Source organism: Saccharothrix australiensis (genome assembly GCF_003634935.1).
GTDB classification, from domain to species: Bacteria; Actinomycetota; Actinomycetes; order Mycobacteriales; family Pseudonocardiaceae; genus Actinosynnema; species Actinosynnema australiense.
The window spans coordinates 7,019,019-7,134,361 of record NZ_RBXO01000001.1; the positions used below are offsets into that span (position 1 = coordinate 7,019,019).

103 protein-coding genes and 1 tRNA gene (2 of these 104 cut by a window edge) are annotated in these 115,343 nt (G+C 72.9%); 48 read left to right on the plus strand and 56 right to left on the minus strand.

The genetic code is table 11. From position 1 onward, the window contains the following. Positions 1–275 carry the beginning of a methylmalonyl-CoA mutase family protein gene (locus C8E97_RS29820; RefSeq protein WP_121008847.1) on the minus strand. It extends 1,717 nt beyond the left edge of the window, so 275 of the gene's 1,992 nt are visible here — the first part of the coding sequence; it begins with the start codon at positions 273–275; the stop codon falls past the left edge of the window. A gap of 101 nt (positions 276–376) precedes the next feature. Between C8E97_RS29820 and C8E97_RS29825 the strand changes: the two genes are divergently transcribed. Beyond that, positions 377–664: a hypothetical protein gene (locus C8E97_RS29825; RefSeq protein ID WP_121008849.1), complete on the plus strand. Its 288-nt coding sequence runs from the start codon at positions 377–379 to the stop codon at positions 662–664. 29 nt (positions 665–693) lie between these two features. Further along, entirely contained in the window at positions 694–1,281 is a 588-nt protein-coding gene (locus tag C8E97_RS29830) for a DinB family protein (RefSeq protein WP_121008851.1), read from the plus strand. A gap of 202 nt (positions 1,282–1,483) precedes the next feature. Here C8E97_RS29830 and murA read toward each other — a convergent pair whose 3' ends face one another. Continuing rightward, positions 1,484–2,743: a UDP-N-acetylglucosamine 1-carboxyvinyltransferase gene (gene murA / locus C8E97_RS29835; protein WP_121008853.1), complete on the minus strand. Its 1,260-nt coding sequence runs from the start codon at positions 2,741–2,743 to the stop codon at positions 1,484–1,486. Positions 2,744–2,831: 88 nt separating this feature from the next. Here murA and C8E97_RS29840 point away from each other — a divergent pair, with 88 nt between their 5' ends. Then, positions 2,832–3,404 (plus strand): cob(I)yrinic acid a,c-diamide adenosyltransferase, encoded by a 573-nt coding sequence (locus C8E97_RS29840; RefSeq protein ID WP_121012715.1) that lies wholly within the window; start codon positions 2,832–2,834, stop codon positions 3,402–3,404. A 152-nt stretch (positions 3,405–3,556) separates the two neighbouring features. On the opposite strand, the gene C8E97_RS29845 is transcribed toward C8E97_RS29840, so the two are convergent. After that, on the minus strand, positions 3,557–3,991 hold the full coding sequence (locus tag C8E97_RS29845; protein ID WP_121008855.1) for a DUF2550 domain-containing protein: 435 nt from the start codon (positions 3,989–3,991) through the stop codon (positions 3,557–3,559). A gap of 22 nt (positions 3,992–4,013) precedes the next feature. Next, positions 4,014–4,379: a F0F1 ATP synthase subunit epsilon gene (locus C8E97_RS29850; RefSeq protein WP_121012718.1), complete on the minus strand. Its 366-nt coding sequence runs from the start codon at positions 4,377–4,379 to the stop codon at positions 4,014–4,016. A 363-nt stretch (positions 4,380–4,742) separates the two neighbouring features. Here C8E97_RS29850 and C8E97_RS29855 point away from each other — a divergent pair, with 363 nt between their 5' ends. Next, positions 4,743–5,489, plus strand: a complete 747-nt coding sequence (locus C8E97_RS29855; RefSeq protein ID WP_121008857.1) for an IclR family transcriptional regulator — start codon at positions 4,743–4,745, stop codon at positions 5,487–5,489. 100 nt (positions 5,490–5,589) lie between these two features. On the opposite strand, the gene atpD is transcribed toward C8E97_RS29855, so the two are convergent. From atpD to rpmE, 15 genes are all read right to left on the minus strand, one after another. After that, positions 5,590–7,026, minus strand: coding sequence for a F0F1 ATP synthase subunit beta (atpD, locus tag C8E97_RS29860; protein ID WP_211347155.1), 1,437 nt, complete (start codon positions 7,024–7,026; stop codon positions 5,590–5,592). Continuing rightward, entirely contained in the window at positions 7,019–7,933 is a 915-nt protein-coding gene (locus C8E97_RS29865) for a F0F1 ATP synthase subunit gamma (RefSeq protein WP_121008861.1), read from the minus strand. Before C8E97_RS29865 ends, atpD begins: the two co-directional genes overlap by 8 nt. A gap of 7 nt (positions 7,934–7,940) precedes the next feature. Then, positions 7,941–9,587 carry a F0F1 ATP synthase subunit alpha gene (gene atpA / locus C8E97_RS29870; protein ID WP_121008862.1) on the minus strand — a complete coding sequence of 549 codons (1,647 nt, stop codon included), beginning with the start codon at positions 9,585–9,587 and terminating at the stop codon, positions 7,941–7,943. Between the two features lie 60 nt (positions 9,588–9,647). Beyond that, complete coding sequence (locus C8E97_RS29875) at positions 9,648–10,481, minus strand: F0F1 ATP synthase subunit delta (protein ID WP_121008865.1); 834 nt, start codon at positions 10,479–10,481, stop codon at positions 9,648–9,650. A 10-nt stretch (positions 10,482–10,491) separates the two neighbouring features. Further along, positions 10,492–11,040, minus strand: a complete 549-nt coding sequence (locus C8E97_RS29880) for a F0F1 ATP synthase subunit B (protein ID WP_121008867.1) — start codon at positions 11,038–11,040, stop codon at positions 10,492–10,494. Positions 11,041–11,068: 28 nt separating this feature from the next. After that, positions 11,069–11,323: an ATP synthase subunit c family protein gene (locus tag C8E97_RS29885; protein WP_015104697.1), complete on the minus strand. Its 255-nt coding sequence runs from the start codon at positions 11,321–11,323 to the stop codon at positions 11,069–11,071. A gap of 61 nt (positions 11,324–11,384) precedes the next feature. Beyond that, positions 11,385–12,164 carry a F0F1 ATP synthase subunit A gene (atpB, locus tag C8E97_RS29890; RefSeq protein WP_121008869.1) on the minus strand — a complete coding sequence of 260 codons (780 nt, stop codon included), beginning with the start codon at positions 12,162–12,164 and terminating at the stop codon, positions 11,385–11,387. A gap of 152 nt (positions 12,165–12,316) precedes the next feature. After that, positions 12,317–12,754: a Cg1360 family ATP-synthase-associated protein gene (locus tag C8E97_RS29895; protein WP_121008871.1), complete on the minus strand. Its 438-nt coding sequence runs from the start codon at positions 12,752–12,754 to the stop codon at positions 12,317–12,319. Positions 12,755–12,819: 65 nt separating this feature from the next. After that, the gene (locus C8E97_RS29900) at positions 12,820–13,998 is read right to left on the minus strand and encodes a glycosyltransferase family 4 protein (protein WP_121008873.1); all 1,179 of its coding nucleotides are present in this window, start codon (positions 13,996–13,998) and stop codon (positions 12,820–12,822) included. Positions 13,999–14,062: 64 nt separating this feature from the next. Next, positions 14,063–14,713 carry an L-threonylcarbamoyladenylate synthase gene (locus C8E97_RS29905; RefSeq protein ID WP_121008875.1) on the minus strand — a complete coding sequence of 217 codons (651 nt, stop codon included), beginning with the start codon at positions 14,711–14,713 and terminating at the stop codon, positions 14,063–14,065. 512 nt (positions 14,714–15,225) lie between these two features. Then, positions 15,226–16,083, minus strand: coding sequence for a peptide chain release factor N(5)-glutamine methyltransferase (gene prmC / locus C8E97_RS29910; RefSeq protein WP_121008877.1), 858 nt, complete (start codon positions 16,081–16,083; stop codon positions 15,226–15,228). A 15-nt stretch (positions 16,084–16,098) separates the two neighbouring features. Beyond that, entirely contained in the window at positions 16,099–17,484 is a 1,386-nt protein-coding gene (gene lpdA / locus C8E97_RS29915; protein WP_121012720.1) for a dihydrolipoyl dehydrogenase, read from the minus strand. A gap of 10 nt (positions 17,485–17,494) precedes the next feature. Beyond that, positions 17,495–18,691, minus strand: coding sequence for an acyl-CoA thioesterase/bile acid-CoA:amino acid N-acyltransferase family protein (locus tag C8E97_RS29920; protein WP_121008878.1), 1,197 nt, complete (start codon positions 18,689–18,691; stop codon positions 17,495–17,497). A gap of 19 nt (positions 18,692–18,710) precedes the next feature. Then, positions 18,711–19,766: a peptide chain release factor 1 gene (prfA, locus tag C8E97_RS29925; protein WP_170212030.1), complete on the minus strand. Its 1,056-nt coding sequence runs from the start codon at positions 19,764–19,766 to the stop codon at positions 18,711–18,713. Between the two features lie 84 nt (positions 19,767–19,850). After that, entirely contained in the window at positions 19,851–20,066 is a 216-nt protein-coding gene (gene rpmE / locus C8E97_RS29930) for a 50S ribosomal protein L31 (RefSeq protein ID WP_121008882.1), read from the minus strand. 291 nt (positions 20,067–20,357) lie between these two features. On the opposite strand from rpmE, the gene C8E97_RS29935 reads away from it, so the two are divergent. Beyond that, on the plus strand, positions 20,358–20,723 hold the full coding sequence (locus C8E97_RS29935; protein WP_246019265.1) for a hypothetical protein: 366 nt from the start codon (positions 20,358–20,360) through the stop codon (positions 20,721–20,723). Positions 20,724–21,365: 642 nt separating this feature from the next. Here the strand turns inward: C8E97_RS29935 and rho are convergent. From rho to argS, 6 genes are all read right to left on the minus strand, one after another. Beyond that, positions 21,366–23,399, minus strand: a complete 2,034-nt coding sequence (gene rho / locus C8E97_RS29940; protein WP_121008886.1) for a transcription termination factor Rho — start codon at positions 23,397–23,399, stop codon at positions 21,366–21,368. A 345-nt stretch (positions 23,400–23,744) separates the two neighbouring features. Continuing rightward, positions 23,745–24,620 (minus strand): homoserine kinase, encoded by an 876-nt coding sequence (gene thrB / locus C8E97_RS29945; protein ID WP_170212031.1) that lies wholly within the window; start codon positions 24,618–24,620, stop codon positions 23,745–23,747. Further along, a complete protein-coding gene (gene thrC / locus C8E97_RS29950; RefSeq protein WP_121008888.1) occupies positions 24,617–25,720 on the minus strand; it encodes a threonine synthase in 1,104 nt (367 codons plus the stop codon). Before thrC ends, thrB begins: the two co-directional genes overlap by 4 nt. Then, a complete protein-coding gene (locus C8E97_RS29955; protein ID WP_121008890.1) occupies positions 25,720–27,045 on the minus strand; it encodes a homoserine dehydrogenase in 1,326 nt (441 codons plus the stop codon). The genes thrC and C8E97_RS29955 overlap by 1 nt, the downstream gene beginning before the upstream one ends. A 1-nt stretch (position 27,046) precedes the next feature. Next, positions 27,047–28,471 (minus strand): diaminopimelate decarboxylase, encoded by a 1,425-nt coding sequence (gene lysA / locus C8E97_RS29960; protein WP_121008892.1) that lies wholly within the window; start codon positions 28,469–28,471, stop codon positions 27,047–27,049. Further along, positions 28,471–30,114 (minus strand): arginine--tRNA ligase, encoded by a 1,644-nt coding sequence (argS, locus tag C8E97_RS29965; protein ID WP_121008894.1) that lies wholly within the window; start codon positions 30,112–30,114, stop codon positions 28,471–28,473. The genes lysA and argS overlap by 1 nt, the downstream gene beginning before the upstream one ends. Before the next feature lie 184 nt (positions 30,115–30,298). On the opposite strand from argS, the gene C8E97_RS29970 reads away from it, so the two are divergent. Both C8E97_RS29970 and C8E97_RS29975 read left to right on the plus strand, forming a co-directional pair. Further along, complete coding sequence (locus tag C8E97_RS29970; RefSeq protein ID WP_121008896.1) at positions 30,299–31,114, plus strand: thioredoxin-like domain-containing protein; 816 nt, start codon at positions 30,299–30,301, stop codon at positions 31,112–31,114. A gap of 2 nt (positions 31,115–31,116) precedes the next feature. Then, the gene (locus C8E97_RS29975) at positions 31,117–31,794 is read left to right on the plus strand and encodes a DUF305 domain-containing protein (protein ID WP_211347156.1); all 678 of its coding nucleotides are present in this window, start codon (positions 31,117–31,119) and stop codon (positions 31,792–31,794) included. A gap of 66 nt (positions 31,795–31,860) precedes the next feature. On the opposite strand, the gene C8E97_RS29980 is transcribed toward C8E97_RS29975, so the two are convergent. Continuing rightward, the gene (locus tag C8E97_RS29980) at positions 31,861–33,180 is read right to left on the minus strand and encodes a cytochrome P450 (RefSeq protein ID WP_121008898.1); all 1,320 of its coding nucleotides are present in this window, start codon (positions 33,178–33,180) and stop codon (positions 31,861–31,863) included. Positions 33,181–33,327: 147 nt separating this feature from the next. Here C8E97_RS29980 and C8E97_RS29985 point away from each other — a divergent pair, with 147 nt between their 5' ends. The 4 genes from C8E97_RS29985 to C8E97_RS30000 all read left to right on the plus strand — a co-directional run bounded on the left by C8E97_RS29985 (position 33,328) and on the right by C8E97_RS30000 (position 38,688). Next, complete coding sequence (locus C8E97_RS29985; RefSeq protein WP_121008900.1) at positions 33,328–34,152, plus strand: SAM-dependent methyltransferase; 825 nt, start codon at positions 33,328–33,330, stop codon at positions 34,150–34,152. Positions 34,153–34,282: 130 nt separating this feature from the next. Beyond that, positions 34,283–36,382 (plus strand): putative bifunctional diguanylate cyclase/phosphodiesterase, encoded by a 2,100-nt coding sequence (locus tag C8E97_RS29990; RefSeq protein ID WP_121008901.1) that lies wholly within the window; start codon positions 34,283–34,285, stop codon positions 36,380–36,382. Between the two features lie 287 nt (positions 36,383–36,669). Then, on the plus strand, positions 36,670–37,431 hold the full coding sequence (locus tag C8E97_RS29995) for an MHYT domain-containing protein (RefSeq protein WP_121012726.1): 762 nt from the start codon (positions 36,670–36,672) through the stop codon (positions 37,429–37,431). Between the two features lie 213 nt (positions 37,432–37,644). Next, the gene (locus C8E97_RS30000) at positions 37,645–38,688 is read left to right on the plus strand and encodes a TRM11 family SAM-dependent methyltransferase (RefSeq protein WP_121008903.1); all 1,044 of its coding nucleotides are present in this window, start codon (positions 37,645–37,647) and stop codon (positions 38,686–38,688) included. Here the strand turns inward: C8E97_RS30000 and C8E97_RS30005 are convergent. Next, entirely contained in the window at positions 38,663–38,890 is a 228-nt protein-coding gene (locus tag C8E97_RS30005) for a hypothetical protein (RefSeq protein WP_147455272.1), read from the minus strand. The genes C8E97_RS30000 and C8E97_RS30005 overlap by 26 nt on opposite strands. A 1,395-nt stretch (positions 38,891–40,285) precedes the next feature. On the opposite strand from C8E97_RS30005, the gene C8E97_RS30010 reads away from it, so the two are divergent. From C8E97_RS30010 to C8E97_RS30020, 3 genes are read left to right on the plus strand one after another with little or no spacing between them, the layout of a single operon-like run. Then, positions 40,286–41,566, plus strand: coding sequence for an aspartate kinase (locus C8E97_RS30010; RefSeq protein ID WP_121008907.1), 1,281 nt, complete (start codon positions 40,286–40,288; stop codon positions 41,564–41,566). Continuing rightward, the gene (locus C8E97_RS30015; protein WP_211347157.1) at positions 41,563–45,588 is read left to right on the plus strand and encodes a Pls/PosA family non-ribosomal peptide synthetase; all 4,026 of its coding nucleotides are present in this window, start codon (positions 41,563–41,565) and stop codon (positions 45,586–45,588) included. Before C8E97_RS30010 ends, C8E97_RS30015 begins: the two co-directional genes overlap by 4 nt. After that, positions 45,585–46,946, plus strand: a complete 1,362-nt coding sequence (locus tag C8E97_RS30020) for a diaminobutyrate--2-oxoglutarate transaminase family protein (protein ID WP_121008909.1) — start codon at positions 45,585–45,587, stop codon at positions 46,944–46,946. The genes C8E97_RS30015 and C8E97_RS30020 overlap by 4 nt, the downstream gene beginning before the upstream one ends. 156 nt (positions 46,947–47,102) lie before the next feature. On the opposite strand, the gene C8E97_RS30025 is transcribed toward C8E97_RS30020, so the two are convergent. Both C8E97_RS30025 and C8E97_RS30030 read right to left on the minus strand, forming a co-directional pair. Further along, the gene (locus C8E97_RS30025; RefSeq protein WP_121008911.1) at positions 47,103–48,764 is read right to left on the minus strand and encodes an FAD-binding dehydrogenase; all 1,662 of its coding nucleotides are present in this window, start codon (positions 48,762–48,764) and stop codon (positions 47,103–47,105) included. Then, the gene (locus C8E97_RS30030) at positions 48,761–49,669 is read right to left on the minus strand and encodes an alpha/beta fold hydrolase (protein ID WP_121008913.1); all 909 of its coding nucleotides are present in this window, start codon (positions 49,667–49,669) and stop codon (positions 48,761–48,763) included. Before C8E97_RS30030 ends, C8E97_RS30025 begins: the two co-directional genes overlap by 4 nt. Before the next feature lie 1,641 nt (positions 49,670–51,310). On the opposite strand from C8E97_RS30030, the gene C8E97_RS30035 reads away from it, so the two are divergent. After that, entirely contained in the window at positions 51,311–52,681 is a 1,371-nt protein-coding gene (locus C8E97_RS30035; RefSeq protein ID WP_121008915.1) for an NsdA family TPR-like regulatory protein, read from the plus strand. 64 nt (positions 52,682–52,745) lie between these two features. On the opposite strand, the gene C8E97_RS30040 is transcribed toward C8E97_RS30035, so the two are convergent. Continuing rightward, complete coding sequence (locus tag C8E97_RS30040) at positions 52,746–54,497, minus strand: alpha-keto acid decarboxylase family protein (RefSeq protein ID WP_121008917.1); 1,752 nt, start codon at positions 54,495–54,497, stop codon at positions 52,746–52,748. A 437-nt stretch (positions 54,498–54,934) separates the two neighbouring features. Between C8E97_RS30040 and C8E97_RS35005 the strand changes: the two genes are divergently transcribed. Next, positions 54,935–55,315: a transposase gene (locus C8E97_RS35005; RefSeq protein ID WP_170212032.1), complete on the plus strand. Its 381-nt coding sequence runs from the start codon at positions 54,935–54,937 to the stop codon at positions 55,313–55,315. A gap of 32 nt (positions 55,316–55,347) precedes the next feature. Here C8E97_RS35005 and C8E97_RS30050 read toward each other — a convergent pair whose 3' ends face one another. Further along, on the minus strand, positions 55,348–57,069 hold the full coding sequence (locus C8E97_RS30050) for a long-chain-fatty-acid--CoA ligase (RefSeq protein ID WP_121008921.1): 1,722 nt from the start codon (positions 57,067–57,069) through the stop codon (positions 55,348–55,350). Positions 57,070–57,641: 572 nt separating this feature from the next. Here C8E97_RS30050 and C8E97_RS30055 point away from each other — a divergent pair. From C8E97_RS30055 to C8E97_RS36885, 4 genes are all read left to right on the plus strand, one after another. After that, positions 57,642–59,234 (plus strand): PHA/PHB synthase family protein, encoded by a 1,593-nt coding sequence (locus C8E97_RS30055; protein ID WP_170212033.1) that lies wholly within the window; start codon positions 57,642–57,644, stop codon positions 59,232–59,234. Between the two features lie 81 nt (positions 59,235–59,315). Next, positions 59,316–60,479, plus strand: coding sequence for a Leu/Phe/Val dehydrogenase (locus C8E97_RS30060; protein ID WP_121008925.1), 1,164 nt, complete (start codon positions 59,316–59,318; stop codon positions 60,477–60,479). Next, entirely contained in the window at positions 60,476–61,264 is a 789-nt protein-coding gene (locus C8E97_RS30065; protein ID WP_121008927.1) for an SDR family oxidoreductase, read from the plus strand. The genes C8E97_RS30060 and C8E97_RS30065 overlap by 4 nt, the downstream gene beginning before the upstream one ends. 96 nt (positions 61,265–61,360) lie before the next feature. Beyond that, positions 61,361–62,119 (plus strand): phospholipase D-like domain-containing protein, encoded by a 759-nt coding sequence (locus C8E97_RS36885; RefSeq protein WP_121008929.1) that lies wholly within the window; start codon positions 61,361–61,363, stop codon positions 62,117–62,119. On the opposite strand, the gene C8E97_RS30075 is transcribed toward C8E97_RS36885, so the two are convergent. The 6 genes from C8E97_RS30075 to C8E97_RS30100 form a co-directional block, all read right to left on the minus strand. Beyond that, positions 62,019–62,612, minus strand: coding sequence for a hypothetical protein (locus C8E97_RS30075; protein ID WP_121008931.1), 594 nt, complete (start codon positions 62,610–62,612; stop codon positions 62,019–62,021). The two genes, C8E97_RS36885 and C8E97_RS30075, sit on opposite strands and share 101 nt — an antisense overlap. A 5-nt stretch (positions 62,613–62,617) precedes the next feature. Continuing rightward, positions 62,618–63,364, minus strand: coding sequence for an EndoU domain-containing protein (locus tag C8E97_RS30080; RefSeq protein ID WP_121008933.1), 747 nt, complete (start codon positions 63,362–63,364; stop codon positions 62,618–62,620). Between the two features lie 7 nt (positions 63,365–63,371). Further along, positions 63,372–64,073 carry a WXG100 family type VII secretion target gene (locus tag C8E97_RS30085; RefSeq protein ID WP_121008935.1) on the minus strand — a complete coding sequence of 234 codons (702 nt, stop codon included), beginning with the start codon at positions 64,071–64,073 and terminating at the stop codon, positions 63,372–63,374. Continuing rightward, positions 64,070–64,390 carry a type VII secretion target gene (locus C8E97_RS30090; protein ID WP_121008937.1) on the minus strand — a complete coding sequence of 107 codons (321 nt, stop codon included), beginning with the start codon at positions 64,388–64,390 and terminating at the stop codon, positions 64,070–64,072. Before C8E97_RS30090 ends, C8E97_RS30085 begins: the two co-directional genes overlap by 4 nt. 3 nt (positions 64,391–64,393) lie before the next feature. Beyond that, the gene (locus tag C8E97_RS30095) at positions 64,394–64,846 is read right to left on the minus strand and encodes a YbaB/EbfC family nucleoid-associated protein (protein ID WP_121008939.1); all 453 of its coding nucleotides are present in this window, start codon (positions 64,844–64,846) and stop codon (positions 64,394–64,396) included. A gap of 485 nt (positions 64,847–65,331) precedes the next feature. Then, positions 65,332–65,403 (minus strand) — tRNA-Arg (locus tag C8E97_RS30100). 297 nt (positions 65,404–65,700) lie between these two features. Here C8E97_RS30100 and C8E97_RS30105 point away from each other — a divergent pair. After that, positions 65,701–66,609, plus strand: coding sequence for a cation diffusion facilitator family transporter (locus C8E97_RS30105; protein WP_121008941.1), 909 nt, complete (start codon positions 65,701–65,703; stop codon positions 66,607–66,609). Here the strand turns inward: C8E97_RS30105 and C8E97_RS30110 are convergent. Further along, complete coding sequence (locus C8E97_RS30110) at positions 66,558–67,331, minus strand: DUF6597 domain-containing transcriptional factor (RefSeq protein WP_121008943.1); 774 nt, start codon at positions 67,329–67,331, stop codon at positions 66,558–66,560. The two genes, C8E97_RS30105 and C8E97_RS30110, sit on opposite strands and share 52 nt — an antisense overlap. A 63-nt stretch (positions 67,332–67,394) precedes the next feature. On the opposite strand from C8E97_RS30110, the gene C8E97_RS30115 reads away from it, so the two are divergent. After that, on the plus strand, positions 67,395–67,955 hold the full coding sequence (locus C8E97_RS30115; RefSeq protein ID WP_121008945.1) for a TIGR03086 family metal-binding protein: 561 nt from the start codon (positions 67,395–67,397) through the stop codon (positions 67,953–67,955). 43 nt (positions 67,956–67,998) lie between these two features. Here the strand turns inward: C8E97_RS30115 and C8E97_RS30120 are convergent, their stop codons facing one another. Further along, positions 67,999–72,258 (minus strand): GH92 family glycosyl hydrolase, encoded by a 4,260-nt coding sequence (locus C8E97_RS30120; RefSeq protein ID WP_121008947.1) that lies wholly within the window; start codon positions 72,256–72,258, stop codon positions 67,999–68,001. Positions 72,259–72,436: 178 nt separating this feature from the next. Here C8E97_RS30120 and C8E97_RS30125 point away from each other — a divergent pair, with 178 nt between their 5' ends. The 3 genes from C8E97_RS30125 (at position 72,437) to C8E97_RS30135 (ending at position 74,700) form a co-directional block, all read left to right on the plus strand. Further along, complete coding sequence (locus tag C8E97_RS30125) at positions 72,437–73,582, plus strand: ROK family protein (protein WP_121008949.1); 1,146 nt, start codon at positions 72,437–72,439, stop codon at positions 73,580–73,582. A 319-nt stretch (positions 73,583–73,901) separates the two neighbouring features. Continuing rightward, complete coding sequence (locus tag C8E97_RS30130; protein WP_121008951.1) at positions 73,902–74,282, plus strand: hypothetical protein; 381 nt, start codon at positions 73,902–73,904, stop codon at positions 74,280–74,282. After that, positions 74,275–74,700 (plus strand): hypothetical protein, encoded by a 426-nt coding sequence (locus C8E97_RS30135; protein WP_121008953.1) that lies wholly within the window; start codon positions 74,275–74,277, stop codon positions 74,698–74,700. The genes C8E97_RS30130 and C8E97_RS30135 overlap by 8 nt, the downstream gene beginning before the upstream one ends. Here C8E97_RS30135 and C8E97_RS30140 read toward each other — a convergent pair. Together C8E97_RS30140 and C8E97_RS30145 are read right to left on the minus strand one after the other, a co-directional pair. Further along, the gene (locus tag C8E97_RS30140) at positions 74,673–75,017 is read right to left on the minus strand and encodes a hypothetical protein (RefSeq protein ID WP_121008955.1); all 345 of its coding nucleotides are present in this window, start codon (positions 75,015–75,017) and stop codon (positions 74,673–74,675) included. The genes C8E97_RS30135 and C8E97_RS30140 overlap by 28 nt on opposite strands. Then, positions 75,014–75,562 carry a MarR family winged helix-turn-helix transcriptional regulator gene (locus tag C8E97_RS30145; protein WP_121008957.1) on the minus strand — a complete coding sequence of 183 codons (549 nt, stop codon included), beginning with the start codon at positions 75,560–75,562 and terminating at the stop codon, positions 75,014–75,016. The genes C8E97_RS30140 and C8E97_RS30145 overlap by 4 nt, the downstream gene beginning before the upstream one ends. Positions 75,563–75,629: 67 nt before the next feature. Between C8E97_RS30145 and C8E97_RS30150 the strand changes: the two genes are divergently transcribed. Continuing rightward, positions 75,630–76,541: an EamA family transporter gene (locus tag C8E97_RS30150; RefSeq protein WP_121008959.1), complete on the plus strand. Its 912-nt coding sequence runs from the start codon at positions 75,630–75,632 to the stop codon at positions 76,539–76,541. Positions 76,542–76,637: 96 nt separating this feature from the next. On the opposite strand, the gene C8E97_RS35010 is transcribed toward C8E97_RS30150, so the two are convergent. After that, positions 76,638–76,796, minus strand: a complete 159-nt coding sequence (locus C8E97_RS35010) for a hypothetical protein (RefSeq protein WP_170212035.1) — start codon at positions 76,794–76,796, stop codon at positions 76,638–76,640. Positions 76,797–76,889: 93 nt separating this feature from the next. Here C8E97_RS35010 and C8E97_RS30155 point away from each other — a divergent pair, with 93 nt between their 5' ends. The 6 genes from C8E97_RS30155 to C8E97_RS35015 all read left to right on the plus strand — a co-directional run bounded on the left by C8E97_RS30155 (position 76,890) and on the right by C8E97_RS35015 (position 81,637). Further along, on the plus strand, positions 76,890–77,720 hold the full coding sequence (locus tag C8E97_RS30155) for an LLM class flavin-dependent oxidoreductase (protein WP_121008961.1): 831 nt from the start codon (positions 76,890–76,892) through the stop codon (positions 77,718–77,720). Beyond that, positions 77,717–78,133 (plus strand): nucleoside deaminase, encoded by a 417-nt coding sequence (locus C8E97_RS30160; protein WP_121008963.1) that lies wholly within the window; start codon positions 77,717–77,719, stop codon positions 78,131–78,133. The genes C8E97_RS30155 and C8E97_RS30160 overlap by 4 nt, the downstream gene beginning before the upstream one ends. A 200-nt stretch (positions 78,134–78,333) precedes the next feature. After that, positions 78,334–79,083 (plus strand): ESX secretion-associated protein EspG, encoded by a 750-nt coding sequence (locus tag C8E97_RS30165; protein WP_121008965.1) that lies wholly within the window; start codon positions 78,334–78,336, stop codon positions 79,081–79,083. Between the two features lie 64 nt (positions 79,084–79,147). Beyond that, positions 79,148–79,555 carry a hypothetical protein gene (locus C8E97_RS30170; RefSeq protein ID WP_147455273.1) on the plus strand — a complete coding sequence of 136 codons (408 nt, stop codon included), beginning with the start codon at positions 79,148–79,150 and terminating at the stop codon, positions 79,553–79,555. Between the two features lie 16 nt (positions 79,556–79,571). Then, positions 79,572–80,141: a DUF3558 domain-containing protein gene (locus C8E97_RS30175; RefSeq protein ID WP_121008969.1), complete on the plus strand. Its 570-nt coding sequence runs from the start codon at positions 79,572–79,574 to the stop codon at positions 80,139–80,141. After that, positions 80,138–81,637 carry a hypothetical protein gene (locus C8E97_RS35015; protein ID WP_170212036.1) on the plus strand — a complete coding sequence of 500 codons (1,500 nt, stop codon included), beginning with the start codon at positions 80,138–80,140 and terminating at the stop codon, positions 81,635–81,637. Before C8E97_RS30175 ends, C8E97_RS35015 begins: the two co-directional genes overlap by 4 nt. Positions 81,638–81,670: 33 nt before the next feature. On the opposite strand, the gene C8E97_RS30185 is transcribed toward C8E97_RS35015, so the two are convergent. Further along, the gene (locus tag C8E97_RS30185; protein WP_121008971.1) at positions 81,671–82,945 is read right to left on the minus strand and encodes an NtaA/DmoA family FMN-dependent monooxygenase; all 1,275 of its coding nucleotides are present in this window, start codon (positions 82,943–82,945) and stop codon (positions 81,671–81,673) included. Further along, positions 82,945–84,006: an LLM class flavin-dependent oxidoreductase gene (locus tag C8E97_RS30190; RefSeq protein WP_121008973.1), complete on the minus strand. Its 1,062-nt coding sequence runs from the start codon at positions 84,004–84,006 to the stop codon at positions 82,945–82,947. The genes C8E97_RS30185 and C8E97_RS30190 overlap by 1 nt, the downstream gene beginning before the upstream one ends. A gap of 960 nt (positions 84,007–84,966) precedes the next feature. Here C8E97_RS30190 and C8E97_RS30195 point away from each other — a divergent pair. The 5 genes from C8E97_RS30195 to C8E97_RS30215 all read left to right on the plus strand — a co-directional run bounded on the left by C8E97_RS30195 (position 84,967) and on the right by C8E97_RS30215 (position 88,470). Continuing rightward, entirely contained in the window at positions 84,967–85,401 is a 435-nt protein-coding gene (locus C8E97_RS30195) for a DoxX family protein (protein WP_121008975.1), read from the plus strand. 94 nt (positions 85,402–85,495) lie between these two features. Then, on the plus strand, positions 85,496–85,924 hold the full coding sequence (locus C8E97_RS30200; RefSeq protein ID WP_121008977.1) for a YciI family protein: 429 nt from the start codon (positions 85,496–85,498) through the stop codon (positions 85,922–85,924). 65 nt (positions 85,925–85,989) lie between these two features. Next, complete coding sequence (locus C8E97_RS30205) at positions 85,990–87,222, plus strand: RNA polymerase sigma factor (RefSeq protein ID WP_121008979.1); 1,233 nt, start codon at positions 85,990–85,992, stop codon at positions 87,220–87,222. A 26-nt stretch (positions 87,223–87,248) separates the two neighbouring features. Then, positions 87,249–87,755, plus strand: coding sequence for a GNAT family N-acetyltransferase (locus C8E97_RS30210; RefSeq protein WP_211347159.1), 507 nt, complete (start codon positions 87,249–87,251; stop codon positions 87,753–87,755). A gap of 163 nt (positions 87,756–87,918) precedes the next feature. Continuing rightward, positions 87,919–88,470 carry a DUF6328 family protein gene (locus C8E97_RS30215; RefSeq protein ID WP_246019266.1) on the plus strand — a complete coding sequence of 184 codons (552 nt, stop codon included), beginning with the start codon at positions 87,919–87,921 and terminating at the stop codon, positions 88,468–88,470. Here the strand turns inward: C8E97_RS30215 and C8E97_RS30220 are convergent. Both C8E97_RS30220 and C8E97_RS36715 read right to left on the minus strand, forming a co-directional pair. Continuing rightward, the gene (locus C8E97_RS30220) at positions 88,393–91,074 is read right to left on the minus strand and encodes an ATP-binding protein (RefSeq protein WP_246019267.1); all 2,682 of its coding nucleotides are present in this window, start codon (positions 91,072–91,074) and stop codon (positions 88,393–88,395) included. The genes C8E97_RS30215 and C8E97_RS30220 overlap by 78 nt on opposite strands. A gap of 399 nt (positions 91,075–91,473) precedes the next feature. Beyond that, positions 91,474–92,760, minus strand: a complete 1,287-nt coding sequence (locus tag C8E97_RS36715) for an isocitrate lyase/PEP mutase family protein (RefSeq protein ID WP_211347160.1) — start codon at positions 92,758–92,760, stop codon at positions 91,474–91,476. A 65-nt stretch (positions 92,761–92,825) separates the two neighbouring features. Here C8E97_RS36715 and C8E97_RS30230 point away from each other — a divergent pair, with 65 nt between their 5' ends. Then, positions 92,826–93,503 carry an ArsR/SmtB family transcription factor gene (locus C8E97_RS30230; protein WP_121008986.1) on the plus strand — a complete coding sequence of 226 codons (678 nt, stop codon included), beginning with the start codon at positions 92,826–92,828 and terminating at the stop codon, positions 93,501–93,503. Between the two features lie 172 nt (positions 93,504–93,675). On the opposite strand, the gene C8E97_RS30235 is transcribed toward C8E97_RS30230, so the two are convergent. Both C8E97_RS30235 and C8E97_RS30240 read right to left on the minus strand, forming a co-directional pair. After that, a complete protein-coding gene (locus C8E97_RS30235; protein WP_121008988.1) occupies positions 93,676–94,425 on the minus strand; it encodes a PP2C family protein-serine/threonine phosphatase in 750 nt (249 codons plus the stop codon). Between the two features lie 77 nt (positions 94,426–94,502). Next, positions 94,503–95,543 carry an ROK family transcriptional regulator gene (locus C8E97_RS30240; protein ID WP_170212037.1) on the minus strand — a complete coding sequence of 347 codons (1,041 nt, stop codon included), beginning with the start codon at positions 95,541–95,543 and terminating at the stop codon, positions 94,503–94,505. Positions 95,544–95,597: 54 nt separating this feature from the next. Between C8E97_RS30240 and C8E97_RS30245 the strand changes: the two genes are divergently transcribed. Both C8E97_RS30245 and C8E97_RS30250 read left to right on the plus strand, forming a co-directional pair. Further along, entirely contained in the window at positions 95,598–96,626 is a 1,029-nt protein-coding gene (locus C8E97_RS30245; protein WP_121012734.1) for a Gfo/Idh/MocA family protein, read from the plus strand. After that, positions 96,623–97,081: a heme-degrading domain-containing protein gene (locus C8E97_RS30250; protein ID WP_121008990.1), complete on the plus strand. Its 459-nt coding sequence runs from the start codon at positions 96,623–96,625 to the stop codon at positions 97,079–97,081. The genes C8E97_RS30245 and C8E97_RS30250 overlap by 4 nt, the downstream gene beginning before the upstream one ends. A gap of 100 nt (positions 97,082–97,181) precedes the next feature. Here C8E97_RS30250 and C8E97_RS30255 read toward each other — a convergent pair whose 3' ends face one another. Continuing rightward, positions 97,182–98,291, minus strand: coding sequence for a serine hydrolase domain-containing protein (locus C8E97_RS30255; RefSeq protein ID WP_121008992.1), 1,110 nt, complete (start codon positions 98,289–98,291; stop codon positions 97,182–97,184). 268 nt (positions 98,292–98,559) lie between these two features. On the opposite strand from C8E97_RS30255, the gene C8E97_RS30260 reads away from it, so the two are divergent. Further along, on the plus strand, positions 98,560–100,194 hold the full coding sequence (locus C8E97_RS30260) for a glycosyl hydrolase family 18 protein (protein WP_121008994.1): 1,635 nt from the start codon (positions 98,560–98,562) through the stop codon (positions 100,192–100,194). Between the two features lie 254 nt (positions 100,195–100,448). Here C8E97_RS30260 and C8E97_RS30265 read toward each other — a convergent pair whose 3' ends face one another. Further along, positions 100,449–102,209, minus strand: coding sequence for a M14 family zinc carboxypeptidase (locus tag C8E97_RS30265; protein WP_246019268.1), 1,761 nt, complete (start codon positions 102,207–102,209; stop codon positions 100,449–100,451). A gap of 196 nt (positions 102,210–102,405) precedes the next feature. Here C8E97_RS30265 and C8E97_RS30270 point away from each other — a divergent pair, with 196 nt between their 5' ends. After that, a complete protein-coding gene (locus C8E97_RS30270) occupies positions 102,406–103,221 on the plus strand; it encodes a MerR family transcriptional regulator (RefSeq protein WP_121008996.1) in 816 nt (271 codons plus the stop codon). A gap of 39 nt (positions 103,222–103,260) precedes the next feature. Here C8E97_RS30270 and C8E97_RS30275 read toward each other — a convergent pair whose 3' ends face one another. Genes C8E97_RS30275 through C8E97_RS30285 form a run of 3 tightly spaced genes read right to left on the minus strand, consistent with a single transcriptional unit; the run spans position 103,261 to position 103,880 of the window. Further along, positions 103,261–103,446 carry a DUF397 domain-containing protein gene (locus C8E97_RS30275; protein ID WP_121008998.1) on the minus strand — a complete coding sequence of 62 codons (186 nt, stop codon included), beginning with the start codon at positions 103,444–103,446 and terminating at the stop codon, positions 103,261–103,263. A 29-nt stretch (positions 103,447–103,475) separates the two neighbouring features. Continuing rightward, positions 103,476–103,661: a DUF397 domain-containing protein gene (locus tag C8E97_RS30280; RefSeq protein WP_246019269.1), complete on the minus strand. Its 186-nt coding sequence runs from the start codon at positions 103,659–103,661 to the stop codon at positions 103,476–103,478. A 21-nt stretch (positions 103,662–103,682) separates the two neighbouring features. Further along, entirely contained in the window at positions 103,683–103,880 is a 198-nt protein-coding gene (locus C8E97_RS30285; protein WP_211347161.1) for a Scr1 family TA system antitoxin-like transcriptional regulator, read from the minus strand. 75 nt (positions 103,881–103,955) lie between these two features. Here C8E97_RS30285 and C8E97_RS30290 point away from each other — a divergent pair, with 75 nt between their 5' ends. Beyond that, positions 103,956–104,207, plus strand: coding sequence for a hypothetical protein (locus tag C8E97_RS30290; RefSeq protein WP_121009002.1), 252 nt, complete (start codon positions 103,956–103,958; stop codon positions 104,205–104,207). Here C8E97_RS30290 and recD2 read toward each other — a convergent pair. Then, entirely contained in the window at positions 104,198–106,369 is a 2,172-nt protein-coding gene (gene recD2 / locus C8E97_RS30295; RefSeq protein WP_121009004.1) for an SF1B family DNA helicase RecD2, read from the minus strand. The two genes, C8E97_RS30290 and recD2, sit on opposite strands and share 10 nt — an antisense overlap. Before the next feature lie 76 nt (positions 106,370–106,445). Here recD2 and C8E97_RS30300 point away from each other — a divergent pair, with 76 nt between their 5' ends. The 3 genes from C8E97_RS30300 to C8E97_RS30310 all read left to right on the plus strand — a co-directional run bounded on the left by C8E97_RS30300 (position 106,446) and on the right by C8E97_RS30310 (position 110,007). Next, the gene (locus C8E97_RS30300; RefSeq protein ID WP_121009006.1) at positions 106,446–107,111 is read left to right on the plus strand and encodes a response regulator transcription factor; all 666 of its coding nucleotides are present in this window, start codon (positions 106,446–106,448) and stop codon (positions 107,109–107,111) included. Continuing rightward, on the plus strand, positions 107,108–108,235 hold the full coding sequence (locus tag C8E97_RS30305; RefSeq protein WP_246019270.1) for a HAMP domain-containing sensor histidine kinase: 1,128 nt from the start codon (positions 107,108–107,110) through the stop codon (positions 108,233–108,235). The genes C8E97_RS30300 and C8E97_RS30305 overlap by 4 nt, the downstream gene beginning before the upstream one ends. 440 nt (positions 108,236–108,675) lie before the next feature. Then, on the plus strand, positions 108,676–110,007 hold the full coding sequence (locus C8E97_RS30310; protein WP_121009008.1) for a DUF4153 domain-containing protein: 1,332 nt from the start codon (positions 108,676–108,678) through the stop codon (positions 110,005–110,007). Here C8E97_RS30310 and C8E97_RS30315 read toward each other — a convergent pair. Beyond that, positions 109,916–110,818: an alpha/beta fold hydrolase gene (locus tag C8E97_RS30315; RefSeq protein WP_170212038.1), complete on the minus strand. Its 903-nt coding sequence runs from the start codon at positions 110,816–110,818 to the stop codon at positions 109,916–109,918. The genes C8E97_RS30310 and C8E97_RS30315 overlap by 92 nt on opposite strands. 256 nt (positions 110,819–111,074) lie before the next feature. Between C8E97_RS30315 and C8E97_RS30320 the strand changes: the two genes are divergently transcribed. Continuing rightward, positions 111,075–112,265: a mechanosensitive ion channel family protein gene (locus C8E97_RS30320; protein WP_246019271.1), complete on the plus strand. Its 1,191-nt coding sequence runs from the start codon at positions 111,075–111,077 to the stop codon at positions 112,263–112,265. A gap of 60 nt (positions 112,266–112,325) precedes the next feature. Beyond that, positions 112,326–112,769: a hypothetical protein gene (locus tag C8E97_RS30325; protein WP_147455274.1), complete on the plus strand. Its 444-nt coding sequence runs from the start codon at positions 112,326–112,328 to the stop codon at positions 112,767–112,769. A gap of 187 nt (positions 112,770–112,956) precedes the next feature. Here C8E97_RS30325 and C8E97_RS30330 read toward each other — a convergent pair whose 3' ends face one another. After that, positions 112,957–115,343, minus strand: the 3' portion of a protein-coding gene (locus tag C8E97_RS30330) for a S8 family serine peptidase (protein ID WP_121009014.1). Its footprint extends 862 nt past the window's final position; the window shows 2,387 of its 3,249 coding nt (coding positions 863–3,249); the start codon falls outside the window, past its right edge; the stop codon is at positions 112,957–112,959.

Consider the following 115,343-nt stretch of genomic DNA (forward strand, 5'->3'; position numbering starts at 1 on the left):
GTGTTCGCGCCGCCCAGCGGGATGCCGTCGAACAACCGCCGCATGTCGCCGAGGTGGCTGATCGGCACCCCGACCTTGCCCACCTCGCCCCTGGCCAGCTCGTCGTCCGGGTCGTACCCGGTCTGCGTCGGCAGGTCGAACGCCACGGACAGGCCGGTCTGCCCCTTGTCCAGGTTGCGGCGGTAGAGGGCGTTCGACGCGGCGGCGCTGGAGTGCCCCGCGTACGTGCGCATCACCCACGGGCGGTCGCGCTCGCGGTCGGCCGGGTACGGCACGGCAACCTCCTCCGACGTCGGATCCCCGTAGCGTACTGACGGGTAACACGACGGCCCGAGTGGCGTTGCCCACTGAATCGGTGCCGGAGGAGCATGGTCGCGTGACCGCTCTCCTCCAGACCCTGCTCCTGGTGGTGGTCCTGGCGACCCTCGCCCTCCTGCTGCGCTGGGCGTTCGGCAACGACCGGCGCGCCGTGCCCGACCACACGGGCGACGACTTCGGCCTGCTCACCGAGGTGGCCGCGGTGCCGACCCCCGAGGCGGCCGACGTGCTCGCCCGACGCCTGCGCCAGGCGGGCATCCGGACGACCGTCGCGCGCCGCGGGCAGGTCCACCGCCTGCTGGTGTTCCCCGCCGACGTGGCCAACGCCAAGCTCCTGCTCCGCTGATTGTCGTACCCCGCTGCGATGCTGTGCCCATGACCGGACCGAGCGCGAAGTCGGAACTCCACCGCTACCTCCAGCTGGCGCGCGACGCCGTGCTGTGGAAGCTGGAGGGCCTCGCGGAGTACGACGCGCGCCGACCCCTGACCCCGACCGGCACGAACCTCCTGGGGCTGGTCAAGCACCTGGCGAGCGTCGAGGCGGGGTACTTCGGCGTGACGTTCGACCGGCCGTTCCCCGATCCGCAGCCGTGGATGTCGGTGGACGCCGAGCCGAACGAGGACATGTGGGCCACCGCCGAGGAGTCCCGCGAGTTCATCACCGGCACCTACCGGCGGGCGTGGGCGCACTCGGACGCCACGATCGAGGCGCTCGACCTGGACAGCGCGGGCAGCGTGCCGTGGTGGCCGGAGGAGCGCCGCCGGGTCACCCTGCACCGGGTGCTGATCCACCTGATCGCGGAGACCAACCGGCACGCGGGCCACGCCGACGTGGTCCGCGAGCTGGTCGACGGGTCCGCCGGCCTGCGCGCCGACGCCGACAACCTCGCGGAGGGCGACGAGCCCTGGTGGGCTGCCTACCGCGCCCGCCTGGAGCGCGCCGCGCGCGAGGCAGCCGGCTGACCCGACCCGAACGCCGACCGGCCCGGCCGACCCGAACGCTGGGCCGGCCCGCCACCCATCCGCACCGCTCAAGACCGGACAGCAGCCCGACCACACAGGCCGCTTGACGCACAGGCCGGCCGTCCCGGAGGGACCACGCGACCGAACACGACACCGACGCCGGCCTCAACGGGCGAGCCGGGCCTCAGCCGCCGATACCGGCTCAGCCGGAGATGCGGTCGACCGTCGCGCCGAGCTTGCGCAGGTTCTCCACGAACCCCGGGTACCCGCGCTCGATGTGGAAGATCTCGTAGACCTCGGTCGCACCCACCGCGCACAGCCCCGCCAGCACCAGCCCGGCGCCGGCGCGGATGTCGGACGCCCACACCGGCGCGCTGGACAGCCGCTCCACACCCCGCACGACGGCGTGGTGGCCGTCGGTCCGGGCGTCCGCGCCGAGCCGCACCATCTCCTCGATGAACCGGAACCGCGCCTCGAACAGGTTCTCGGTGATCATCGACGTGCCCTCGGACACGCTCGACAGGGCGATCGCGAACGGCTGGAGGTCGGTCGCGAAGCCCGGGTAGGGCAGCGTCACGAAGTCCACCGACCGCGGGCGGCCGTCCTGCACCACCCGGAAGCCGTCGTCGTCGAACGTGGTGACCTCCGCGCCCGCCATCCGGAGCTTCTCAAGCACCAGGTCCAGGTGGTGGGGGTTCACCCCGCGCACGGTGATGTCGCCGCGCGTCATCACGGCGGCGAACGCCCACGTGGCGCCGACGATCCGGTCGCCGATGACCCGGTGCTCGGTGGGCGACAGCGACTCCACGCCGTGCACGGTCAGCGTCGACGTGCCCGCGCCCTCGATCCGCGCGCCCATCTCCTGGAGCATCACGCAGATGTCGACGATCTCCGGCTCGCGGGCCGCGTTGTCGATGACCGTCGTCCCCTTGGCCAGCACGGCGGCCATCAGGATGTTCTCGGTCGCGCCCACGCTCGGGAAGTCCAGCCAGATCTGCGCGCCGTGCAGGCCCTCGGCCTCGGCGACCACGCACCCGTGCTCGATCTCGCTGTGCGCGCCGAGCTTGCGCAGCCCGTTCTGGTGCATGTCCAGCGGCCGGGAGCCGATCGCGTCGCCACCGGGCAGCGCCACCACGGCCCGCTTGCACCGGCCGACCAGCGGCCCGAGCACGCACACCGACGCACGCAGCTTGCCCATCGCCTCCGAGTCGGCCCGGTGGTTCAGCTCGGCCGGCGTCGTGATCGTGGCGACGTCGCCGTCCAGCGTCACGGTGCAGCCGAGGCTGCGCAGGACGTCCGCCATCAGGGGCACGTCCAGGATCTCCGGGCAGTTGGTGATGGTGGTCGTGCCCTCCGCCAGCAGCGCCGCCGCCATCAGCTTCAGCACGCTGTTCTTGGCACCGACGACCTCGACCTCGCCGACCAGCCGCGCACCGCCCTGGACCCGGAAGTGCTCGCTCACCAAGGGAACTCCTCAAGTCGGTTCTGGGGGGCAATCGTACGGACGCTCTGAATCAAGCCAGTGCCCGGAGCCCCTTACAGTGCTCGACATGGCGGTTCACCTCACCAAGATCTACACCCGAGTGGGCGACGACGGCACCACCGGCCTCGGCGACTTCAGCCGGGTGCCCAAGACCGACCCGCGCATCACGGCGTACGCGGACGTGGACGAGACCAACGCCGCCCTGGGCGTCGCGCTGGCCCTCGGCCGACTGGAACCGGCCGTGGCGGACGTGGTCCGGAAGGTCCAGAACGACCTCTTCGACGTCGGGGCGGACCTCTGCACGCCCGTCACCGAGGACCCGAAGCACCCGCCGCTGCGCGTGGGCCAGCCCTACATCGACCGCCTGGAGGCGTGGTGCGACGAGCACAACGCCCGCCTGGGCAAGCTGGAGTCGTTCATCCTCAACGGCGGCACGCCGGGCGCGGCCCTGCTCCACCAGGCCCGCACCATCACCCGCCGGGCGGAACGCAGCACGTGGGCACTGGTGGAAGCCGACCCGGACCACACGAGCACCCTGCCCGCCAAGTACCTGAACCGCCTGTCCGACCTGCTCTTCATCCTGGCCCGCGTGGCCAACCCGGACGGCGACGTCCTCTGGCGGCCGGGCGGCAACGCCTGACCTCGCCCAGCCCCCGCGCCGAGCGCGACTCACCCGCACCCGGTCCGCGCCGGCGCGGACCGGGCCCCCGGCGGCCTGCCCAGCGGCGAGCGCCGCTCTTCAAAGCCCTTGAAGCCCTTCCACCACTACCCCGCAACCAGCACAAGCGGGGGTCAAGACGCCCAGGGAATGGAACGGCCCGGAGGCGCCGACTCCAGCCACGACAAGAAGCCGGTCAACGCGTCCGGGCCCATTGCGATCTCCACCGTCTCACCCGAGGCACCGCGACACCGCAGCACCACCGCGCCGTGCGGCATCGCATAAGCCTCGGAGGCCGTGGGCTCACGCCGGTCGTCGATCTCGAACCCGTCGCGGTGGATCAGCCGGTCCGGGCCGGCGCGCAGGCTCAGCACCCGCGACCACACGAACGAGTCACCCCGGTAGTGCCCGACGCCGAGGTGCCACCCCCGACCGCTGACGTCGAGCCTCGTCCGCAGGGCCACGTGCACCCCGCCCGCCCTCAACAGGCGGATGCGGCGCCACGCCACGTACGCGAGGACCACCACCGCGACGAACAGGACCACCCCGACGACTTCGGCGATCCCCACGGCGCTTGTCCGCTCGTCCGCGTCAGGCCGAGTGGCCCGCGGCGCGGAGCCGTGCGATCGCCCGTGCCCGTGCGACGTCGTCGGAGTCGGTCAAGGCGGACCGGGCCTCCTCCACGTCGATCTCGTGGGCCAGCTCGGCGTCCTCCGCGAGGACGCTGACGCCCTCCCCGGTGACGGACAGGAATCCGCCGTGGACGGCCGCGGTCACGAGGTCGTTCTCCACGGTCCTGATCCGGACCACGCCACCCTCCACCAGCTGCCCCAGCACGGGCTCGTGGCCGGGCAGGATGCCGATCTCGCCCTCGGTCGTCTGCGCGACCACCGAGGTGGCCTTCCCGGACCACAGGCGGCGTTCCACGGCGACCAGCTGGACGGTCATCTCGGCCACGCGCATCTCCCTTGTCTGGCGCTGGAGTCGTGTGCAGTCTAAACGGTCGCCCGAAGCCCGCGCCGCCCCAGCCACCCTCAGGCGCGGGCCGCCCCCGGCACCACCCGCCCGGAGGACGCTCCAACGGTGGTCACGACGACCGCACCCACCGGGGTGACCGAGAATCCCGCAGCTCGGCACACCCGGAAGTGGACCACAGCCGCCCCATCCAGGCCAACCCCCCGCTGCCGCAGCACCGCCACCCCCACCGATCGTGGCCACCGCCCCGAGCACCAAGCGGTCCGCAATGGACCTCCCGCGCGACGTGAGCAGCGTCACCCGCCCTCCCCGAGTACGCTTCCCGGCGAGTGGAAGGGTGGGACCGTGCCGGCGCCGAAGTCCCTGCTCGGCAGAGCGTTCGCCCTGCTCGCCGTCTTCACCGCCGAACGCCCGTCGGCCACGCTGTCCGAGCTGAGCAGGCACTCGGGGCTGCCGCTGAGCACGACGCACCGCCTCGTGCGGGAACTGGTCGCGTGGCGCGCCCTGGCCCGCGACGAGGAGGGCCGGTTCACGATCGGCCTGCGGCTGTGGGAGCTGGGCGCGCTCTCCCCCGGCGCGCTGGGCCTCCGGGAACGGGCGCTGCCCTACCTGGAGGACCTCTTCGAGGTGATCCGCCACAACGTGCAGCTGGCCATCCGCGACGACCTCGAAGTCGTCTACGTGGAACGGATCTCGGCCAAGGACGCGGTCAACGTCCTGACCAGGATGGGCTCCCGGATGCCGCTGCACGCCACCGGCGTGGGCCTGGTGCTGCTGGCGCACGCGCCGCACGACGTCCAGGAACGCGCGCTGGCCTCACCGCTGAAGCGGTTCACGGAGCACACCATCACGACGCCCCAGGCCCTCCGGACGGCGCTGGCGGCCGTGCGGCGCGACGGCTACGCCATCTCCGACCGGCAGTTGGAGCCGATCACCCACTCCGTCGCGGCCCCGGTGCGCGGCCCGAACGGGGAGGTGGTGGCCGCCGTGTCCGTGGTCGTGCCGGTCGAGACGCGCACCGACACCGTCCTGCCCGCCGTGCGGGCCTGCGGGCGGGCCATCTCCCGCTCCCTGGGCTGGCGGACGCCCTGACGGGGCCGACCCCACCGCCACCCACAGGGCCACACCGCCGAGCACGCACGAGGCCCGCCCGACACCAGGTCGGACGGGCCTCGTCACAGCGAGCCGGGACTTACTTGCCGGCCAGCTTCTTCGCGTTGGCCTCGACGTCGTCGAGCCCGCCGCAGCTGAAGAACGCCTGCTCCGGGTAGTGGTCGAACTCGCCCTTGCAGACGCGGTCGAACGCCTCGATCGTGTCCTTGATGGGCACGAAGGAGCCGGGCTGACCGGTGAACTTCTCGGCCACGATGAAGTTCTGGCCGAGGAAGCGCTCCAGGCGACGGGCGCGGCCGACGAGGACCTTGTCCTCCTCGGACAGCTCGTCCATGCCGAGGATGGCGATGATGTCCTGCAGCTCCTTGTACTTCTGCAGGATCCGCTTCACCTCCTGCGCGACCCGGTAGTGCTCCTCGCCGACGATCGACGGCTCCAGGATCCGGGACGACGACGACAGCGGGTCGACGGCCGGGTAGATGCCCTTCTGGGAGATCGGACGGGAGAGCTCCGTCGTCGCGTCCAGGTGGGCGAACGTGGTCGCCGGCGCGGGGTCGGTGTAGTCGTCCGCGGGCACGTAGATGGCCTGCAGCGAGGTGATCGACTTACCGCGCGTCGAGGTGATGCGCTCCTGCAACTCGCCCATCTCGTCGGCCAGCGTCGGCTGGTAGCCCACGGCCGACGGCATGCGGCCCAGCAGGGTCGACACCTCGGAGCCGGCCTGGGTGAACCGGAAGATGTTGTCGATGAACAGCAGCACGTCCTGGTTCTGGACGTCGCGGAAGTACTCCGCCATCGTCAGCGCGGACAGCGCGACGCGCATGCGGGTACCCGGCGGCTCGTCCATCTGGCCGAAGACGAGCGCGGTGTCGCCGAGCACGCCCATCTCCTCCATCTCCAGGAGGAGGTCGGTGCCCTCACGGGTGCGCTCGCCGACGCCGGCGAACACCGACGTGCCGGAGAACTCGCGGGCGATACGGGTGATCATCTCCTGGATGAGCACCGTCTTGCCCACGCCCGCGCCGCCGAACAGGCCGATCTTGCCGCCCTTGACGTACGGGGTCAGCAGGTCGATGACCTTGATGCCCGTTTCCAGGACCTCGGTCTTGCCCTCGAGCTGGTCGAACGACGGCGCCTTGCGGTGGATGCCCCACTGCTCGCCGTCCCGGCCGAGGCCGGGCGCGTCGAGGCAGTCGCCGAGCGCGTTGAACACGTGGCCCTTGACGACGTCGCCGACGGGCACCTGGATGGAGTTGCCCGTGTCGGTCACGGTCGCGCCGCGGACCAGGCCGTCGGTCGGCTGCATCGAGATGGTGCGGACCAGGTTGTCACCCAGGTGCTGGGCGACCTCCAGGGTCAGCGTCTTGGCCACCGCTTCGTAGGTGATCTCCACGTGCAGGGCGTTGAACAGCTCCGGAACCGCGTCGCGCGGGAACTCCACGTCGACGACGGCGCCGATCACCCGGACCACACGGCCGGTGCGGGTGGTGGTGGCAGTAGCACTCATGTCACTCATCACTTCCTGCGCCACCGGTAAGCGCGGAGGCGCCACCGACGATCTCGCTGATCTCCTGGGTGATCTGGGCCTGGCGGGCCGCGTTCGCCGCACGGCTGAGGGAGCGGACCAGCTCGTTGGCGTTGTCCGTGGCCGCCTTCATCGCGGTCCGCCGGGCCGCCGACTCCGACGCCGCCGCGTCCAGCAGTGCCGAGAACAGCCGGGTCTTGACGTACTTGGGCAGCAGCGCGCCCAGCAGCGCCTCGGCGTTCGGCTCGAACGAGTACACCGACTGGAGCTTCGCCGCGGGCGTGGGGTCGAACTCGACCTCCATCGGCGCGATGCGCTTGGCCGTCGGCTGCTGGCTGAGCATCGACTTGAACTCGGTGTAGACGATGTGCAGCTCGTCCACGCCACGGCCGCCGTTCTGGGTGCCCTCCACGAAGGCGGGCACCAGCGCGTCACCCGCCTCCGCCGCGTTGACGTAGTGCGGCAGCTGGGAGAACCCGGTCCACTCGGCCGCGATCTCCCGCCGGCGGAAGCGGTAGTAGCCCACGCCCCGGCGGCCCATGACGTAGAGGACGGGTTCCTTGCCCTCCGAGCGCAGCAGCGCGAACAGCTCCTCGGCCGCCCGGAGCACGTTGGCGTTGTACCCGCCGCACATGCCCTTGTCGCTGGTCACGACGAGCACGCCGGCTCGCTTCGGCGTCTCGCGCGCGGTCAGCAGCGGGTGGTCGAGGTTCGCCGAGGCGCTCGCCAGCGCGGAGAGCACCCCGGTGATCTCCTCGGCGTACGGCTTCGACGCCTCGACCCTGGCCTGCGCCTTGGCCAGGCGGGAGGTGGCGATCAGCTCGTACGCCTTGGTGATCTTCTTGGTCGCGTTGACCGTGCGGATCCGTTGGCGCAGCTCTCGAATCTGTGCCGGCATGCCTACGTCACTTCTCGGTCGGAGCGGGTCGGTTGACCTTGACCGACTCGTGTCCGACCTTGTCGGCGTCCATCGCGTCGGCGGGCGCCTCGTTCACGACCGCGGCGCCGTTGGATGCGGTGAACTGCTGCTTGAACGCGTTGACAGCGTCCACGATGCCCTTTTCGGTGTCCTCGGACAACGTCTTGGACTCGCGGATGCTGGACAGGATCACGTCGTGGCTGCGCCGCACGTGGTCCAGGAACTCCGCCTCGAACCGGCGCACGTCGCCGACCGGGACCGAGTCGTAGTGGCCCTTGGTGCCGAGGTAGATGGAGACGACCTGCTCCTCCATCGGCACCGGCGAGTACTGGGCCTGCTTGAGCAGCTCGACCAGCCGGGCGCCGCGGTCCAGCTGGGCGCGCGAGGCGGCGTCGAGGTCCGAGGCGAAGGCGGAGAACGCCTCCAGCTCGCGGAACTGCGACAGGTCCAGGCGCAGGGAGCTGGAGACCGTCTTCATCGCCTTGGTCTGCGCGGCGGTGCCGACGCGGGACACCGAGATGCCCACGTTGACGGCCGGGCGGACACCGGCGTTGAACAGGTCCGACTCCAGGAAGCACTGGCCGTCGGTGATCGAGATGACGTTGGTCGGGATGTACGCCGACACGTCGTTGGCCTTGGTCTCGATGATCGGGAGACCGGTCATCGAGCCGCCGCCCATGTCGTCGGACAGCTTCGCGCAGCGCTCCAGCAGGCGCGAGTGCAAGTAGAAGACGTCACCGGGGTACGCCTCGCGGCCCGGCGGGCGGCGCAGCAGCAGCGAGATCGCGCGGTACGCCTCGGCCTGCTTGGTCAGGTCGTCGAAGATGATCAGGACGTGCTTGCCCTGGTACATCCAGTGCTGGCCGATGGCCGAGCCGGTGTAGGGCGCGAGCCACTTGAAGCCGGCCGAGTCGGACGCGGGCGCGGCGACGATGGTCGTGTACTCCAGGGCGCCCGCCTCCTCCAGCGCGGCCTTGACGCCCGCGATGGTGGAGCCCTTCTGACCGACGGCCACGTAGACGCAGCGCACCTGCTGCTGGGGGTCGCCCGACTCCCACGCCTTCTTCTGGTTGATGATCGTGTCGATGCAAACCGCGGTCTTGCCGGTCTTGCGGTCACCGATGATCAGCTGGCGCTGGCCGCGGCCGATCGGGGTCATCGCGTCGATGGCCTTGATGCCGGTCTGCATGGGCTCGCCGACCGGCTGGCGCTGGAGCACCGACGCGGCCTGGAGCTCCAGGGCGCGGTTGTCGTCGGCGACGATGTCGCCGAGGCCGTCGATCGGCTGGCCGAGGGGGTTGACCACGCGGCCGAGGAAGCCGTCGCCGACGGGCACGGAGAGCACCTGGCCGGTCCGCTTGACCTCCTGGCCCTCTTCGATCTTGTCGAAGTCGCCGAGGATGACCGCGCCGATCTCGCGCACTTCCAGGTTCAGGGCCACGCCGAGCACGCCGCCGGGGAACTCCAGCAGCTCGTTGGTCATGGTGCCGGGCAGACCCTCGACGATGGCGATGCCGTCGTAGGTCTCCGCGACGACGCCGACCTCTTCCCGGCTGACTTCCGGGGAGTAGGTCGAGACGTACTTCTCGATCGCACTGCGGATCTCGTCCGACGAGATCGTCAGCTCCGCCATGTCGTTCCTGCTCTCACTTCGTTAAAGGAAAGGGGCTTGTGGGCCGCGGTTCCGGTCCGGTCAGCCGGCGAGGTCGCGGCGCAGTGCCGCCAGCCGACCGGCCACGCTGCCGTCGATGACCTCGTCGCCGATCTTGATCTGCAAGCCGCCGCGCAGCGTGGGGTCGACCTCCACGTGCAGCGCGATCGGCCTGGAGTAGATCCGGGTCAGCGTGGCTTCGAGACGGTCCTGCTGCGCCGCGTCCAGCTCGACGGCGGATCGGACGTAGGCGACGGAGCGCTCCCGGCGCTTGGCCGCGAGCGACGCGAGGTCGGCCAGCCCGGCGACGACGCCCTGGCCGCGGGGCTCCCGCACCAGCTGGTGCACCAGGACCTTGGTCGTGTCGTCGACCTTGCCCGCGATGAGGCCGTCCACGAGCGAGACCTTGCCGTCGGCGTCGGCCGCGGGGTCGGTCAGCGCAAGCTCCAGCTCGTAGTTGCCGGCGATGATCCGGCCGAGGCGGAACAGCTCGTCCTCGACGGTGTCGAGCTTGCCGTCCCGCTCGGCCCGCACCAGGAGCGTGGTGCGGGCCAGCGACTCGACGCCGTCGACCAGCTCGCGCGGGCTGGACCAGCGCGCGGCGACGACCGTGGTGAGCACCTCCAGGGCGTCACCGGAGACCTTGCCGTCGAGCAGGCCGCGCAGCAGCTGCTCACGGCTCACGGGCTCGGTCGAGGCGTCGGCCAGTGCCCGGCGCAGCGAGGACTGCCTGCTCAGCAGGCCGACCACCGCGAACAACTCCTCGCCGAGCTTGCCCGCGGCCGCGTGGTCGGTCCCGGCGGTGCCGTCCAGGACCTCCAGCAGCCGCAGTTCGGCGGCGGCCAGCGCGTCGCGGCTGGCGGCGTGCAGCGTCATCGGCGTTCCCTCACTTGCCGGCCGGAGCCGCGGTGTCGTCGAGTTCCGCGAGGAACCGGTCGATGGTGCCCCGGCGGCGCACCTCGTCCTCCAGCGACTCGCCCACGACCCGGTCGGCCAGGTCGATGGCGAGGCGGCCCAGCTCGCCGCGCAGCTCGGCGACGATCTGCGCGCGCTGGGTCTCCAGCTGCGTCTGGCCCTGCGCGACGATCCGCGCGGACTCCTCCTGCGCCTTGGCGCGCAGCTCGCTGATGATCTGCTCGCCTTCGATGCGGGCGTCGTCCCGGATGCGGGCCGCCTCGGCGCGGGCCTCGGCGAGCTGCGCCTTGTACTGCTCCAGCATCCGCTGGGCTTCCGCCTGCGCCTGCTCGGCCTTCTCGATGCCGCCCTCGATCTTGGCGGCGCGTTCCGCGTACAACGTCTCGAAGCGTGGCGACACGAACTTCTTGATGACGAAGAAGAGCAGCAGGAACGCGATCAGGCCGATGATGATCTCGGACGGGTGCGGGAGGACCGGGTTGATGGCCTCTCCCTCCGCCGCCAGGATGAGGGTCTTCATCACGACTCCTAATGCGCGAAAAGGACGATCAGGCGTTGCTCGCGAGGAAGTACACGACGAAGCCCAGCAGGGCCAGGACCTCGACGATGGCGAACGTCGTCCAGGCGAGGCTCAGCAGCACGCCGCGCGCCTCGGGCTGACGGGCGGTGCCGTTGATGACCGAGGAGAAGATCAGACCCACGCCGATGCCGGGGCCGATGGCCGCGAGGCCGTAGCCGATGGCGGCGAGACCCGCGTTGTTGACGGTCTTGACGGCATCCTGAGCAAGAACGATAGCGCTCACTTGTGCTGTTCCCTTTCCAACTCGGTCCGCGAACGCTCGCGGATCGGAGGCTTGTTGTTTCTCAGTGCTCTTCCGCCAGCGCCGCGCCGATGTAGTTGGCGGACAGCAGCGCGAAGATGTAAGCCTGGAGGACCATGATCAGCGCCTCGAGGAACGTCAGCGCGATGGCGAAGAGGAAGGCGATCGGCGCCACCACGACCGTGACGCCGCCGTTCAGCAGCAGGAACTCACCGGCCAGGGTGAACACCAGCAGCAGGAGGTGACCTGCGAACATCGCCGCGAAGACTCGGATGGCGAGCGTGAGCGGGTTCAGCAGGAACTTCTGGAAGAACTCGATCGGGATCAGCAGGATGAGCACGAACCACGGCGCGCCGGGCGGCATGGTCGAGTGCTTCAGGTATCCGACGAAACCGTGGCGCTTGAATCCCACGAAGTGGTAGACCGGATAGATGACCAGCACCGAGACCGCGAGCGGGAACCCGATGTGGGCCATCGTGGGGAACTGGATGAACGGGATGAGCCCGTACAGGTTGTTCACCAGCACGAAGGTGAAGACCGTGAGGATGAGCGGCACGAACGGCTTGAAGTCCTTGCCGCCGATCTGCTCGCGCGCGATGGAGTTGCGGCCGAGGTCGTAGACCGACTCGGCGGCGAACTGGAACTTGCCCGGCACCAGCTTGAGGTTGCGGGTCGCGGCGAGGAAGAACGCCCCGATGATGATGATCGACAGCACCAGCAGGACCATCGGCTTGTCGACCGACCCGAAGATCGCCGGGGGGAAGAAGTCCTTCACACCGGGTGCGACGAACTCGTCACCCGAGGCCAGCACCAACGTGGTCACTGTGTTCCTTCCGGTTCTCCCGGCCGGCGTTCACTCCGCCGGGGGAATCGTCACGATCGGGACAAACGTACCTTACGGACCGCACGCGCCCGCGAGCGGGACCTGCACCTAGCAGGGAAGTCCCGTCCGCGCGCACCGTACCAGCCGGTAGTTCAGGTGGTGCTCGACGTGGGGATGATCACTTGGCTGCGACTGCGCTTGGAAGCGCGGACCTCCATGAAGGTCGCCACGACGATCGTCGCGGCCATCGTCAGCGCGAGCGCGTTCACGTGCAGCACGGGGAACTTCTGGAGCAGCACCATCACCACGACGAGCAGGACGAGCTTGCCGAGGAAGCCGCCGAACGCGGCGATCATGATGAACTGCACCGGCAGGGCCGCCGTGCGGTGCATCAGCCAGAGCGTGATCAGGGAGCACGCGATGGCGAGCGCGCCGCCGATCAGCGCCGCGACCAGGCCGGGGACACCGGCCAGCACGGTCCAGACCACCGCGCCGATGGCGACGGTGGCGAGCGCCGCCCAGATGAGGCCGCGGAACATCTCGCCCGCGAGCCGCTGGACGACCTTCTCGTGAGTCCACTCCTGGCTCATGTCACCCCTTCCCACTGGTCAGGAACGAGTGTAAGAGGGCCTCGCATCGCACCCTGCGGTCGGGGTCAGGAACGCCGCACTTCGCGGAGCTTCGGTATCGCCGAGACGACCAGCGCCAGCAGCAGCCCGAGGGCCAGGCACCACCCGACGAGGGCCGCGTCGAACAGGGTCAGCGACACCGTGCCGAACGCCAGCACGCCCGCCCACAGGTAGATCAGCAGCACGGCGCGGCGCTGCGAGTGGCCGATCTCCAGCAGCCGGTGGTGCAGGTGCATCTTGTCCGCGGAGAACGGGCTCTCGCCGCGCCGGGTGCGGCGCACGACGGCCATCAGCAGGTCCAGCATCGGCACGAACAGCACGGCCGCGACCACCAGCAGCGGTGAGAGCAGGCCGAGCAGGTCGGTGGTCGCGATGGCCTGGTAGGACCCGTCGATGCCGGGGTAGTTGAGCTTGCCCGAGGCGGACGTGACGGCCGCCGCCAGCATGAGGCCGATCAGCATCGACCCCGAGTCGCCCATGAAGATCCGGGCGGGGTTGAAGTTGTGCGGCAGGAAGCCGAGGCACGCGCCCGCCAGCGTCGCCGCGATCAGCGCGGGCGGGTAGGAGCCGACGTCGCCCTGGTTCTTGGCCAGCACGCCGATGGAGAACGCGCAGGTCGCGACGGCGGCGATGAGCCCGATGCCGGCGGCGAGCCCGTCCAGGCCGTCGACGAAGTTCATCGCGTTGACCATCGTGACGGCCAGCAGCACGGTCAGCAGCGCGCCCTGGTTCTGGTCGAGCACGAGCAGCGAGCCGCGGTCCGGGACGTCGCCCCACGGCACCCAGAACAGCAGCCACTGGAGCCCGAACAGGACCAGGATGCCCGCCGAGGTGACCTGCCCGGCGAGTTTCGTCAGGGAATCCAGCTCGAACCGGTCGTCCAGCACGCCGACCAGGACGATCACCCCGCCGCCGACGATGACCGCCCACGGGTCGCCGGAGAAGTCGAACGCGGCGCGCAGCACCGGCAGCTGGTGGGCGAGCAGCATGCCGCCGAGCACGCCGCCGTACATGGCGAGCCCGCCCATCCGCGGCATGGGCTTGACGTGCACGTCCCGCTGGCGCGGGTAGGCCACCGCGCCGATCCGGAACGCGAGCGCGCGGACGAGGCCGACCAGCAGGAACGTGACGACGGCGGCCGTCAGCGCGACGAGCAGGTACTCCCGGACGGGGAGGACGTTCGTGGTCTCGGGCAACGGGCCCACTGGTGCTAGTCCCTCGGGGTCGTGGACGCTGAGGGCACCACGCTACTCCGCACGCGAAGATCCACTAGGAGGCGACCTCGACTTCGTCGCCCAGCACCTCGCGGACGGCGTCGAGGGGCACCGCGCCCTCCCGCAGCACGAGCGGGTCGGGGCCCGTCAGGTCGACGATCGTGGACGCGACGTTCTCCTGGGCCGGCCCGCCGTCGAGGTAGACGCCCACCTCCTCGCCGAGCTGGTCCCACGCCTCCTGCGCGGTGCCCGCCGGGGGGAAGCCGGACTTGTTCGCGCTGGACACGGCCATCGGGCCGACGTCGCGGAGCAGTTCCAGCGCCACCGGGTGGAGCGGCATCCGGAGCATCACCGTCCCGCGCGTGTGGCCGAGGTCCCAGGCGATCGACGGCGCGTGCTGGAGGACCAGCGACAGGCCGCCCGGCCAGAACGCCTCGATCAGGGCGCGGGCCTGGCGGGGCACCGAGAGGACGAGGCCGTCGATCGTGGTCCAGGAGCCGACCAGGACGGGCACCGGCATGTCCGGGCCGCGCCCCTTGGCCTCCAGGAGGAACCGGACGGCTTTGGCGTTGAAGGCGTCGCAACCGATGCCGTAGACGGTGTCGGTGGGCAGCACGACCAGCCTGCCGGACCGCACCGCGCCGGCGGCGGCGGCCAGGCCGGCGGTCCGATCGGACTGGACGCTGCAGTCGTAGAGCGTGCTCACGGGACGAATCCTGGCACAGGTCGGGTTCGGGGAACGGCGGCGGTCACAGGTATCGGGGGTGCGGGGCTGGTGTGGGGCCGGCGCGGGGGTGTGGGGCTGGGTGTGGAACGGGGGTTTGGGGCGGGGTGCGGGGCGGGGGTTTGAGGCGGGGCGTGGGGCGGCGATGCGGGGCGGGGTTCTCAGGTTGGCGGGCTGGGAGTGTCGTACCCGCGTGGTTGGGTGTGTGTCGGGGGCGTTCGGTTTCGGGGGACGCCTGGTTTGGTGTGGCTGCGTGCGGGTCGAGGCGCGTGGCGGGGTTGGCCGGGGCGCAGGGTGGCCGGGGCGCCGGGGCGCAGAGTGGCTGGCTTGGGCGGCGGTTCGGCGCGGAGTCAAAGCGTGAAAAGCGTCCTCGCCGGACGGGCCGGCCACCGAGGATGAACCCTGGCCCTTGGTCGGTGCGGCGCGGTGCGGAGGGCGAAAAGCGACACGCTCGGGTGAGGTGTGCGGCGCTGCTCGCGGTGGGAGGGGCGCGGTCAGGTTCGGCGGGCGGTGGCGTAGCGCGGGCGGCCGGCCAGGTCCGCGTGGTCCTGCACGTCGGTCAGGACTCGGCGTGCGGACAGCAGGGCGGGCACCGCCTCGGCGTGCGTGTCGTCGTGCTCGATGCCCACGTGCCCGCCCGGCTTGAGCAGGCGGGCGGCCAGGGTCACCACGTGGCGGATCACGTCGAGGCCGTCCGGACCCCCGAAGACGGCCGCCCGCGGGTCGTGGTCGGCCACCTCCGGCGGCACCGGGGTGTCGTCCGGCACGTACGGCGGGTTGCACAGGACCAGGTCCACCGTTCCGTCCAGGTCGGACAGCACGTCGGGGTGCGTGACGTCGCCCGCGTGCAGGTGGATCGGCCGGTCGCCTGCCGTCGTGCGCGCGTCGGCGTTGCGCCTGGCCCAGGACAGCGCGACGGGGTCGCGTTCGACCGCGTGCACCACCGCGCCGGGCAGTCGGTGGGCCACCGCCAGCGCCAGCGCGCCGGAACCCGTGCACAGGTCGACCACGACCGGGTCCGGGCCCACTGTGGACAGCGCCCACTCCAGCAGCAGCTCGGTTTCCGGCCGCGGGACGAACACGCCCGGACCGACGTCCAGGTCCACGCCGCCCAGGTGCGCCCACCCGGTGAGGTGTTGCAGCGGGACGCGCGCCATCCGCTTGCGCACCAGCCCGTGCAGCGCCTCCACCACGGGCGGGTCCACCAGCGGGATCAGGGGCAGGCGGGAGCGCTCCACGCCCAGGACGTGCGCCGCCAGCAGTTCGGCGTCCACGCGTGGGCTGGCGACGCCCGCCGCGGCCAGCAGCCGTTCGGCTTCCAGCACGGCCGGCCGCAGCGGGTGTCGGGTCATGGCGTGAGCCTAGAGCTAGAAGTTGATCATGTGACCGGCCAGGCCGTGCACGGCCTCCTTGACCGCCTCGCCGAGGGTCGGGTGCGCGTGGACGTTGCGCGCCACCTCGTGCACGGTCAGGTCCCACTGCTGCGCCAGCGTCAGCTCCGGCAGGAGTTCCGTCACGTCCGGCCCGATCAGGTGACCGCCCAGCAGCTCGCCGTACTTGGCGTCGCTGATCAGCTTGACGAAGCCGCCCGAGTCGCCGATGCCGTGCGCCTTGCCGTTCGCCGTGAACGGGAACTTCGCGACCTGGACGTCGTAGCCCTTCTCGCGCGCCTGGGCCTCCGTGTAGCCGAAGCTGGCGATCTGCGGCTGGCAGTACGTCGCGCGCGGGATCATCACGTAGTCGAGTTCCTGGGTCTCGGCGTCGGCGATGGTCTCCGCCGCGATGATGCCCATCGACTCCGCCGCGTGCGCCAGCATCAGCTTCGCCGTCACGTCGCCGATGGCGAAGATGTGCGGCACGCTCGTCCGGCACCGGCCGTCGACGGCGATCGCGCCGCGCTCGGTCAGGGCGACACCGGTCTTCTCCAGGCCGTAGCCCTCCACGCGCGGCTGGAAACCGATGGCCTGCAACACCTTGTCGGCCTCCAGCACCTCCTGCGCGCCGTCCTTCGACACGGTGACGCGGACTTTCTCGCCTGTGTCGTCGATGGACTCCACGCGCGTGCCGGTGCGCACCTCGATACCCAGGCGCTTGTAGCGCTTGGCCAGCTCGGTGGACACCTCCACGTCCTCCAGGGGCACGACGCGGTCCAGGAACTCCACGATCGTCACCTTGACGCCGTAGTTGTGGAGCACGTAGGCGAACTCGACGCCGATCGCGCCCGCGCCGGCGATGACGATGCTGCCCGGCAGGTCGGAGGAGAGGATCTGCTCCTCGTAGGTGACGACGCGCTCGGACAGGCTGGTGCCGGGCAGGAGCCGGGTGGTCGCGCCGGCCGCGATGATGGCGTGGTCGAACGTGACGGTCTCGTCACCCACCTGGATGGTGTTGGCGTCGACGAAGGTCCCCCGACCGTTGTACTCGGTGATGCCGTTCTTCTTCATCAGGAAGTGCACGCCCTTGACGCGCCCGTCCGCGACCTTCCGGCTGCGCGCGAAGGCGGCGCCGTAGTCGAACTTCACCGTGCCCTCGACCTCGATGCCGTAGGTCTTCTGCTCGTGCGTGAACAGGTGGGCCAGCTCGGCGTTGCGCAGCAGCGCCTTCGACGGGATGCACCCCACGTTCAGGCACACCCCGCCCCAGTAACGCTCCTCGATGATCGCCGTCTTCAGCCCCAGCTGGGCCGCGCGGATCGCGGCGACGTACCCGCCTGGCCCAGCACCGAGGACCACGACGTCAAAGTGTGCGCTCATGGGCGACACATTAGGTGCCCGGTTGGTCGGACAAGAACTCGATGGCCCGACGCCACGCGTCCACCCTGGCCGCCGCCGTGGCCTCCGGCGTGCCGCCCGTCGAGAGCCCGCCGCCGGGACCGGGCGCCACGAGGTCCGCGGTCGGGCGGTGCGGCGGCCCGGCCATCAGGTGCCCTGCCTCCGGGTACACCACGTGCTCGTGCCGGAACGGGTGGTCGTGCGCGGTCAGCCGACGTTCCGCGACCGCGCTCAGCTCGGCGCTCGGCCAGGCGTCGTCACGCCCCGGTGAGAGCAGCAACACACCGCCGGAGATTCGCTCGACCGGGATCTCGGCGGCCTCCGGGATGCCGTCGGAGAGGTCGTACGCCAGGCGCAGCGGCACCGGCCCGCCCTCGACCACCGCGCGCCGCAGCTCGTCGGGCACGGAGTACGGCAGGTACGGCAGCGGGCGGCGCTGGAACGTCCACGACGCGGCCTCCAGCGCCAGCCGCTCCAGCAGCCGCTTGCCCGGACCGGAGCACTGGGTGACGACACCGCTGCCCGCGACGCTGACCACGGCCGTCACGTCGGGGAACGTGGCGCCGGCGAGCAGCGCCAGCTCGCCGCCCCGGCCGGAGCCCAGCAGGCCGACCGCGCCCGCCCGCCCCTTGAGGAACTCGACCGCACGGCCCACGTGCTCCAGGGGCACGTCCACCAGGTCGTCCGGCACGCCGGCGGCGCCGAAGTAGGCCAGGGCGAGGGTGGTGAAGCCGTGACCCGCGAGGAGCGCCGCGTCCAGCTCGGGTCGCCCGCCCTCCGAGCCACCCAGCACGATGACACCCGGACGGGTGGCGTCGACGGGTTCGAACAGGACGGCCGACAGGTCCGCCACCTCGGTCCGCCGGACGCCCTCCGGGACGTGCAGGCGGGTCAGCTCGACCTTGCCGACGCCGTCCACCTCGACCAGGGTCGGTCCCGGCTCCTCGCCCGTCGGCGTCATGGACCAGAACAGGCCCATCGGGTCGACGCGGGAGTAGTCGCCGCGCAGCGGCGCGTGCCTGGTCAGGTCGACCACGCCCCGCTCGTCCGAGCGGAAGACCGCCCGCGCGGACCGGTCGCCCGTGGTGGCGCGGACCGCGGCCTCGGTGTCCGGCTCCAGGCCGACCACCCGGATGTCGAGCGTCCGGTCGAGCGGGGCGCACTGCGGGTTCACCAGGATTTCCGCCATCGCGCGCCCTCCCCGTCGATCACCCGCCGGCAAGCCGTTCCGCCCGGTCGGCCGCCGCGAGCGCGTCCAGCACCGCGTCCAGGTCGCCGTCCAGGACTTGATCCAGGTTATGGGCTTTGTACCCGACACGGTGATCGGAGATGCGTGATTCCGGGAAGTTGTAGGTCCTCACCCGTTCGGACCGGTCCACGGTGCGGATCTGGGTGCGCCGGGCGTCGGACGCCTCCTGCTGCGCCTTCTCCTCCGCCAGCACCTGGAGCCGGGACCGGAGGACCTGCATCGCGCGGGCCTTGTTCTGGAGCTGGCTGCGCTCGTTCTGGCAGGACACCACGATGCCGGTCGGCAGGTGCGTGATGCGGACCGCGGAGTCCGTCGTGTTGACGCTCTGACCGCCCTTGCCGGACGAGCGGAACACGTCGACCCGCAGGTCGTTCTCGTCGATCTCGATCTCGACGTCCTCGGTCTCCGGGAACACCAGGACGCCGGCCGCGCTGGTGTGGATCCGGCCCTGGCTCTCCGTCACCGGCACCCGCTGCACGCGGTGCACGCCGCCCTCGTACTTCAGCCGCGACCACACGCCGTCCGGCGAGTCCGTCCGGGCCTTGATGGCGACCGTGACGTCCTTGAACCCGCCCAGGTCCGAATCGGTGCCGTCGAGCACCTCCGCCTTCCAGCCCCGCCGCTCCGCGTACCGGAGGTACATGCGCAGCAGGTCGCCCGCGAACAGCGCGGACTCCTCGCCGCCCTCACCGGACTTGATCTCCAGGACCACGTCCGCCGAGTCGTGCGGGTCGCGCGGGAGCAGCAGCTCCGTCAGCCGCTCCTCGATCTTGGGGATGCGCTCGGTCAGCTCGTCCACCTCGGCGGCGAACCCCGCGTCCTCGGCGGCCAGCTCCCGCGCCGCCTCCAGGTCGCTGCGCGCCTGGGCCAGCTCGCGGGCGGTGCGGACGATAGGGCTCAGCTCGGCGTAGCGCTTGCCGAGCTTCCGCGCGCCTGCCTGGTCGGCGTGCACCGAGGGGTCGGCGAGCTTGGCCTCCAGCTCGGCGTGCTCGGCGAGCAGTGCTTCCAGGGTCACGTTGGCGCTCCGGTCTCGAAGAAGTGCTGGTGAGACGACAACGGCGCCCACCCGGAGAGGTCCGGGTGGACGCCGTCGGTTCGGCTACTTGCCCTTGCGCTTGCCGTAGCGGGCCTCGAAGCGCGCGACCCGGCCACCGGTGTCGAGGATCTTCTGCTTGCCGGTGTAGAACGGGTGGCAGTTCGAGCAGACCTCGACGTGGATGGAGCCGGAGGTCTTGGTGCTGCGCGTGGTGAAGGTGTTCCCACAGCCGCAGGTGACCTCGGTCGTCACGTACTGGGGGTGAATGCCGGTCTTCAACGTCTTGTCCCTCTCTTCGGTGGCCGCCGGGTCCTCGGTGTGCCTGAGGTGAACCGGAGCCGGACTCGACCTGACAGTCTGCCAGACGCCGTCATCGCCTACGTCAACACATTCCGGGCCCGTGGTGTTCCCGTGGCCGACGTCACTACCGCTTGTCGTCCGAAGTCGACCATCCGGCGCACGACGTAACCGTTGGACTACCCAAAGCGTCCCATTCTCGTCACGGAGCGCGAAAATGTCCCCGTGTTGTGCGCCTCCGGACGCCCCCTTCAGTTGACCAGGTGGCTCGCCGTGCCCTTCGTGTTCGGCAGCGCCGTCCTCGGCCTGACCGGCCTCGCCGGCCTGCTCGTCGGCGTGCCGGACGACCTGACCCTCTCCAGCCCGCTGTTCGGGGCGGCAGCGGCGGTGGGCGTGGGCACGAGCGGCGTGGTGAGCTGGCGCCGCCCCTGGCAACGCGTCTGGCTGAGGTGGGGCTACACCGCCGCCTGGCTGGTGACCGGGATAGCGGTGGACGGCCTGCGCCTGCCCGTGGCGGCCGTCGTCGCGATCGGCGTGCCTTCGCTGATCGCCCTGCTGTCGCACTGGGTGGCAGAACGCCGCCGGATGCCCGAATCCACCGACCAGGGCATGAACCCACTCGGCAACAACTACTGCTGACCCGAACCCGGACGACGACCGAACACACCCGCGCAGACCTGAACCCACCGCACCGCGCAGCACAGACTCCTGGTCTCGTGTTCTCCCCGTATGGCCTGCCCGCAGGGCAACCACGCTTGTCGTGGCAGGTCAAGCACGCTTTCCGCTTGACCTGCCACGACAAGCGTGGTGGTCTTTTGACAGGCCATGCGGGGAGAACACGACGCCTTCAAAGCTTTTCCTCCCCGGAGGTCTGCCCAGCGGCGAGCGCCTTCTTTCGGCTGAGATCAGCACGGAAGTTCTTCGGTTTTAGCGGGTCAAAGCTTAAAGAAGGGCGCTCGCCGCTGGGCAGGCCACCAAGGATGAGGGCAAAGCTTCTTCGAAGCTTTGCAAGCTTTCACGCTGCGCGTGAAAGCTTTGGCTGCGTGTCATCCCCGTACGGCCTGTCAAAGACCACCACGCTTGTCAGGCCAGGTCAAGCGAAGGGCGTGCTTGACCTGGCCTGACAAGCGTGGTTGCCCTGCGGGCAGGCCGTACGGGGATGACACGCAGCCCGACCGTGGTGTGCCCTTGCGGGCGGCAGGGGTGGGTGCCGGAGCCGTTGCGCGGAAGGCCCGCCCGACTGGGTGTCGGGCGGGCCTTCCGGGTGTTGGTTCGGCTTGGTCAGTCGTTGTCCGCGCCGGGGGTGGTCTTGGCCACCTGCATCAGGAACTCGATGTTGGTCCGGCTCTTGCGGAGGCGGTCCAGCAGCAGGTCGATCGCCTGCTGGCTGTCGAGCGCGTGCAGGACCCTGCGGAGCTTGTGCATGACCGCCAGCTCGTCCGGGGACAGGAGCAGGTCTTCCTTGCGGGTGCTGGACGAGTCGACGTCCACCGCCGGGAAGGTGCGCTTGTCCGCGATCTTCCGGTCGAGCTTCAGCTCCGCGTTGCCGGTGCCCTTGAACTCCTCGAAGATCACGCTGTCGCCCGCCGAGCCGGTCTCCACCAGCGCCGTCGCGATGACGGTCAGGCTGCCGCCGTTCTCGATGTTCCGCGCCGCGCCGAGGAAGCGCTTGGGCGGGTACAGGGCCGTCGAGTCGACACCACCGGAGAGGATGCGGCCGCTGGCCGGTGCGGCCAGGTTGTACGCGCGGCCCAGCCGGGTGATCGAGTCGAGCAGCACGACCACGTCGTGGCCCATCTCGACCAGGCGCTTGGCCCGCTCGATGGCCAGCTCCGAGATCGTGGTGTGGTCCGACGGCGGCCGGTCGAAGGTGGAGGCGATGACCTCGCCCTTCACCGACCGCTGCATGTCGGTGACCTCTTCCGGGCGCTCGTCCACCAGGACCACCATCAGGTGGCACTCCGGGTTGTTCACCGTGATCGCGTTCGCGATCGACTGGAGGACGGACGTCTTGCCCGCCTTCGGCGGCGAGACGATCAGCGCGCGCTGCCCCTTGCCGATCGGCATCACCAGGTCGATGACGCGCGTCGTCAGGATGTGCGGTTCCGTCTCCAAGCGCAGGCGCTCGTTCGGGTACAGCGGGGTCAGCTTGGTGAAGTCGGGGCGGTTCTTCGACTCCTCCGGGTCCAGGCCGTTGATCTTGTCGACGCGGACCAGCGGGTTGAACTTCTGCCGCTGCTGCTCGCCCTCGCGCGGCTGGCGGACGGCGCCGATGATCGCGTCGCCGCGGCGCAGGCCGTACTTGCGGACCAGCGACAGCGACACGTAGACGTCGTTCGGGCCGGCCAGGTAGCCGGACGTGCGGACGAACGCGTAGTTCTCCAGCACGTCGAGGATGCCCGCGACGGGCAGCAGGACGTCGTCCTCGCGCACCTCGGTGTCGGGGCCGCCGCCCGCGCCGTCGCCCCGGCCGCCACGACGGCGGCGGTCGCGGAAGCGCCTGCCCCTGCGGCCGCCCTCCTCGTCGTCCTGGTCGTCCTGGGCGTTCTGGCGGTTGCGGTTCTGGTCGCGGTCACCCCGGCCGCCGTCGCGGTCCCGATCGCGGTCGCGGTCACGGCGGCTGCCGCGGTCACCGCGGTCACCGCGCTCGCCCCGGTCCTGGCGCTGCTCGCGCTGGTCGCCGCGGTCCTGGCGGTCGGACCGGTCCTGCTGCGGCCGGTCCTGGCGGTCCTGCTGCGACCGGTCCTGCTGCGGGCGGTCCGCGCGCTCGGCGCGGTCGGCCTGCGGCGCGGCGGGCGCCTCGGCGGGCGCCTGACCCCCTTCGGGGCTGCCCGCGGGGCGGTTCGCGGAACGGCGGCGGCGGCTGCCCCGTCGTCCGCCCTCCTCCTCGGTGCCCGCGGGCCGGTCGGCCACGTCGAGCTGCTGCTGCGTCGGCTTGTCGACGGGCTTCTCGGCGGCGGGCGCGGGTGCGGCGGCGGGCGCCTCGGCGGCGGGCTTCCCGGCCGCCGGCTTCTCGGCGGCCTTCTTCTCGGCCTTCGGCGGCGTCGCGGCACTGCCCCGACCGGAGGTGCCGCCCTGCCGCTCCTTGATGGCCGCGATGAGGTCGCCCTTGCGGAGCCCCGCGGTGCCGGTGATGCCGAGCTGACCCGCGAGTTCGCGGAGTTCGGCGAGGACCATGCCGGAGAGGCCGGCGCGCTTGCGCGGCGGGGCGCTGCCGTTCGAAGGGGTGGTCAGAGCGTTCTCCTCAGCTCCGGAACTGGCAGCGGCGTTGGGAGCAGCAGGAGCTTGGCTGCTCAGCACATCGGTGTTGCTCACACATGTCCTTCCTGACCGGACCGCGCCTCCTACGCGACCCAGCGGACCTGCCGTCCGACGGAATGCGGACAGGCAGTTCGCCTGCCTTCCGGAGGACCTCGACGTCGCGACAACGCGCACGAATGCGGAGTCCACCGGCACAGACGTTTCTCGGTCACACGGCGAGCGGGTGCCTTCCAGCCCCGACCCCGTCCATACGGCACAGGGCCAAGTCACTGGAGGAATGCGATCCGGAGCGAATGTCCGGGCACCACACCGGCGCCCGTGCGCGCGGTGACTGATGGCCCCGAGGGTAGACGGCGGTACGGCCGGGTGCAACAACCGGCACCCGGCGCGTCGCCTCGCTCAACCGAGTGGCGCAACCCGGACTCCCACCTCGTCCACCGGGACGTGGTGCGTCGTGAACCCGCTCAGGTCCACCCCTTCGGGTGGTTTGCCGTCCTCCGGAAGGGCCAGCACGGTCGGTCCCGCGCCCGACACCGCCGCCGGCACGCCCGCCGCCCGCAACGCCCTGACCAGCGCCGACGTGGCCGGCCAGGCCGGTTCCCGGTACGGTTCGTGCAGCCGGTCGTCCAGCGCGGCGAGCAGCAGCGAGGGGTCCGCGGTCAGCGCGTGGACGGCCAGCGCGGCCCGCCCGGCGGCGAACGCCGCGTCGGCGTGCGGCACCGATCCGGGCAGCAGACCGCGCGTGGTCTTCGTCGCGGACATCTGTTCGGGAACCAGCACCACGGGCGCGAGCGCGGGGTGCGGGTCCAAACGCACCGCGTGGAAGCCGTCACCCTGCGTCCACGCCACCACGACGCCGCCGAACATCGCGGCGGCGGCGTTGTCGGCGTGGCCCTCGAACTCGGCGGCGAGTCGCAACGCGGTCGTGTCCAACTCGTGCCCGGCCAGCGCGTATCCGGCCGCCACGCCCGCCACGACGGCCGCCGACGAGGAGCCGAGGCCGCGCGCGTGCGGTATCGCGTTCCGGCACCGCAGGCGCAGGCCCGGCACGTCCACCCCCAACCGGGCGCACGCCGCCCGGAACGCCCGGACCACCAGGTGCGACTCGTCGTCGGGCACGCCGGCCGCGCCCTCGCCGGACACCTCGATCACCAGCCCGGACGGCGCGACCTCGAACTCGACCTCGTCGTGCAGCCCCAGGGCCAGCCCGAGCGCGTCGAACCCGGACCCGAGGTTCGCGCTGGACGCCGGGACGGTGACCCGGACGCCCGTCACGCGAGGTCCAGCGCCGTGGCGACCGCGCCGGGGTCGACCGGCACCGGCTCGACCTCGGCCATGCCCAGCAGCGCCGTGTCGGGGTCCTTCAGGCCGTGGCCGGTGACCGTGCAGACGACCACGGAGCCCCTGGGCAGCCGGCCGTCGGCGGCGGTGGCGAGCAGGCCCGCGACGCTGGTCGCGGACGCGGGCTCCACGAAGATGCCGTCCCGCGCCGCGAGCAGGCGGTACGCCTCCAGGATGCGCTCGTCCGCGACCGCCTCGAACAGGCCGCCGGACTGCTCCTTGGCGGTCACCGCGCCGGTCCACGACGCCGGGCTGCCCACCCGGATGGCGGTGGCGATGGTCTCCGGCTCCGCGACCGGCGCGCCGAGCACGAGGGGCGCGGCCCCGGCGGCCTGGAACCCGAACATGCGCGGCGTCGAGCCGACCACGCCGTCGGTGGCGTAGTCGGTGTACCCGCGCCAGTAGGCGGTGATGTTGCCCGCGTTGCCGACCGGGAGGCAGTGGACGTCCGGCGCGCGGCCGAGCACGTCGCAGATCTCCCACGCGGCGGTCTTCTGGCCGATCAGCCGGACCGGGTTGACCGAGTTCACCAGCGTGATCGGGTACTCGACGGAGGTCTTGGACGCCAGTTCGAGGCAGTCGTCGAAGTTGCCGTCGATCTGGAGGATGCGCGCGCCGTGCGCGACCGCCTGGGCGAGCTTGCCGAGCGCGACCTTGCCGCGCGGCACCAGCACGGCCGCGGTGAGCCCGGCCTTGGCGGCGTAGGCGGCGGCGGACGCCGACGTGTTGCCCGTCGACGCGCAGATGACCGCCTTGATGCCGCTGGCCAGGGCGTGCGTCATGGCCACGGTCATGCCGCGGTCCTTGAACGAGCCGGTCGGGTTCGCGCCCTCGACCTTGATGTACACCTCGCAGCCCGTCACGTCGGACAGGTGGTCCGACGCCACCAGCGGCGTGCCGCCCTCGTGCAGGGTGACGACCCGCGCACCGGCCGGGAGCGGGACCCGGTCCGCGTAGGCGTGGATGATGCCGGGCCACCCCGGCCGCGCTGTCGTCCGGTTGTCGGCCCCGCCGAGGGTCACTTGCGCCGCCATCACTCTTCGCCTTCCACCCGCATCACGCTGACCACTTCCCGTACCGCGGGCAGTCCGCCGATCTTGTCCACGGTCGACCGCAGCGCCGCGTCGGTCGCGGCGTGGGTGACGATCACCAGGCTGGCGTCGTCGACCCGTCCCTCCTGCCGGACCGCGGCGATGCTCACGTCGTGCTCCGCGAACACCGCCGCGACCTGCGACAGCACACCTGGCCGGTCGGCCACGTCGAGGCTGATGTGGTAGCGGGTCGGCGCCTGGCCCATCGGCCGCACGGGCAGCGCCGCGTACGCCGACTCGCGCGGGCCGCGCCCGCTGACCACCCGGTTGCGGGCCACGGCGACGAGGTCGCCGACCACCGCGCTGGCCGTGGGCGCGCCGCCCGCGCCCTGGCCGTAGAACATCATCTCGCCCGCCGCGTCGGCCTCCACGAACACCGCGTTGAACGCGCCGTGCACGCTGGCGAGCGGGTGCGTGCGGGGGATCATCGCCGGGTGCACGCGGACGGAGATGCTCTCCCCCGCGCCGTTGCCCGCGCCTGCCTGCTCGTCGGCGGCGCCGGTCACGCGCTCGCAGATGGCCAGCAGCTTGACCGTGCGGCCGAGCGCCTTGGCGGCGGCGATGTCGGCCGCGCTCACCGACGCGATGCCCTCGCGGTGCACGTCGGCGGCGGTCACGCGGCTGTGGAACGCCAGCGAGGCCAGGATCGCGGCCTTGGACGCGGCGTCGTACCCGTCGACGTCCGCCGTCGGGTCGGCCTCGGCGTAGCCCAGGCGGGTCGCCTCCTCCAGCGTCTCCGCGTAGCTCGCGCCGGTGGAGTCCATGCCGGAGAGGATGAAGTTGGTGGTGCCGTTGACGATGCCCATCACGCGGGTGATCCGGTCGCCGGCCAGCGACTCGCGCAGCGGGCGCAGCAGCGGGATCGCGCCCGCCACGGCCGCCTCGAAGTACAGGTCCGCGCCGCTCGCGTCGGCCGCCTGGAACAGCTCGCCGGAGTGCTCGGCGAGCAGCGCCTTGTTCGCCGTCACCACGGACTTGCCCGCGGCCAGCGCCTTGACCAGCCACGTCCGCGCGGGCTCGATGCCGCCGACGACCTCGACGACGACGTCCACGTCGGACTCGACCAGCGCGTCGGCGTCCGTGGTGAGCAGCGCGGCGGGCACCTCGCGGTGCTTGTTCGGCTTGCGCACCGCGATACCGGCCAGCTCGACGGGCGCGCCGACGCGCGCGGTCAGGTCCGCCGCCTGGTCGGTCAGCAGCCGGACCACCTCGGTGCCGACCGTGCCGCAGCCGAGCAGCGCGACTTTGATCGGTTTCTGGCCAGGCACGTCATACCTCCAGGCGGAACAGGTCTTCCTCGGTCTCCCGGCGCAGCAGCAACCGGGACTGGCCGGCCTCGACCGCGGCGAGCGCGGGCCGGGGCAGCCGGTTGTAGCCGCTGGCCATCGAGTAGCAGTACGCGCCGGTCGCGGCGACCGCGATCAGGTCGCCGGGTGCGAGGTCGTCGGGCAGCCAGCAGTCGCGCACCACCACGTCGCCGGACTCGCAGTGCTTGCCCACCACGCGGCACAGCACGGCCGAGGAGTCCGGCTCGGCCTTGCGGGACACCAGCTTGCAGTCGTAGACCGCGTCGTACAGGGCGGTGCGGATGTTGTCGCTCATGCCGCCGTCCACGCTGACGTACCGGCGGATGGCGCCCGCGTCGAGCTGGACGTCCTTGATGGTGCCCACCTCGTACAGGGTGACCGTGCCGGGGCCGACGATGGCGCGGCCCGGCTCGACCGCGATCTTCGGCATGGGCAGGCCCGCGTGCTCGCACTCCTTGCCGACGATGTCCTTGAGCTGGCGCGCCAGCTCCGCGGGCGGCGGCGGGTCGTCGTCCGCCGTGTACGCGATGCCGAGCCCACCGCCGAGGTCCACGGTGGACACCTGGTCGAGGACCCCCGCGCCGTGCTCGTCGCGCAGCTCGGCGAGCAGGCCGACCACCCGGCGCGCGGCGACCTCGAACCCGCTGGCGTCGAAGATCTGCGAGCCGATGTGGCTGTGCAGGCCGATCAGGCGCAGCCCCTCGGACTTGAGCACCCGGCGCGCCGCCTCGGCCGCGTCGCCGGAGGACAGCGAGAAGCCGAACTTCTGGTCCTCGTGCGCGGTCGCGATGAACTCGTGGGTGTGCGCCTCGACGCCGACCGTGACCCGGATCATCACCGGCTGCACCCGGCCGCGGTCGCGCGCGACCTGGTCCAGGCGGGCGATCTCGTGGAACGAGTCGAGCACCACCGCGCCGACGCCCGCCTCGACCGCCGAGACCAGCTCGGCGACGGACTTGTTGTTGCCGTGCAGCGCGATCCGCTCCGGCGGGAACTCCGCGCGCAGCGCGATGGCCAGCTCGCCGCCGCTGCACACGTCGATGCTCAGGCCCTCCTCGGCGACCCAGCGGGCCACCGCGACGGACAGGAACGCCTTGGACGCGTAGTGCACCTGCGCGGGGTCGCCGAACGCCTCCGCGTGGTCCCGGCAGCGGGACCGGAAGTCGCCCTCGTCCATCACGAACAGCGGGGTGCCGTACTCCTCGGCCAGCGCGCGGACGTCCACGCCGGCGAGCGCGACCGCGCCGTCCTCGCCGCGGGCGGCGTTGCGCGGCCACACGCGCGGGTGCAGCGCGTCGAGCGCCTCCGGGGTGGTGGGTCGCTGGCCCGCGGTGTTCGACGGGACCAGGACGTCGGCGTGCCGGGGACCGGCCGGGTGTGCCCTCATCACATGCGCTCCGGTGCACTCACGCCCAGCAGGGCGAGGCCGTTGGCGAACACCTGTTTGGTGCTCGCGCACAACTGGAGGCGGGCGCGGTGCAACTCGGTCGTCTCCTCGTCACCGCGCGGCAGCACCCGGCACGCCTCGTAGAACCGGTGGTAGGTGCCCGCCAACTCCTCCAGGTACCGGGCGACCCGGTGCGGTTCGCGCAGCTCGCCTGCGGTGGCGATCACGCGCGGGAACTCGCCGATGGTGCGGATCAGGTCACCCTCGCGGTCGTGGTCGAGCAGGTCGAACGCGTCGCCCGGCGTGACGCCCAGGTCGGCGGCGTTGCGCAGCACCGAGCAGATCCGGGAGTGCGCGTACTGCACGTAGAACACCGGGTTGTCGTTGCTGCGCTTGCGCAGCAGGTCCAGGTCGATGTCCAGCGTCGAGTCGGCCGACGATCGGGTCATCGCGTAGCGGGCGGCGTCGACGCCGACCGCCTCCACCAGGTCCTGCATGGTGATCACGGTGCCCGCGCGCTTGCTCATCCGCACCGGCTTCCCGTCGCTGACCAGGTTCACCATCTGCCCGATCAGCACCTCGACCGCGTTCGGGTCGTCGCCCACCGCGGCGGCGGCGGCCTTGAGCCTGCCGATGTAGCCGTGGTGGTCCGCGCCGAGCATGTAGATGCACAGGTCGAACCCGCGCGACCGCTTGTCCAGGAAGTACGCGATGTCACCCGCGATGTAGGCCGGTTCGCCGTCGCTCTTGATGACCACGCGGTCCTTGTCGTCGCCGAACTCGGTGGACCGCAGCCACCACGCGCCGTCCTCGAAGTACAGGCCACCCGACTCCTTGAGCCGCGCGACGATCCCGGCGACCGCGCCGGACTCGTGCAGCGAGTTCTCGTGGAAGTACACGTCGAAGTCGGTGCCGAACTCGTGCAGGTCGCGCTTGATCTCGTCGAACATCAGCTGCACGCCGACCCGGCGGAACACCTCGTGGCTGTCCTCGGCGGACAGCGCGGTGGGCTCGCGCCTGAGCACCTCGGCGGCGATGTCGGTGATGTAGCCGCCCGCGTAGCCGTCCTCCGGGGCGGGCTCGCCCTTCGCGGCGGCGATCAGGGACCGGACGAACCGGTCGATCTGCGCGCCCGCGTCGTTGAAGTAGTACTCGCGGGTCACGTCGCCGCCGTTGGCGGTCAGGATGCGCCCCAGCGCGTCGCCCACGGCCGCCCACCGGGTGCCGCCCAGGTGGACGGGGCCCGTCGGGTTCGCGGAGACGAACTCCAGGTTGATCCGGGTGCCCGCGAACTGGTCGCCGTGGCCGTACCGGTCGCCGGCGGCGATGACCTCGCGGAGGATGTCGCCCTGCGCGTCGGCGGCGAGGCGCAGGTTCAGGAAGCCGGGACCGGCGACCTCGACCGACGCGATCGCGTCCGTGCCGGTGAGCGCGTCGGCCAGCCAGCCGGCGAGGTCACGGGGCACGACACCGAGCTTCTTGGCGGTCTGGAGCGCCAGGTTCGTGGCGTAGTCGCCGTGCTCGGGGTTGCGGGGTCGCTCGATGGTCACCGCGGCGGGGAGGGCGGCGGGGTCCAGGCCGCGGGAGGACAGCACGTCCACGGCCGTCGCGCGGACCAGTTCAGCGAGCGCAGCGGGAGTCACCCGTTAAGTCTAGGGAAACGTTCCCGCTGGTCTCGACCGGGTTACGAGTCCCGAGGAGTGGGAGGCGCGCGGGCCTGGCAAGTGTTGACGGACACCCCCGGTGACCGGCAGTTGACGGCAATCCGACACCGGGTCCCTACACTGGCCCGCGGCACGGGCGTATGACGACGGACCTGAGGCGGACATGACCAGCGGCAAGAAGACTAAGGCCGCGCGCTCCAGCGTGGCGGCGGCGCGGTCCTCGGTGGTGGCGAAGAAGCCGAAGCCGTGGGGCACCATCATCGCGGTGATCGCCGTGTTGGCGCTGGCGGGAACGGTGTTCGGGTACGCGTACTCGCAGATCTCGGAGCAGAGCGAGCGCGAGGCCGCCCTGGCCAAGTGGAACCCGTCCGAGGAGAACAAGGACCCCTCGGACCAGATCCAGGGCGTGGTGAAGAAGGAGTACGCCGCCGGCAAGCACGTCACGCCGACGCAGCGCGTGGCCTACGACCAGTCGCCGCCCTTCGGTGGTCCGCACGACGGCGCGTGGGCGAACTGCACCGGCATCGTCTACTCGAAGCCCGTGCGCACCGAGAACATGGTCCACTCGCTGGAGCACGGCGCGGTGTGGATCGCGTACAACCCGGACCAGGTGTCCGGCGACGCGCTGGACAAGCTCAAGCGCCGCGCCGAGGGCCAGCAGTTCACGATGATCTCGCCGTACCCCGGCCTCGACAAGCCGATCTCGCTCCAGGCGTGGGGCCACCAGCTGAAGCTGGAGAGCGCGGACGACGAGCGCATCGACCAGTTCATCCAGTCGCTGCGGCGCAACCAGTACACCTACCCGGAGATCGGCGCGGCCTGCGACTCCACCACGTTCGACGTGGACAACCCGCCGCCGTTCGTGGCCGAGCAGCCGGGCGCGGACGCGGTCCCGATGGACGGCGGCACGGAGGACCAGGCCGAGACCGGCGGCACGACCGGCGCGCCCGCGCCCACGACCACCCAGCCGAGCAGCTGACCTTGACCTCGGACACCGGGCAGCAGCGGCACGCCTCCACCGCGACGCGGACCGTCGTGGTCACCGTGGCGGTGGTGGCCGTGCTGCTGCTCGGCGCGGCGGTCGGCCTGCTGATCCGCCTGCCGGGCACGGACTCCTCGACCACGCCCGGCAAGGACTCGGTGGACATCGGGTTCGCGCAGGACATGGCGGTGCACCACCTCCAGGGCATCACGATGGCCAACACGGCGCGGGACAAGACGGCCGACCCGGCGATCCGGCAGCTCGCGTTCGACATCGAGTCCACCCAGCTGGAGCAGGTCGGGCGGATGAAGGGCTGGCTGACCCTGTGGGGCGCGCCCGAGCAGTCCGTCGACGGCACGCACATGGCGTGGATGGAGTCGGCCTCGCACCACTCGTCCTCGTCGAACGGGGGCACGAGCGGGCTGATGCCCGGCATGGCGACCTCCGACGAGCTGGCGAAGCTGCGCTCGCTGTCGGGCACGGAGTTCGACGTGTACTTCCTCCAACTGATGCTGCGGCACCACGAAGGCGGCGCGCCGATGGCCCAGTACGCGGCCACGCACGCCGGGCTGCCGGTGGTCCGCACGCTCGCGGACAACATGCTGAAGTCGCAGGCCGGCGAGAGCACCTACATGAAGCAGCTGATCGCCGAACGCGGCGCCGCTCCCCTGCCCTGACACCGCCCCACCCGCGTGCCCGCCCATCCCGCCCGGCCGGCGGGGTGGGCGTGCGCGGTTCCGGGGTCAGCCGCGGGGCACGGCCGTCATCAGCAGGCCGGTCGGGTAGGCCGCGGTGGTGAACTTCGTCCGCACCGGCTTGCCAGGCACGGGCACCAGCCGCCAGCGGGCCGCCACGGTCGCCAGCGTCAGCACCGCCTCGGTCCGGGCGAACGCGTTGCCGACGCACTGGCGGACACCGCCGCCGAACGGGACGAACGCGCCCTTCGGCAGCGCCGCGGCCCGGTCCGGCGCCCAGCGGTCGGGGTCGAACCGCTCCGGGTCCGGGTAGTGGGCCGGGTCGTGGTGCACGCCGTGCGGGCTGACGATCACCTCCGCGCCCGGCGGTAGCACGGTGCCGCCGAGGTCGACGGGCGCGACCGCCTTGCGCATGAGCAGCCAGATCGGGTACTTGCGCAGCACCTCGTCGACCACCCGGTGCAGGTAGCCCAGCCCCGCCAGGTCCTCGAACGCGGCGGGGCGGCCGGCCAGCACCTCGTCCACCTCGGCGTGCACGCGCCGCTCCGCCTCCGGGTGCTCGGCCAGCTCGTGGAACACCCACGCCAGGGCGAGCGCCGTGGTCTCGACGCCCGCCGTCAGCAGGGTCAGCACCTCGTCGTAGACCTGCCGGTCGGTCATCCGCGCGCCGGAGTCCTCGTCCTGCGCCAGCAGCAGCGTCGACAGCAGGTCGCCGCGGTCGACGCCGGCGGCGCGCCGTTCCTCGATGACCTCCAGCACGATGCCGCGCATCCGCTCGGTGGCCCGGTCGAACCGCCGGTTCACCGGGAGCGGCAGCCTGGCCACGACGCCCGGTGACAGGGCGCGCACGATGCCGTCCTTGGTGATGTCGAACACCGAGCGGCGGATCTCGGCGATGGCCCGCCGCCCCAGCTCGGCGGAGAACAGCGCCTCGCCGACGACGGTGACCGCGAGCGCCTGCATGTCGTGCTCGACCACCCGCACCTCGCCCGGCCGCCAGGTGGCGGTCAGGTCGGCCGCCGCCCGGACCATCGTCCCGGCGTAGCGCGCGAGGCGCTCGCGGTGGAACGCGGGCTGCACCATCCGTCGCTGCCTGCGGTGGAAGGCGCCCTCGGACAGCACCAGGCCGTTGCCGAGGTACGGCCGGAACCGCTCGAACAGGATTCCCTTGCGGAACCGCGCGCCGTCGGTGACCAGCACCTGGTGGACCAGTCGAGGGCTGGTCACGAAATAGGTCGGAACCGGACCTAGATACACCTTCACAATTTCGCCTCGGGACCGCAGATCGGCGGTGAAAGCGGCCCGCCTGCGCAGCAGTGACAGGGTGTGCCCGAGCAAAGGCAGTCGGCCCGGCGCAACGGGGACCATCGGCGCTCCTCGGTCCGCGACGAATTCGGAGGCATCACCATAGGCGGCATTCCGGTCGGGGTGGACGCGGCCGCGCGGGTGTCACCCCGTCGGCCCAGCGGAGTTCGACCCGGCGCTCGCTAAACTCGGTGCCCCCGACTCGGAGAGGTGTTCCCGGTGACCCGTCCGGACTGGGTTCCGCAGAGTGTCGACGTTTCGGTGCCGAGCATCGCTCGGGCTTACGACTTCATGCTGGGCGGCGGGCACAACTTCGCCGTCGACCGCGAGATCGCCCTCCGGATCGACCTCATGATGCCCGGCCTGCGCGCGGGCGCGCGGGTGAACCGGGCGTTCCTCGGCCGGGCCGTGCGGTTCATGACCGAGCGGGGCGTCCGGCAGTTCCTGGACATCGGGTCGGGCATCCCGACCGTGTCGAACGTGCACGAGGTCGCGCAGGGCGTCGACCCGTCTTGCCGCGTGGTCTACGTCGACCGCGACCCGATCGCCGTGGCGCACAGCGAGCTGATGCTGGCGGGCAACGACCTGGCCGCGGTCGTGCGGGCCGACATGCGCGACGTCGAGGGCATCCTGACCAGCGCGCCCGTCCGCCGCCTGCTCGACCTCGACCAGCCCGTCGGCGTGCTGATGCTGCTGATGCTGCACTGGGTGCCGGACGAGTGGGAGCCGGCGCGGCTGGTGGCCCGCTACCGCGACGCCCTACCCGCCGGCAGCTACCTGGCGGCCAGCCACGTCAGCGCGGACCACGTGGGCTCGCGGATGCACCGGGCGGCCGAGATGATCGAGCGGAGCGGCAGCCCCGACCGGATGGCCGTGCGCACGCACGCCGAGATCCTGGCCCTGTTCGACGGTTTCGACCTCGTCGAACCGGGGCTGGTCGGCTGCGGCGAATGGCGGCCGAGCGGGCCGGCCGACATCGCCGACGAACCGATGATGAACATGCTGCTCTACGCCGGAGTCGGTCGGAAAACGTGACCGGACGACACCTCCCGCGGGCCGGTTGGTCGATCGTGTGATCTTTGTTCACTCTATTGGTCGAGCGGGTGTGGACGCTCAGTGGGTAAACTGCCGCGCAACCTGGAATCAGAGCGCAGGACAATCGGTGATGGCTGATCCCGAACGCACACCGGGCCGCGCGCCGTCCACCCCGGACGCCGTCCGGGACCGGGAATTGCTCGCGCGCAAGTGGGCCTACCTGATGAGCGGCCGGATCGTGGTCGCGCACACGCAGGAGCGGCTCGACGCCGAATTGCGGGCGCGGCTCGACGCCATCTGCGAAGAACTGCACCGCGAGCCGCCGGAACCCGAGCGGCTGGTGCGGTTGGGCGAGGAGCTCGGGTCGCTCGGCTACGTCGGCGAGGACGCCCTGCGCTGCACGTCCGACGTGCTGGGGCCCGGCCTGCTCGCGCTGCCCGAGTTCCGGTCCGCGGAGCGCGCCGCCGAGCGGGTCGTGGTCGGGCTGGGCGCGCTCGCGTCCGGCCTCCTCGCCGCGAACCGCCGGGCCGTGTTCGAGCAGCAGGAGAGCATGCAGCTGACGCTGCTCAAGGCCGTCCGGGACGCGAAGTGGCGGCTGCGGGAGAGCGAGGCGCGGTTCGACGAGGTGGTGACGTCGTCGACCAGCGGCGTGCTGATCGTGGACCTGAACGGGCGGGTGCTGCGCGCCAACGCCGCGATCGGCGAGATCCGCGGGCGCACGGCGGCCGAGCTGGCCGACCGGTCGCTGTTCGACCTGGTGCACCCGGACTCGGCGCCCGCGCTGCGCGAGGCGATGGCGCGGCTGCTCGACGGCGGGCAGGAGCGCGTCCGGCAGTCGCAGCGGCTGCTGCGCCGGGACGGCGACGTCGCGCGGATCTCGCTGACCACGTCGCTGCTGCGCGACGCCGACGACCGGCCCGCGCACTTCGTGACCGTGGTCGAGGACGGCACCGAGCTGATGCTGCTCCAGGGCGAGCTGCACCGGCAGGCGCTGCACGACGTCCTCACGGGCCTGCCCAACCGCCAGTACTTCGGCACCCACCTGGAGACGGCGCTGCGGCGCGCCGACCCGGAGCACGGCGTCACGCTGTTCCACCTCGACCTGGACGCGTTCCGGATGGTGTGCAACAGCCTCGGCGCTCGCGCCGGCGAGCGGCTGCTGGTGCACGTGGCGCAGCGGCTGCGGGGCGTGCTGGCGCGGGAGAGGGCGATGGTGGCCCGGTTCGAGGGCGACGAGTTCGGCATCCTGGTGGAGAACACCGCGACCACGCCCGACGTCGCGCGGACCGTGGCCGCCATCAACGCCGAGCTGGCCGAGCCGGTCTTCGTGGACGGGCACGGCCTCGCGGTGTCGGCGAGCATCGGCGTGGTGCGGCGGCCGGCGCTCGACCTGCCGCCCGAGGAGCTGCTGCGGGCCGCCGACCAGGCGTTGCGCCGGGCGCAGGCGGGTCGGCGCGGCCAGTGGGAGCTGTTCCACCCCGAGCAGGACGAGGCGGACCGGCGCGCGCAGGCGCTGGCGGTGGGCATGCCGGGCGCGTGGGAGCACGGCGAGATCGGCGTCCGCTACCGCCCGGTGGTCCGGTTCGGCGGCGGTCTGGCGGGCGTGGCCGCCCTGCTGCACTGGGACCGGGAGGAGCCGCTGGGCCACGACGAGTGCGTCGCGCTGGCCGAGCAGACCGGCCTGGTCCTGCCGCTGGGCGAGTGGCTGCTGCGGGTGGCGGGCGGGCAGGCCCGCTGGTGGCGCGGGCGCGGCGGCGTCGACGCGCCGGTCGCGGTCGACCTGTCGGCGGTGCAGTCGGGCGACGCGGACCTCGTGTCGCGGGTGGTGCGGGCGCTGGACGACACGGGGCTGCGGCCGGACCGGCTGGAGGTCGGGATGCCGGCGGCCGTGCGGTCCGTGGCGGAGGCGGTGGACAACCTGGCGGTGCTGGCGGACATGGGTGTCCGGACGGCGCTGCACGACTTCGGCCTCGGCCCGGACGACGTGGCGGCGGTGGAGGGCCTGCCGGTGCGGGTGGTGCGGGTCGCGCGCCGGCTGGTGGACCACCGCGCGCCCTACGTCGAGCCGCTGCTGGCCGCGGTGCGGGCGGCGGGCGCGACGATCGTGGTGGACGGCGTGCGGACCGCGGCGCAGGCGGACTGGTGGCGCGCGGCGGGCGCGGACGCGGGTCGCGGCGACTTCTTCGGCGCGGCGTGCCCGCCGGCCGACGTGGCGGCATTTTTCGGCTGAATTCCGACCGCGCCGACCAGGTATCCGGAAGCCGCGTGTCCGGATAATTGCGGAAATACGCCTGCGCCGGCGTGAGAAACCGCACACCACGGTGCCCATCGACGCGGAAGACCAGGTAGTGGACCTGAACGGCCTGGTGGAGGCGGTGCGCGCGAGCGGTGGTCGAGCCATTCCGCGAACGCGTTGAATGGATCACCAAAGCCTGGTCTCCGCCCGCCGGAACGATCACAGTGTGCGCTGCGGAACGGTTCGTCTCCGCGTCCTCCCCCACCAGATCGGTGCATTCCGTGAACCACGAAACGACGCAGCACTTCTCCTCCGGGCCGTGGACGCTCCTGCTCGCCTACGGCGTGTCCGTGATCGGCTCGCTGATCGGCCTGGCCTGCGTGGTGCGCGCCCGCCGCGAGCCGGGCCGCGGCGCGCGGGTGCGCTGGACCGCGCTGGGCGCGCTGGCCGTCGGCGGCATCGGGATCTGGCTGATGCACTTCATCGCGATGCTGGGCTTCGACGTCCCCGCCGCGACGATCAGGTACTCCGGGCCCGTGACCGCCCTGTCGGCGCTGGTCGCCGTGGTCGCCGTCGGGTTCGGCCTGTCGCTCGTGACGCTGGCCCGGTTCACCGGCGCGCGCCTGGTCCTCGCCGGCCTGCCCGCCGGGCTGGGCGTGGCCGGGATGCACTACCTCGGCATGGCGGCCATCCGGTTCAAGGGCGAGGTCTTCCACGACGAGCTGCTCGTCGCGGCGTCCGTGGTGATCGCCCTCGTCGCCACGACGGCGGCCCTCTGGTTCGCGCTGGTCGTCCGGACCGTCGCGGCGCAGGTCGTCGGCGGCCTCGTGCTGGGCGCGGCCGTGACCGGGATGCACTACACCGGCATGGCGGCGATCCGGGCGACCTCCGACCCCAAGCTGCCCGCGCCGCAGGGCATCGCGGCGTTCGACCTCGTGTTCCCGGTGTTCGTGATCAGCGGCCTGGTCGTCGGCGTGCTGCTCTGGACGTTGTTCACGGCGTCCGGTGACGCCTCCGACGACTTCGCGGACCGCCGGGTTTGATCACCGGCGCGCGGCCGGCCTACGATGGCGCCGTGCAGTTCTTCTTCCGACTCTGACGCGACCGCCGGCGAGCCACGGGCATCCCCCTCGCCGTCGATGCGGGGCGGCAATCCCACCGCCCCGGTCGCGACGCGGAAGAAGATCCATGATCTCTCCCCCACCGGCGTGCGTCCACGCCGGCATTGAACCGCGTCCGGGCACCCACGCCCGGACGTGACGACCGCGCGCCTGCTGGCGCGAACGGTACGCGGCGCGGAAACGCTGGCCGCACAGGAGATCCGCTCCCTGGGTGCGGTCGACCGCATCGCACACCGCGAGGTGTGGTGGACGTGCGACACCCCCGGTCCAGAGGTGCTGGACCTGCGCTGCGCGGACGACGTCTTCCTGGTGGCCGCCGAGGTGGGCGGCATCGGCCGCGCCAAGGCCGACCTCCGCCTGCTGGCGAAGGCGGCGGCGGCCGTGGACGCCGCGGCCCTGGTGTCCCGGCGGGCCGCGTTCGGCGCGGTCGACCGTCCGTCCACAATGGACGTCTCGGCGTCCTTCCTCGGCCGGCGCAACTTCACCCGGTACGACCTGGAGGACGCCGTCGGCGAACCCCTGGCCGCCGCGCTGGGCCTGCCCTACCGCAGCCGGCGGCACGGCACGCCGCCCGCCGGGCTGACGTGGCGGGTCACCGTCGCCGACGACCGGGCCGTCCTGGCGCTGCGGATCGCCGGGAGGCCCCTGCACCGCAGGGACTACCGGCGGGCCACCCGGCCGGGCGCGCTGCACCCGCCGCTGGCCGCGGCGATGCTGCGGCTGGCCGACCCCGGCCCTGGCGCACGCCTGCTCGACCCGTTCTGCGGCAGCGGCACGATCCCGCTGGAGGCGGGCACACCGGGCGCGGTGGGCACCGACGCCGACCCGGCCGCCATCGCCGCCGCGACCGCCAACGGCGCGGGCCGGGGCGTCGCCTGGGCGGTGGCCGACGCGGGCCGGCTCCCGTTCCGCGCCGGCGCGGTCGACGTGGTGGTCACGAACCCGCCGTGGGACCGGCAGGTGCGGGCGGCCGGCGTGCTGGCCGCGCGCCCGCACCGCTTCTGGCACGAGCTGGCGAGGGTCCTGGCGCCCACCGGGCGGGCCGTACTGCTGCTCCCGGACGTCGACGACCACCTGGCGCGGGCGGCCGGGGCGGGTCTGCGGCCGGTCGACCGCCGTCCGGTGAGCCTGTTCGGCCGGCACCCGGAGATCGTCACCATGACACGAGCAGGAGGTTGACCGCGATCACCGCCGCCGACGCCCACAGCACCCACGGCACGGCCCGCCGCGCGCGGGCGACGCGCCGGGCGTCGGCGGCCCGCCGCGGCTCGCCCGCGGACAGCCGGCAGGCGAGCACGAACACCGCCGTGCTGATGATCAGCAGCAACGCCGACGCGGCCGGCACCAGTTCGACGTCCACCAGCCGACCTCCGTTCGCCACCTCCCCATACTGCCAATCGGTGGCAACAACGGCTGCGGGGCCGCCGAAGATCACACCTCCGGCGCAGGGCCCGGCCCGGCCCCGCGCGGCCGGCCGCCTTCCGGCGGGGCTCGGTCGCGCGCCGGACGCGAGCAGCGGTCGCGACTCCGAGCACGCGGCTCCGCTGCGGGCCGCAGCGCTCAGGGGCCGCAGCGCGAAGGGGCCACGAGTGGGTGTCCCCCCGGTCGGACCGGAGGGCGGGCCGCGCGTCGAGCGTCCGCGCCGGACCTCGGGTGCACCGGACGGACCGGAGGCCGGGTGTCCGCGCGCGGGCGGCGACTCGCGGGTGGGCGGAGCCGCGTGCCGGCGGCGGGCGGCGGTTCGGGCGGGCGGCGGTCCGGTGGGCACGGTTCGAGAGGCGGCGGTTCGAGAGGGTCGCGGTCCGAGAGGTCGCGGTCCGAGAGGCGGCGGTTCGGCGTGGGTCGCGTGCCGGCTCCCCGGCCGCCGTCGCACGGCAACCGTCCCCGGCCCGATCGGGCGTCCACAGTGGCCATCTTCCGATCGCCCGGTTGTGTGAATAACTCCACCGGGTCGGGTTGGTTCCCCCGAGCGCAAACCGCCCACCCTCCTGTCTCACCCGAACCGGTGACCCCGGCGACACGTTCGGGCGGAAGGTCCGAATGGACGGTTCCGCCCGCGCACCGGACGCGCTCGGACGCGCCCGCGACGGCGGTCCGGGGTCACCGGGACGGCGGTGGGCGCGCCCCCGCGTCCCCGCAGGCCCCGTCGGGGCGCGGCGCGGCTTCGGCGTCCCGAAGTCCGAGCACACCGCCGCAACGCGAGGAGCCCGCTACCCCGGATGGCCGAGGTGTGGCGAGAACCCCTCACGTGTGACCGTCCGTGACAGCTGGCCAAGACCATTTCCGAAGCCCGGCCGGACATTCACCCGCACAATGGCGATCAACCCCTGGAAGTCACCCCTCATAGTCGGCCGCACCGAACGCGAGCCCGCACTGACCAGCACTTTAACAATTACCGGAAACAGCCGCGCGGCGGCGGCGGCCGAGCCGATTCCAGTCCGCCCCGGTCGCACCGTACCGCGCGGTCGGGTGGAATAGGGCAGCCTGCCCCACCGCTCGGACTGCCCCGTTCGGTTCACGACGTCCCGACGGAGACCCGCACTTGTGCGCGTCTCAAGTGCCTCGGTGGCCTCTTGACCTGTAAGCCTTCTGGAGGTGCCCTATCGCTGTGAACGTGCGCTACGTTCAGAATTGCCGCACCGGTTTCATCCGAGGCGCAATTAATCCCAGGGGCGTCCGGTCAGCCGGCGAATCAATTCGCCGTGCACCCGGCGGGAGACCTGTGCCTCACTCCGGCAGATGCACTCCCAGGGCTGAAAGATCAGGGGACCTCGCGATGAAGAATTGTTCGGAGCCGGCCACAACGGCCGAGTCCCGGCCGGTGCGGGACCGCACCGGCGAATTTCCGGGCGGCCTGGTCGTCCGCAAGTACGGCGGTTCGTCGTTGGCCACGCCCGAGCGGGTGCGGAACGTGGCCGGCGCGTTGGCGGCGCTGGCCGCCGAGGGCAGGCAGGTCGTCGTGGTCGTCTCCGCGATGGGCGACACCACCGACGAACTGGTCGCGCTGGCGGGCGAGTTCGCCGACCTGCCGGAAGCGCGGGAGATGGACCAGCTCATGGCCACCGGCGAGCAGGTGTCGGCCGCGCTGCTCGCGATGGCCCTCAACCAGCTCGGGGTGAGCGCCGGGTCGCTCGCGGGCGACCAGGCTGGGATCGTCGTCGGCGGTCGCCCCGGCGCGGGTGTCATCGAGTGGATCGACACGCACCGCATCGTGGAACGGTTGCGGCACTGGCAGGTCGTGGTCGTGGCGGGCTTCCAGGGCCGCACCCGCGACGGCGAGCTGCTCACGCTGGGACGCGGCGGCTCGGACACCACCGCCGTCGCCCTCGCCGCCGCGCTGGGCAGCGCGGACTGCGAGATCTGCACGGACGTCCCCGGCGTGCACACGGCCGACCCGCGCGTGGTGCCGGGCAGCAGGCGGCTGGAGACCGTGCCGTACGACGTGATGACCGAACTCGCCGCGCGCGGCGCGAAGGTCCTGCACCCGAGGTCGGTCGCGCTGGCGGCCCGCCACGAGGTGCGGGTGAGCGTCGTGCACTCGGCCTGGCAGGTGCCCGGCACCATCGTCGCGGACGAACCGCTGGAGGCCGGCCACCGCGTAGTCGGCATCGCCCACGAGCGTGACGTCCGACTGGTGTCGCTCACCCTGACCGGGGCCCGGCCGGGCCGGTCCGTGCCGGCGCTGGCCCGCCTCGTCGAGCGCGGCCTTCACCCGGACGTGCTGACCTGGCGGGACCACCACGAAGTGCGGTTCACCGTTCGCGGGCGTACACCGGTTGACGTGATCGAGGAAGTCGCGCGGGACCTGGACGCGAAGTGGGCGGTGGAGGACGACCTGGGCGCCGTCTCCGTCGTCGGGGTCGGGTTGTTCGACCACCCCGGTTACCTGGAGGGGACGCTGCGGGCGGTCGGCGGGCTGGGCGTCGCCCCGACCGCGTTGACGACGTCGCCGTCCCGGTTCACCGCCGTGCTGCCCGTCGCCCTCGTGGACGCGGCGGTGCGCGCGCTGCACGAGGCGTTCGGACTCGGTGTGCCCGCGGCCGGGGTCGGCCGGTGAGCCCGCGGGACGCGCCCGTCGGTGTCGTCGCCGACGGGCGGGTGTTGACCTGCGGTGGTTTCGACCAGGCGCCCCGGTGGCGGGAGGGCGAGCGCCTGGAGACGGTGTTCGAGCAGCACTGCGACGCGGCGGCCGACCGGCTCGCGGTGGACGCGGGCGACCTGCGGTTGACGTTCGGGGAGCTCGACGCGTGGGCCAATCGCCTGGCGCGGCACCTGCGGGCGGTGGGTGTCGCGCCGGGCGACCGGATCGGCCTGCTGTTCGACCGCCCGGCGCACGCGTACGTCGGGATGCTCGCGGTGCTCAAGGCGGGCGCGGTGTACGTGCCGCTGGACACGGCGTTCCCCGACGACCGGTTGGCCTACATCCTGGGCGACGCCGACGTGCGGCGCGTGCTGTCGGTGTCGTCGCTGCGGCACCGGCTGCCCGTCGAGGCGGTGTGCCTGGACGAGGTGGAGTCCGCCGTCGCCGCGCTGCCCGCGCACCGGTTGACGCCGGAGGAGCGGGGCGACCCGCCCGACGGGCTGTGCTACGTCGTCTACACGTCCGGCTCCACCGGGCGGCCGAAGGGCGTCACCGTCGAGCACTCCGCGATCTGCAACTTCGTCCGCGTGGCGGTCGAGGTGTACGGGATCGAGCCCGGCGACCGGATGTACCAGGGCATGACGATCGCCTTCGACTTCTCGGTCGAGGAGATCTGGGTGCCGCTGCTGTCCGGCGCGACGCTCGTGCCGAAACCCGCCGGCGCGGCGCTGCTCGGCCACGAGCTGTGGGAGTTCCTGCTGGACCGGCACGTCACCGCGCTGTGCTGCGTGCCGACGCTGCTCGCGACGATCGACGAGGACCTGCCGGACCTGCGCTTCCTGCTGGTGTCCGGTGAGGCGTGCCCGGAGGACCTGGTGGCCCGCTGGCACCGGCCGGGCAGGCGGTTCCTCAACGTCTACGGCCCCACCGAGGCGACGGTCACGGCGACCTGGGCGGTGGTGCGACCGGACTGCCCGGTGACCATCGGCGTGCCGCTGCCGACGTACTCGGTGGTGGTGCTCGACCCGGACGAGCCGCGCGTGCTGGACCGGGGCGAGGCGGGCGAGCTGGGCATCGCCGGCATCGGCCTGGCGACGGGCTACCTCAACCGGCCGGACCTGACCGAGCGCGCGTTCGTGCCGGACTTCCTGGGCGTCGAGCACAACCCGTCGGGCCGCATCTACCGCACCGGCGACCTGTGCCGGATCGACGAGGCCGGCGAGGTCGAGTACCTGGGCCGGATCGACACGCAGGTGAAGATCCGGGGCTACCGGGTGGAGCCGACCGAGATCGAGTCGGTGCTGCTGCGCGTGCCCGGCGTGGCGCAGGCGGTGGTGGAGCCGTACCGACCGGACGCGGGCACGGTCGAGCTGGTCGCGTACTACAGCCTGCGCCAGGGCGCGGCCGACCCCGGCGCCGCCGAGATCTACCGGCGGCTGCGGGAACGCCTGCCCTCGTACATGGTGCCCGCGTACCTGGAGCCGCTCGACCTGGTCCCGATGACACCGGCGGGCAAGGCGGACCGGCGCAACCTGCCGCCACCCAGGTCGGCGCGGACGCTGGCGTCCGACCGGCCCCACGTCGCGCCCGCGAACGCCGTCGAGCGCGTGCTGGCCGAGGCGCTGGCGGACGCGGTGCGCGTGGACCGGGTGTCGGTGGACAGCGACTTCTTCACCGACCTCGGCGCGGATTCCCTGCTGCTGGCCCGGTTCTGCGCCAAGGTGCGGCAGCGGACCGAGCTGCCGCCGATCGCCATGCGCGACGTGTACCGGCACACCACCGTGCGCGCGCTGGCGGCGACGCTGTCCGGGCCGCCGGCCGAGGCCGTGCGGGTCGGTCGCACGCACCGGGCGGGCACCGCGCGGCACCTGCTGTGCGGCTTCGCGCAGGTCCTGGTGTTCCTCGCCTACGCATGCGGGCTGGGCCTGCTGCTGGAGGCGGGCTTCGAGTGGATCGGCGGCGCACAGGGGCTCGGCGCGCTGTACGTGCGGTCGGTGGAGGTCGCGGTCGTCGCGTTCGCGATCCTGTCCGCGCTGCCGATCGCGGCGAAGTGGGTGCTGATCGGCCGGTGGAGACCTCGGCGCATTCCGTTGTGGGGCTGGGGCTACCTGCGGTTCTGGACGGTCAAGGTGCTGATCCGCTTGAGCCCGCTGTCGCTGTTCGTCGGTTCGCCGCTGTACGTGCTCTACCTCCGGGCGCTGGGCGCGCGGATCGGGAAGGGCGTGCTGTTCCTGACCCGCAACCCACCGGTGTGCGCCGACCTGGTGACCGTCGGCGACGGGGCGGTGGTGCGCAAGGACTCCTACCTCAACGGCTACCGCGTCCGGGCGGGGATGCTGGAGACCGGCCGCGTCACCCTGGGCGAACGGGCGTTCGTGGGCGAGATGTCGGCGCTGGACATCGACACCACCATCGGTGCGGGCGGCCAGCTCGGGCACGCGTCCTCGCTGCACAGCGGGCAGACCGTCCCGGCCGGGGAGTCCTGGCACGGCTCGCCCGCGCAGAAGTCCACTGTGGACTACCGGGCGATCGGGAGCGGGACGCTGCCGCGCGGGCGGCGGGCGTTGTTCGGCGCGGCGCAGCTCCTCTTCCTGCTGCTGGTGCCGCTGCCCGCGGTGCTGGTGGCCACGGAGCTGGCCGTCGGCCTGTTCTACGCCGGCCCGCCGGACTTCACGAGCTGGGCCTTCTACCGGGGTCAGATCGTCGACTCGCTGCTGCTGTACTTCGGCGGGCTGCTGGCGGGGCTGCTCGTCGTGCTCACCGTGCCGCGCCTGATCACCCGGTTGCTGCGGCCGGGTCGCACGTACCCGCTGTACGGCTGGCGCTACTCGGCGCAGCAGGCGTTGTTCCGGCTGACGAACGTGCGGTCGCTCAACTACCTGTTCGGCGACAGCTCGGCCATCGTGCACTACCTGCGCGCCGTGGGTTACCGGCTGGGCGCGGTCGAGCAGACCGGGTCGAACTTCGGCGTGGAGGTCAAGCACGAGGCGCCGACGCTGTGCGCGGTCGGCGAGGGGACGATGGTGTCGGACGGGTTGTCCATGCTCAACGCGGACTTCTCCGACACGTCGTTCCGCGTGCGGGAGGTCACCGTCGCGCCGCGCGCGTTCCTCGGCAACAACATCGCCTACCCGCCGGGTGCGCGGGTCGGCGAGAACTGCCTGCTGGCGACGAAGGTGCTCGTCCCGCTGGACGGCCCGGTCCGCAGCGACACCGGCCTGCTCGGCTCGCCCGCGTTCGAGATACCGCGGACGGTCCGGCGCGACACGGAGCTCGACGTCGCAGGCGGCAGGCGGCACGGCCTGGCGGCCAAGAACCGCCACAACACCGTCACCGCGCTGGTCTACCTGTTCGTGCACTGGCTCCAGGTGCTGGGCGTCGTGCTGATCAGCGTGGCCGCGGGCAGCCTGCACGACCGGTTCGGCTGGCTCGCCACGGCCGCGAACGTCGTGCTGGGCTTCGTCTTCTCGGTCCTGTTCCTGGTCCTCGCCGAACGCGCGGTGCAGGGCTTCCGCCCGTTGCGCCCGAGGTTCTGCTCGATCTACGACCCGGTCTTCTGGCGGCACGAGCGGTTCTGGAAGCTCAGCCCCGGTCGCTACCTGCTGCTGTTCGACGGCACGCCGCTGAAGAGCCTGCTCTGGCGCGCGCTGGGGGTGCGCATCGGCAGACGGGTGTTCGACGACGGCTGCGCGATCCCGGAGAAGTCCCTGATCACCATCGGCGACGACTGCACGCTCAACGCGGGCAGCACCATCCAGGCGCACTCGTTGGAGGACGGCACGTTCAAGTCGGACCACATCACCATCGGCGCGGGCGCGACGATCGGCACGGCCGCTTTCGTCCATTACGGAGCGACCATCGGAGATCACGCCGTCGTGGAGCCGGATTCGTTCGTCATGAAGGGTACCGAGGTGCCGACGAGGTCGAGGTGGCGTGGCAACCCCGCTGTAGAACTGACGGAGAACAGCGCGGAAGACACCGCGCGGAGGCGATCATGACGCAGACCACCCACCACCACCCGCTGGTCACCACCACCCTACCGGGCCCCCGCTCCGCCGAGTACCTGGACCACCAGGAGCAGTGGGAGTCCAACGCGCGCAGCTACCCCCGCCGCCTGCCCATCGCGCTGGCGGAGGGTTTCGGCAGCTACGTCAAGGACGTCGACGGCAACGTCTTCATCGACTTCCTGTGCGGCGCGGGGGTGCTTTCCTTGGGCCACAACCACCCCGAGGTGGCCACCGCCGCCGCCGGCCACCTGCGCGTGCTCACCCACGCGCTGGACTTCCCCACGCCCGCGAAGCGCGAGTTCCTGGACGCCCAGCTGTCCATGCTGCCGGACGGCCTCCGCGACCGCATGAAGGTCCACTTCTGCGGGCCGACCGGCGCCAACGCGGTGGACGCGGCCGTGAAGCTGTGCAAGACCGCCACCCGGCGCGGCAACGTGGTGTCGTTCCAGGGCGGCTTCCACGGCTCGTCGCACGCGGCGATGGCGCTGTCCGGCCTGGTGTCGCAGAAGGAGCCGATCGCCGACGGCGTGCCCGGCGTCCACTTCTTCCCGTACTCGTACTGCGCCCGGTGCCCGCTGGGCCTGGCGCCGGACTCGTGCGAGACGAACTGCGCCAACCTGCTGGAGCGGTCGCTCCGGGACCCCAACGGCGGCATAGCGAAACCGGCCGCGGTGGTGCTCGAACTGGTGCAGGGCGAAGGCGGCGTGATTCCGGCCCGGCGCGACTTCGTGCGCCGCATCCGGTCGCTGACCCAGGACCTCGACATCCCGCTCGTGGTGGACGAGGTCCAGACCGGTTGCGGTCGCACCGGCACCTGGTTCGCCTTCGAGCAGTACGACATCGAGCCGGACGTGATCGTGGCGTCGAAGGCGTTGAGCGGTATCGGGTTGCCGGTCGCGATCATCCTCTACGACCAGCGCCTGGACACCTGGCTGCCGGGCGCGCACACCGGCACGTTCCGGGGCAACCAGGCGGCGTTCGCGGCGGGCGCGGAGACGGTGAAGGTCTTCCGGCGCGACAACGTGCTGGAGAACGTCCGCCGGCGGGGCGACCAGCTGCGGTCCCGCCTCGCGACCCTCGACGACCACCCGTGGGTGCACGAGATCCGCGGGCGTGGCCTGATGTGGGGCATCGAGCTGGCCGACCCGGCCACCAAGGCGCCGGCGGGCGCGCAGGCGTCGGCCGTCCAGTCCTACGCGCTGCACCAAGGGCTGATCATCGAGCTGGGCGGGCGGGACGACTCGGTGGTCCGCCTGATGCCGCCGCTGAACGTGGCGGAAGAGGTGATCGACCAGGCGGCGGCCATCATCGTGGAGGCGATCGAGAAGTCCTGCCCGGTCCAAGCCTGACCCGACGGCGGTGAAGGGCCCGACCGGGTACCGGGGCCCTTCACCGCCGTTCGTCGCATGTCAGCGAGTGTCTTCCCCCGCGCAAGCGGGATCCCGGTTCCAGGGCCGCACGCCGGCCTCCGCGTCACCCGGCGGGGAACGGCCCCGGATCGAGCGTCACCCCACCTCCCGCGCGATCACGCGACCCGCCGTCCGACCCGAGAAGATGCAGCCCCCGAGGAAGGTGCCCTCCAGCGCGTGGTGGCCGTGCACCCCTCCCCCGCCGAACCCCGCCACCTCACCGGCCGCGTACAAGCCGTCGAAGACCGTCCCGTCCCGTCGCACCACCTGCGAGTCGAGGTTGGTCTGCACGCCGCCCAACGTCTTGCGGGTCAGCACGTGCAAGCGGATCGCGAACAGGGGGCCGCGGGCCGGGTCCAGGACGCGGTGCGGGCCGGAAGTCCGCGTGATCCGCTCCGGCAGGTACGCGCGCACGTTGCGCAGGGACATCAGTTGCATGTCCTTCGAGTAGTCGTTGCGCACCTGGAGGTCGCGGGCCACGACCTCACGCTCCACCCGCGCCGGGTCCAGCGGCGCCTCGGGGGTAAGCGCGTTCATCGCGCCCACCAGCTCCGGCAGCGTCGGGCGGACCACGATGTCCGGCCCCCGTTCCAGGAACGCGCGCACCGTCGGCATCAGGCTCTTCCTCGCCCGCAGCACCAGCAGCGCGCAGTTCTTCCCCGTCAGGTCCGGGTTCTGCTCCGAACCCGACAGGTCGAACTCCTTGTCCACCATCGACTTCGTCATGATCAGCCACGAGTGGGGGTGGCCGCTGGTCGCCACGTGCCGCAGCGCCGCCAGCTCGGTGTGGCCGGGGAACAGCGGCGGCGGCAGGCGGCGGCCCGTCGCGTCCAGCCACAGCGGTGACGGGCCGGGCAGGAAGTGCACCCCGTGGCGGGGCCAGACGGGGCTGTGGTTGCGCAGCCCGGTGGAGTAGTGCCACATCCGGTCCAGGTTCACCACCGACGCGCCGGCGCGCCCGGTGATGCCCAGCATCCGCCCGTCGACGTGCGCGGGCACCCCGCTGAGCATCGACCTCGGCGCGGGCCCGAGCCGGTCGGTCGGCCAGTGCGCCCGCACCAGGTCGTGGTTGCCGCCCAGGCCGCCCGAGGTGACCAGGACCGCCTGCGCCCGCAGCTCGAACGCGCCGACCTCCTGGCGCGACGACGGCACGCCGCGCGGTTCGTCCGAGGGGACCAGCACCGCGCCGCGCACGCCGACCGCGGCGCCGCCCTCGACGACGACCTCGTCCACCCGGTGCCGGTACGCGAAGGTCACGAGCCCGCGCGCGGCGGCGTCGAGCACCGGGTCGCGGAAGATCCGCACCAGCTCGGGCCCGGTGCCCCAGGTGTAGTGGAACCGGGGTACGGAGTTGCCGGGACCGGTCGCGGCGCCCTCCCCCCGTTCGTGCCACCCGACGAGGGGCAGCAGGCTCAGGCCGCGCCCCATCAGGTAGCTGCGCTTGTCGCCGGCGGCGAAGTGCACGTACGCCTCGGCCCACGCCCGCGCCCAGCGGTCCTCGGGACCGCGGTCGAACCCCGCCGAGGCCAGCCAGTCGGACAGCGCCAGCTCGGGCGAGTCCTCGATGCCCACGCGCCGCTGCTCGGGGCTGCCGACCAGGAACAGGCCGCCCTGCGACCAGTGCGCCTGGCCGCCGAGGTTGGCCTCGTTCTCCTGCTCGACGACGTGCACCCGCCGCCCGGCCCTGGTCAGCTCGTAGGTCGCGACCAGGCCGGCCAGTCCCGCGCCGACGACGATGACGTCCGCGACGTCGCTCATGACGGTTCTCCACCTCCGCTCGGGTCGCCGTCGACGGCGGGGACGCCGTCGAGGAAGGGTCGGACGGCGGAGACCACCGCGCCGGGCGCTTCCAGCGGCAGCAGGTGGCTGGTCAGCGGGACCAGTCGCAGCCGCCCGCGCCGCAGCCGCCGCCGGGCCGCGATCCCCTGCCAGAACGGCAGTTGCCGGTCGTGGATCCCCCAGAGGACCAGGGTGGGCATGGGCAGGTCCCGCAGCCGGTCGAGGAGCGGGTCGCGCTGCCCGAACAGCCCCACGTGGACGCGTTGGGAGCGCAGGGTGGTGGCGAGCACCCCCGGCGTGGCGACGGCCTGGGCCTGGCTGGGCCACCAGCGCCGGGAGATGCGCCAGGGGCGGCAGGACCCCACCAGCGCCGTGCCGAGGACGAACAGCCGGGTGCTGTACGGCAGCAACGGGACCAGCAGCGGCGTCAGGTCGCCCAGCGGCGTCACGGACTGGAGGACCAAGGCCGGGTTGACGGCGCGCCCCATGCCGGCGGCGCTGATCAGCACCAGGGCCGGCACGTCGCCCGGCCGGTCCACCGCCGCGTGGACGGCGATCGCGCCGCCCAGGGAGTGCCCGACGAGCACCGGTCGCGCCAGGCCGAGGGTCCGCGCGAACCGCCACACGAACGCGGCGAACGCCGGGGCGGAGACGTCGGCGATCGGCTCGGTGTAGCCGAAACCGGGCAGGTCCAGGGCGATCACCCGGTAGTGGTCGGAAAGCGCTCCGATGACGTCGTACCACTGCTCGGCGACACCGCCCTCGCCCGGTATCAGCACGACCGGGTGCCCGCGACCGGCCTCCAGGTACCGGGTCGACGTCCCGTCCACGCTGGTCCAGTGCTCTGCCACGGCTCGCGCGCGCTCCGCGATGGGCGTGGTCATGGGGACCTCCTGTCTCTCGTCATCCGGCCCGCGGGAGCCGCCGGTGGTGCGGCACGGACGCCGGAGGACCGATCGCGGCACCGTCGCGCTGCGACGAGCGCGTCCCCGCAGCCCGGACGCTAGGTGCCGGCGCCGTGCCGCCGGCAGGCGCGCGCGGCGTCATCGGGAGCGCGGACGCCGGTGGCGCGCGCGCTCGCTCGCGGTGACGCGCACGACGGCACCGGGCGCGCGCGAAGCGCGCGGGAATCCCGCTCCGCAATACTGATGCCCCCTCCGACGGTGGCGCGAACGCCTTTCCGGGTGACGACCCGCCTTTCGCCGCGCCCCCGTTCCGCACCGCGCCGGGCCACGCCATCCCCCGGTACCGCCGAATGCCCTTGCGGATGCCTCCGACGAATGGGCCGACCGGGTTTGGCGGCCGGGTCGGAGCGGTGCTCGGGGTGGAATTGCGGAGCACAGGCAGCCGGGACATCGGTCGCGACCGCCGCCGAACGCGCCGGTCATCCCGATGGCCTAGCCCGCTTGTGGTTCACCGAGGGCCCGAACGGGTTATTTCTCGCGGAGATCGCGAGGATTGCGCACGTTCACCCCATCGGCTTATATCCAACCCCTCCGATGTTGCGCCTAGCATTACTTTCGTCGTACTCGGAAAGAACCTCCCACCAAGGGAGCGAAGAACGGTAAAACAAGGGACGGGCACACGACGGGAACGGGCGCGGGCGCACCGCGCCGATCGTGCCGACGCGCCCGTCGCGTCCCTCGGCGACACCGCGGGCGGGCGCGGGCGTCCACACCGGTGGGCGACACCCGACCGGGCGAGGTGACCACGAATGGGGCCGGTCCGGGCCGCGGCCCGCGGTCGGTCGGTGCGGTGCGGCCACACCGGGCGGCGCTCGCCGGAGGTCCGCCGCGCCCGAGCGCGCCGCGCACCGTCGCGGGACACCGGCGGGACGGCACCCGGCGCGGGAAACGCGCACGGCGTCGGGAGAACCGAACTCACCGACGACGGGCGGAATCCGCGCGGCATATCCCGCGCGGTCGGTCCGGCAGGGCCAGCGGGGCGCGGCCGGGCCGATCGGGCGGGCGGTCCGCACCACGACCGGAACGAGCGGTGACGAGCCATTCGCGCACCCGCCCGCCGCGGCGGGCGATCGCGACGGGTCACCGGTGAAAAGACGCCTGCGGGCCCGCGGCAGGCGGACCAGTCCACCATTACCCCACCCCGAGGTGATTTCCGTGCACCGGATACCGGTATGCGCCGAACCGGCGGTCGAAAGGCGTTGTCCCGCGCCGCGCCGGGCGGCCGGCTCGCCGCCCTGAACGCGGGCCGACGCCGACGACCGCCGACGCGCCCGGCCCCGCCACCGGGGACGGGCGTCCGACGAGGTCCCACCGCCCGTCCGACGTCCGGCCGCGCACGCGCCGGCGCGCACCGGGCGGGCGGACATCCGTTCCAGCTCTTCGACCTGGTGAGCCGCGCCCTCCGCCGCGGGCCGCGCGACGTGCCCCGCCGAGTCCCCTCGGCCCCGGCCTCCGCACCCGCTCGCCGGAAACCCCGGCCGCGGAGCGCCGCCCACCGCCGCCGGAGCCGCACCGGACCAGGTGCCGGGTTCCCGGGGATGCGAAGGAGGCACGAAGGCAATGGGCGCACGACCGCCTGCCGTCCGGAAGGCGAACGAACGGCTGCGCGCCGTGATGGAGGAAGCCGGGTGCTCCAACACCGGGCTGGCCCGCCGGGTCAACGTCTGCGGCGCGGAGCACGGGCTGGACCTGCGCTACGACAAGACGTCCGTGGCGCGCTGGCTGCGCGGGCAGCAACCGCGGGGCCGCGCGCCGGGGATCATCGCCCAGGCGCTGGGGCGCAAGCTCGGCCGCGTGGTGACCGTCGAGGAGATCGGCATGGCGCCGCAGCCCGGCGCGACGCCCACCGTGGGGCTGCGGTTCGAGCCGGTGCTGGCCGGCGCCCTGCCGCAGGCGCGGGCCCTGTGGCACAGCGACGCCAACCGCACCGGCTCGCCTGCCGGGGAGCGGCTGTCGACCTCCGTGCTGGTCCAGCCCAGCCGCGACTGGCTGGTCACCGGCGCGGACCCGGCCGTCGCCGGGCGCGGGTCGACCGCGGTCGGCACGGCGGACATCGCGGCGATCCGGGCGACCACCGCGGCGTTCGCCGACCTCGACCACCGCTTCGGCAGCACCCGCATCCGCCCCGTCGTCATCCACTACCTCGACAGCGTCGTGTCGAGGCTGCTCGTGAGCACCTACGGCGAGGCCACGGGGCGGCAGCTGTTCGGCGTCGCGGCGCGGTTGACCGAGTTGGCCGGGTACATGGCGATCGACACGGGCCAGCCCGGTCTCGCGCAGCGCTACTACATCCAGGCCCTGCGCCTCACCCAGGCCGCCGACGACCGCGGGATGGGCGGGTACGTGCTGGCGTCCGGGATGAGCCGGGTGGCGCTGATGCTGGGCAGCCCGCACGAGGCCGTCCAGCTCGCCCGCGTCGCGCGGGAGGGGTGCCGTGGCCGCGGCAGCCCCGGTGTTCGGGCGGCCTGCCACGTGGCGGAGGCGCGCGGGCACGCCGTGCTGGGCGACGCGAGCGCCTGCGAGCTGGCCGCGGGTCGGGCGTTCGAGGCGCTGGACGACGGCGACCCCGCCGACGAGCCGGACTGGTGCGCCCACGTCGACCGGGCGCACCTGGCGGAGGAGCTGGCGCGCTGCGCCACCGACCTCGACCGCTCCACGACCGCCCTGCGCTGCGCTCGTGAGGCCCTCCAGGGCTGCGTGCCCGGTCGGTGGCGACGCCGGGCGCTGCGGCTGCTGCTGCTGGCCTCGGCGCAGCTGAGGGTGGGTGACGTCGACCAGGGCCACCTCACCGCGACGCAGGCCGTGCCCCTGCTCCGGGGGCTGTGCTCCGCCCAGTGCGCCGGCGAGCTGGAGGACTTCTGCGGTCGCCTGGAAGCGCTGGGGCGGCGGGAGGAGGCGTGCGAGCTGCTGAGCGGGTCGGAGCGGAGCTGACCGCGCGGGGCACGGGCACCGGCTCGGGTGCGCGCCGGTGCCCGTGCCCTGGCGCACGCGTGCGTCAGGGCACCCACTTCGCCCGGTCGGGCCGGTTGGCGGTCATGCGCTTCAACGGTGGCGGCACGTCGTCCTTGCCGACGAACACCTCGATGAGGACGAAGCGGTCGGTGGCGCTCGTCGCCCTGGCCAGGGCGCGGTCGAGCTGACCGCGGGTGCGCGCGGACAGCACCAGCGGGTTCCGCACGCCGAGGGCGGCCGGCAGGGCGGCCCAGCGCCAGCGGGCCACCTCGTTGTACGGCGCCCGCAGGCCGTGCGTGATCCGCTCGATGGTGTAGCCGTCGTTGTTCACCAGCACCACGATGGGCTTGACGGGGTGGCGGTCGACGGTGCCCAGTTCCGGCGCGGTGAGCTGCGCCGAGCCGTCGCCGATGAGCAGCACCCCGCGTCGGGAGGGGTCGGCGAGCTGCGCGCCGAGCAGCGCCGGGATGCAGTAGCCGATGGAGGCCCACAGCGGTTGCGCGACGAACCGCGCCCCGCCGGGGAACCGGCGGTCCGCGATGCCCATGAGCGCGGTGCCGTTGTCGGCGTACACGGTGTGGTGGGGACGCAGGGACTCGCCCACCGCCTGCCACAGGTAGGACTGGGTCAGCGGGATGCCCGGCCCGCACACCTTGCGGCCCAGTGCGACGACGGCGTCCTTGAGCGTCGTCGGGAACTCCGCGGGCCGGGCGGGGGCCGGTGCCCGCCGGTCGGCGGGCGCGGTGACGGGCGCTTCACCCGGCGGACGACCGCGGACCAGCTCCGTCAGCACGTCCAGCGCCGCGGCCAGCGGCACACCGGGGAACGCCACGCCGTCCACCCGCGCGGTCGTGGGCCCGAGGTCGATGCCCTTGTCCGGGTCGAACTCGTGGGTGAACTTGCCGGTGGCCATGTCGGTGAGCAGCACACCCGCGCGGATCAGCGGATCGGCGCGGTCGATGGTGGAGCGGACCCGATCGTCGCTCATCGCACCCGCGTACAGGCCGAGGAACCCCGGCCGGCTCTCGTCCACGACGGTCTTGCCCGCGATCAGGACCGCGTGCGGGAACCGACCGGCCGCCAGCAGGGCGGCCAGTTCGGCGCGGGCGTGGCACCGGTCGACCAGGAAGTCGGCGAGGACGGCGACGGCGCGCGCGGTCGCGAGCCGATCGCGCGCCGCGTCCCGGAACGCCGCCAACTGCTCCGGGTCGGCCGCCTTGGGGTCCGGCACGTCGAGCGCCGGGCGCGGCGCGGCTGGGCCCAGCGCGACGTCGCGCGGCACCCGCAGGTAGCCCGGCAGGCTCTCCCGCAGGCAGGTCGTCAGCACCCGGTCGATCTCCGCCAGGGCGTTGTCCGGCCGCAGCACGGCGTCCGCGCACACCACCTGCCGGTGCGCGCGGGCGAACCGCTCGAAGTCACCGTCCCCCAACGTGTGGTGGACCAGGCTGCCCGCCCGTTCGGTGGCCCGCGTGGGACCGATGGCGATGTGGAGCAGCGGGACGCGTTCGGCGTAGGCGCCCGCCACGCCGTTGATCGCGTTCAGCTCGCCCACCCCGAACGTGGTCAGCAAGGCGCCGAACCCGTTGACGCGCGCGTAGCCGTCGGCGGCGTACGCGGAGCCGAGTTCGTTCACCGTGCCGACCCACTGCACGCGGGGGTGGGCGAGCACGTGGTCGAGCACCTTGAGGTTGTAGTCGCCCGGCATCCCGAACAGGTGCCGCACCCCCAAAGCGCTCAAGCGGTCCAGGAGGTGGTCGATCACCGCGGGCGCCGCTTCCGATGGGCTGGTGGTCATGTCGTGCCTTCCTTCCTCCGCCGAGGTCGGGCTCCCGTGGCCGGTTCCGGCGGTACGCGTCGTGCGTTCGGCCGCCGGTGTGCTCCCGGCCGCGCACGGGCCGGGGGAAGAGGGATGTCCTCGGAACCGGGGAACCACCGGGACGACGACCGCGCCGGGGCTTTCCGGGGCGTGGCGGTCGGTCGACCCACCCTGACACGGGCCGTCGATCGCCGGCAGGCGCGCTGGGCGGTGCCAGGTGTGCTCGGGCGGTGGTGGTGCGCGTGTGGTCGTCACGGTGTGCGCGGGCAGTGCTGGGGCGTGCGCGGGCGCGCTCGTCGTGCGAGGTGGCGCACCGCATGACGGCCGTGCGCCGAACGACCCCGGACCGCCTTGCCGGCACCAGGTCCGGTGCACTGGGATCTCTTGCCGTGGAGGAGAAACTGTCACGGCGTCTGGTGCCCGATCCACTGTGGACGGTCGTCGCGCCGCTGTTGCCGGGCTTCAGGCCGCGTCCGCAGGGTGGCGGCGCTGTCCCGCGCGCCTGCCGCGAGGTGTTCACCGCGGTCGTGTTCGTGCTGTCCAGCGGTTGCGCCTGGCGTCGCCTGCCGTCCTCGTTCGACGTGTCACCGGCGACGGCGCACCGCCGCTTCACCGCGTGGACGCGGGCCGGGCTGTGGCCGCGGCTGCGGCGCGCGCTGGCGGAGGACCCCGACCTCGGCGGCGACCCGGAGTGGGCGGCGACGATCGTCGACGCCGCGATCCGCCGGAGCGGGCGCGCACCGGTCCACCGGCGCGGCGGACGCCCACCCGAGCCGCACGAGGCCCGGTGGGGCTGACCACCACGGCCGGACCGGTGGCGCGCCCCGCGTCACATCCCGATGAGCCCCGCCCTGTCGCCTGCGCGGTCACCGGGTCGCCTGCCGAGGTGGACGACGTCGAGCCGGCCCTGCGCGTACCGGTCCTGGATGTCCCGCTTGTCGTACTTGCCCACCGAGGTCTTCGGCACCGACGCCACCACCGCCCACCGCTCGGGCACCATCCAGGAGGCCACGTGCCGGCTCAGGAAGTCCCGCAGGTCCGCCAGGGCGACACCGCTGCCCGCCCGCAGCGACACCGCGGCCAGGGGCCGCTCGCCCCAGCGGTCGTCGGGCACGGCGACCACGGCCGCCTCCACCACCGCCGGGTGCTCGGCCAGGGCGGTTTCCAGCGCCACGCCGGAGATGAACTCGCCACCGGACTTGATGACGTCCTTCGCCCGGTCGGTCAGCGTCAGGTACCCGTCCGGCGAGACCCGCCCGACGTCGCCGGTCCGCAGCCAGCCGTCGGGGGTGAAGCCCTCCGCCGGCCGTTCCGGCACGCCGTCGGCGCCGCGGTAGGCGGCGGTCACGCACGGCCCGCGCACCTGGAGTTCACCGGTGGCCACGTCGTCGTTCGGCACGACCACGCCCTGCTCGTCCACGATCCGGAACCGGACCGAGAGCGGGAACTGGCCCTGGGTGGCGCGGTAGGCCCGCTCCCGCTCGGCGTCCACCCCGCGCGGCGGCAGCGCGGTGGTCGCCAGCGACGAGGTCTCGGTCATGCCCCAGGCGTGCAGGAGTTCGACGGAGTACCGGTCGCGGTAGGCGGCCATCAGCGCGGGCGGGCAGGCGGACCCGCCGACGAGGCCGCGGCGCAGGCTCGAGATGTCGCGCGGCCGGGCGTCCCACTCCTGCGACAACATCGTCCAGACCGTCGGCACCGCGGAGGCGAACGTGGGCCGTCCCGCTTCGATGACGCGGGACAGCGGCCCCGGACCGGTGTGCCGATCGGCCAGCAGCAGGTCGGCCCCGGTGGCGAACGCGGCGTGGGGGACGGTCCAGGCGTTGACGTGGTACATGGGCGCGATCGGGAAGACCGTCTCGCGGTTGGTGAGGTCGTAGCGGTTCGGCGCGGCGACCTGGAGGCAGTGCAGGTGGATCGACCGGTGGCTGTAGACGACGCCCTTGGGGTTGCCCGTGGTCCCGGAGGTGTAGCACATGGTGGCCGCGGTCCGCTCGTCCAGGTCCTCCTCCCACGGGTAGTCGGACGGCATCCCGGCGATCAGCTGCTCGTAGTCGTGCACCTCTCCGGCGAAGCCCGACAGCGGCGTCCGGTCGCCGGGGCCGGCGACGACGATGTGCCGCACGGCGGCGGGCAGCCGCGGCAGCAGGGCCGCGAACTCGCCCAGCAGGCCGGAGTCCACGACGATCACCTCGTCGCCGGCGTGGCGCACGGTGTAGGCGAGCTGTTCGACCGGCATCCGCACGTTGAGGGTGTGCAGGACCGCGCCCATCGCGGGTACCGCGAGGAACAGCTCCAGGTGGCGGGCGTTGTTCCACATGAAGGTGGCCACGACGCCCTGCCGGTCTTCCGGGCGCGTGCCGACGCTCAACCCCAGCGAGGTGCGCAGCGCGTGCGCCAGGCGGGCGGCGCGCTCGCCCACCTCCGCGTAGGTCCTGCGGTCGAAACCGTCCCCGGTCCAGGTCGCCACGGTGGAGGAGCCCTGGACCGTGGAGCCGTACTCCAGGATGCGCGCGATGGTCAGTGGGGTGTCCGGCATGGTGCTGTGCATGGGGGTCCTCCGGGTCGGACGTCGCTGCCAGAGTGGTCGGACCGCTGGGCGCCCACGAGTCCTCACCGCCGAACGTAGGCGGCGCGCACGCCGCCTGTCGCCCTCGCGGACCATCTCGCGTGGTGGTCGGGCTCGCGCCTGCCCGTGACGGGCGCTTCGGGTCGACAAGGCTTGCCGCTGCACGCTTTCCGGGCTCCCGCACCACTTCGCGCCCGAGCGCGCACCACCGCGTCGGCGGTGCGCCGGACCGGCGGTCGGGCACGGATTTCCGCCTGTCCTCGGGGTTTCCAGGTGAGACGGCGGCCTGTTGGCGCGTGCGGTCGTGCGGTCGGCGGGCGTGCGCTCCCCCGAGCACCCGACGTGCGCCCGGTGCGCACCCGCACGCCTCCCGGCAGTGCGCGCTCCCAACGCGCCTGCCGGCGCGGGGCGCGCGGTTTTACGTTGCTGCCACAGGAGGTGACCGCGACGAGACGCCCGGCCGCCTTCCGCGCCGCAGCGCGCACGCGGCGGCGATCGACGTAGGCACCACGGTGTGAGCCGGCCGGCGGCCGGCTCGGCGAGGAGTGCGACCGGTGAGTCCGTACAGCGGGAACCCGTTCTCCCCCGACTCCCTGCCCGACCGGGGACGTCGGTGCGCGGCGGTGATCCGGCGGTCCGTCTCGGAGTACCGCGCGTCGGTCGCGGCGATCGGGTCCGGTCCGGACGCCGACGACCGGCGTTTCGACGACCCCGCCTGGGACTCCGCGGGCTACCGGTGGTTGCTGCGGGCCTACTTCACGTGGCGTCGACTCGTGCTGGCCGCGGCGGAGGTCCCGTTCCTGCCTGCCCGCCACCGGTCGGAGGCCCGGTTCTGCGCCCAGGTGCTCACCGAAGCCGCGGTGCCCACGAACTCCCTGCCGGGCAACCCCGCCGCGCTGCGCCGGGCCGTGGCCACGCGCGGCGCGAGCCTGGCGCGCGGCGCGGGCAACTTCCTGGACGACCTGGCGCACCGGCGGGGACGGCCCGCCAAGATGCCGCCCGGCTCGTACGCGGTGGGCGAGGACCTGGCGGTCACGCCCGGCCGGGTGGTGCACCGGGACGACCTGGTGGAGGTGCTCCAGTACGAGGCGCGGACCGCCGAGGTGCGCGAGGTGCCCCTGCTGCTCGTCCCCGCGTGGGTGAACAAGTACTACATCTACGACCTCGCGCCGGGGCGCAGCCTCGTCGAGTGGGCGGTCCGCCAGGGCTACACGGTGTTCGCCATCAGCCAGCGGACCCCGCTGCCCCACCACACCGACGTGGGGCTGGACGAGTACTTCCGACGGGTTCCGTTGCGCGCCTTGGACGTCGTGCGGGAGATCACCGGCTCGGCGCGGGTGCACCTGGTGGGCGTGTGCGCCGGCGGGATGCTCGCCGCGGCCACCGCCGCCTGGCTCGCCGCGGGTGGTGACCAGTGCGTCGCGACGTTGACGCTGCTGGTGTCCGCGCTCGACCAGGCGTCGCCGGACGACGGCGACGGGTCCGGCTCGGAAGCGCGGGCCAGGGCGCTGACCCGCCTGCTGTCGAACCGGGAAGGGCTCGTGGACGGCGGGCGGCTCGGCCTGCTGTTCGACCTGTTGCGCTCGCGGGACACCGTGTGGCGACCGCTCGCGGCCGGCTGGCTGCTGGGCGAGCGGCCGAAACCCTTCGACATCGTGGCGTGGAGCGAGGACTGGGTTGACGTGCCGAGCGTCCTCTTCGGACAGACGCTGCGCATCGCGATGGACAACGCGCTGGTCCGCGGGCGCCTGCGGCTCGCGGGGCGGCTGCTGGACCTCTCGTCCGTCAAGCAGCGCACCTTCGCGGTGGCCGGGGTCCGCGACCACATCGTGCCGTGGGGGACGGTGTACCGCGGTCTGCGGCACCTCGGCGGCGAGGTCGCGTTCCACCTGGTGCCCTCCGGGCACGTGGGCAGCGTCGTGAACCCACCGCGCCCGACCGCGGCGTACCGGACCGGCTCCGGCCGGCTGCCCGCCGATCCCGAGGAGTGGCTGGCGGCTGCCGCGTCGCACCAGGAGTCCTGGTGGACCGCGTGGGCGCGGTGGCTGTCCACCCAGTCGGGCCCGCTCGTGCCGGCGCGCGCCACGGGGAGCGCGCGACATCCCGCCGGCTCCCCCGCGCCCGGCCACCACGTGCTCGCGCGGTGACCCGCGATCCCCGCGTCGGCGGGCAGCCGGCCGCGCTGCCCGCCGACCACCACACGAACACCGTTTCCGAGGAGGAGAAGCATGGACATGTCCACCGACCGGGCGCGGTTCACCGCCTTCGGCCCCGAACCCTTCGAGCACGAGCAGGTCCTGCTGTGCCAGGACGCGGCCTCGGGGTTGAAGTGCGTCATCGCCATCCACTCCACCGCGCTGGGCCCGGCGCTGGGCGGCGTCCGCTGCCACGCGTACGCCGCCGACGAGGAGGCCGTCGCGGACGTGCTGAACCTGTCGCGCGGCATGTCGTACAAGAACGCGATGGCCGGGCTCGACTTCGGTGGCGGCAAGGCCGTCATCATCGCGGACCCGGCGCGGGACAAGTCCGAGGAGCTGTTGCTGGCCTTCGGCCGGTTCGCGGCCTCGCTGGGCGGGCGGTACACGACGGGCTGCGACCTCGGCACCGACGCGGCGGACATGGAGGTCGTCGCGCGGGTGTGCCCGTGGACGCTCAGCCGACCCACGGGCGAGAACCGCACGAGCCACACGTCGAGCTTCACCGCTCGCGGTGTGCTGGAAGGGATGCGGGCGGCGGCACTCCACCGCTGGGGCACCACGTCGTTGCGCGGCCGGACGGTCGGCGTCGTGGGGCTGGGCAAGGTGGGTGCGCCGCTGGTCGAGCTCCTGACCTGCGCGGGCGCGGAGGTGCTGGTCACCGATGTGCTGGAGGAGCCGGTGCGCCGGGTCACCGCGAAGTTCCCGCGGGTCGTCGTCATGCGGGACGCCGAGGCCCTCGTCCAGGCCGACGGCCTGGACATCTACGCCCCGTGCGCGTTGAGCGGTGCGCTGGACGACGCCGTCGTGCCCCTGATCGCGGCCGAGGTGGTGTGCGGGGCGGCCAACAACCAGCTCGCACGGCCGGACGTGGAGCAGCGGCTCGCGGAACGCGGGGTGCTCTACGTGCCCGACTACGTCGTGAACGCGGGCGGCGCGATCCACGTCGCCGCCGAAGCGGCCGGCCACCCGCTGGACCGGGTCGCCGTGGACGTCCGGCGGATCTTCGACACCACGCTCACCGTCCTGCGGCACGCCGAGTCCGAGGGCATCCTGCCCGGCGCGGCCGCCGACCGGATCGCGGAACGGCGCATCGCCGCGGGGGCGGGAAATCGCGCGACCGCGACCGTCGCGAGCGGCGACCGTGCGGCCACCGTCGCGACCGGCTCGCGAGCGGCCGAGGAGGTCGGGCGGTGATCCTCGACCGGTTCCGCCTGGACGGGAAGGTCGCGGTGGTGACCGGTGCCGGCCGGGGCATCGGCGCGGCGAACGCCGTCGCGCTGGCCGAGGCCGGTGCGGACGTCGTGCTCGCGGCGCGCACGGAGTCCCAGCTGGAGGCCGTGGCCGAGCGGGTGCGCGACCTCGGGCGGCGGGCGCACGTCGTGGCCGGCGACCTGTCCGACCCGGCCGCGACCGCGGCGCTGGCCACCCGCGCCGCGGCCGAGTTCGGCCGGATCGACGTGGTGGTCAACAACATCGGCGGCGGGCTGCCGAGGCCGATGGCGCGGTGCTCGACGGAGTTCGTCGAGAAGGCGTTCCGCTTCAACGTCTCCACGACCCACGCCCTGACCCGCGCCGCGGCCGAGGTGATGCTGCGCGGCGACGGCGGCGCGGTCGTCACCGTCTCGTCGGTGGTGGGCAGGGTGGCCGGCCGGGGTTTCCTCGCGTACGGGACGGCCAAGGCGGCGCTGGCGCACTACACCCGACTGGCGGCGGCAGACCTGTCGCCGCGGGTGCGGGTCAACGCGGTCGCTCCGGGGACCATCCAGACGTCGGCGCTGGCGGCGGTGATCGAGGACGACGCGATGCGCGCACGGGTCGAGCGCTCGACGCCGCTGCGCCGGATCGGCACGCCGGAGGACGTCGCGGCGGCGGTCCTGTTCCTGGCGACGGACGCCGGCGCGTACCTGACCGGGAAGGTCGTCGAAGTCGACGGCGGACTGCAAAGCCTGAACGTGGACCTCAACCTGCCAGACCCGTGACCGACCACGCTGAGCCGGGCACAGGACCACCTCGTGGTCGTGGCCGACGTCGAGTTCATGCTCCAGCACGCTTAGCCCGGCAGCGAGGTCGCCAGGATGCCGGCCCACCTCCAGCGCCACGCGCACAGGCTGTCGGTGGACGACCTGATCCCCGTACGAGGGGCCGGAGAGCTCGCCGGCCTCTCCGACGAAGAGCGCGCACGGCCCGCGTTCTTCCCGGCGGATGAGGTCACGAAGGCGGTGGAGTGGGACATCGCTCACGCCCGCCGCAGCATCGACCTCTACTGCGCCTACGTGGACCCTGTCCCGGTGCGCAGGTGGTTGCGCCACCTCAAGCCGAGGATCGCCGACAACGTGAAGGTCACCGTGCACACCCGCCCTCAGGTCGAGGACTCCGCAGCGAAGCTGGTGGAGGAACTCCGTGCGGCCGGGTGCGAGGTGGTGGAGCGCGAGCGCATGCACGAGAAGGTGGTGATCATCGACGACACGGTGTTGTGGCACGGTTCGCTGAACCTGTTGGCCGTCGCCGGTCCAACGGACCTGATGATGCGGCTGACCGACCCTAACGCGTGCGATCGCGTCCGCCACATCGTGAACACTGCGGTGGGACGTGCCTGCCGACATCCCGCCCGACGTCATCCGTCGCTGGCTTCCCCTCGAAGCGTGATGGCACGGCGAGGCGCTGTCGGAATGTCACCGGCGGCTCGCCCGCCCGCGACCGGGTCTCCTGGCGGAGCACTGGCCGATGCGCCCGTCAGGCCGTCCAGATCTGCCGTGCCGCAGCCAGTGCGGCGGCCTGGTACGGCGGCACGAGCCGGCCTTCGACCACGACCTCCAGCCCGCACTTCTCCTTGAGCACCACCCACAGCCGCGAAACCAGCCCCGAGTACGCCTTCAACTCGTCCGTGCCTTCGGCGACCTGGAGCACGTACACCCAGGTCGACCCGTCGGGCGCGCCTTCGACCGGCTCCCTCCACGCACGGCGCAACCGCCGTCCCCCGTGGTAACGCGCATCCGTCGACAGCAGGATGTCGGCCTTGCTCGGGTCCTGCGCGCCGGCAGGGCCGGTCGAGCTGAAGCGGTAGCGCGGCGGCGGCACCTGGTCGACGACCGGCACGTCGGCCAGGTCGGGGTTGTCCGGGTCGTCGAGGAACGAGCGGAGCAGGTCGCGTTCCTCACCGGTGATGCCAACGCCCTCGTAAGCCAGGTTGAGCAAGAGCGTCGACTCGGCCAACTCCCACTCACCCGCTGCGAAGTGCTCCCGCACGGTGCCCAGGGTGTCGTCGGACAGCCGACCAGCGAGTCGCGCACACACGTCCGTGACCGCCGCGTAGAGCTTCACATCCATGGCGCTCACTTCTTCTCGTAGTCGCCGAGCACGGTCGTGGTGACGTTACCCTGCGCGTCCTGGACGACCCTGATGATCTTGCCACCCTTCGGGCCCTCCCACGTCCAACTGCCGTCGCCACCCGCAGCCGGGTTGCTGTAGCGCGGCGGGTTGCCCATCGGGATGCCCGACGGAGCGGGATGCGGTGCCGCCGGGTTGGTGATCACGCCCGGGTCGGCGCTGTTGGGCGGGTAGGCGGTGCGGATCTCGCCGTTGGCGAGCACGGTCGTCTTGACCTCGACGCCGTCGACCGTGCCTTTGTAGTCGTAGGCCCACGCGGGTCTGCCCTCGGCGTCCTTGGTCAAGTACGGCCCCTTCGCGGGCGGACCCTGCTGCGTGACCTGGTACGCCGAGTCGAGGATCTTCGCCTCGTCCCAGTCCATGGGGAACTCGGTCTTCTTCGAGAAGCCGGTACCCGCGAGGTGGCCGCCCTGCCTGCCACCGTCGCCGTGGACGATGTGCTCGCGCGACGCGTCGCTGTGCCGGATGGCGTTCGCCGTCGGAGGCTGGATCGGCTTGGTCGGCGGTGCCGGTTTGCCCGTGCCGCCGGGTTTGGTGGACTGCCCGCCGGACCCTCCGCCGGGTTTGCCCTGCTGCGCGGCCTGAGCGGTGGCCGCCTGGGCGCTGGAGATCCCGTTGCCCGCGTTGATGTTGCCGTGCGCCTGCGAGGGCTTGCCCGGAGTGCTCCCACCGGGGTTCTTGGGTTTCGCCACGGCGACTTCAGCCGTTCAGGAGCTTCGTGAGGTTGGTCAGGCTGCTGATCAGGGCCGTGGTGTAGACCAGGATGCGCCCCGCCCACTTGACCACGGCCGCGGCGATCTGGGTGGCGATCACCGGGATCGTCACCACGAAGATCGCCTCGACCGCCCACACGATCACCCTCGCGACCAGGTCGGCGATCAGGTCGCGGACGATCTCCCGGGTCAGCTCCACCAGGCCGCCCGCGCCCTCGGTGGCCGCAGCCAAGGCCGCCGAGACAGCGGCCAGACCGCCGAGGGCATCGATGTTGTTGGCCATCAGCCCGCGGTACGCGTCGGCGGCCTCTCCGCGCCAGTCGGGCAGGTCCTCGGCGAGGTGCGAACCGAGGTCGGTGGCCATCGACCGCAGCTCTGCGGCCATGTTGTTCCAGGTCTCGGCATGCGAGCGGACCACGTCGGGTTTGCCGGTCAGCTCGTCGAGCACTTCCCGCAACGGCTCGAAGTACTCCATGGCCCAGCCCAGGCCGTTCGCCAGCAGGGCGCTGATCGGATCCATCACGGTGGCCGCGACCTCGACCCCGAGAGCGGCGCCGGCCAGGACGTCGTCGACCCAGCCCTCGCTCTTGATCGCGTCCACCAGCCCTTCGATGCTGTCCGCCAGCCCCGAGCCGGTCCACACCTCCCGAGACGACCGCACCGGTGCGACCGGGGACTCGCCCGTCACCTCATCCCCCTGTCGTCCACCGACCTCATCAGCTGCGCGTTCGCTTCGTCGATCGCCTCGTACTCGTCCGCGCTGGCGCGCAGTGCCTCACCGACGAGTGACAGGTTCTCCTCCACGGAGGCGATCAGCTCGTCCTGCTTCACGTGGCGTTCCTCCAGCACACTGGAGATCCAGCCGCACAGCAGCCCGTATGCCTGGTCGTCCTGCGCGATGTGCGCACTGGCGGCCCTCACCGCGGCGAACCGCGCCTCGATCGCCGCCACGTTGGTCGCGTGAGCGCGCAACTGCTCGGCGTTGACGTCGTACCCGTCGCCCAATGCTCACTCATCCCTGAGGTAGGAACGCCCGTCGAAGCCCTCGTCGTCGTCCACGGGCGCGGTGCGACGTTCGGGAGCGGGTCCACCACGCAGGTGCCGCCCGACGTTGTCCGCGATCGCCCGTCCAGCAGGCGACTCGGTCCCAACCGTCTCCGCGATGATCTCCTGCGACCGGTCGGCCACCTTGGTCTTGGCCTCGCGGATGGTGGCCATGATCGTCCGGGAGACGAGGTCGGGAGCCGTTCGCTGCATCCGCTCGGTCAACCGCAGGTCGACCAGTGAGCCCGTCGAGTCGACGGTGACCTCGACCAGCCCGTTCGGATCGCCGACGGTGACCCGAATCGCCTGCAGCCGTTCGCTCATGGCCTTGGTGTCCGAGGCCAACTTGTCGATCCGGCCCTTCCACGTGGCGAGGCGCTCGCGTGCACCGTCTGGATCGAGGATGTTCCCGTCCACATTCCTCCTTCTCACCACGGCACCCTGCTCGGGAGTGTAGTGAGCGTGCCGCCTGTGCACGGCCGAACCCACAAGCCCGTCGGTCGGAGCCCGGCACGCTGCGACCTGCGTTGCTCCTGTGCAGTACGAACCCGAGGACGCGCGACACTTCCGGGTTGCTTGGAGCGGGTGGCGCTTGCCGAGCACGGGCGGCGTGGCGCTGCGCGCAGACGCGCGCCCAAGAGTGGCCCGGCCACACACCTGGGTTCTGGACAATGTTGTGGGCGTCAGGCGACAGACACCCGTGAACGGCCTGGCGGAGGTCCGACGGTGAGCCGGATCACCACGGGCAGGTCCTGTCCCGCCTCTTGACCAAGCTCGATGGAATCCCCTCGGCACACCATCGGAACAGACACTCGAAAACGGCCGGTTCCGGTCGGACGCAGCCGAACAAGCAAAAACCCGCCGAGCTGCATTCGTGCTGCTCAGCGGGCCTATGTCAACTGTGCCCCCGGCAGGATTCGAACCTGCGCACCCGCCTCCGGAGGGCGGTGCTCTATCCCCTGAGCTACGGGGGCCGTAGCTACGGGAGGTAGCTTAGCAGGGGTGTTCGGCCCCGTTCGCACCCCCCGCCCCGAAGGCCGCAGGCCGGTCGGTCGAGCCGCACCCCACCGCTGCTGACCTGCGCATTCCCCTCCACCGCGAAACCGGCCCGACGCCGGGATTCCGGACCTCGGTAGGTAGCGACCGGACGCGTCGGGCGGTACAACGCGGAGGGTGGGTGGCGAGGCGCGGGGTTCGCCTGTTGATACGCGGAGCGGGGCGCGTCCGGACGGCCGGTTGCACTCATGCGCATGTGACTATATGTTCGCCACATGGGTCACGGTCACGGCCACGGGGTTTCGTCGGGGAGCGCCAAGCACCTCGGTCGGTTGTGGGTCGCGTTCGGCATCGGCGCGGCCTTCATGCTGGTCGAGTTCACGGTCGGCATCGCGACGCAGTCGCTCGCCCTCATCTCCGACGCCGCCCACATGCTCACCGACGTCCTGGGCGTCGGCATGGCCCTCGCGGCGATCCTGCTGGCCCGCCGCACCTCCTTCAAGGGCAGCCGCACCTTCGGCCTCTACCGCGCCGAGGTGCTGGCCGCCCTGGCGAACGCCGTCCTCCTGTTCGGCGTCGCGGGCTACGTGGTGTTCGAGGCGGTCGGCCGGTTCGACGACCCGCCCGAGGTGCCCGGCCTCCCCGTCGTGCTCGCCGCCGCGGCGGGCCTGGTCGCGAACGTCGTCTCGTTCCTCATGCTCCGCGAGGGCGCGAAGGACAGCATCAACGTCCGCGGCGCGTACCTGGAGGTGCTGGCCGACCTCATCGGCTCGGTGGGCGTCCTGGTCAGCGGCGCGGTGACGCTGCTGTTCGGCTGGCGGTACGCCGACCCGGTCATGGGCGTGGCGATCGGCCTGTTCGTGCTGCCGCGCACGTGGAAGCTCGCGGCCGGCGCCCTGCGCATCCTGTTCCAGCACGCGCCGGAACGGCTCGACGTCGACGCGATGCAGGCCGACCTGGCCGAGCTGCCCGGCGTGGCCGAGGCGCACGACCTGCACGTCTGGACGCTGACCTCGGGCATGGAGGTCGCCTCCGCCCACCTCACGACCTGCCCGGACGCCGACCCCGCCCGCGTGCTGGCCGCCGCGCAGGCGCTCCTCGCCGACCGGTACCACATCGAGCACGCCACGCTTCAGGTCGAACCGGGCGACTCCGCCAAGCGCTGCCGCGAGATGTCCTGGTGATACCGCGCGGCGTGGTCGGTGGGCGTCTCGCCGAACATCGCCGTGAAGTCGCGGACGAAGTGCGCCTGGTCGGCGTAGCCCAGCCCGGCCGCGAGCGCCGCCCAGTCGACCTTCCCGCCGGCCGCCATCCGCTCGGTGACCTCGCGCAGCCGGTACCGCCGGATGACCCACTTCGGCCCGACGCCGACGTGCTCGGCGAACAGCCGCTGCAACTGCCGCGGGCCGCACCCCGCCCGCTCCGCCAGCGCCGACACCCTGGTGATCCCCGGCCGCGCCCCGATCTCCTCCACGAGCCGGTCCGCCAGCTCGGCCGCGGGGTCCGGCTCCGGTAGGCAGGTGCGCAGCATCGCCTCCACCGCGGGCACCCCCACCGGACCCTCCAACCCGGGGAACGTCGACGGCACGGTCCGGTCCGTGATCGACCGGACCGGCGCGCCCAGGAAACCCCGGAACCGCCCCGGCCGGAACGCCACGCCGAACACGTGGCCCTCCCCGTCCAGCTCCTGGAACACGTGCCGGCTGGACACCCCGCTGACCGTCGCCCGCCCTCCCCGGAACACCAGGTGCACGTTGGGGTACGGCACGATCAGCTGCCGGTAGGGCCGGTCGTAGGACCAGTGCACCACCCAGTACCGCGCGACGTAGGGCGCGAGGTCCGCCGACGGCAGGGGGAACTCGTGCCGCTGGTGCGCCCTCCAGTCCAACTCCCGCTCGTCCCGCACGCGCGCCAGCGTATGTCGCGTTTGTTCAATACACCCCGCCCACCCCGCTCGTACCGTGCGGCCATGACCACCGAACGACTGGCGGAGCGGGCCGTCGCACCCGTCCTGGAGATCATCGACGAGATCAAGCCCGAGCAGCTCGGCGCGCCCACCCCGTGCGCGGAGTTCGACGTGCGCCGCCTGATCCGCCACCTGCTGTTCTGGGGACCCGCCCTGGAGGCCGCCGCGCGCAAGGGGACCGTCACGCCCACCGGCACGGAGGACGAGGTCGACCTGGACGCCTGGCAGTCCCGGCTGGCCGCGCGACTGCGGGCCACCGCTTCCGCCTGGAGCGCACCCGAGGCGTGGACCGGCACGACGACCCTCGGCTCACCGCACGAGATGCCCGCCGAGGTGATCGGCGGCATGGTGGTGGCCGAGCTGCTGGTGCACGGCTGGGACCTCGCCACCGGTGTCGGGCGGCGGCTCGACTGGGACCGGGAGGTCCTCGAATTCGTGCACCGCGACCTGCTGGGCAGCGCCGCGACGGGCCGGGAGATGGGGGTGTTCGGCCCCGAGGTGCCGGTCGCGGACGACGCGCCGCTGCTCGACCGCGTGCTCGGCCTGACCGGACGGAAAGCCTGACCCCTCGCACCGCGTCGTGCCGGGTCGCCCCGTCACGACGCGGTCAGAACTCCGCGCACTGGCCGGTCTTCGGGCCGCGGACCTCGTTGGCCCACCCGTGGTCCACCGGCGGCGGGTCGGCCGACCGGCAGGACAGCGGCCCACCGATGGAGTTCGCCGCCAGCACCGTGCCGCCGGTGTTGCCGACCAGGCTGACCGGTCCGGCGACGGTCGAGTGCTCGATCGCGACCTCGCCGGTCGAGCCCGTGACGGTCACCGGACCGTCCACCACCGCGTCCACCAGCACGACCGCCGCCGCGCCGGACGCGGACACCGGGCCCCGGAGCCCACCGCCGAACACGTGCAGCGACGCGCCCGCCCCGACCGTCACCGGGCCCGTGACCGTGCCGCCGTCCACGCAGGTGGTGTCGCGGACGTGCAGCGGGCCGCGGTGCTCGCCGGTGATGGTGGTGCCGCAGGTCGGTAACGGCCGGGCCAGCAGCTCGACCTCGGCGAGCGTCGCGGCGGACGGGAACTCCAGGCGGTAGTGCCGGTAGTGCCCCGCCCGCGCGACCTTGAACGCCCTGGTCTGCTGCCGCCACGGGAACACCTCGCCCGAGCGCTCGTCCACCGTGGACCAGTGCTCGCCGTCGTAGGAACCCTTCAGCACCCACGAGGTCGGGTCACCGGCTCCCGTGCCGGAGGTCAGCGTGTAGAACTCGACCTTCTCCTTGTCGTCCTTCGGCCGCACCTGGAGCCAGGACAGGCGGCCGGACGTGCGGGACGTGTCGTCCACCAGCGGTCCCACCGCGTCGGACGCGGTCACGGTCGAGGACGGCGTCACGTCACGCAGCGGCCTGGGCGGTTCCGCGCCGGTGGTCGGCGACGGCGGCGCGCCGTCCGGTCCGGTGGCCCACTTCGACGGCGCGGGGCCCAGGTCGAACTCGACCGTGCCGCCCCCCGCGATCTCGGCGTGCGGCAGGTACGCCTTGTCCCACTTCTTGCCGTTGACCGTCATCGACTGCACGTAGATGTTGCGCGCGCTGTTCTTCGGCGCGCTGACCACGATCCGACGGCCGTTGTCGAGGTGCACCGTCGCCTTGGTGAACAGCGGCGACCCGATGGCGTAGCCGGCGCTGCCCATCTGCAACGGGTAGAAGCCCAGGGCGCTGAACAGGTACCAGGCCGACTGCTCGCCGTTGTCCTCGTCACCGGGGTAGCCCTGGCCGATCTCGCTGCCCACGTACAGCCGGGAGAGGATCTCGCGCACCTTCTCCTGCGTCTTCCACGGCTGCCCCGCGTAGTCGTACATGTAGGCGATGTGGTGCGACACCTGGTTGCTGTGCCCCAACTGCCCCATCCGCACGTCGCGCGCCTCGGTCATCTCGTGGATGACGCCGCCGTAGGAGCCGGGGAACTTCGCGGTCTCCGGCGTGGCGAAGAACTCGTCCAGCTTCTTCGCGAGGCCGTCCCGGCCGCCGTAGAGGTTCGCCAGGCCCTGGCCGTCGTGCGGCACCGAGAACGCCATGTTCCAGCCGTCGGTCTCGGTGTAGTCGTGGCCCCACTCGCGCGGCTCGTACTCGGCCGCCGGCACGCGCCACGTGCCGTCGGGGTTGCGGCCCTGGAAGAACTTCGTGCTCGGGTCGAACATGTGCACGTAGTTCCGCGCCCGGTGCGCGAAGTACTCGTGCTGCGCGAGGTAGTCCGCCCGACCGGTCCGGTCGTACAGCGCCTTGGCCATGTTCGCGATGCCGTGGTCGTTGACGTAGCCCTCGATCGCCCAGGACATGCCCTCGTGCGTGGCGGTGGACGTGTACCCGGTGAAGATCGAGGTGTCGAGGCCCTTGCGCCCGACGCCCGGGTGCGGCGGGGCCACGGTCGCGTTCTTCACCGCCGCCTCGAACGCCGCCTCGGCGTCGAAGCCGTCGACGCCCTTGACGAACGCGTCCGCGAACGCCACGTCCGAACTCGTGCCGGTCATCAGGTCGGCGTAACCGGGTGACGACCAGCGCGAGATCCAGCCGCCGTCGCGGTACTGCTGCACGAAACCGTCCACCAGCTCGCCGGCCCGCCGCGGCGTGAGCAGGCTGTAGGCGGGCCACGTCGTGCGGTAGGTGTCCCAGAACCCGTTGTTGACGTAAATTTTGCCGTCCACGACCTTGGCGCCGGTCTCCGTCGGTGTCGACGGTCCGGCGGGCTGCACGGGCGAGGCGTAGCGGTACCTCGGCTCGGCGGCCGTGCCGACGTTCTCGAACCCGGAGTTCGGGTACAGGTAGAGCCGGTAGAGGTTGGAGTACAGCGTGGTGAGCTGGTCCGCCGACGCGCCTTCGACCTCGACCGTCCGCAGCACCTCGTCCCAGGCGTCCCGAGCGCGGTCGCGCACCGACTCGAAGGTGTCCGAAGTGGACACCTCCAGCGCCAGGTTCCGCCGGGCCTGCTCGACGCCGAGCAGCGAGGTCGCGATCCGCAGCGTCACCACCTTGTCGGTCGAGGTGTCGAACCGGAAGTACCCGGCGACGTCGTCGCGCCCCGCGCCGGTCAACCGACCGCTCTCCACCACCGGCCGGTCCACCACGCCGTACACGAACAGCCGCGTCGCACCGGTCGACGAGCCGCTCTTGACGTCCGAGAAGCCCGTCACCACACCGGACGCGGCGTCCAGCGCCAGGCCGCCGCTGTTGTTCACGTTGTCGAACACCAGGTTCGAGGCGTCCTCGGTGAAGGTGAAGCGGAGCAGCGCGGCGTGGTCGGTCGGCGCGACCTCGGCCCGCATCCCGTTCTCGAACCGCACGCCGTAGTAGTGCGCCCGCGCGGTCTCGTTCTCGTGCCGGAACGGCAGGGCCCGCTTCGCGCGGTCGGCGGTGGGCGTGCCGGTGGACGGCATCACCTGGAACGTCTGCCGGTCCCCCATCCACGGGCTCGGCTCGTGGCTCGCGGTGAACGCCTGGAGGGTCGGCAGGTTGTCCCGGTTGTTGCCCTTGGCGTACTCGTAGAGCCAACTGGTCGAGCCGGCGTTCGTCATCGGCGACCAGAAGTTGAACCCGTGCGGCACGGCCGTGGCCGGGAAGTTGTTGCCGCGCGAGAAGGCGCCGCTGGAGTTGGTGCCGCGCGTGGTGAGCACGTGGTCCGTCGGCCTGGCCCGCTCGACGGCGGCCGGCGCGGACCGCACGGCGATGTCGTCGATCCAGCCGTTGAACGAGGCAGGTCCCTTCGGGTTGTCGTAGGCCACCAGGACGCGCTTGATCACCCGGCCGGCCGCGACTTCGCCGATCACCGACGCCACCCGGTTCCACTGGTTGGTGTACAACGACTTGGCCGCGCCCTGGCCGCGTGGCGACAGCTCGAACCCGTGCTGGTCGCGCGCGCCGAGGTCGCTCAGGTACGTGCCGTCGGCGAAGGCGAGGTCGACCGCGACGAACGTGCTCGGGTACGCCAGGTCGTCGGTGACGAACGACGGGAAGACCAGGTAGGACAGCTCGGTCGACGGCGTCACCGGGATGTCGACCTCGAAGACCTTGTTGTACGAGTAGCCGCGCCCGGTCGCGACGTGCGCCCCCTGGTAGCGCAGCGCCTTGACGCCCGTGAAGCCCGCGCGGGCCTTCGCGTTGTACCCGCCGGTCGCGCCGCTGCCCGTGGTGGTGCGCATGTTCCGCACGGGTGGCGCGGTGGAGCCGTCGGACAGCCGCACCTCGGCGAGCTGGAGCAGCTCGGCGCCGCCCCGGTTCGCCGTGACGTCCAACCGGTAGGCGCGGTACGCCACCGTGTTCGCCGTGTCGTAGAGCTTGGTCTGGTGGGGTGCGGAGAACCGCTCGTCCGCGCGGGTGTCGACCACGTGCCACGCCGTGCCGTCGTACCCGCTCAGCGTCCAGTCCTTCGGGTCGCGCTCGGGCGCGTCGTTCGCCGAGGTCAGCGCGTACCGCCGCACCACGACCGGTTCCGTGAAGGCGAACCGCGCCCAGCCGGTGGGCGTGGGCGTCAGCCACTTGGTCGCGGCGCTGCCGTCGACCAGGTTCGCCGCGACCTCGCCGGCGGCCGTGTGCTCGGCGTTGGCCACCACGTCCACGACCCGGTCGGTGACGTCGCCGGGGATGCCGGTCGAGTCCGCGCCGTCGACACCGTCGGTCTTCGGCGTGCCGTCCGCGGTCGTCTCCACCGTGCTCGCCCACCGGGGCTGCGGCTGCCCGTCCTCGAAGGACGTGGCGAAGAGCGGCTCGCTCACGGCTGGCTCCCCTGGTGCCGAGGTCGCGGGCGACCAGGCTCCCACGCCGCCCAGCGCCACCGCAGCCGTCGTCAGGAGGACCAGGGAGTTGCGCAGGCGCCGCATCGCACACGACCTCACCTCGACGAAACCGCCACGCGGACCAGCGAAACCGGTGGCTGACATCGTTGTCAATACCGGTCGGGCAGCTTGTCCGCAAGCCTGTCCGGTCGCTGCTCCGACCGATCTAGACTCACTCGCCGTGACGGTCCGCAAGTCGCCCCGGGTGGGCACCCCCGCTGGTATGCGCGTGCTGAACCAGCGCGCGGTGCTCGACCGCCTGCGGCGCGACGGTCCCGCGACCAGGCCGCAGATCGCCAAGGACACCGGGTTGTCCAAGCCCACCGTGGGCCAGGCGCTGCTCGACCTGGAGCAGCACGGGCTGGTGCGGCCCATCGGCCGCACCACGGCCGGTCCGGGCCGCTCGGCGATGGTCTACGAGCCGAACCCGGCGGCCGGGCACGTGCTGGGCGTCGACATCGGCAGGCAGCACATCCGCGTCGCCGTGGCGGACCTGGCCGGTTCGGTGATCGCGCGGGTGGACGAGCGCAACCGGTGCCGCTCGGCGGGGGCGCTCGTGCGCACGGTCCGCGAACTGGCCGGGCGCACCGTCTCCGACGCGGGCCTCGCCCCCGACGACCTGGTCGTGAAGGTGTTCGGCACGCCCGGCGTGCCCGATCCGGGCAGCCGCACCCTGCGGCACGCGCCGAACCTGCCCGGCCTGGAGCGACCGGGGCTGCTGCACGACCTCCAGGCCGAACTCGGCCCGGACCTGGTGGTGGAGAACGACGCCAACCTCGCGGCCGTCGGCGAGCGGGCGTACGGCGCGGCGCGCGGCGTGGACGCGTTCGTGTGCGTGACGGTCGGCACGGGCATCGGCATGGGCATCGTGGTGGACGGCAGGCTGTTCCGGGGCGCGCACGGCGCGGCGGGTGAGATCGGCTACCTGCCCTACGGCGAACCGTCCGATGTGGACGAGGTCACGCGCGGCAGGCTGGAGGCCGCGGCGGCGGCGGAGTCCGTGGTGGCGCTGGCGCGGGACCACGGCATCGCGACCGCCAAGTCGGCGCGGGACGTGTTCGCGCTGGCGAAGTCAGGTGATCCGCGTGCCCTCGCCGCCGTGCGCGACGAGGCGGAGCGGCTCGCCTACGTCGTCGCTTCGGTCGCCGCCGTGATCGACCCGGAGCTGGTGGTGCTGGGCGGCGGCATCGGCAGCAACACGCTGTTGCAGGAGCCTATGGAGGCCGCGCTGCGCCGGATGACGCCGCTCGCGCCCCGCGTCGTGGCGGGCGAGCTGGGTGACGGCGCGGTGCTCAGCGGCGCGATCGCGATGGGCCTGCGCTCGGCGCGCGAACTCGTGTTCGACCGGCGCGGAACGATCACTGTCTGAGAGTAGTCGACTCGCTTTCACCTGGTGATTCACTCAATCGTAGTACGTGCTAACCGAGGAGTAGTGGCATAGCGTTACCACACCTCCTCCTGGAGGGTGTGTGTCCTTCCGTATCGCAAGGGAGCCGGAAGGGGATTACGGGGGACGTGATCCCCGGTCGGCGAACACGGGGCAGGTGCCGCGCCCGCAACACACCTGCCCCGTGTCACACCTCCGCGCACGCGGTCGGCGAGGGAGCCGTTCGGTCGCCCACGTGGTCGGGCCGCGGACCGCGGCGGTTACATTCCCGCGAGGACACGCCGTGGGAGGACCTGGTGCGATGATCGACTCGTTGGCCGTGGCGCTGACCGTGCCGGCACTGGTGGTGGCCGTCTGGGCGGTGCTGCTCGCGGTGCTGGACAAGCCGCTGACGCTGGACACCAAGCCGACGCTCGGCATCGCCGGCGCGGTGCTGCTGCTGGAGGTCGGGCTGCTGGCGCAGGCCGTGGTCGGGGTCGTGCGGCTGGTCGGCCTGGACCGGGACATCTCCGGCCCGACCTTCGTCGGCTACCTGTTCGGCCCGGTGCTGGTGCTGCCGCTCGCGGGGTTCTGGGCGCTGGCCGAGCGGTCCCGCTGGGGCGCGGCGGTGCTGGCCGTGGGCTGCCTCAGCGTGCCGGTGATGATCGTGCGGGCGCAGCAGGTCTGGGCCGGGCATGGCTGACGACCTGGCCACCGCGACGCGCTCGGGCCCCGGCCGGCTGCTGATCGCCGTCTACGGGATCTTCGCGATCGCCGCGACGTCGCGATCCGCCGTGCAGATCGCGACGCGCTTCGGCGACGCGCCGGTCGCCTACCTGCTGTCCGCCCTGGCCGCGCTGGTCTACGTGCTGGCCACCGCGACGCTGGCGGTCGGCAGCCGGGCGTCGCGGAGGGTGGCCTTCCTGTCCTGCGCGGTGGAGCTGGCGGGCGTGCTGGCGGTCGGCGGCGTCAGCGTCCTGGTGCCGTCGTGGTTCCCCGACGCGACGGTGTGGTCCTCCTTCGGCGTCGGCTACGCGTTCATCCCGCTGGTGCTGCCCGTGCTGGGCCTGCTCTGGCTGCGGCGCACCGCGCCTCAGCCCGGCAGCGGGACGAGCCGGTAGGACAGCGCGGTCGTGTCCGGGATGTCGTCGTAGACGTAGGCCACGTGGTCGGTGCACGACGTGTCCGAGTACAGGCCCAGCCCCGAGCCGTCGCCGAACCCGCGCGCGGCCGAGCGGGCGGTGGTGAAGCCCAGCGCGCTCACCGGGTAGCAGCCCCAGTCCGGCGGCACGACCGCCTTGGTGCCGCCGTACTGCGTGGCGGAGAACAGGCAGTAGGCGCCCTCCTCGCAGTGCGGCCCGACCTCGGCGCCCGCCGGCGCCGCGCCGAGCAGTCCCGCCGTGAGCACCACCGCGCCGACGATGGCGATCCGCTTCATGTCGTCCCCCTCCGTGCAGTCGGCTGATCACCCTCACCCTGCCGGCTTCGGTCGCGCGTGTCGCCGAGTGATTCCAGGACGGTCCGCAAGGTGTCCGCGAGGGTGCGCCGATCGGCGGGACCCAGTGCGGCGAGCAGCCGATCCTCGGTGGCGAGGTGGTCCGGCAGCGCCCGGTCGACCAGCTCGCGGCCGGCGTCGGTCAGCGCCACGACGACGCCCCGGCCGTCGACCTCGCTGGGCGTCCGCGCGACGAGGCCGCGCGCCTCCAGCCGGTCGAGCCGCTGGGTGATCGCGCCGGAGGTGACCATCGAGGAGCGCATCAGCTCGGTCGGCGTCAGGTGGTGGGGCGGCGCGGCGCGGCGCAGGGTCGCGAGGACGTCGAACGAGGCGCGGTCCAGCCCGTGCCGGGCGAACGTGCGGCCCAGCTCGCCGTCGGCCAGGCGCGCGAGCCTGGACAGCCGCCCGATCACCGCCATCGGGGAGACGTCCAGGTCAGGGCGTTGGTCGCGCCACTGGTCCAGCACGAGGTCGACGTGGTCCGGCATGGTGGCATACCTTAGCGGTGAGAGACATCACCGGCCCATTACCTTAGCGGTGAGCTAGTTTGACTTAGTGCTAAGCAACCGGCTCCTCACCGCGCTGGCCCCGGCCGTCTGGGGCACGACGTACTTCGTCACCACCGAGTACCTGCCGCCGGGCCGCCCGCTGCTGGCCGCCCTGCTCCGGGCGCTGCCGGCGGGCCTGCTGCTGCTCGCGGTCACCCGGCGGCTGCCGTCCGGCGACTGGTGGTGGCGGTCGCTGCTGCTCGGCGCGCTGAACATCGGCGCGTTCCTGCCGCTGCTGTTCCTGGCCGCCTACCGGCTGCCGGGCGGGGTGGCGGCGACCGTCGGCGCGGTGCAGCCGCTGGTGGTCGCCGGCCTCGCCGCCGCGCTGCTCGGGCAGCGGATGACGATCCGGGTGGCGCTCGCGGCGATCGCGGGCGTGGCCGGGGTGAGCCTGCTCGTGCTGCGCGCCGACGCCCGGCTCGACTGGCTCGGCGTCGCGGCGGCGCTCGGCGGCGCGACCGTGATGGCGGCCGGGACCGTGCTCGGCAAGCGGTGGGGCTCCCCCGCACCGCCGCTGGCCATGACGGGCTGGCAGCTCATCGCGGGCGGCGTGCTGCTGCTGCCGGTCGCGCTGCTGGTGGAGGGCGCTCCGCCGGCGCTGTCGCCGACGAACGTCGCCGGCTACGCGTTCCTCGCGACCGTCGGCGGCGCGGCCTCCTACACCCTGTGGTTCCGGGGTGTCGGGCTGCTCGCGGCCACCGAGGTGACGTTCCTCGGGCTGCTCAGCCCGGTGGTCGCGACCGCCGTCGGGTGGCTCGCGCTGGACCAGGGCCTGACCGCGGCGCAGGCGCTCGGCGCCGTCGTCGTCCTCACCGCGCTGGTCGTGGCACAACTGCCGGGACGGGCGACCGCCGCGGGGCACCGGGTCCGGCCAGGCCGGGGCAACACCTCGGCCCCCGGCGGCAACGAACGGGCATGACGACCGAAGACCCCGACGACCGCGCGCTGTGGTCCCAGGCCGCGGCGGCAGTGGGTCTGCCTTCGACGTCTGTTCGACCGGCACGCCGAAGGCGGTCTACAACCACTGCTTCCGGCTCACGGCGTCGTGGGCCGCCGCCGAGGACCACCTCCAGAACACGTTCCCGGTGGCGTGGCGCAAGCGGGCCAGGAGGGCAGTGCAGGCGATGCGACTCGGCGAGGATCGCCCGTCGGTGGCGTCCAGGGTCCCGGTCATCCGGGCAAGCTACCGGGGAATCCACGGCGGACGGCCCTGATCACCGCGAAGTCTCCCTTCAACGGTCCGGGCGCACGGCCTAGCCTGGTCCTCGTGCTGATCGGTGTGAACGTCCCGAACTTCGGCCCCGGCACCACGCCGGGCGTGTTGCGCGACTGGGCGCGGACCGTCGAGGGGCTGGGTTTCGACCTGCTGATGGTGTCCGACCACGTGGTCCTGACACCCGACGTGACCGCGCAGTACCCCGCGCCGTTCTACGAGCCGTTCACGACGCTGTCGTGGTTGGCCGGGGTGACCGAACGAATCACGTTGGGCACCACCGTCCTGATCGCGCCGTACCGGCACCCGCTGCTGGTCGCGCGGATGGCGGCGAACCTGGCGCAGCTGAGCGGCGGCCGGTTCGTGCTCGGCGTCGGGGTCGGGTGGGCGCGGCAGGAGTTCGCGGCGCTCGGCGTCCACTTCGGACAGCGGGGCAAGCTCACCGACGAGCTGATCACGGCGGTGCGCGCCGCGTGGGCGGACGACGGCGACTACGGCGCGGGGCGGATACCGGTCTGGGTCGGCGGGCACAGCGACGCCGCGCTGCGCCGCGCGGTCCGGCTCGGCGACGCCTGGCACAGCCTGCGGCTCACCCACGCGCAGTGGGAGGACGCGTTGTCCCGACTGGAGAACATCGCCGCCCAGGAGCGGAAACCGTTGCCCGACCTGACTCCCCGCATCCTGCTCCGGCTCACCGACCGGCCGCCTGCCGACCGCCGGATGGGCGAGGGCACCCTCGACCAGGTCGTCGGCGACCTGGCGTCGTTGCGGGCGCGGGGAGCGCGGGCCGTGGTGCTCGACCCGTTCGCGGGCGACCCCGACGAGACGCTGCACCCGGAAGCGGCCTGGCACGCGCTGGCCGCGGTGCGGAAGGAGTTCCGGTGAACGACGACCACCTGCGCCGCGCCATCGCGCTGGCCGCCGAGGCCCGCGCGGGCGGCAACCCGCCGTTCGGGTCCCTGCTCGTGGGTCCGGACGGGACGGTGCTCGCGGAGGAGCGCAATTCGAGCCGCACCGACGACGACATCACCGCCCACCCGGAGTTGAAGCTCGCCCGCTGGGCGGCCCGCGAGCTCGACGCCCGCACCGCGGCGGGCACGACGATGTACACCAGCTGCGAGCCGTGCGGGATGTGCGCGGGCGCGCTCGCCAGGTCGGGGCTCGGGCGCGTGGTGTTCGCCCTGTCCGCCGGGCAGCTCGACGGCCTCCGGTCCGGCGGCGGGTTCCCGCCGGTGCCCACCGAGGGGCCGGCCCTGTTCGAGGAGGCCCGCGTGCCGGTGGAGGGCTACTATTCGTGACGATCGCCGATCGATGATTCGCGCGAATCGGCGCACCGATCAGGATATTCCAGGGCAATGCCCCAAGTAAGACGGCGGCATCCCCCGATGGAATGACCAGCCATCAAACAATGGAGTGAAAAGCCACCCTATTACGGTCGGTCCCGCCCGGCGCGCTGCCACCATGACCCTCGGCCGAGGGGGAGAGGTGGGGTTCCCGCGTGGCGACGGAGATCGTGTGCTCGTTCGCCGAATTGGACGTGCTCGGCGAGGCCCTGCGGGTCGACGTGCGGCGCTTCCCGTTCCGAATCGACCACCACGGGACGACGCGGGACGAGCGCGCGGGCGCGATGGCCGCGGCGCACCGGGACCTCCGCGCCCGCGGCCTCGTGCGGGACGGGCGGTTCGCGCCCGAGCTGGTCGAGGCGCTGCGCCTGTTCGGCACCGGCCGCACGGCGGTCGCCCTGGTCGGCACGGCGGGCGACGACCGGGCGGTGGCGCTGGCCGTGGCCGACGAGCGGGGCGCGGTGCTGGCCGTCCAGCGCGGCGAGGCGGTCGAGTTCCGGCCGTGCCACCCGTCGACCGTCGTGCGCGCCCTGGTGGACCTGCTGCCGCCGCTGCGGCCCGGACCGGGCTCGTCGGTCACCGTGTCGGACGCGTCCGCGCCCATCCGGCCGGTGGACGAGGACTTCTCCGAGTTCCGGTTCACCACCCGGCTGAGGGCCGCCGCGCCGTCCACGCGGGCCGTGGTCGAGGAGATCCTCCGCCGCCCGCGGCTGGGCGCGGGCTACTTCGCCGTGCGCTCGGGCGGCGTCGACCTCGGCACCCTCACCTACCTGGACACCGACGCGGGCCGGTACGCCGTGATACCGGCGGCCGACCGGAACGGCGTGCTGTCGGCCACCTACACGCCCGCCGACCAGGGCGCGCTGGGCAGGCACCTGACCCGGCTGCTGGGCCCGCCGGGATGACGCGGGGCACGCACGTCGGCGGCACCGGCGCACCGGGACGACACCTCCTCGGAAGGAGACCAGCATGGCGGCAGGCGGGTTGGCGGGCGGCGTCAGCGGCATGTCCACCGCGGTCGAGAGGTTCCAGGCGGCCACCGCGGCCGGGTTCACCATCAGCCGGGACGGTGGCGCGGCGCTCATCGCGGCCATCGACGACATGCTCCAGGGCACCGAGGAGGCCCTGGCCGGCGCGCACTTCCTCAGCCGGCAACCACCGCTGGGCACGACGCCTGCGGCGGAGGTCTACAAGCCGTTCCTCGCGTCCATCGCCGCCGACTCGGACCAGGGCTTCATCCCCGCGGTGCTGAAGCTCCAGGACGACCTGACCCGGCTGCGCGCCAACGTGGCGGAGGCGATGGGCCTCTACTGGTCCACCGACGAGGACCGCGCGCACGGCCTGGACGCCATCGGCGGCACCACCCACAGCGCCTGACCGACCGGGAGCACCTGTGAACCCTCGACCCAGCCTGGCCCTGCTGCTGACCGCGCTGCTCGCGGTCACGGCGTGCGGCGACCCGGTGTCCGGCGCCGCCCGGCGCGCGTCCACCACGACGACCGGCGGCACACCCGGCGGGGTGACCACGAGCCCGTCCGGCGGGGTCTCCCCGAGCCCGTCGGGCGGCCCGACCGGCTCGCTGGACACCACCGACCCGTGCGCCCTGATCACCAGGGCGGAGGCCGAGCAGGCCCTCGGCCCGCTCCGCAAGGAGCCCAAGGCCGGCGAGCTGGGCGGCGCGCGGACCTGCTCGTTCGCGCCCAGGACCGCCACGTTCCTGATCGGCATCCGGACCACCGTCGGGCTGGCCGGCGTGCAGCCCGACGGCGGCGTGCTCTCCGACGTGACCATCGGCGACCGACCGGCGAAGGAGCTGCTGGGCGTGACCCGCAGCTGCGGCGTCTACCTGGGCGTCTCCGACTCCTCGCGGGTCGACGTGGTGCTCAACGCGACGAGCAGCGGCGAGGAGCCCTGCCCGCTCGCGCGGCGGATCGCCGAGCTGGTCGAACCGAGGTTGCCGTGACCGGGCGGGGAGGGCACGGGGAGGCGGGGCAGGGCGCTCCGGGCCGGCCGGCCGACGTCTACCAGCGCTACGACCTGGAGCGGCACGGCGAGAGCCGGACCGGACGGCAGCTGCGGGAGCAGGTCGAGCAGGAGCACCGGGAGCAGTACGGGCCGTTCGCGCCGTTCGTCGCCGGGCCGGGTGACGAACGGGTGGACGACCTGCTCGACCGCCAGGCGGCGCAGCTGAGGGCGGGGGTGCTGACGCGCTCCGCGCCGGCCGGCCCCGCCGTGCACTACCTCGGCATCCCGCACCAGCGGCTCTACGACGGCGTGCACCAGGGCGTCGACCCGGCCGTGGTGGGTGACATGGGCGCGCTGTGGACCGACCTGGGCAACCGGCTGGCGACGTTCCACCAGGCCATCGCGTCCGCGATCACCACCAGCGAGGCGGACTGGGAGGGCGAGGCGGGTGACCGCGCGCGGCGGTCGCTGGCGGAGCTGGGCAACCGCGCCGGCGAGACGGGTGTCTCGGCGCAGCTGGCGGGCACGCTGTTCACGCAGCAGTCGAGGGCGTTGGCGGACGCCAAGAACGCCGTCCCGCCGCCACCCGCCGAGGTGTTCGACGTGGACGCCGCGAGCGAGCGGCTGATGCGGATCACCGACCCGGTCCAGCTCGCCCGGCAGGCCGCCGCCGACCGCGCGGTGTTCGAGCAGCAGGAGCGGGACCACCGGGAAGCGGCGCGGGTGATCGAGCTGTACGACCGGACCGTGGCGCAGACGGCGGCGGCGCAGCCCGCGTTCGCGCCGGCGCCGACCGCGCCGCGCCAACCGGAGGAGCCGCCGCGCCCCACCCCGCCGCGCGCGGACGACCCGGTCGCGCCGCGCCCCGCGCCGCCGCCGGTCGTCGACGGCACCACCAAGACGTCCACGTCCCGCCCGGCCACCCGCCCTGGTCCGTCCACTGTGGACACCCAGGGCGTCGGTCCGGGCGGCGGCACGACGCAGACCAGCGGCACCGGGAGCGCGTACGCGCCGCTGCCCGCCGCGCGGACCGGTCCGGGCGCGCCCCCGCCGGGCGGGCTGCCCGGCCCGAACCGGGGCGCGCCGGTAGCCGGCCGCACCGGTGGCGGTCCGGGCGGCCGGGCGAGCGGCGGCGGGGCGGGCGGCGGCCGGGTCGGCGGCGGCGGTCTCGGCGGCACGGGCGGTCCCGGCGTCGGGCCCGGTGGCGCGGCGGCGGCCAGGGGTCTCGGCGCGGGCGGCAGGACCGGCATCGGGCCCGGCGCGGGCTCCGGTGTCGCGCCGGGCGGCACCGGCGGTCGCGGCGGTGGCGGTGGCGGACGCGGTCCGGTCGGCGCGGGGATGGCCGGGCTGGGCGGCGGCGTGCCGGGCCGGTCCCGCGACGAGGACGACATCGAGCACCAGACCCCGTCGTACCTGCTCGAACCCGACCCGGACGAGGTGTTCGGCGCGGGCGGCACGACGGCGCCGCCGGTCATCGGCGACTGGGACCGCTGAGCCGCTCACCGCCCACACCGGACTCCGCGTGGTTCACACCAGGCCCAGGTGGTGGCGCAGGGTCGGCCCGGTGTAGTCGGTCCGGTAGACCCCGCGCTCCTGGAGCAGCGGCACCACGGTGTCGGCGAACTCGTCGAACCCGCCGGGGGTCAGGTGCGGCACCAGGATGAACCCGTCGCTCGCGTCCGCCTGCACCAGCTCGTCGATGCGGCCGGCCACCGTCGCGGGCGACCCGACGAACGTCTGCCGCGCCGTCGTCTCGATGACCAATTCCCGGATCGACAGCTTCCGCGCCTCCGCCAGCTCCCGCCACTCCTTCGCCGTGGCCAGGGGATCGCGGTGCAACCGCACGCTCGCCCGCCCGCGCGCGATGGTGTGCTCGCCCACCAGCGGGTCGACCTCGGGCAGCGGCCCGTCCGGGTCGTACGCCGACAGGTCCCGGTTCCACACCTGCTCCAGCGTTCTGATCGCGGTCTGCCCGCTCACCTGCTGCCGCCGCACGTCCTGCGCCAGCTCCCGCGCCTCGGCGTCGGTGTCGCCCAGCACGAACGTGGCGGCGGGCAGCACCAGGAGCTGGTCCGGCGTGCGCCCGTACGCCGCGAGCCGGCGCTTGACGTCCCGGTAGAACGCCTGCCCCTCGGCCAGGCCCGCGTGCCGGCTGAAGATCGCGTCGGCCTTGGCGGCGGCGAACTCGCGGCCCTCGTCGGAGTCACCAGCCTGTAGGATCACCGGCCTGCCCTGCGGCGACCGTGGCAGGTCGAAGACGCCCCGGATGTCGAAGAACTCGTCGTGGTAGGCGAACGCGCCGCCGTCGCGCCAGGAGTCGAACAGCGCGGTGGCCGCGTCGAGGAACCGCTTGGCCCGCTCGTACCGCTGCGACTCCGGCAGGTAGCCGCCCCGGCGGAAGTTCTCGCCGGTGAACGCGTCCCACGAGGTCACCACGTTCCACGCCGCCCGGCCCGCCGACAGGTGGTCCAGCGAGGTGAACTGCCTGGCCACCTCGAAGGGCTCGTTGAACGTGGAGTTGATGGTGCCGGCGAGCCCGAGGTGCGTGGTGACCGCGGCGAGCCCGGCGAGCACCGTGAAGGTGTCCGGCCTGCCCACCACGTCCAGGTCGTAGATCAGCCCGTTCTGCTCCCGCAGGCGCAGGCCCTCGGCGAGGAACAGGAAGTCGAACTTCGCCCGCTCGGCGGTCCGCGCGAAGTGGGTGAACGACGAGAACTCGATGTGGCTGCCCGCCCGCGGGTCGCTCCACACGGTCGTGTTGTTCACGCCGGGGAAGTGCGCGGCGAGGTGGACCTGCTTCATCACGCGACTCCTCGGGCGTAGCGGTTGGCCGGGCGGGGCAGCCCGAGGTGGCCGCGCAGCGTGGCGGCCTCGTACGCGGTGCGGAACAGGCCGCGCCGCCGCAGCTCGGGCACCAGGTCGGCGGTGATCGCCACCAGGTCGTCCGGCAGCGCGGCGGGCCGCAGCCGGAAGCCCGACGCCCCGGCGGCGTGCCACTCGGCCAGCAGGTCGGCCAGTTCGGCGGCCGTGCCCGCGAAGACGTGCGCGTCGGAGGCGAGCCCGCCCGCGCCCGCCACGCGCCGGTGGCGCTCGGCGTCGAGGAACACCACCACGTCCGCGAAGTGGTGGAGGCCGGTCACCTCCGCGCTGGTCGACCGCACGTCGTCGGCGTCCTTCGGCGTGGTGAACACCAGGTCGGCGGACCGCCGGGCGAGGTCGTGGACGCGGGGTCCGTGCGACAGGACGGCGACCGGCGGCTGGCCCTGCGGCGGGCGCGGCGTGATGGACGGTCCCTTGACGCTGAACCGGTCCCCCACGAAGTCGATGTAGTGCAGCTTGTCGCGGTCGATGAACCGGCCGGTCGCGACGTCGCGGATCTCGGCGTCGTCCTCCCAGCTGTCCCAGAGCCGGCGCAGCACCTCGACGTAGTCGGCGGTCTCGGCGAGCACCTCGGCGTGCGCCGCGTCGTCCGGCGGCTCGGGGAACGTGCGCCGCCCGAAGTGCCGGGCGTCCTCGGCGGCGACGGACGCGCGCACCCGCACGCCCGCGCGCCCGGTGCTGACGTAGTCGAGGGTGGCGATCGCCTTGGACAGGTGGAACGGCTCGGTGAACGTCGTGACCACGCTCGGGACCAGCCCGATGTGCGTGGTGAGCGGCGCGACGCGGGACGCGACCAGCACCGAGTCGAGCCGCCCGACCGGTCCCAGCTCGTCCTCGAACGTGACGAAGTCCAGCAGCCCCCGTTCGGCCTCCCGCACCAGGTCGACCCAGTACCCCGCCGTGAACCGCGCGGGATCGGGGTCGCCCTCCGGGTGCCACCCGGTCCCCTCCAACGCCACGGCCAGGTGCAGACCTGCTCCCATGTCCCCAGCTCCCTTCGGCCTCCGATCGGATTCTGGGGCAGCGCCGGGCCGGCTCGGAGGGGCGACCACTTCTTGGGAAGGGAGGCGATTGCCTTGGGGTGGCGGGAATATTCGGCGCCCCCGGTGCGGGTCTTCGTCTGCTTGTCGTTCTGAAGCAACGGGACCACAGAAGGGAGCACGGATCGCTGCTGGGCGGAGTCGGAACCCACGGGGGATCAGCGCGGCGGATTCGTACACAGGCGGAGGGGTGGTCAAGCTGCGTAGCGTCCCCGACGACCATCCAAGACCTGCGTGGCTTCCAGGCGCGCCGAGCCCGTGGTCCCCTGGCTGTGGTCGCGTTGCTTTGGAAACTTGAAGGGCTTCAGTCCTGGAGGGTCGGCGTGTCCTGCGCCTGTGGCTCCCGGTTCGCGGCCCCCGGTTCGTGGCTTTGCGGTTCTTGGTTTGGAGCAACGGGACCACAGCAGGGTGACCACGGACTCCACGCGCCCGGAAGGCCGCCAAGTCTTGGACGGTCGTCGGGGACGCTACGCAGAACGACCACCCCGTCGCCTGGATACGAATCCGCCGTTCGGACCTCCCGTCTTCCGGCCATCAGCGACCGCGACCCGGATCGCTGCTGGGCGGAGTCGGAACCCACGGGGGATCAGCGCGGCGGATTCGTACACAGGCGGAGGGGTGGTCAAGCTGCGTAGCGTCCCCGACGACCATCCAAGACCTGCGTGGCTTCCGGGCGCGTGGAGTCCGTGGTCCCCCTGCTGTGGTTGCGTCGCGTTGAGAACCTGAAGGGCTTCAGTTTCGGAGGGTTAGGATGCCGCACGACGCCCCGGCGGCTGCCAGTGCGGCCTCGACGTGGCGCTGACCTGCGGAAACAAAAACCTTGAAAAAAGTTTGGTGCCCGTGTCGATCCACGGGTGGTCCCGATCGTCGCGTAAGCAAGACGACCGAGAAGGGACCGCAGCCATGACCCCCAGCACCGCTCCCGTCACCGCCCCCACCACCGACACCCGCTCCACCAAGGCCAACGGCCTCGTGCTCGCCGCTTTCCGGGTCGTGGTCTCCTTCCTGTTCGGCTGCCACGGGCTCCAGGGCTTCGGGATGTTCGGCGGCATCGACGGCCAGGGCACGCCGGTCCCGTTCGGGTCGTTCCCCGGCTGGTGGGGCAGCGTGCTCGAACTGGTCTGCTCGGCCCTGGTGCTGGTCGGCGTCGCGGTCCGGCCGGCCGCCCTGCTGTGCTCGGGCGCGATGGCCTACGCCTACTTCGTCGTCCACCAGCCGACCGGTCTGCTGCCGCTCCAGAACCTGGGCGAGCCGGCCGCCGTCTACTCCTGGTCGTTCCTGCTGATCGCGGTGCTCGGGCCCGGCTCGTACACGCTGGCCCGCGCGTTCCGCCGCTGAATCCCGCGCGGCGGGGGAAATCCGCCGTACCACCACCGAAGAACCCGTCCGACGGCGATGATGTGCACGTCGGCACTCCGAAAGGGACAACGAGATGCGTTTCATGGTCATCGTCAAGGCCACCAAGGACTCCGAGGCCGGCACCATGCCCAGCGACGAGGAGCTGCGCGCGATGGGCGAGTTCAACGAGGAGCTGGTGAAGGCGGGCGTGCTGCTCGCCGGCGAGGGGCTGCACCCCAGCGCGAAGGGCGCGCGGGTCTACTTCAGCGGTGACCAGCGGACCGTCGTGGACGGACCGTTCGCCGAGACCAAGGAGCTGATCGCGGGCTACTGGCTGCTGGAGCTGAAGTCGCTGGAGGAGGCCATCGAGTGGGTCAAGCGGGTGCCGAACCCCACGGGTGAGGAGTCGCAGATCGAGATCCGCCAGGTGTTCTCGCCCGAGGACTTCGCGGCGCCGCAGGACGTCCTGGACAAGGAGCAGGAGCTGCGGCAGCAGGTCGCCGCGCAGCGCGGCGAGGGCTGACACCGCGACCCTCCGCGCCACCCCGCCTTGCCGACGCGCGTCGGAAGCTGATCTGATCTCGGGTCATGACGGCTTCCGATGCGCGTCGTGCTGTCGAGGCGGTCTGGCGGATCGAGTCGGCACGGTTGATCGCGGGTCTCGCCCGACTGGTGCGCGACGTGGGCCTCGCCGAGGAACTGGCGCAGGACGCGATGGTCAGCGCCCTGGAGCAGTGGCCGGAGACCGGCATCCCCCGCAACCCCGGCGCGTGGCTGATGACCACCGCGAAGAACCGGGCCGTGGACCAGATCCGGCGCAGCCGGAACTACGAGCGCAAGCTGGCGGAGATCGGCCGCGACCAGGAGCACGACCACGCGCCCGGCGCGGGCGACTCCGTCGGCGACATCGACGACGACCTGCTGCGGCTGGTGTTCACCGCGTGCCACCCGGTGCTGTCCACCGAGGCGCAGGTGGCGCTGACCCTGCGGATGCTGGGCGGCCTGACCACGGTCGAGATCGCGCGGGCCTTCCTGGTGCCCGAGGCGACCGTGGCGCAGCGGATCGTGCGGGCGAAGAAGGCGCTGGCCAAGGCGAACGTGCCGTTCGAGGTGCCCGCCGAGGACGAGCGGGACGCGCGCCTGGCGTCCGTGCTCGGCGTCATCTACCTGATCTTCAACGAGGGCTACTCGGCCACCGCGGGCGACGACTGGATGCGCCCGGAGCTGTGCGCGGACGCCCTGCGGCTGGCCCGCGTGCTGGCCGGCCTGATGCCCCGCGAACCCGAGGTGCACGGCCTGGTCGCGTTGCTGGAGATCCAGGCGTCGCGCGCGCGGGCCAGGGTCGGGCCCGGCGGCGAGCCGGTGCTGCTGCTGGACCAGGACCGGGCCAAGTGGGACCAGCTGCTCATCCGGCGCGGGCTGGCGGCGCTGGAGAAGGCGGGCGGCGGGCCGTACTCGCTCCAGGCGCGGATCGCGGCGTGCCACGCCCGCGCCCGGACGCCCGAGGAGACCGACTGGACGCGGATCGCCGGGTACTACGAGGCGTTGGCGGTGATCGCGCCGTCACCGGTCGTGGCGCTCAACCACGCGGTGGCGATCGGGATGGCCTTCGGGCCGGCGGTGGCGCTGGAACTGGTGGACGAACTGGTGGCGGAGCCCGCCCTGAAGGACTACCACCTGCTGCCGAGCGTGCGCGGCGACCTGCTGGCCAAGCTCGGCCGGTCCGCCGAGGCCCGCGTCGAGTTCGAGCGCGCCGCCGGCATGACGCGCAACGCGCGCGAGCGGACCCTCCTGCTGGACCGCGCCGCCACCTGCGGCTGATGATCGACAGCGGGCAGAATGCGGGTGTGCCCATCGACTACCGCCCCATCGCCCCGGACGACGTGCTCGCCCTCGACGACTCGTTCACCACGGACACCGTGTTCGAAGTGGACTCGACGCCGGACGGTTTCGCCCTGCGCCCGGTGCCGGTCGACCCCCCGCTGGCGAAGGCGTTCCCGGAGGACGAGGACGAGCTGCCGCACGAGGGCTTCGTCGCGGAGGAGGGCGGTGAGGTGCGCGGGTTCGCCTCGGTGGAACTCGCGGCCTGGCACCGCAGGCTGGTCCTGCGCCAGGTGACGGTCGCGCCGGGCCACCGGGGGCGCGGCATCGGCAAGCGGTTGATCGAACTCGCGCTCGACCACGGCCGCTCGCTGGGCGCGCGCACGGCGTGGCTGGAGACGTCGAGCGTCAACGTGCCGGCGGTGCGGGTCTACCGGCGGCTGGGTTTCTCGTTGTGCGGCTTGGACACCACGCTCTACCGAAGCACACCGGCCGAGGGCGAGGTCGCGCTCTACTTCGCGAAGGAGCTGTAGCGCGCCGGGGAGGACCGGCGGGGACCGCCCGGCCGCGCCGAGCCGACCTGGCCGCGACACCGCCGTCCGGCCGAGCCAACGCCGAGCGCCGCGAGGTCACGCCACCGCGGAAGTCCGCACGCCGACCGATGTCTCCGCACCGGTGCGGGAGCACCGTGGTCCCATGACCGACGACCAGTGGAACGCCCAGGCCCGCAACGAAACTCCCGCCCAGCGCAACGACCGGAACTACGCGGAGATACTCCAGGAGATGCGGGTCGCCCAGACGGGCGTGCAACTGCTGCTGGCGTTCCTGCTGACGTTGGCGTTCACGCCCCGGTTCGGCACGCTCACCAGTTTCCAGCTCCAGGTGTACGTGCTGAGCCTGGTGCTGGGCGCGACCTCGACGGCGCTGCTGATCGCACCCGCCCCGGTGCACCGGCTGGTGTTCCACCGCCGCCTCAAGCGCGAGCTGGTGCGCACGTCCAGCCGCCTGCTGCTGGCCGGCCTGGTGCTGCTGAAGTCGGCGCTCGCGACCGCGCTGCTGCTGATCCTGGACGTCGTGCTCGGCCGGTGGCCGGCCGTGTGGATCACCGGCGGGCTGGTGGCGTGGTTCGGGTTCTGGTGGTTCGCGCTGCCGCTGTACCTGCGGTCGCGGTCACCCCGCCCGGTGCCGGACCGCCTCGCGCGCGATGTCCGTCCGCGACCTGACGCCCAGCTTCGCCAGCACGTGTGACACGTGGGTGGCCACCGTCCGGCCGGACAGGAACAGGCGCTCGCCGATCAGCCGGTTGGACAGGCCCGCCACCACCAGCTCGGTGACCTTCAGCTCCATCGGGGTCAGGCTCTCCCAGCCGTGCGTGGCCCGCCGGTGCTTGGCGTGCGGGCCGCGCCGGACGCCCAGCTCCCGCATCCGGGCCGACAGCAGCGTCAGGTCCCAGTCCGCGCCCAGGGCGGTGAACGCGTCGGCGGCGTCGCCCAGCGCCGCGCGGGCCGAGGAGCGGTCGCCCGCCGCGGCGAACGTGGTCGCGGCGGCGGCCAGCGCCTTGGCCCGCCCCAGCGGCCTGCCCGCGCGCCGCCACTCCTCGGCGGCGTGCAGCAGCCCCACCGGGTCGCCCGCCACCAGCGCGCGGCAGTAGGCGGCGGACGCGCGCCGGTGCGGCACGTCCAGCTCGTCCGCCAGCCGCTCGGCGCGTGCCACCTCCGCCGACGGGTCCTCGCCCAGGGCGACGGCCAGCCGCACGGCGTCCGGCAGCAGGTCCTCCACCGCGGCCGCGCCCTCGACCAGCACGGCCAGCGCCTCGCGCGGGCGGCCCGCCTGTTCCAGCGCCAGGCTCGCGGCCAGCGCCGCCGGTCCGACGACGTGCCCTCCCGCGCCCGCGCCCGCCGCACCCGCGCCCGCCGCGTCGAGGTGCCGCCGCGCGCCCTCCGCGTCACCCCGGTGCAGGTGGATCAGCGCGGCCACGCCGTGGTCGCAGCGCGACACCATCGGGTGCTTGAGGTCGTCGGCGAGCAGGTCGACGTCGACCAGGGCCTCGTCCCACCGGCCCGCGTCGAGCAGGAGCTGGCCGAGCGCGCTCTGCGCCTGGGCGAGCCGCACGGTGTTCCCGGCCTCGTCGGCGGCGTGCCGCACGGCGCCCGCGACGGCGACGGCCTCCTCGCCCCGGTCCAGCTCGCCCAGCGCGACGGCCTGGTTGACCTGGAGCAGCAGCCGCAGGTCGGCGTTGGCCGGGTCGCCCATCGACACCGCCAGCGCGCGCTCGAACAGCGGCAGGGCGTCGGCGGTCCGGCCGCGCACCATCGCGACGATCGCGCGGACGTGCAGCGCCCAGCTCGTGGCCCAGCGGTCGCCGATGGCCAGCGCCGCGTCGGCGAGCCGCTCGGCGGCGTCCGGGTCGCCGACGTCCCAGTGCGCGCGGGCGGCGAGCACCAGCAGCCGGGCGCGCTCGCCCTCGGTGAGGCCGGGCGCGGCCAGCGCGCGGTCGACCTCGGCGGGCGTCTCGGCGGAGCGGCCGGTCATGGACCTGCACTGGGCGAGGGTCCAGTGCAGGTCCACGAGGGTGCCGTGCTCCAGCCCGGCGAGGGCGACCGCTTCCGCGCCGTGGTGGTCGCCGAGCCGGAACCGGGCTTCGGCGAGGTGCGCGAGCAGCACGCCGCGCCGGTCGCCCGCGCTCGGCGTGACGACGACGCGGCTCAGCAGCTCGACGGCGGCCTCGGGCGCGTGGGCGACGAGCGTCGCGCCGTGCTCGTCCAGCCACCGCGCCACCCAGTCGGGCACGTGGTCGCCCGCGGCCAGCAGTTGGCGGGTGACGCGGTCGACGGCCGCGCCGCTGTCGGCGAGCGCCCGCGCGGCCTCGCCGTGCCACGCGGCGCGGGCGGAACCGGGCACCTCGTCGTACAGGGCGGCGCGGACCAGCGGGTGGCGGAAGCTCAGCCCGGTCGGACTGTCCTCCAGCACGCCCGCGACGGTCGCGTCCCGCACCGCGGGCAGCAGGTCGACCACCCGCCTGCCCAGCACGGCGGCCAGGTCGGCGACCGGGAACTTCACGCCGAGCAGGGCGGCGGCGACGAGCACGCGGCGCACGTCGTGGCCGAGGAAGCCGATCCGGTCGGCGATGGCGGCGGGCAGCGACGGGGGCAGATCGGACCGGGTGAGCCGGGCGGTGCCGGTGGCGTCGACGTCGATGGCGTTGCCCCGCACCAGGGCCGCCACGAGTTCGACCAGGTACAGGGGGTTGCCGCCGGCGTCCGCGGCGAGCGCGGCCAGCGCAGGGTCCGGTGCGCCGCCGGCGAGCGCGCCGACGAGTTCGACCACGGCGGGGTCGGGCAGCGCGGGCACGGTGAGGCGTTCGACGCCGGCGCGCAGGGCCGCGAGGTCGTCCCGGCGCGGCACCGGCCGCAGCACGCCCACGAGCAGCAGCGGCAGTTGCGGCACGAGCCGGGCGAGCCGCTTCCACACCGCGACGGTGGCGGTGTCGGCCCAGTGCAGGTCGTCCAGCACCAGGACCACGGGCCCGACGGCGCACAGGTCGTCGACGCGGGCGAGCAGGCGTTCGGCGGTGGCCGTCGCGCCGGGGTCGGAGCGGGCCGTGGACAGCGCGTCGAGCAGCGGCAGCAGCGGCAGCGACCGGCCGAGTTCGTCGCCGGCGGCCTTGCACACCCGGAACCCGCGCGCGGCGGCGACCTCGCACAGGGCCTTGACCAGGGCGGTCTTGCCGATGCCCGGCTCGCCCTCGACCACCAGCGCCGTGCCCCGCCCCTCGGCCAAGGCGTCCACCCGGTCCAGGAGGCGGGTCAGCTCACGCTCGCGGCCAACGAGGCGCAGGGTGACGGCGCGCACACCGAAAGAATACAAGGAGAACGACAGGTTAACAAGAAGTTTCACGATTGAGAACAGCACGCACGTTCGCGGCGTTCTCCGGTTGTTCACCGGAATCACTTCCGCGTTTCACCCGCCACTGCCACGGTAGCCGCGGCGCCGAATTGCCGTGAATCGTCTCCGATCTCCCGTGACTGGAGTGCACATGCGAATCGGACGAGTGCTCATCGCCGTCGTGCTGGTGGCCTTCTTCACCACCGCGGCACAGGTCGCGTCCGCCCCGTTCGGCGGAATGCCCTACAACTGACCGGCCAAGCCGCCCTTTTTTCCGATGTGGTGCCCCCGGTGTGAATTCGTCTCCGCCGAGCGGCCCGCTGCCGGGGACGCGACGCACGTCGCCTCCCCGGCATCCACCGGGCGTCACAGGTCCGCCAGCGCCCGCACCTCGTCGTAGCCCGGCACCTCGCCGACCGGCTCGCCGTCGCGCACCGCCCGAGCGGTCGCGACGGTCGCCCGCACGGCGGCCCGGAACAGCAGCGAACCGGTGCTGATCCGCCGGACGCCGAGCGCCGCCAGCGCCCGGACGTCGCGCTGCGCCAGCACGTTCACCGGCACGGGCACGGCCTCGACCACCTCGGCGATGTCGCGGTCCGCCGCCAGGCCGGGCACGAAGACGCCGTCCGCGCCCGCGTCGACGTACCGCAGGGCGCGCTCGACGGTGCTCTCCCGGTCCACGCGCAGCCAGTGCGTGTCGACGCGGGCGTTGAGGAACAGGTGCGGCGCGGCGTCCTTGAACGCCCGCAACAGGTCCGCCTGCTCCGCCGGGTCGGCCAGCCCGTCCCCCCGCCCGTCCTCGATGTTCACGCCCGCCACGCCGAGGTCCGCCAGTTCCGCCGCCAGGCCGCGCACGTCGCCGAACCCGGCCTCCACGTCCACCGTCACCGGCACCGGCAGCCGGACCAGCCGCCGCGCCAGCGCGAGGGTCTCCGCGCGCGCGACGCCCGCCGCGTCGGGCAGCCCGGCCGCCGCCGCCACGCCGAGGCTGGTCGTGCCGATCGCCGGGAAACCGGCCCGCACCAGCGCGGCGGCGGACGCGTGGTCCCAGGCGTTGGGCAGCACCAGCGGTTCCGGGCCGGCGTGCAGGCGGTGGAACGTGCCCTCCGCCAACGCCGCCGCGTGCGCGCGGCCGGGGCACTCGTGCCGCCCCGCCCCGAACGGCGCGTCGGCCAGGGACACCTCGACCACCGTGCCGTCCGGCGCGACCCGGCGGGTGGCGGGCACCGGCGGCACGCGGCCGGCGACCATCGCGTCGGTCGCGGCGCTCGCCTGCACGAGCAGGCCGATCCGGGCGGCCGTCGCCTCGTCCCACGCGCCACCGCACGCCGCCACCAGCCGCGCCACGGCGGCGTCCGCCTCCGGGGTGGCGGTGGTGTGCGGCTGGTAGCAGCGGGCGACCACCGACACGTCGGCCACGACCGCGCGCGGCAGCCCCAGGCCGGCGGCCAGCTTCGCCACCGCGTTGCCCGGACGGCGGAGCGCGGCGAGGTCCACTGTGGACAGGTGGGAGACCGCCAGCGCGCGTCGGCGCTCGTGGTCCGCGCCCTCGCTGAACCGCGCCACGTGGGCGCGCAGCCACGCCACGCCCCGTGTCGCGTGGGGCACGGCGGGAACGGTGTACGTCGGGTCGAGCAGCACGTCGTGATTCACGCCCCGGACGCTAAGCGCCGCACGCTTCGGCGACCGCCGAAGCGTGGGCGGCGCACAATGGCCGCATGGCCGCCGAGCAACTAGCCGACCTCGCCGCCCTGCTGGCCGACCGCACGCGCGCCCGGTTCTGCCTGGCGCTGCTGGACGGCCGCGCGTGGACCTCCACCGAGCTGGCCAGGGCCGCGCGGGTCTCGCCGTCCACCGCGAGCGAGCACCTGACCCGCCTGGTCGCGGGCGGCCTGCTGGCCGAGCACCGGCAGGGCCGCCACCGCTACCTGCGGCTGGCCGGTCCGCGCGAGGCCGAGCTGGTGGAGCACCTGCTGGGTTACGTCGGTCCCGCCGCCCCGGAGCGCACGCTGCGGGCCACCACCGCGTCCGCCGCCCTGGCGCGGGGCCGGACCTGCTACGACCACCTGGCCGGACGCCTCGGCGTGGCGATCACCGACGCCATGACCGCGCGGGGCCTGCTCGAACCGGACGCCCTCGCGGTCACCGACCGGGGCCGGGCGTGGCTGACCGGCACGCTGCACGCCGACTTCAGCACCACCCGCCGCCCGCTCGCCCGCGCGTGCCTGGACTGGACCGAACGCCGCCCGCACCTGGCGGGCGCGGCCGGCGCGCACGTCTGCGCCCACTTCCGCGCGCGGGGCTGGCTGCGCGGGGTCGGCACGGGCCGCGCGGTCGCCCTCACACCCGCCGGGGTGGGCGCGCTGGACGACCTGCTGGGCATCCCGGCGCCCTGACCACCGCCGCACCGCCCTGACCAACCGCAGCGCCCCTGACCAACCGCCGCCGGGGCGGCACCGTCCCGATCAGCGCCGTCCCGATCGGCGGCGTCCCGATCGGCGGCGTCCCGATCGGCGGCGTCCCGATCAGCGCCGTACCGATCAGCGGCGTCGGATCAGCGGCGTCGGATCAGCGCTGGAGCCACTGCGGCAGCCACGACGAGTTGCCGGCGGGCACCACGTCCACGACCACGCACGTGATGTTGTCCGGCCCGCCCCGCGCGTTGGCCGCCGCGATCAGCGCCCGCACCGTCCGGTCGCCGTCCGGGTCCGCGGTGAGCAGTTCGGCGATCTCCGCCGCGCTGACCACGTCGGACAGCCCGTCCGAGCACAGCAGGTACCGGTCGCCCACCTCGACGTCCTGGTAGAACAGGTCGGCGTCGTGCGCGCTGCCCGCCTGGAGCGCCCGCATCAGCATGGACCGGCCGGGGTGCTCGGCGGCCTGCTCGGCGGCCATCCGGCCGTCGTCCACCAGCGCCTGCACCATCGTGTGGTCACGGGTGACCTGGGTCAGCTCGCCGTCGCGCACCAGGTAGCAGCGCGAGTCGCCGATGTGCCCGACGGCGAACCGCTCGCCGTCCCAGAGCAGCGCGGTGAGCGTGGTGCCCATGCCGCGCATGTCGAAGTTCTCCTCGGCCAGGTCGGTCAGCCGGACGGCGATCTCCCTGGTCGCGCCGGCCAGCACGGACAGCGGGTCGCCCGCGTCCACGTCCAGCTCGGCCAGCACCGACACCGCGATGGAGCTGGCCACCTCCCCGTACGCGTGACCGCCCATGCCGTCGGCGACGGCGTACAGGCGCTCGCTGAAGTACACCGAGTCCTCGTTCGCCTCACGGCGCAGGCCGGGGTCCGTCCCGACGGCGTGGCGGAGCGCATACATGCCGGATAGTGAATCACCCGCACGGGTGCCGGCGAGCAGGGCTGTCCAAATCGGCTGGCGGAGCCGCCCCGGATCGGCTACCGGGGACGCCCGTAGAACTCGCTCAGGACCAGCATCGCGGCCCCCGCCGCGACCACGTCGTCGGCCAGCGGGGTGATGCCGACGTCGACCGGCAGCCACGCCGCGGTGGGCAGCTTCCCGCGCACGCCTGCCAGGTAGGCGTCGGGCGCGGCGAGCACCGCGCGACCGGCCAGCACCACGTGGTCGACGTCGAGCAGCTGCACCAGGTCGGACACCGCCGTGCCCACGATGGACGTCGCCAGGGCCAGGTCGCCCGCCCGCGCGGCGGCGTTGTGCACGGCCTCCACGCAGCCCGTCCGGCCGCACACGCAGCGCGGGCCGTCGAGCTGGATGGTGGTGTGCCCGAACTCGCCCGCGTTGGTCCGCGCGCCCCGGTGCACCTGGCCGTCGAGCAGCAGGCCGACGCCCAGCCCGGTGCCGACGAGCACCAGCACGGCGTCGCGCAGCTCCTCGCCGCGCCGCCACGCCTCGGCGACGATGGCCGCGTTCGTGTCCTTGTCGACCACCACGGGCAGGCCCAGCCGCTGCTCGGCCAGCTCGCGCAGCGGCACGTCGTGCCACTTCGCCAGCGCGGTCGCGTCGTGCACCACGCCGGTCCGGTGGTCGAGCGGCCCGACGAACCCGATGCCGACGCCGAGCAGCCGGTCGTTGCGCAGCCGGTCCACGAGCCGGGTCAGCTCGACGACGAACGCACCGGGGTCGAAGTCGGCGGGCAGCGGCGCGACGGCGCGGTCCAGCACGTCGCCCGCGAGGTCGGTGAGCACGACGCGCAGCTCGTCCCGCTCGACCTGCGCGCCGAGCGCGAGGCGGCTGTCGGCGACGAGCTTGAGCAGCGTGCGGGGCTTGCCGACGCCGACGTTGCGGGTGCCGCACTCGACCAGCAGGCCGTCGGCGATCAGCCGCGCGACGACCTTGGACACCGCCTGCGGCGTCAACCCGCTGCCCTCCGCGAGGTCGACCCTCGTGACAGCGCCGGACCTGGCCAGCCCGAGCACCACGGCGTCGTTGTATCCGCGCAGGAAGCGCAAGTTCGGCACGTGCGCATGATGGCACGACTGGTCATTACTAAACGCCGTCGCTTTAATGCTGGCATGGCCCTCCGCACCGGACCGCTCCGCACCGGCCTCCTCGGTTACGGCATGGCCGGCCGCGTCTTCCACGCCCCGCTGATCACGGCCACGCCCGGCCTGGCGCTCTCGGCGGTCGTCACCAGGGCGCACCGCGACGAGGTGCGCGCCGCGCACCCCTCGGCGGCCGTCGTGGACCACGTCGAGGAGCTGTTCGGACTGGAACTGGACCTGCTCGTGGTGGCCTCCCCGAACCGGACCCACGTGCCGCTCGCGCTGGCCGCCATCGAGGCGGGCATCCCCGTCGTGGTGGACAAGCCGCTCGCCGCGACGTCCGCCGACGCCCGCCGCGTGCTCAAGGCCGCCGAGTACCGCGGCGTGCCGCTGACGGTCTTCCAGAACCGGCGGTGGGACAGCGACTTCCTGACCGTGCGGTCCCTGCTGGCCGACGGCGCGCTCGGCCGCGTGACCAGGTTCGAGTCGCGGTTCGAGCGCTGGGTGCCGGAGGTGCCGGACGGCTGGCGGGAACGCCCGGAGCCGGACGAGGCGGGCGGTGTCTGGTACGACCTGGGCGCCCACCTGGTCGACCAGGCGCTCCAGCTCTTCGGACCGGTGCGGACCGTCTACGCGGAACTGGACGAGCGCCGGCCCGGCGCGCTGGTGGACGACGACGCCTTCGTGGCGTTGACGCACGTCGACGGCGTCCGGTCGCACCTGTGGGCGTCCGCGACGGCGGCGCACCGCGGGCCGCGCCTGCGGGTGCTCGGGTCGCGCGCCGCCTACGTCAGCGAAGGCGTGGACGGCCAGGAGGGGGCGCTCGCCGCCGGCCTGCCGTTCGAGGGGCTGTCGACGCCGGGCGCGCTCGGGGTCGGCGGGGACGTGGTGCCGGTGCCGGGCGTCCCCGGCGCCTACTCGGCGTTCTACCGGCTGCTCGTGGCAGCATTGACCACCGGTGGCCCCATGCCCGTCGACCCGGAATCGGCGGTGCCGGTGCTGGAGGTGATCGAGGCGGCGTCCCAGTCCGCCCGGACCGGACAGGTGGTGGCGGTGTGAGTCTGCTGGAGGCGCTGGCCGAGCAGGAGGCCCGGTTGGTGTTCACGTCCTTCACCAACGAGGACGCGCTGGCGCTCGGCGCGTTCCTGCTCGACGCGGCGCGCGCGCAGGGGTTGCCGCTGGTCGTGTCCGTGCGGCGGAACGGGCAGCGGCTGTTCCACGCGGCCCTGCCCGGCACGTCGGCGGACAACGACGAGTGGATCGAGCGCAAGAGCCGGGTGGTGGACCGCTACGGGCAGAGTTCGTTCCGGGTCGGCGAGCGGTTCCGGGCGCGCGGGCAGACGTTCGAGGCGGACTCCCGGCTGGACCCGGGGGCGTACGCGGCGCACGGCGGCGTCTTCCCGGTGACCGTCGCGGGCGTCGGCGTGGTCGGCACGGTCGGGGTGTCGGGCCTGCCGCAGGCCGAGGACCACGCGTTCGTCGTGGCGCAGCTGGAGGCGTTCCTCGCGCGGTGAGGGGGCTCCCCGCGGCTCGGGGAACCCCCTCGGGACCATCACGGCCCACACGGCTCGGCCACGCCCTGGATCAGCGCGCCGGCCCCGCGGGGCGGTCGGCTCAGCAGAACACCTCGGTCAGCAGCTGCTCCGGCCCCGGACCGCCGCCCGGCGTCGGCGCGGAGGTGAACGAGCCCTCCAGGCGGACGCCGGTGTCCTTCGTGCTCAACATGATGCTGCTGTAGCCGGGGATGCCGCCGCCGTGACCGTGCACGGTCACGCCGCACGGCAGTTCGAGCGCCTCGAAGCCCAGCCCGTACCCGCCGGTGAACGGCAGGGTCTTCGTCAGCTCGGCCTGCTGCGCGGGCGCGAGCAGCCGACCGTCGAGCAGGGCGTCCACGAACCGGTCCAGGTCGGCGGTCGTGGAGATCATCTCGCCCGCCGCGCCGGCGACCGACGGGTTGAGCCGGGTGACGTCCACGGTCCTGCCGTCCACGCTGTAGTAGCCGTGGGCGTGCGGGCCGGGGATGTCGACCCGGTCACCGGGCACGACCGTCGAGCGCAGCCCCAGCGGGCGCAGGACGCGCTGCTCGACCGCCTCGTCGTAGGGCTTCCCGGTGACCTTCTCGACCAGCAGGCCGGCCACGATGTAGTTGGTGTTGGAGTAGTTCCAGTCCGTGCCGGGGGTGAAGTCCAGCGGCTTGGCGGTGGCGATCGCCACCAGCTCCTCCGGTTCCCAGTGCTTGAACCGGATGCGCTCGAACCCGGCCGGGTCCAGCGGCAGGTCCGACGTGTAGTTGTAGAGCCCGCTGGTGTGCTGGAGGAGCATCCGCACGGTGATCTCGCCACCGCGCGGGAGCAGGCCCGGCAGGTGCCGCGACACCGGGTCGTCCAGCCCGACCTTCCCCTCGCCCACCAGTTGCAGCACCACGGTGGACACGAACGTCTTGGTGATGCTGCCGACCCGGAAGCGGCCGTCGGTGGGCACCGGCTTGGTGGTGCCCACCTCCGCGACACCGCTGCGCATCGTGAACTGCCGGCGCCCGTCGGTGATCCGGACCTGCGCGCCGGCCACGCCTCCCCGGCCGGTCATCGTGTCCAGCACCCGCTGGACGGCCTCGCGGTCGATCCGGCCGCCCGCGGCCTCCGCCGGCTCCGCGACGGCCGTGCCGCCGAGCCCCAGCGCCGCCAGCCCCACGACGGCGGCTAAGGCGATTCCCCTCTTGCGCATCAACGTTCCCTCCCTGTCACACGGTCCCCGTCGAACGTCCGGGAGTCCGAGTCTGGCCGTTCGGCGGACCGCGCACGACCGCCCCCGGTCTGATCACGCGCACGACTTCGGACGGACGCGTCCCCCTCGGGGAACCCTGACTGGAAGCGCTCCCAGGCCGCCGGCGGCTAGTCCGTTCGAGTGACGCAGTGGTCTAGACCTTGACCGTCAAGTGGTCTGAACCACATGTTCTTCTCAACCCTGCACTCCTTCCCTGACGAGGAGCACGATGTCGAAGATCCGATGGCATCTCACAGCCCTGTTCGTGGCGGTCGCCACAATGGTCCTCGGTCTGGTCCTGGTGCCCGCCGCGAGCGGCGCGGGCGGCCTGTCGGCCACCTTCACCAAGGGCTCCGACTGGGGCGCCGGTTACGAGGGCAAGTACACGATCCGCAACGCCTCGTCCGCCGCCATCTCCAGCTGGACCGTCGAGTTCGACCTGCCCGCCAACCACAAGATCGCTTCCCTGTGGGACGGCAGCTACACGACCAGCGGCCAGCACGTCACGGTGAAGAACACCTGGAACGGCAACCTGGGCGCGGGCGCCTCGCTGAGCTTCGGCTTCAACGTCGCGTACTCCGGCGCGTACTCCGGCCCGGCGAACTGCAAGCTGAACGGCGAGTCCTGTGAGGCCGGCAGCACGCCCACCAGCTCGACGTCGTCCACCACGACGACCACGACGACGACCACGTCGTCCTCCTCGTCGTCGACCACCACGACCACCACTACCACCACGAACCCGCCGAGCGGCTACAAGAACCTCGGCTACTTCGTGCAGTGGGGCGTCTACGGTCGCAACTACCACGTCAAGAACATCCACACCTCCGGTTCCGCCGCCAAGCTCACGCACATCAACTACGCGTTCGGCAACGTGACCGGCGGCCGGTGCACCGCGAACGACGACACCTACGCCGACTACGACAAGTTCTACGGCGCGGACACCAGCGTCGACGGCACGTCGGACTCGTGGGACGCGGGCGCGCTGCGCGGCAACTTCAACCAGCTGCGCAAGCTGAAGAAGATGTACCCGCACATCAAGGTGCTGTGGTCGTTCGGCGGCTGGACCTGGTCCGGCGGCTTCGGCCAGGCGGCGCAGAACCCGGCCGCGTTCGCCGAGTCCTGCTACAAGCTGGTCGAGGACCCGCGCTGGGCGGACGTGTTCGACGGCATCGACATCGACTGGGAGTACCCCAACGCCTGCGGCCTGACCTGCGACAGCAGCGGCCCGGACGCGTTCCGGAACCTGATGCAGGCCCTGGACACCCGGTTCGGCCCGAGCAACCTCGTCACCGCGGCCATCACCGCCGACGGCAGCAAGGGCGGCAAGCTCGACCTCGCCGACTACGGCGGCGCGTCGAAGTACCTCGACTGGTACAACGTCATGACCTACGACTTCTTCGGCGCGTGGGACGCCAAGGGCCCGACCGCCCCGCACTCCCCGCTGACCGGCGAGGGCCTGCCCAAGGAGGGCTTCAACACCGCCGCCGCCATCCAGAAGTTGAAGGACAAGGGCGTTCCGGCCTCCAAGCTGCTGGTGGGCATCGGCTTCTACGGCCGCGGCTGGACCGGCGTCACCCAGTCCACGCCGGGCGGCTCGGCGACCGACGGCGCGCCGGGCACGTACGAGAAGGGCATCGAGGACTACAAGGTCCTGAAGACCAAGTGCCCGGCCACCGGCACCACCAACGGCACCGCGTACGCCTTCTGCGGCAACCAGTGGTGGAGCTACGACACCCCGGCCACCATCGGCGGCAAGATGAAGTGGACCAAGGACAACAACCTCGGCGGCGCGTTCTTCTGGTCGCTCGACGGTGACACGACCAACGGCGAACTCGTCACCGCGATGGGCAACGGCCTGAAGTAGGGCCGCGGCAGGACCGAACACGACCCGGAGCGCGCGCTCCACACCGAAGGGCCCCTGCGGGCGTCTCCCCCGCAGGGGCCCTTCCCCATGTCGCTGACCGCTCCTGCGGCATGCCGGTGGATGCGTGCCGCGGCTCGGTGCACCCCGGATGTGCAACGGCCCCGTGGACATCCCGTCCACGGGGCCGCGTTTCGGCTTCACCGCGTTTCAGCTTCACCGCGTTTCGGCTCCACCGCGTCGAGCCGGGCACCGCGCTACAGCGTGAGGCTCCAGCTGTCGATGTAGCCGCTGTCCGCCGAGAACACGTCCTGGGCCCTCAACTGCCACGCGCCGTTGCGCGGCTCGCTGGACACGTCCACCGTGTAGGTGGCGTCGATGTCGTCCGCCGAGTCGTTGCTCGACGACTTCAGCCGGTAGACCGAACCGTCGGGCGCGACCAGGTCGAGCGCCAGGTCACCCCGGTAGGTGTGCTTCACGTGCACCTCGACCACCGTGGCCGGCGCGGCGTTGCCCGAGCAGCCCGACACGGTGATGGTGCTGCTGACCGCCGCGCCGCCGTCCGGGATGGCCACGTCGCCGTCGTTGGTGGCCTTCGGGCACGGCAGGGGCTGGTTCGCGCCGCCGTACGGGTTCGACGCCTTCTTGGCCGAGTACAGCAGCATCGACTTGACCTTCGGCCAGAACGTCGAGGACTGGCACGAGTACGCCGGGAGGAACCCGCTGCACGCGCCCGAGCCCGGACCGATCTCCCACACGTACGAGGCCACGCCCAGGTCGTCGTAGACCCAGTCGTCGGTCGCGCCCGCCGCGTTGTACAGCACCTCGCCGGGCTGCCCGTACTGCCAACCGCCCGCCAGCCGCGCCATCTCCCGCGCCATCTCGCGCAGCGGCGCGTCGTTGCCGGTCTTGTACTGCGTCGTCCAGCCCCACGGGAACAGCACCAGGTTCGAGTAGCTGTGCATGGAGACCACGAGACCGGTCGTGTCGTCGGGCGCGGCGTCGGTCACGCCGGTGCCGCGGCGGTCCTTGTAGAGGTTGCGCCACAACGCCTGGAGCGCGCGGGTCTCGACCTCGGAGTTGGCCGACGGGCCCTTGTAGGTCTGGTCGCAGGGGTTGGCCGACGTGCCGTCGCCGCCCCAGTGCGAGTCGGTGTTGCGGTTCAGGTCGATGCCGACGTGCGACGCCGACGTGCCCGAGCAGCCGGACCCGTTGGTGGTGTTGGCGTTCTTGCGCTGGTAGCGCGGCGAGTTGCCGCCCTGCTGCACGATGTTCACGCCGTCCGGGTTCGCGATCGGCACCACCCACACCTCGGTGGTGTCGAGCAGCGCCGTCACCTCGGCGTCGGTGCCGTAGCCCTGGGTCAGGTGGTCGATCCAGCGGTACGCCACGTCGCCCGTGGTGATCTCGCGCGCGTGCAGCTGGCCCATCACGAAGAACCGCGGCTTCGGCGCGGACGTGCTCAGCGCGCAGTCGCCGGCGTTCTTCTTCGTGATGCAGATGGCCCGCAGGTCGTACCCGCCCGCGCCCTGCGTCTTCTTCCACGAGTCGCCGTAGTCGACGACCGTGGCCAGGTTCGCGTGCTGGGAGGCCACCGCGTCCAGGTGCGCGTACTGGGCGTTGACCGTGCGGTAGCCGCCGTAGTAGGTCTCCTCCAGCGCCGCGGCGTCGACGGACTGCGACTTGCGCGCCGGCGGCTCCCACTGCGGCGCGGGCAGCACCTCGTCGATGACGGCGGTGAACCCGTCGGCCTTGAGCTTCGCGCCGGTGTCAGCGTCGCCGAGGACGAACAGGTGGTCGCCCTCCCGCTGCTCCAGCACGTCGAAGCCGCGCTTGAGCAGGTCCTGCGCGGTATCGCCGAGCGGCGCGCGCACCTTGTAGACGTAGGTCGGGCCGGCTTGCGCGACGGCGGCCCCGGGTGCGGGGCCGGCGCTGCCGGGTGCGCCGCCGCTGATCACGGCGGCGGCCGTGGCACCGGCGATGGCCAGCGTCACGAGTGAACGTCTGGTCGACTTCACGGTCGGTTCCTCCTAGGCAGGGATGAGTCGGAGGATGGGGCAAAACCGGCGCGGCGCGCACCCGCCAACCGGCTGTACCCACGCTTGTGGGTGATAGTTGTGCCGCCCGCACCAGGGGCGGAGGGACATCCGGCGCAACTGTTGACCCTGCCCTTGGGGCACGTCCCAGGCTTCGACACCGGAGGAGGGGGTGGGGATGGCGGACCGGTTGCTCGGCACCGGCGAGTTCGCGCGGCGCAGCAGGCTGTCGCTCAAGGCGCTGCGCCTGTACGAGCGGCAGGGCCTGCTGACGCCCGCGTCGGTCGACCCGGCCAACGGCTACCGCCGGTACGGCGAGGACCAGCTGGCCGACGCGCGGTTGGTGCGGTCGCTGCGCAGGCTGGACATGCCGCTGGCGGTGGTCGGCCGGATCGTCGCCGCGCCGTCCGGCGAGCGGGCGGCGCTGCTGGCGGCGTACTGGTCGGGGGTCGAGCAGCGGTTCGCCGTGCAGCGCGACCTCGCCGCCCACCTCCACGTGGTGTTGACCGGAGGGAAGGGGTTGTCGGAGATGTACGAGGTGAAGCAGCGGGACGTGCCGGGGTGCGTCGTGCTGGTCGAGCAGCGGCACGTGCTGCAACCGGCGTTGTCGGAGTGGATCGGCGAGGCGATGGGTCGGCTGGAGAAGACCGCGCGCGCGTACGGCGGGGTGTCGGGCGACTGCCTGTCGATCTACCACGGGGAGGTGAGCGAGGACAGCGACGGGCCGGTGGAGGTGGCGGTGCCGATCGCGGTGGCCGCACCGCCCGCCGAGGCGGCGGCGAGGGTCGAGCCGGCGCACCGCGAGGCGTACCTGACGCTGCGCAAGCGGGAGGTCGAGTACCCACAGATCGCGTCGGCGTACGACGCGGTGTCGGCGTGGGTGGAGGCCAACGGCCACACCGTCGCCGGGTCGCCGCGCGAGGTGTACTTCACGGACTGGGACGCGGCCGGGCCGGACGACGAGGTCTGCCACATCGCGTACCCGATCAAGTGATTTCGTGGCCCGCCGGGACCTCTTCGGGGTTCCGGCGGGCTACTTCCGCAACTCGCGCAGGAACGCCCCGAACGCCCGCGCCGACACGCTGATGTGCCCGCCGGCCCGGTTCTTGGTGTCCCGCACCGCGAAGAACCCCGGCACCACGGCCACCTCCACACACGTGCCGGCGTTCTCGGTGAAGCTCGATGTCTTGAACCAGGCAGCGGAGAAGTCCGGGATCATGACGGGACCACCTCTCACGGTCAGGCGCACTACTTCCGCAACGTACGCACCAACGCGGCGAACGCCCGCGCCGACACGCTGACGTGCCCACCATCCCGATGCTTGCTGTCCCGCACCGCGAAGAACCCCGGCACCGCAGCCACCTCCACACACGTGCCGCTGCCGTCGGTGCGGCTCGACGTCTTGAAGACGGCGGTGGAGAAGTCCGGAGTCATGGCAGGGACCACCTTCCCGAGTCAGGCGTAGTCCTCGGCGACGGCCAGGATGAACCTTCTCGATTGTTCCACCCCGAGCGCATCGGCGGTAAGGCCGCCCCACAGGTCCGAGTAGTCGTTGACCTCCTGCTTGCCGTCCAGGTAGTCGGCATCGTGCAGGTTCTCGACGTAGACCATCTCCAGGTCCGGCGACGAGGTGGTCGGGGCCGGGATGCTCACCTAGGTACACGCTAGCGACTGATCAGGGAAGTCCATCCCGATTCGACCCCGGACCATCCGAAAGGGGACATCGCCATGCCTTCTCCCGCCCGCGACGCGACCCACGACCAGTGCCACCCACCGCGCGAGTGGCTGCTGCGCTGCTCCGACCCCGACCACCGCCCGGCCGTCTGCTCGATCGGCGTCACCGACGGGATCGTGGAGGTCTGGCTGGACGAGCGCACGATGATCAGCCTGGAGGGCGACGAGATCGACCGGTTCCGCGCGTCGTTCGCCGACGCCGCCGCCCTCGCCGCCGAAGACCGCGCCCACCCCGCTCAGGCGTGACGCAGCCGGTGGTCCAGTGCCGTGTGGCGTCGACCGGCGCCCACGGTGCGCACCGCCTGCCCGATCGCCTTGCGCGACCCGACCAGCACGACCAGCTTCTTGGCCCGCGTGACGGCCGTGTACAGCAGGTTCCGCTGCAACATCATCCAAGCACTGGTGGTGATTGGAATGACCACGCACGGGTACTCACTGCCCTGTGAGCGATGAATCGTCATGGCGTAGGCGTGGGTCAGCTCGTCCAACTCGCCGAACTCGTAATCCACGGACTCATCCTCGTCCGTCCGCACGGTCAACTTCTGCTCCACGACGTCGATCCCGGTGACGATGCCGAGCGTGCCGTTGAAGACCCCGTTCTCGCCCTTGTCGTAGTTGTTCCGGATCTGCGTCACCTTGTCGCCGACGCGGAACACCCGACCGCCGAACCTGCGTTCCGGCACGTCCCTCGCCGACGGCGTCAGCGCTTCTTGGAGCACGACGTTCAGCGCGCCCGCCCCGGCCGGCCCCCGGTGCATCGGCGCGAGCACCTGGACGTCCGTGCGCGGGTCCAGGCCGAACCTGCGCGGGATGCGGCGCGCCACCACGTCGACGGTCAGCGTCGCGGCCTCCTCCGCCTCCTCCACCGGGAACAGGAAGAAGTCCGGCAGGCCCTGGACCAGCGGGTAGTCGCCCGAGTTGATCCGGTGGGCGTTGGTCACGACGCCGGACTGCTGCGCCTGCCGGAAGATGTGCGTGAGGCGGACGTTCGGGATCGGGCTGCCCTCGGCGAGGACGTCCCGCAGCACCTCGCCCGCGCCCACGGACGGCAACTGGTCGACGTCGCCCACCAGCAGCAGGTGCGCGCCGGGCGCGACCGCCTTCACCAGTTTGTTGGCCAGCAGCAGGTCCAGCATCGACGCCTCGTCCACCACCACCAGGTCCGCGTCCAGCGGGCGGTCCCTGTCGTAGGCCGCGTCGCCGCCCGGCTTCAGCTCCAGCAGCCGGTGCACCGTGCTCGCCTCGTGCCCGGTCAGCTCGGTGAGCCGCTTCGCGGCCCGCCCGGTCGGCGCGGCGAGCACCACCTTGGCGCGCTTCGCCGCCGCCAGCCGCACGATCGACCGGACGGTGAAGCTCTTGCCGCAGCCCGGCCCGCCGGTGAGCACCGCGACCTTGCGGGTCAGCGCCAGCTTGACGGCGTCGCGCTGCTTGTCCTCCAGCGACGCGCCCAGCCACGCGAACGCGCGGTCCCAGTCGACGTCCGCGAACGCGGGCATCCGCTCGGCGTCGGTGCGCAGCAGCCTGGTCAACTGGCCCGCCAGCGAGATCTCCGCCCGGTGGAACGGGATCAGGTACACCGCCGCCTCGCCGTCCGGCATGACCTCCCGCACCACGCCCTCCTCGGCCACCAGCTCCGCCAGGCAGTCGATGACCAGCCCGGTGTCGACCTGGAGGATCTTGATCGCGTCGCCGATGAGCTGGTTCTCCGGCAGGAAGCAGTCGCCGTTCCCGGTCGCCTCGGACAGCGTGAACTGGAGGCCCGCCTTGACCCGCTGCGGGCTGTCGTGCGGGATGCCGACGGCCTTCGCGATGGTGTCCGCCGTCCGGAAGCCGATGCCCCACACGTCGGTGGCCAGGCGGTAGGGCTCCTGGCGGACGACGTCGATCGACTTGTCGCCGTACTGCTTGTAGATCCGGACGGCCAGCGACGTCGACACGCCGACGCCCTGGAGGAAGACCATGACCTCCTTGATGGCCTTCTGCTCCTCCCAGGCGGCGGCGATGAGCTTGGTCCGCTTCGGACCGAGCTTGGGCACCTCGATGAGCCGTTCCGGCTGCCGCTCGATGACGTCGAGCGCGTCGACGCCGAAGTGCGTGACGATCCGGTCCGCGAGCACCGGGCCGATGCCCTTGATCAGGCCGGAGCCCAGGTAGCGGCGGATGCCCTGGACGGTCGCGGGCAGGACGGTCGTGTAGTCGTCGACGTGGAACTGCTTGCCGTACTGCGGGTGCGAGCCCCACCGGCCGCGCATCCGGATCGACTCGCCGGGCTGCGCGCCGAGCAGCGCGCCCACGACCGTGACCAGGTCGCCGCCCCGGCCGGTGTCGACGCGGGCGACCGTGTACCCGGTGTCCTCGTTGGCGAACGTGATCCGCTCCAGCACCGCTTCCAGGACCGCTTCCGCCACGGGTACACCGTAGCCTCCACAGGACGTTCACAACTCGCACCGGACCTCTCCACCCCTTCCACATAGAGTCGGCCGCATGACACGCCGGGTTCTGGTGGTCGAGGACGACCTGACCATCGCCTCGTCCGTGGCCGCACGGCTGCGCGCGGAGGGGTTCGAGGTCGAGCTGGCCCACGACGGTCCGTCGGGGGTGGCGAAGGCCGGTGACGCCGACCTCGTGGTGCTCGACGTGATGCTGCCGGGGTTCGACGGGCTGGAGGTGTGCCGGCGCATCCAGGCCGACCGGCCGGTGCCCGTGCTGATGCTGACCGCGCGGGGCGACGAGACGGACCTGCTGGTCGGCCTCGCGGTCGGGGCGGACGACTACCTGACCAAGCCGTTCTCCATCCGGGAGCTGGCCGCGCGCGTGCACGCGCTGCTGCGCCGGGTCGACCGCGCGGCCGTGCCGTCCGCGCGGATCGCGCTCGCGGACCTGGAGATCGACCTGGCGGAGCGCCGGGTGCTGCGCGGTGGCGAGGAGGCGCACCTCACACCGACCGAGTTCGAGCTGCTGGTGTACCTGGCGGAGCGGCCGCGGGCCGTGCAGTCGCGGGAACGCCTGCTCAACGAGGTGTGGGGCTGGCACGACGGCACCGGGACGCGGACCGTGGACAGCCACGTCAAGGCGCTGCGGCGCAAGTTGGGCACGGACCTGATCCGGACCGTCCACGGGATCGGCTACGCGTTGGAGGTGCCGCGGTGAAGATCGCGCGGACCACGCGGGCGGCGCTGGACGCGGTGGCGGACTACACGTCGCTGCCGCGCCCGCTCGACCCGGTGCGGTCGATCAAGCTGAAGCTGTGCATCCTGCTCGTGTCGTCCGGCGCGGTGGGGTACGCGTACTTCTGGTCGCAGATCGGGTGGCTGCCGGTCGGCACCACGATCGGGGCGCTGGTGTGCGCGCTGGTGACGTCGCAGTTCCTGGCGCACGGGATGACCAGGCCGCTGCGGGAGATGACGGCGGCGGCGCGGGCCATGCGGCGCGGCGACTACAGCCGGCGGGTGCGCGCCACGGCTCGGGACGAGGTGGGCGAGCTGGCGGGCGCGTTCAACCAGATGGCGGACGACCTGGCGGAGGCGGACCGGCGGCGGCGGGAGCTGATCGCCAACGTGTCGCACGAGCTGCGCACGCCCATCACGGCGTTGCAGAACGTGCTGGAGAACGTGGTCGACGGGGTCGCCGAGCCCGACGCGCGGACCATGCGGACTGCGTTGGCGCAGACCGAGCGGCTGGGCCGGCTGGTCACCGAGTTGCTCGACCTGTCGCGCATCGACGCCGGGGCGCAACGGCTGGAGCTGGCCGAGTTCCCCGTCGAGCCGCTGCTGGCCGAGGTCGTGGCGGAGGCGTCCGCCGCCGCGCGCGGGGTGCGGTTCGCGGTCGACGTGCGGCCACCGGGTGCGACCGCGGTCGCCGACCGGGCCCGGCTGCACCAGGTGGTGGTGAACCTGCTCGACAACGCGGCGCGGCACGGGCCGGCCGGTGGCGAGGTGCGGGTGACGGCGACGGTCGGGGCGGAGCTGGTGCTGGAGGTCGCCGACGACGGGCCGGGCATCGCGCCCGAGGACCGGGAGCGGGTGTTCGAGCGGTTCACGCGGGGGGAACGGGCCGGTGGCGGTGGCACCGGGCTCGGGCTGAACATCGCGCGGTGGATCGTCGACCTGCACGGCGGCAGCATCGCGGTGGTGGACGGTCCGGGGTGCCGGATCCGGGCCGCGCTGCCGGCGCGCCCCAGTGGTCAGGACTTCGGCGGTCAGGACGTCGGTGGGCACGAGGCCCGTGGTGCCTGGCCCGGTGCGGGGGCGGGTGCCTTGCGCGAGGTGACCTGACCAGCCGCCGCCGAGGGGTGGCCGGTGCCGAACAAGCCCGGTGCCGCGCCGGCCGGGTACGGGCAGAGGCCGGGTCCGGAACAGGCCGGGTGCGGAACAGGCCCGGTACTGAGCAGCCCCCGGCTTCCATCCTGCCAGGGACCACCGACAGTTCCGGGCGCAAGAGCTGAGACGCAGCCCCGCCGACCAACCCGCCCCCGCCGACCAGCCTCCAGCCGACCGACCCGCCCCAGCCGACCGGGCCGGGCCGCGCTGAGCAGCCCCCGACTTCCATCCTGCCAGGAGCCACCGACAGTTCCGGGCGCAAGAGCTGAGACGCGGCCCCGCCGACCGGCTCCGCCGACCGACCCCGCCCACCGACCGGTCCTTGACCGTCCCACTCCCTGAAGACCGCCGGCCCTCGCCGCCGGCGCGATGAACCGTGCCCGGAGGCCGAGCCGATGTCACCCAACCGCGTGTTGCTCACCAGTGTCGTAGCCGGGGTCGCGGCGGCCGTGCTGGTGCCGCTCGACCGGCCCGGCGTCGGGTGGGCGCCGGCCGCCCTCGCCGTGTTCCTGCTGCTCGGCAAGGTCCGCCTCGGCTGGGCCGTCGCCGCGGTGGCGTTGTTCGGCACCGGGGCGCTGGTGGCCGCCGAGTGGTTGTTCGCCCTCTGCGCGATCGCCGGGTGCGCGGCCGCCTCGCTCGCCGTCGTCGGCGGCGTGACCGCGCGCGGCCTGCTGTTCGGCTCCGTCGCCGTGCCCGCGGCCGCGTTGCGCGCCGTCCCCTGGCTCGCCAAGGGCCTGCGGGCCGGTGGTGGGTCGCCGATGGTCCGGCCGGTGCTGGTGACGGTCGGTCTGCTGGTCGTCTTCGTGCCCCTCCTGGCCGGCGCCGACGCCGCGTTCGCCGACCTGCTCGGCGCGCTCGTGCCCGACGGGTCGCTGGTGGAGCCGGTCGTCCTCTTCCTGGTCGTCGGGCTGACGACGACCGCCGCCCGCTTCCTCCGCGCCGCGCCGCCCGAGCTGGACGGCACGCCGACCGTCCCGCGCACCATCGCCCGCCGCGACTGGGTGCTGCCGGTCGGCGCGCTGGTCGTGCTGTTCGCCGCGTTCGTCGGGGTGCAGGTCACCACGCTGTTCGGCGGGGACGACCACGTCCTGCGCACCGCCGGCCTCACCTACGCCGAGTACGCGCGGAGCGGGTTCTGGCAGTTGCTGGCCGTCACGCTGCTCACCCTCGGCGTCATCGCGGTCACCGCGCAGCTCGCGGAGGTCGGCACCCGGACCGACCGCACCTGGCTGAGGGCGCTGCTCGGCGCGCTGAGCGTCCTCAGCCTGGTCATCGTCGCGTCCGCGCTCGCCCGGATGTGGGCCTACCAGCAGGCGTACGGGTTCACGGTGCTCCGCGTCCTGGTCGCCACGTGCGAGCTGTGGCTCGGCGTCGCCTACCTGCTGGTGCTCGCCGCCGGCGTCCGGCTGGACGGCCGGTGGCTCGCGCGGGCGGTCCTGGGCGCCGGGTTCGCCGCGCTGGTCGGGCTCGCGGCGCTCAACCCGGAGCGGTTCATCGCCGAGCGGAACATCGCGCGGTGGCAGGAGAGCGGCCGGATCGACCTCGACTACCTCACCGGGCTCTCCGACGACGCCGTGCCCGCCATCGCGACGCTGCCGGACGCCCTGCGGGACTGCGTGCTGCGGTACCGGAGGGTCAAGGACGACGATTGGCGCTCGTGGAACCTGGCCCGGAGCCGGGCGCGGGAGGTTCCTCGGTCGGAGCAGCCGACGCGGTGTGCGCGGTGACGTGCTCCGCCACCAGCTCCGCGAGTTCGCCGGCGTGCGTCACCGGCGCCCAGTGCCCGGCGTCGACGGCGCGCCGGCGCAGGTCCGATGCCCAGTCTCCGACGTTCTCCAGCACGCCCGCGGTCACGAAGTCGTCCCGGAGCAGGTGCACGAGCTGGACCGGAACGTCCGTCCGGCGCTCGCGCGGCGACCGGAGGCGCGGGATGAAGTTCGCCCGGTACAAGGACATGCCTTGGACGGCATCGTCCACAATGGTCGGTGCGACGTACGCGCGGGGTCCGGCGATCCCGCGCAGCACCCGGCCCCAGCGCGGAGCGACGAACCGCCGCATCACGAACGGCGCGACGAACGGCACGTGGAACGCCACGACGTACCACGAGCGCAACCACTGCTTGAGGTGCGCCGCGCTCGGCCGCCGCCGCGTCCAGTGCCCCACGTGGTCCAGGCACGGACCGGAGATCGACGTGTAGGAGGCGATCCGCGCGCCCGGTGTCGTGACCGCCTCCCACGACTGGATCGAGCCCCAGTCGTGCCCGACGACGTGGGCGGGCGATCCGGGGCTCACCGCCTCGATGACCGCGAGCAGGTCCCTGGCCAGCACGGGCAACCGGTACGCGGCCAGGCCGCTCGGCCTGCCGGACGCGCCCGCGCCCCTCACGTCGTAGGTGACGACGTGGAACCGCTCCGCGAGGACGTCCGCCATGCCGTCCCACACGCGGTGCGTGTCCGGGTAGCCGTGCACCAGGACGACGGTCGGCGCGGACCGGTCCCCGCGCTCGTGCACGGACAACCGCACGCCATCGGACTCCACGAACACGTTTCCTCCGCTACAGGTCGACCACGAGCCGGTCACCGGCCGGGTGGGAGCACAGATCCGGACACCGCCACCTTGCCCTTGTCCCGGCCGTCCCGCCGGCCCCGGTACGGGCGGTGGAGCCCCCGCGCGGGTTCGGCGCCGTGTCGGCGGGTTCGGCGCGGTGTCCGTGAGGAAGGTCGCCGCGCGAATGGCCGAGCCGCCGCTCGGGTACGGGTGGAGGACGTGTCCCGAGACGAGGAGGTGCCTTTCCGTGCTCGTCGCAGCTCTCACGTTCGCCGGGTCGGTGCTGGTCGCGCTGGTGGTCGTGACGCTGGTGCACCGCGTGGTCCGCCGGCTCGGCAGGCGGTCGGACCTGTTCGCCGGGCTGGCCCGCCACGCGCACCGCCCGGCGCTCGTGGTCGCGGTGCTGGTGGCCGTGCAGTTCTCGCTGGGCGTGGCCGCGCGCGGCGAGTGGCGGCCGGCCGCCCTGCACGCGGTCGGGATCGCGCTGATCCTGGCCGGCGCGTGGCTGCTCGCCGCGCTGCTGGTGGTGGCCGAGGACGCCACGCTCGCGCGGATCCGGGTCGACGTGTCGGACAACCGGCACGCGCGGCGCGTGCACACCCAGATCACGCTGGTGCGGCGGGTGACGGTGGTCATCGTCGGCGTGCTGGCCGCCGCTGCCGTGCTGATGACCTTCCCCGGCGCGCGGGCGGCGGGCACCAGCATCCTCGCGTCGGCCGGTGTCATCGGCGCGATCGCCGCGTTGGCGGCGCAATCGCTGCTGGGGAACGTGTTCGCGGGCGTGCAGATCGCGTTCAGCGACGCCCTGCGGCTGGACGACGTGCTGGTCGTCGAGGAGCAGTGGGGACGGGTCGAGGACATCACGCTGACCTACGTGGTCATGCACTTGTGGGACGACCGGCGGCTGATCCTGCCGACGTCGTACTTCCTGAAGACCCCGTTCGAGAACTGGACGCGCACCCAGTCGGCGCTGCTCGGCACGGTCGAGCTGGACGTCGACTGGACCGTGCCGGTGGAGGACCTGCGGCAGGAGCTGCGGCGCGCCCTGGAGGCGGGCGACCTCTGGGACGGCCGGGTGTGCGTCGTGCAGGTGACCGGGGCCGTCGGGTCGTTCGTGCGGATCCGCGCGCTGGTGAGCGCCACCGACGCCGGGCGGCTGTGGGACCTGCGGTGCGTCGTGCGCGAACACCTCGTCGGCTGGCTGCGCACGCGGCACCCCGAGGCGTTGCCGCAGGTGCGGGTGCACGACCTGCCCCGCGCCACGACCGGCGCGGGCTACCGCGCGTCCGACGCGGACCGGGGTGTCGGCGGTGCGGACCACCGGCCGGTCGGCCCGGACCGCCCCCTCGCCGACGCGGACAACCGGGTGTTCGGCGAGAGCGCGGACGGCCAGGAGCGGGTGCAGGCGTTCAGCGGGCCCGACCAGCGCGCCGACTGACGCAACCTCCCGCACCGGTGGTTCCGTCCTGGTGTCGTGGCGCGTTCGGGAGGGGTGCGGATGGGACGGCTCGCGACGAAGTGGCTGTGCGTGGCGGTGTGCCTGTGCGTGCCGGCGACCGGCTGCGCCCCGAAGGCGGAGACCGGCACCGCGCCGGTCGGTGTGGCGACGCTCCCTGCCGACCAGCGGACGAACAGCCCGCAGGCGGTTTCGCGGGCACCGGCGCCCGCCCAGCTCAGCCCCCACGGCAAGGACGTCCTCGTCAGGGCGCGGCGGGACGGTGTGACGCGCGTCGTGCTGGTGATCTCGACCGACACCGGCGCGACCGAGCGGACCGCGACCGCGCTGCGCGAGCTGGGCGCGGTGGTGGAGGCGGCCGACGCGTCCGTCGGCTACCTCCGGGCGTCGGTGGCACTGGACGACGTCCAACGTGCGGTCGCCGCCGAGGGCGTGCGGCAGGTCGACGTCGAAGAGCCCCTGAGCGCGACCGACCCGACACCCTGACACCCCGACACCCCGACACCCGCTACCGCCCCCGCGCCGCGAGGCCGCGTCGGGTTGTCGCGCCTCATTTCCCGCCGATCACGCTTTTCGATCGGCGGGAAATGAGGCGCGATGGCCCGACTTCATGGCGGCCGAGCCCGCCGCCTGCGAAGCAGCGGCCATCCAACACAGCCATCCAACACAGCAATCAAACGCCCACGTTCTGCACGATCACCGAGCCGCGGCCCACGACCGCACCCCCGGAGGTCTGCACGGTCAGCTCACCGCGCAGCACGCGGCCCGCACCGGCCTGGCCGGTGGCGGTCACCACGCTCGGCACGGTCCACGTCGCGCCGGCGGTGCGCGCGGCGTCGCTGTCCGTCACCGCCACGGTGCCCAGGCCGGCCACCGCGTAGACGTCGATGTAGTCGTACTCCGTGGTGCCGGTGGGCACCGCGTAGCCGTCCACCCGCACGCGCCACAGGCCCGCGGCCGGGGCGTCCACCGTCACCGACTCCTCCGAGTCGCCGTCCGCCGACTGGGCCGCCTGCGCGCACGTGCCGGACGTGCAGTCGAACACGGTCAGGTCGAGGTCGGCCGAGATGTCACCGGTCCGGCCGATGGCCGCCCGCAGCGACGTGGCACCCGCCGGGACGGTCACGTCGTAGTGCTGCGCCGCGCCCTGGGCGATGGACGGGCGGCCCTGCTTGGCGCTGTCCAGCGCACCCCCGACGAGCTTGCCGGTGAACGCCGCCAGGCTGTTGGTCACCGCGTACTCGCGGTCGAGCCCGACACCGACCCGCGCCGACGGGATGGTGTCCGGGTCGGGGCTGACCGAGGTGCCCAGCACCGACGCCGTCACGGTGTACGGCGTGGCGTCCGCGTCGGACGTGCGGCGCGACTCGACCACGATCTCCCACACGCCCGGCACCGGGTTGGCGACGGTGCGGCTCGTCGGCGAACCGCCCGCGCAGCCCGCGCCCGCGTCCGGGTGGTAGCAGTTGGTGGACGAGGTCACGTCGGCCGGCACGCCGTACGGGTCGTAGCGCAGGAACCGGACCTGGCCCTTGCCCGCCTCGGGGCCGCCGCCGGCCAGGTCGACCTTCAGCGCGCTGGTGCCCACCGGCACCCGCACGAAGTGGTTGTGCGACTGGTTGCGCGGGATGGTGCCGGTCTTGGTGACCGCGAACTTGTTCGCCGCGGTGAACTCCTCCGCCGCGAACACCGTGTTCAGGGTGAGCGCGTCGACGCCGCGCGTGGCCGGGTTGTCCAGCTTGAGCACCGCGGAGTGCGCGCCCGCCTTGGTGGGCTTGACCTTCACGTCGAACTTCACCGGCGCGTTCAGCGGCAGGCTGACGGCGGACCGGGACGAGAACGTCCCGTCGTTGCCCTGCCAGTGCACCAGGAACTGCTGGTTGCGGTTCGGGCCGGTGGTGCGGGTCAGGGTGTAGGTCCGCACGTACTCCTTGCCGATCGCGACGCCCTCGCGGTCGTGGATGCCCACGCCCGTGTTCGGGGTGGCCAGCAGCGGCGACAGCGCGGTGTTCACGGTGACCGACGTGGTGACGGCCTGCGTGTTCGGGTGGGCGTTGAGCAGGTCCCACGAGCGCTTGACGTCGAACAAACCGGCGCCCTGCTCGTACGCCTTGAGCGACGAGACCCACTTCGCGCCGGACCGGATGGCGGTGCGCAGGTCGCGGGCGTTCGGGCGCTCGCCGTTGTGCTCGGCCTTGTACGCGCCGACGAGCAGCGCCGCCGCGCCGGTGGCCTGCGGTGCGGCCATCGACGTTCCGTTCAACATGGCGTAGCCGGCGGGCAGCGCGTAGGTCCCGGCGACGGGGCCGGGCACCTGCCACTGCGGCACGGTCGAGATCGCCGAGCCGGGCGCGACGATGTCCGGCTTGAAGCCGCCGTCCTCCCGCGGACCGCGCGAGGAGAAGCCGTGCAGGCCCTCGCGCTGCGCGGTGACCGAGCCGTAGTTGGACAGCCAGGTGTCCTTGGTGATGTACGACCCGACGCTGACCGCGTCCGTCGCCACCGACGGGTCGCCGACGGTGTTCGCGCCCGCGCCGCTGTTGCCGGCGGAGATGAAGATCTGCACGTTGTACTCGGCGATGGTGCGGTTGTACAGCTCCGCGCGCGCGTTGTTGCCGTCGTTCAGCGCGGGCAGCCCGCCGATGGAGATGTTCACGACGTCCGCGCCGTTGCGCGCCGCGTACAGCACGCCGTCGATCAGGCCCGACGCCGTGCACGACGGGGTCGCCAGGCAGACCTTGACCGCCATCAGCTTCGCGCCGGGCGCGGCGCCGGTCATCCGGCCGCCGAACAGCTTGTCGGCGGCGGTGATGCCCGCGACGTGCGTGCCGTGCGCGGCGGCCGAGATGCCGATGTTGACGTACGCGGTGCCCGCGTTGTCGTAGATCGAGCGGTCGGTCTGCACCACGAACGGCACGGTGTCCAGCACCGGGGTGGCCGGGTCGTCGACGCCGAAGTGGCCGACGTCCTTCTTGTACTTGTAGTCGATCATCGGGGCCTGGTCGGTGAAGTCGCCGTCACCGTCCACGTCCACGCGGACTTCCTTGGTGGTGACGTCCT

Coding starts and splice junctions, on each gene's coding strand:
- C8E97_RS29830 (WP_121008851.1), top strand. CDS start 694: ATGACCGGACCGAGCGCGAAGTCGGAACTCCACCGCTACCTCCAGCTG.
- C8E97_RS29840 (WP_121012715.1), top strand. CDS start 2,832: ATGGCGGTTCACCTCACCAAGATCTACACCCGAGTGGGCGACGACGGC.
- atpD (WP_211347155.1), bottom strand. CDS start 7,026: ATGAGTGACATGAGTGCTACTGCCACCACCACCCGCACCGGCCGTGTG.
- C8E97_RS29865 (WP_121008861.1), bottom strand. CDS start 7,933: ATGCCGGCACAGATTCGAGAGCTGCGCCAACGGATCCGCACGGTCAAC.
- atpA (WP_121008862.1), bottom strand. CDS start 9,587: ATGGCGGAGCTGACGATCTCGTCGGACGAGATCCGCAGTGCGATCGAG.
- C8E97_RS29875 (WP_121008865.1), bottom strand. CDS start 10,481: ATGACGCTGCACGCCGCCAGCCGCGACGCGCTGGCCGCCGCCGAACTG.
- C8E97_RS29880 (WP_121008867.1), bottom strand. CDS start 11,040: ATGAAGACCCTCATCCTGGCGGCGGAGGGAGAGGCCATCAACCCGGTC.
- C8E97_RS29895 (WP_121008871.1), bottom strand. CDS start 12,754: ATGAGCCAGGAGTGGACTCACGAGAAGGTCGTCCAGCGGCTCGCGGGC.
- prmC (WP_121008877.1), bottom strand. CDS start 16,083: ATGACCCGACACCCGCTGCGGCCGGCCGTGCTGGAAGCCGAACGGCTG.
- lpdA (WP_121012720.1), bottom strand. CDS start 17,484: ATGAGCGCACACTTTGACGTCGTGGTCCTCGGTGCTGGGCCAGGCGGG.
- C8E97_RS29920 (WP_121008878.1), bottom strand. CDS start 18,691: ATGGCGGAAATCCTGGTGAACCCGCAGTGCGCCCCGCTCGACCGGACG.
- thrC (WP_121008888.1), bottom strand. CDS start 25,720: ATGGCGGCGCAAGTGACCCTCGGCGGGGCCGACAACCGGACGACAGCG.
- lysA (WP_121008892.1), bottom strand. CDS start 28,471: ATGAGGGCACACCCGGCCGGTCCCCGGCACGCCGACGTCCTGGTCCCG.
- C8E97_RS29970 (WP_121008896.1), top strand. CDS start 30,299: ATGACCAGCGGCAAGAAGACTAAGGCCGCGCGCTCCAGCGTGGCGGCG.
- C8E97_RS29980 (WP_121008898.1), bottom strand. CDS start 33,180: ATGGTCCCCGTTGCGCCGGGCCGACTGCCTTTGCTCGGGCACACCCTG.
- C8E97_RS29990 (WP_121008901.1), top strand. CDS start 34,283: ATGGCTGATCCCGAACGCACACCGGGCCGCGCGCCGTCCACCCCGGAC.
- C8E97_RS30010 (WP_121008907.1), top strand. CDS start 40,286: ATGAAGAATTGTTCGGAGCCGGCCACAACGGCCGAGTCCCGGCCGGTG.
- C8E97_RS30020 (WP_121008909.1), top strand. CDS start 45,585: ATGACGCAGACCACCCACCACCACCCGCTGGTCACCACCACCCTACCG.
- C8E97_RS30025 (WP_121008911.1), bottom strand. CDS start 48,764: ATGAGCGACGTCGCGGACGTCATCGTCGTCGGCGCGGGACTGGCCGGC.
- C8E97_RS30030 (WP_121008913.1), bottom strand. CDS start 49,669: ATGACCACGCCCATCGCGGAGCGCGCGCGAGCCGTGGCAGAGCACTGG.
- C8E97_RS30035 (WP_121008915.1), top strand. CDS start 51,311: ATGGGCGCACGACCGCCTGCCGTCCGGAAGGCGAACGAACGGCTGCGC.
- C8E97_RS30040 (WP_121008917.1), bottom strand. CDS start 54,497: ATGACCACCAGCCCATCGGAAGCGGCGCCCGCGGTGATCGACCACCTC.
- C8E97_RS30050 (WP_121008921.1), bottom strand. CDS start 57,069: ATGCACAGCACCATGCCGGACACCCCACTGACCATCGCGCGCATCCTG.
- C8E97_RS30060 (WP_121008925.1), top strand. CDS start 59,316: ATGGACATGTCCACCGACCGGGCGCGGTTCACCGCCTTCGGCCCCGAA.
- C8E97_RS36885 (WP_121008929.1), top strand. CDS start 61,361: ATGCCGGCCCACCTCCAGCGCCACGCGCACAGGCTGTCGGTGGACGAC.
- C8E97_RS30075 (WP_121008931.1), bottom strand. CDS start 62,612: ATGGATGTGAAGCTCTACGCGGCGGTCACGGACGTGTGTGCGCGACTC.
- C8E97_RS30105 (WP_121008941.1), top strand. CDS start 65,701: ATGGGTCACGGTCACGGCCACGGGGTTTCGTCGGGGAGCGCCAAGCAC.
- C8E97_RS30115 (WP_121008945.1), top strand. CDS start 67,395: ATGACCACCGAACGACTGGCGGAGCGGGCCGTCGCACCCGTCCTGGAG.
- C8E97_RS30120 (WP_121008947.1), bottom strand. CDS start 72,258: ATGCGGCGCCTGCGCAACTCCCTGGTCCTCCTGACGACGGCTGCGGTG.
- C8E97_RS30125 (WP_121008949.1), top strand. CDS start 72,437: ATGCGCGTGCTGAACCAGCGCGCGGTGCTCGACCGCCTGCGGCGCGAC.
- C8E97_RS30130 (WP_121008951.1), top strand. CDS start 73,902: ATGATCGACTCGTTGGCCGTGGCGCTGACCGTGCCGGCACTGGTGGTG.
- C8E97_RS30135 (WP_121008953.1), top strand. CDS start 74,275: ATGGCTGACGACCTGGCCACCGCGACGCGCTCGGGCCCCGGCCGGCTG.
- C8E97_RS30140 (WP_121008955.1), bottom strand. CDS start 75,017: ATGAAGCGGATCGCCATCGTCGGCGCGGTGGTGCTCACGGCGGGACTG.
- C8E97_RS30145 (WP_121008957.1), bottom strand. CDS start 75,562: ATGCCGGACCACGTCGACCTCGTGCTGGACCAGTGGCGCGACCAACGC.
- C8E97_RS35010 (WP_170212035.1), bottom strand. CDS start 76,796: ATGACCGGGACCCTGGACGCCACCGACGGGCGATCCTCGCCGAGTCGC.
- C8E97_RS30170 (WP_147455273.1), top strand. CDS start 79,148: ATGGCGGCAGGCGGGTTGGCGGGCGGCGTCAGCGGCATGTCCACCGCG.
- C8E97_RS30185 (WP_121008971.1), bottom strand. CDS start 82,945: ATGAAGCAGGTCCACCTCGCCGCGCACTTCCCCGGCGTGAACAACACG.
- C8E97_RS30190 (WP_121008973.1), bottom strand. CDS start 84,006: ATGGGAGCAGGTCTGCACCTGGCCGTGGCGTTGGAGGGGACCGGGTGG.
- C8E97_RS30195 (WP_121008975.1), top strand. CDS start 84,967: ATGACCCCCAGCACCGCTCCCGTCACCGCCCCCACCACCGACACCCGC.
- C8E97_RS30200 (WP_121008977.1), top strand. CDS start 85,496: ATGCGTTTCATGGTCATCGTCAAGGCCACCAAGGACTCCGAGGCCGGC.
- C8E97_RS30205 (WP_121008979.1), top strand. CDS start 85,990: ATGACGGCTTCCGATGCGCGTCGTGCTGTCGAGGCGGTCTGGCGGATC.
- C8E97_RS30215 (WP_246019266.1), top strand. CDS start 87,919: ATGACCGACGACCAGTGGAACGCCCAGGCCCGCAACGAAACTCCCGCC.
- C8E97_RS30230 (WP_121008986.1), top strand. CDS start 92,826: ATGGCCGCCGAGCAACTAGCCGACCTCGCCGCCCTGCTGGCCGACCGC.
- C8E97_RS30235 (WP_121008988.1), bottom strand. CDS start 94,425: ATGTATGCGCTCCGCCACGCCGTCGGGACGGACCCCGGCCTGCGCCGT.
- C8E97_RS30245 (WP_121012734.1), top strand. CDS start 95,598: ATGGCCCTCCGCACCGGACCGCTCCGCACCGGCCTCCTCGGTTACGGC.
- C8E97_RS30255 (WP_121008992.1), bottom strand. CDS start 98,291: ATGCGCAAGAGGGGAATCGCCTTAGCCGCCGTCGTGGGGCTGGCGGCG.
- C8E97_RS30260 (WP_121008994.1), top strand. CDS start 98,560: ATGTCGAAGATCCGATGGCATCTCACAGCCCTGTTCGTGGCGGTCGCC.
- C8E97_RS30270 (WP_121008996.1), top strand. CDS start 102,406: ATGGCGGACCGGTTGCTCGGCACCGGCGAGTTCGCGCGGCGCAGCAGG.
- C8E97_RS30275 (WP_121008998.1), bottom strand. CDS start 103,446: ATGATCCCGGACTTCTCCGCTGCCTGGTTCAAGACATCGAGCTTCACC.
- C8E97_RS30280 (WP_246019269.1), bottom strand. CDS start 103,661: ATGACTCCGGACTTCTCCACCGCCGTCTTCAAGACGTCGAGCCGCACC.
- C8E97_RS30290 (WP_121009002.1), top strand. CDS start 103,956: ATGCCTTCTCCCGCCCGCGACGCGACCCACGACCAGTGCCACCCACCG.
- C8E97_RS30300 (WP_121009006.1), top strand. CDS start 106,446: ATGACACGCCGGGTTCTGGTGGTCGAGGACGACCTGACCATCGCCTCG.
- C8E97_RS30310 (WP_121009008.1), top strand. CDS start 108,676: ATGTCACCCAACCGCGTGTTGCTCACCAGTGTCGTAGCCGGGGTCGCG.
- C8E97_RS30325 (WP_147455274.1), top strand. CDS start 112,326: ATGGGACGGCTCGCGACGAAGTGGCTGTGCGTGGCGGTGTGCCTGTGC.